General features: G+C 59.8%; 116 protein-coding genes, 7 pseudogenes and 1 riboswitch (2 of these 124 only partly in view). Of the genes and pseudogenes, 63 read left to right on the top strand and 60 right to left on the bottom strand.

Annotated elements, in window-relative coordinates:
- From FBY10_RS12575 to FBY10_RS12540, 7 genes and pseudogenes are all read left to right on the top strand, one after another.
- A protein-coding gene (locus tag FBY10_RS12575; RefSeq protein WP_256663447.1) for a hypothetical protein crosses the window boundary here: on the top strand, positions 1-443 show its 3' portion. It extends 85 nt beyond the left edge of the window; only the last 443 of its 528 coding nucleotides appear in the window; its start codon lies off the left edge, out of view; it ends in the stop codon at positions 441-443.
- Positions 444-738: 295 nt separating this feature from the next.
- Complete coding sequence (locus tag FBY10_RS12570) at positions 739-978, top strand: hypothetical protein (RefSeq protein WP_145336435.1); 240 nt, start codon at positions 739-741, stop codon at positions 976-978.
- Positions 979-1,132: 154 nt separating this feature from the next.
- Positions 1,133-1,486 (top strand): hypothetical protein, encoded by a 354-nt coding sequence (locus tag FBY10_RS12565; protein ID WP_145336433.1) that lies wholly within the window; start codon positions 1,133-1,135, stop codon positions 1,484-1,486.
- Positions 1,487-1,659: 173 nt separating this feature from the next.
- Positions 1,660-2,013: a hypothetical protein gene (locus FBY10_RS12560; protein ID WP_145336432.1), complete on the top strand. Its 354-nt coding sequence runs from the start codon at positions 1,660-1,662 to the stop codon at positions 2,011-2,013.
- A 527-nt stretch (positions 2,014-2,540) separates the two neighbouring features.
- Positions 2,541-2,678, top strand: a pseudogene (locus FBY10_RS12550) (ParA family protein); the annotation flags it as partial.
- Positions 2,623-2,805, top strand: a pseudogene (locus tag FBY10_RS12545) (DnaB-like helicase N-terminal domain-containing protein); the annotation flags it as partial. The pseudogenes FBY10_RS12550 and FBY10_RS12545, both read left to right, overlap by 56 nt.
- A 112-nt stretch (positions 2,806-2,917) precedes the next feature.
- Positions 2,918-3,373 carry a hypothetical protein gene (locus tag FBY10_RS12540; protein WP_131699855.1) on the top strand — a complete coding sequence of 152 codons (456 nt, stop codon included), beginning with the start codon at positions 2,918-2,920 and terminating at the stop codon, positions 3,371-3,373.
- 856 nt (positions 3,374-4,229) lie between these two features.
- Here FBY10_RS12540 and FBY10_RS12535 read toward each other — a convergent pair.
- Positions 4,230-4,958, bottom strand: coding sequence for an OBAP family protein (locus tag FBY10_RS12535; RefSeq protein WP_371920974.1), 729 nt, complete (start codon positions 4,956-4,958; stop codon positions 4,230-4,232).
- A 704-nt stretch (positions 4,959-5,662) separates the two neighbouring features.
- On the opposite strand from FBY10_RS12535, the gene FBY10_RS12525 reads away from it, so the two are divergent.
- A complete protein-coding gene (locus FBY10_RS12525) occupies positions 5,663-6,928 on the top strand; it encodes an APC family permease (protein ID WP_131699859.1) in 1,266 nt (421 codons plus the stop codon).
- A 223-nt stretch (positions 6,929-7,151) separates the two neighbouring features.
- On the opposite strand, the gene FBY10_RS12520 is transcribed toward FBY10_RS12525, so the two are convergent.
- Both FBY10_RS12520 and FBY10_RS12515 read right to left on the bottom strand, forming a co-directional pair.
- Positions 7,152-7,826: an HAD family hydrolase gene (locus FBY10_RS12520; RefSeq protein ID WP_131699850.1), complete on the bottom strand. Its 675-nt coding sequence runs from the start codon at positions 7,824-7,826 to the stop codon at positions 7,152-7,154.
- Positions 7,827-7,905: 79 nt separating this feature from the next.
- The gene (locus FBY10_RS12515) at positions 7,906-8,094 is read right to left on the bottom strand and encodes a hypothetical protein (protein WP_131699849.1); all 189 of its coding nucleotides are present in this window, start codon (positions 8,092-8,094) and stop codon (positions 7,906-7,908) included.
- Positions 8,095-8,765: 671 nt separating this feature from the next.
- Between FBY10_RS12515 and FBY10_RS12505 the strand changes: the two genes are divergently transcribed.
- Complete coding sequence (locus FBY10_RS12505; RefSeq protein ID WP_053130927.1) at positions 8,766-9,224, top strand: Hsp20 family protein; 459 nt, start codon at positions 8,766-8,768, stop codon at positions 9,222-9,224.
- 53 nt (positions 9,225-9,277) lie between these two features.
- Here the strand turns inward: FBY10_RS12505 and FBY10_RS12500 are convergent, their stop codons facing one another.
- The 3 genes from FBY10_RS12500 to FBY10_RS12490 all read right to left on the bottom strand — a co-directional run bounded on the left by FBY10_RS12500 (position 9,278) and on the right by FBY10_RS12490 (position 12,533).
- Entirely contained in the window at positions 9,278-10,555 is a 1,278-nt protein-coding gene (locus tag FBY10_RS12500; protein WP_145336430.1) for a cation:dicarboxylate symporter family transporter, read from the bottom strand.
- Between the two features lie 95 nt (positions 10,556-10,650).
- Positions 10,651-11,859: a pyridoxal phosphate-dependent aminotransferase gene (locus FBY10_RS12495; RefSeq protein ID WP_145336428.1), complete on the bottom strand. Its 1,209-nt coding sequence runs from the start codon at positions 11,857-11,859 to the stop codon at positions 10,651-10,653.
- A gap of 11 nt (positions 11,860-11,870) precedes the next feature.
- Positions 11,871-12,533, bottom strand: coding sequence for an RraA family protein (locus tag FBY10_RS12490; RefSeq protein ID WP_131699846.1), 663 nt, complete (start codon positions 12,531-12,533; stop codon positions 11,871-11,873).
- Between the two features lie 122 nt (positions 12,534-12,655).
- On the opposite strand from FBY10_RS12490, the gene FBY10_RS12485 reads away from it, so the two are divergent.
- Positions 12,656-13,552 (top strand): LysR family transcriptional regulator, encoded by an 897-nt coding sequence (locus tag FBY10_RS12485; protein WP_145336426.1) that lies wholly within the window; start codon positions 12,656-12,658, stop codon positions 13,550-13,552.
- A gap of 64 nt (positions 13,553-13,616) precedes the next feature.
- The gene (locus FBY10_RS12480; protein ID WP_145336424.1) at positions 13,617-14,672 is read left to right on the top strand and encodes a D-isomer specific 2-hydroxyacid dehydrogenase family protein; all 1,056 of its coding nucleotides are present in this window, start codon (positions 13,617-13,619) and stop codon (positions 14,670-14,672) included.
- Here FBY10_RS12480 and FBY10_RS12475 read toward each other — a convergent pair.
- On the bottom strand, positions 14,669-15,343 hold the full coding sequence (locus FBY10_RS12475) for a TetR/AcrR family transcriptional regulator (protein ID WP_131699843.1): 675 nt from the start codon (positions 15,341-15,343) through the stop codon (positions 14,669-14,671). The genes FBY10_RS12480 and FBY10_RS12475 overlap by 4 nt on opposite strands.
- Positions 15,344-15,465: 122 nt before the next feature.
- Here FBY10_RS12475 and FBY10_RS12470 point away from each other — a divergent pair, with 122 nt between their 5' ends.
- The 4 genes from FBY10_RS12470 (at position 15,466) to FBY10_RS12455 (ending at position 19,673) form a co-directional block, all read left to right on the top strand.
- Complete coding sequence (locus FBY10_RS12470; RefSeq protein WP_145336422.1) at positions 15,466-16,677, top strand: MFS transporter; 1,212 nt, start codon at positions 15,466-15,468, stop codon at positions 16,675-16,677.
- A 61-nt stretch (positions 16,678-16,738) separates the two neighbouring features.
- Entirely contained in the window at positions 16,739-17,173 is a 435-nt protein-coding gene (locus tag FBY10_RS12465) for a hypothetical protein (protein WP_131699841.1), read from the top strand.
- Positions 17,170-18,645 (top strand): ATPase domain-containing protein, encoded by a 1,476-nt coding sequence (locus FBY10_RS12460; RefSeq protein ID WP_145336420.1) that lies wholly within the window; start codon positions 17,170-17,172, stop codon positions 18,643-18,645. The genes FBY10_RS12465 and FBY10_RS12460 overlap by 4 nt, the downstream gene beginning before the upstream one ends.
- An 8-nt stretch (positions 18,646-18,653) precedes the next feature.
- Positions 18,654-19,673, top strand: a complete 1,020-nt coding sequence (locus tag FBY10_RS12455) for a sensor histidine kinase KdpD (protein ID WP_145336418.1) — start codon at positions 18,654-18,656, stop codon at positions 19,671-19,673.
- On the opposite strand, the gene FBY10_RS12450 is transcribed toward FBY10_RS12455, so the two are convergent.
- Positions 19,670-20,731, bottom strand: coding sequence for an SDR family oxidoreductase (locus FBY10_RS12450; RefSeq protein ID WP_145336416.1), 1,062 nt, complete (start codon positions 20,729-20,731; stop codon positions 19,670-19,672). The genes FBY10_RS12455 and FBY10_RS12450 overlap by 4 nt on opposite strands.
- A 156-nt stretch (positions 20,732-20,887) precedes the next feature.
- Here FBY10_RS12450 and FBY10_RS12445 point away from each other — a divergent pair, with 156 nt between their 5' ends.
- Positions 20,888-21,685, top strand: coding sequence for a DNA/RNA non-specific endonuclease (locus FBY10_RS12445; protein WP_131699837.1), 798 nt, complete (start codon positions 20,888-20,890; stop codon positions 21,683-21,685).
- A gap of 9 nt (positions 21,686-21,694) precedes the next feature.
- Here the strand turns inward: FBY10_RS12445 and FBY10_RS12440 are convergent, their stop codons facing one another.
- Positions 21,695-21,874, bottom strand: a complete 180-nt coding sequence (locus FBY10_RS12440; RefSeq protein ID WP_131699836.1) for a DUF1289 domain-containing protein — start codon at positions 21,872-21,874, stop codon at positions 21,695-21,697.
- A 304-nt stretch (positions 21,875-22,178) separates the two neighbouring features.
- Between FBY10_RS12440 and FBY10_RS12435 the strand changes: the two genes are divergently transcribed.
- Complete coding sequence (locus tag FBY10_RS12435; RefSeq protein WP_145336413.1) at positions 22,179-23,390, top strand: YeeE/YedE family protein; 1,212 nt, start codon at positions 22,179-22,181, stop codon at positions 23,388-23,390.
- A 1-nt stretch (position 23,391) separates the two neighbouring features.
- Here FBY10_RS12435 and FBY10_RS12430 read toward each other — a convergent pair whose 3' ends face one another.
- On the bottom strand, positions 23,392-23,553 hold the full coding sequence (locus tag FBY10_RS12430) for a DUF2986 domain-containing protein (RefSeq protein WP_082340928.1): 162 nt from the start codon (positions 23,551-23,553) through the stop codon (positions 23,392-23,394).
- 164 nt (positions 23,554-23,717) lie between these two features.
- Here FBY10_RS12430 and panB point away from each other — a divergent pair, with 164 nt between their 5' ends.
- Positions 23,718-24,533: a 3-methyl-2-oxobutanoate hydroxymethyltransferase gene (gene panB / locus FBY10_RS12425; protein ID WP_131699834.1), complete on the top strand. Its 816-nt coding sequence runs from the start codon at positions 23,718-23,720 to the stop codon at positions 24,531-24,533.
- Here the strand turns inward: panB and FBY10_RS12420 are convergent.
- The 7 genes from FBY10_RS12420 to FBY10_RS12385 form a co-directional block, all read right to left on the bottom strand.
- On the bottom strand, positions 24,521-25,909 hold the full coding sequence (locus FBY10_RS12420) for a PLP-dependent aminotransferase family protein (RefSeq protein ID WP_145336411.1): 1,389 nt from the start codon (positions 25,907-25,909) through the stop codon (positions 24,521-24,523). The two genes, panB and FBY10_RS12420, sit on opposite strands and share 13 nt — an antisense overlap.
- An 11-nt stretch (positions 25,910-25,920) precedes the next feature.
- Positions 25,921-27,147, bottom strand: a complete 1,227-nt coding sequence (locus FBY10_RS12415) for an MFS transporter (protein ID WP_145336409.1) — start codon at positions 27,145-27,147, stop codon at positions 25,921-25,923.
- A 213-nt stretch (positions 27,148-27,360) separates the two neighbouring features.
- The gene (locus FBY10_RS32150) at positions 27,361-27,474 is read right to left on the bottom strand and encodes a DUF2569 family protein (RefSeq protein WP_145336407.1); all 114 of its coding nucleotides are present in this window, start codon (positions 27,472-27,474) and stop codon (positions 27,361-27,363) included.
- Positions 27,475-27,521: 47 nt separating this feature from the next.
- Positions 27,522-28,562 carry an alpha/beta fold hydrolase gene (locus FBY10_RS12405; protein WP_131699830.1) on the bottom strand — a complete coding sequence of 347 codons (1,041 nt, stop codon included), beginning with the start codon at positions 28,560-28,562 and terminating at the stop codon, positions 27,522-27,524.
- A gap of 93 nt (positions 28,563-28,655) precedes the next feature.
- Complete coding sequence (locus FBY10_RS32010; protein WP_145336405.1) at positions 28,656-30,677, bottom strand: methyl-accepting chemotaxis protein; 2,022 nt, start codon at positions 30,675-30,677, stop codon at positions 28,656-28,658.
- 660 nt (positions 30,678-31,337) lie between these two features.
- Positions 31,338-32,087: an ABC transporter substrate-binding protein gene (locus FBY10_RS12390; RefSeq protein WP_145336401.1), complete on the bottom strand. Its 750-nt coding sequence runs from the start codon at positions 32,085-32,087 to the stop codon at positions 31,338-31,340.
- Positions 32,088-32,400: 313 nt separating this feature from the next.
- Positions 32,401-32,766, bottom strand: coding sequence for a hypothetical protein (locus tag FBY10_RS12385; RefSeq protein ID WP_131699820.1), 366 nt, complete (start codon positions 32,764-32,766; stop codon positions 32,401-32,403).
- 228 nt (positions 32,767-32,994) lie between these two features.
- Between FBY10_RS12385 and FBY10_RS31715 the strand changes: the two are divergent.
- From FBY10_RS31715 to FBY10_RS12365, 4 genes and pseudogenes are all read left to right on the top strand, one after another.
- Positions 32,995-33,239 (top strand): annotated as a pseudogene (locus FBY10_RS31715) (GNAT family N-acetyltransferase); the annotation flags it as partial.
- Between the two features lie 56 nt (positions 33,240-33,295).
- Complete coding sequence (locus FBY10_RS12375; protein WP_131699819.1) at positions 33,296-33,775, top strand: hypothetical protein; 480 nt, start codon at positions 33,296-33,298, stop codon at positions 33,773-33,775.
- A 12-nt stretch (positions 33,776-33,787) separates the two neighbouring features.
- Positions 33,788-34,030, top strand: coding sequence for a hypothetical protein (locus FBY10_RS12370; RefSeq protein WP_145336399.1), 243 nt, complete (start codon positions 33,788-33,790; stop codon positions 34,028-34,030).
- A gap of 37 nt (positions 34,031-34,067) precedes the next feature.
- A complete protein-coding gene (locus FBY10_RS12365) occupies positions 34,068-34,469 on the top strand; it encodes a hypothetical protein (RefSeq protein WP_306100595.1) in 402 nt (133 codons plus the stop codon).
- A 10-nt stretch (positions 34,470-34,479) separates the two neighbouring features.
- Here FBY10_RS12365 and FBY10_RS12360 read toward each other — a convergent pair whose 3' ends face one another.
- Positions 34,480-35,976 (bottom strand): PLP-dependent aminotransferase family protein, encoded by a 1,497-nt coding sequence (locus FBY10_RS12360; RefSeq protein WP_131699818.1) that lies wholly within the window; start codon positions 35,974-35,976, stop codon positions 34,480-34,482.
- Between the two features lie 441 nt (positions 35,977-36,417).
- On the opposite strand from FBY10_RS12360, the gene FBY10_RS12355 reads away from it, so the two are divergent.
- The 5 genes from FBY10_RS12355 (at position 36,418) to FBY10_RS12330 (ending at position 41,813) form a co-directional block, all read left to right on the top strand.
- Positions 36,418-37,650, top strand: coding sequence for a benzoate/H(+) symporter BenE family transporter (locus FBY10_RS12355; protein ID WP_145336397.1), 1,233 nt, complete (start codon positions 36,418-36,420; stop codon positions 37,648-37,650).
- Positions 37,650-38,039, top strand: coding sequence for a hypothetical protein (locus FBY10_RS12350; RefSeq protein ID WP_131699816.1), 390 nt, complete (start codon positions 37,650-37,652; stop codon positions 38,037-38,039). The genes FBY10_RS12355 and FBY10_RS12350 overlap by 1 nt, the downstream gene beginning before the upstream one ends.
- Before the next feature lie 29 nt (positions 38,040-38,068).
- Entirely contained in the window at positions 38,069-38,371 is a 303-nt protein-coding gene (locus FBY10_RS12345) for an aminotransferase class III-fold pyridoxal phosphate-dependent enzyme (RefSeq protein ID WP_256663442.1), read from the top strand.
- 156 nt (positions 38,372-38,527) lie between these two features.
- Positions 38,528-39,793 carry a serine hydroxymethyltransferase gene (glyA, locus tag FBY10_RS12340; protein ID WP_131699815.1) on the top strand — a complete coding sequence of 422 codons (1,266 nt, stop codon included), beginning with the start codon at positions 38,528-38,530 and terminating at the stop codon, positions 39,791-39,793.
- A gap of 691 nt (positions 39,794-40,484) precedes the next feature.
- Positions 40,485-41,813: an OprD family porin gene (locus tag FBY10_RS12330; protein WP_131699814.1), complete on the top strand. Its 1,329-nt coding sequence runs from the start codon at positions 40,485-40,487 to the stop codon at positions 41,811-41,813.
- Between the two features lie 227 nt (positions 41,814-42,040).
- On the opposite strand, the gene FBY10_RS12325 is transcribed toward FBY10_RS12330, so the two are convergent.
- Genes FBY10_RS12325 through FBY10_RS12315 form a run of 3 tightly spaced genes read right to left on the bottom strand, consistent with a single transcriptional unit; the run spans position 42,041 to position 44,627 of the window.
- A complete protein-coding gene (locus tag FBY10_RS12325) occupies positions 42,041-43,042 on the bottom strand; it encodes an NAD(P)H-quinone oxidoreductase (RefSeq protein WP_145336395.1) in 1,002 nt (333 codons plus the stop codon).
- A complete protein-coding gene (locus FBY10_RS12320) occupies positions 43,043-43,180 on the bottom strand; it encodes a hypothetical protein (protein ID WP_237683209.1) in 138 nt (45 codons plus the stop codon).
- A gap of 10 nt (positions 43,181-43,190) precedes the next feature.
- Entirely contained in the window at positions 43,191-44,627 is a 1,437-nt protein-coding gene (locus FBY10_RS12315) for an NAD-dependent succinate-semialdehyde dehydrogenase (protein WP_145336393.1), read from the bottom strand.
- A 220-nt stretch (positions 44,628-44,847) separates the two neighbouring features.
- Between FBY10_RS12315 and FBY10_RS12310 the strand changes: the two genes are divergently transcribed.
- A complete protein-coding gene (locus FBY10_RS12310) occupies positions 44,848-45,774 on the top strand; it encodes a LysR family transcriptional regulator (RefSeq protein ID WP_131699811.1) in 927 nt (308 codons plus the stop codon).
- A gap of 74 nt (positions 45,775-45,848) precedes the next feature.
- Here the strand turns inward: FBY10_RS12310 and FBY10_RS12305 are convergent, their stop codons facing one another.
- The 4 genes from FBY10_RS12305 to FBY10_RS12290 all read right to left on the bottom strand — a co-directional run bounded on the left by FBY10_RS12305 (position 45,849) and on the right by FBY10_RS12290 (position 48,729).
- Complete coding sequence (locus FBY10_RS12305) at positions 45,849-46,100, bottom strand: DUF2790 domain-containing protein (RefSeq protein WP_145336525.1); 252 nt, start codon at positions 46,098-46,100, stop codon at positions 45,849-45,851.
- Between the two features lie 284 nt (positions 46,101-46,384).
- Entirely contained in the window at positions 46,385-46,864 is a 480-nt protein-coding gene (locus FBY10_RS12300; RefSeq protein ID WP_131699809.1) for a YbaK/prolyl-tRNA synthetase associated domain-containing protein, read from the bottom strand.
- A gap of 16 nt (positions 46,865-46,880) precedes the next feature.
- Positions 46,881-47,639, bottom strand: a complete 759-nt coding sequence (locus tag FBY10_RS12295; RefSeq protein ID WP_027603982.1) for a TSUP family transporter — start codon at positions 47,637-47,639, stop codon at positions 46,881-46,883.
- A 4-nt stretch (positions 47,640-47,643) separates the two neighbouring features.
- Positions 47,644-48,729: a TauD/TfdA family dioxygenase gene (locus FBY10_RS12290; protein ID WP_145336391.1), complete on the bottom strand. Its 1,086-nt coding sequence runs from the start codon at positions 48,727-48,729 to the stop codon at positions 47,644-47,646.
- A 109-nt stretch (positions 48,730-48,838) separates the two neighbouring features.
- Here FBY10_RS12290 and FBY10_RS12285 point away from each other — a divergent pair, with 109 nt between their 5' ends.
- Complete coding sequence (locus FBY10_RS12285) at positions 48,839-49,771, top strand: LysR family transcriptional regulator (protein WP_145336389.1); 933 nt, start codon at positions 48,839-48,841, stop codon at positions 49,769-49,771.
- A 401-nt stretch (positions 49,772-50,172) separates the two neighbouring features.
- On the opposite strand, the gene FBY10_RS12280 is transcribed toward FBY10_RS12285, so the two are convergent.
- On the bottom strand, positions 50,173-50,886 hold the full coding sequence (locus FBY10_RS12280) for a bifunctional 2-polyprenyl-6-hydroxyphenol methylase/3-demethylubiquinol 3-O-methyltransferase UbiG (protein ID WP_145336387.1): 714 nt from the start codon (positions 50,884-50,886) through the stop codon (positions 50,173-50,175).
- A gap of 282 nt (positions 50,887-51,168) precedes the next feature.
- On the opposite strand from FBY10_RS12280, the pseudogene FBY10_RS31710 reads away from it, so the two are divergent.
- Together FBY10_RS31710 and FBY10_RS12270 are read left to right on the top strand one after the other, a co-directional pair.
- A pseudogene (locus FBY10_RS31710) lies at positions 51,169-51,339 on the top strand (serine hydrolase); the annotation flags it as partial.
- Positions 51,340-51,511: 172 nt separating this feature from the next.
- Positions 51,512-52,123, top strand: coding sequence for a TetR/AcrR family transcriptional regulator (locus FBY10_RS12270; protein WP_131699802.1), 612 nt, complete (start codon positions 51,512-51,514; stop codon positions 52,121-52,123).
- Between the two features lie 19 nt (positions 52,124-52,142).
- On the opposite strand, the gene FBY10_RS12265 is transcribed toward FBY10_RS12270, so the two are convergent.
- The 4 genes from FBY10_RS12265 to FBY10_RS12250 form a co-directional block, all read right to left on the bottom strand.
- Positions 52,143-52,622 (bottom strand): DUF3237 domain-containing protein, encoded by a 480-nt coding sequence (locus tag FBY10_RS12265; protein ID WP_131699801.1) that lies wholly within the window; start codon positions 52,620-52,622, stop codon positions 52,143-52,145.
- Between the two features lie 42 nt (positions 52,623-52,664).
- On the bottom strand, positions 52,665-53,768 hold the full coding sequence (locus FBY10_RS12260) for a polyamine ABC transporter substrate-binding protein (protein ID WP_145336385.1): 1,104 nt from the start codon (positions 53,766-53,768) through the stop codon (positions 52,665-52,667).
- Between the two features lie 40 nt (positions 53,769-53,808).
- Positions 53,809-55,146, bottom strand: a complete 1,338-nt coding sequence (locus FBY10_RS12255) for an alginate export family protein (RefSeq protein ID WP_145336383.1) — start codon at positions 55,144-55,146, stop codon at positions 53,809-53,811.
- 117 nt (positions 55,147-55,263) lie between these two features.
- Positions 55,264-56,526, bottom strand: a complete 1,263-nt coding sequence (locus FBY10_RS12250; RefSeq protein ID WP_145336381.1) for a serine hydrolase — start codon at positions 56,524-56,526, stop codon at positions 55,264-55,266.
- Between the two features lie 138 nt (positions 56,527-56,664).
- Here FBY10_RS12250 and FBY10_RS12245 point away from each other — a divergent pair.
- Positions 56,665-56,913, top strand: a pseudogene (locus tag FBY10_RS12245) (pectate lyase); the annotation flags it as partial.
- A gap of 90 nt (positions 56,914-57,003) precedes the next feature.
- Here the strand turns inward: FBY10_RS12245 and FBY10_RS12240 are convergent.
- Together FBY10_RS12240 and FBY10_RS12235 are read right to left on the bottom strand one after the other, a co-directional pair.
- Positions 57,004-58,584: a GMC family oxidoreductase gene (locus tag FBY10_RS12240; RefSeq protein ID WP_145336379.1), complete on the bottom strand. Its 1,581-nt coding sequence runs from the start codon at positions 58,582-58,584 to the stop codon at positions 57,004-57,006.
- Between the two features lie 64 nt (positions 58,585-58,648).
- A complete protein-coding gene (locus FBY10_RS12235) occupies positions 58,649-59,422 on the bottom strand; it encodes an alpha/beta hydrolase (protein WP_145336377.1) in 774 nt (257 codons plus the stop codon).
- A gap of 88 nt (positions 59,423-59,510) precedes the next feature.
- Here FBY10_RS12235 and FBY10_RS12230 point away from each other — a divergent pair, with 88 nt between their 5' ends.
- Positions 59,511-60,950 (top strand): HD domain-containing phosphohydrolase, encoded by a 1,440-nt coding sequence (locus FBY10_RS12230; RefSeq protein WP_178116742.1) that lies wholly within the window; start codon positions 59,511-59,513, stop codon positions 60,948-60,950.
- A gap of 23 nt (positions 60,951-60,973) precedes the next feature.
- Here the strand turns inward: FBY10_RS12230 and FBY10_RS12225 are convergent, their stop codons facing one another.
- A complete protein-coding gene (locus FBY10_RS12225) occupies positions 60,974-61,891 on the bottom strand; it encodes a LysR substrate-binding domain-containing protein (RefSeq protein WP_131699795.1) in 918 nt (305 codons plus the stop codon).
- Positions 61,892-61,998: 107 nt separating this feature from the next.
- On the opposite strand from FBY10_RS12225, the gene FBY10_RS12220 reads away from it, so the two are divergent.
- From FBY10_RS12220 to FBY10_RS31705, 3 genes and pseudogenes are all read left to right on the top strand, one after another.
- The gene (locus FBY10_RS12220) at positions 61,999-62,331 is read left to right on the top strand and encodes a nuclear transport factor 2 family protein (protein ID WP_131699794.1); all 333 of its coding nucleotides are present in this window, start codon (positions 61,999-62,001) and stop codon (positions 62,329-62,331) included.
- Complete coding sequence (locus tag FBY10_RS12215; protein WP_131699793.1) at positions 62,325-63,101, top strand: SDR family oxidoreductase; 777 nt, start codon at positions 62,325-62,327, stop codon at positions 63,099-63,101. The genes FBY10_RS12220 and FBY10_RS12215 overlap by 7 nt, the downstream gene beginning before the upstream one ends.
- A 52-nt stretch (positions 63,102-63,153) precedes the next feature.
- A pseudogene (locus FBY10_RS31705) lies at positions 63,154-63,312 on the top strand (IS4 family transposase); the annotation flags it as partial.
- 70 nt (positions 63,313-63,382) lie between these two features.
- On the opposite strand, the gene FBY10_RS12205 reads toward FBY10_RS31705, so the two are convergent.
- Positions 63,383-65,038 (bottom strand): methyl-accepting chemotaxis protein, encoded by a 1,656-nt coding sequence (locus FBY10_RS12205; RefSeq protein ID WP_131699792.1) that lies wholly within the window; start codon positions 65,036-65,038, stop codon positions 63,383-63,385.
- A 301-nt stretch (positions 65,039-65,339) separates the two neighbouring features.
- On the opposite strand from FBY10_RS12205, the gene FBY10_RS31700 reads away from it, so the two are divergent.
- Positions 65,340-65,873, top strand: coding sequence for an AAA family ATPase (locus tag FBY10_RS31700; protein WP_145336375.1), 534 nt, complete (start codon positions 65,340-65,342; stop codon positions 65,871-65,873).
- A gap of 211 nt (positions 65,874-66,084) precedes the next feature.
- Positions 66,085-66,498, top strand: coding sequence for a hypothetical protein (locus FBY10_RS12195; protein ID WP_145336373.1), 414 nt, complete (start codon positions 66,085-66,087; stop codon positions 66,496-66,498).
- A 119-nt stretch (positions 66,499-66,617) separates the two neighbouring features.
- On the opposite strand, the gene FBY10_RS12190 is transcribed toward FBY10_RS12195, so the two are convergent.
- Positions 66,618-67,664 (bottom strand): hypothetical protein, encoded by a 1,047-nt coding sequence (locus FBY10_RS12190; RefSeq protein WP_145336371.1) that lies wholly within the window; start codon positions 67,662-67,664, stop codon positions 66,618-66,620.
- A gap of 383 nt (positions 67,665-68,047) precedes the next feature.
- On the opposite strand from FBY10_RS12190, the gene FBY10_RS12185 reads away from it, so the two are divergent.
- Entirely contained in the window at positions 68,048-68,608 is a 561-nt protein-coding gene (locus tag FBY10_RS12185; RefSeq protein WP_145336369.1) for a hypothetical protein, read from the top strand.
- A gap of 92 nt (positions 68,609-68,700) precedes the next feature.
- Here FBY10_RS12185 and FBY10_RS12180 read toward each other — a convergent pair whose 3' ends face one another.
- The 3 genes from FBY10_RS12180 to FBY10_RS12170 form a co-directional block, all read right to left on the bottom strand.
- Positions 68,701-69,039 (bottom strand): hypothetical protein, encoded by a 339-nt coding sequence (locus FBY10_RS12180; RefSeq protein ID WP_145336367.1) that lies wholly within the window; start codon positions 69,037-69,039, stop codon positions 68,701-68,703.
- A gap of 129 nt (positions 69,040-69,168) precedes the next feature.
- Positions 69,169-69,507 (bottom strand): DUF6124 family protein, encoded by a 339-nt coding sequence (locus tag FBY10_RS12175; RefSeq protein ID WP_145336365.1) that lies wholly within the window; start codon positions 69,505-69,507, stop codon positions 69,169-69,171.
- Between the two features lie 442 nt (positions 69,508-69,949).
- Positions 69,950-70,885: an alpha/beta fold hydrolase gene (locus tag FBY10_RS12170; RefSeq protein WP_145336363.1), complete on the bottom strand. Its 936-nt coding sequence runs from the start codon at positions 70,883-70,885 to the stop codon at positions 69,950-69,952.
- Positions 70,886-70,981: 96 nt separating this feature from the next.
- On the opposite strand from FBY10_RS12170, the gene FBY10_RS12165 reads away from it, so the two are divergent.
- Both FBY10_RS12165 and msrA read left to right on the top strand, forming a co-directional pair.
- Positions 70,982-71,563 (top strand): ABATE domain-containing protein, encoded by a 582-nt coding sequence (locus tag FBY10_RS12165; RefSeq protein ID WP_131699788.1) that lies wholly within the window; start codon positions 70,982-70,984, stop codon positions 71,561-71,563.
- A 94-nt stretch (positions 71,564-71,657) separates the two neighbouring features.
- On the top strand, positions 71,658-72,164 hold the full coding sequence (gene msrA / locus FBY10_RS12160) for a peptide-methionine (S)-S-oxide reductase MsrA (RefSeq protein WP_131699787.1): 507 nt from the start codon (positions 71,658-71,660) through the stop codon (positions 72,162-72,164).
- A gap of 313 nt (positions 72,165-72,477) precedes the next feature.
- On the opposite strand, the gene FBY10_RS12155 is transcribed toward msrA, so the two are convergent.
- On the bottom strand, positions 72,478-72,984 hold the full coding sequence (locus FBY10_RS12155; protein ID WP_131699786.1) for a hypothetical protein: 507 nt from the start codon (positions 72,982-72,984) through the stop codon (positions 72,478-72,480).
- A 274-nt stretch (positions 72,985-73,258) separates the two neighbouring features.
- Between FBY10_RS12155 and FBY10_RS12150 the strand changes: the two genes are divergently transcribed.
- Positions 73,259-73,618 (top strand): addiction module antidote protein, encoded by a 360-nt coding sequence (locus FBY10_RS12150; protein WP_145336361.1) that lies wholly within the window; start codon positions 73,259-73,261, stop codon positions 73,616-73,618.
- Positions 73,619-73,723: 105 nt separating this feature from the next.
- Here FBY10_RS12150 and gudD read toward each other — a convergent pair whose 3' ends face one another.
- Together gudD and FBY10_RS12140 are read right to left on the bottom strand one after the other, a co-directional pair.
- Positions 73,724-75,049 (bottom strand): glucarate dehydratase, encoded by a 1,326-nt coding sequence (gene gudD, locus FBY10_RS12145; protein WP_145336359.1) that lies wholly within the window; start codon positions 75,047-75,049, stop codon positions 73,724-73,726.
- A 19-nt stretch (positions 75,050-75,068) separates the two neighbouring features.
- The gene (locus FBY10_RS12140) at positions 75,069-76,430 is read right to left on the bottom strand and encodes an MFS transporter (protein ID WP_145336357.1); all 1,362 of its coding nucleotides are present in this window, start codon (positions 76,428-76,430) and stop codon (positions 75,069-75,071) included.
- Positions 76,431-76,857: 427 nt separating this feature from the next.
- Between FBY10_RS12140 and FBY10_RS12130 the strand changes: the two genes are divergently transcribed.
- The 3 genes from FBY10_RS12130 (at position 76,858) to FBY10_RS12120 (ending at position 80,659) form a co-directional block, all read left to right on the top strand.
- Positions 76,858-77,568, top strand: coding sequence for a FadR/GntR family transcriptional regulator (locus FBY10_RS12130; protein WP_131699781.1), 711 nt, complete (start codon positions 76,858-76,860; stop codon positions 77,566-77,568).
- A 13-nt stretch (positions 77,569-77,581) separates the two neighbouring features.
- Positions 77,582-78,280 carry a tRNA (adenine(22)-N(1))-methyltransferase TrmK gene (locus tag FBY10_RS12125; RefSeq protein WP_145336353.1) on the top strand — a complete coding sequence of 233 codons (699 nt, stop codon included), beginning with the start codon at positions 77,582-77,584 and terminating at the stop codon, positions 78,278-78,280.
- A gap of 321 nt (positions 78,281-78,601) precedes the next feature.
- The gene (locus FBY10_RS12120) at positions 78,602-80,659 is read left to right on the top strand and encodes a methyl-accepting chemotaxis protein (RefSeq protein ID WP_145336351.1); all 2,058 of its coding nucleotides are present in this window, start codon (positions 78,602-78,604) and stop codon (positions 80,657-80,659) included.
- A gap of 51 nt (positions 80,660-80,710) precedes the next feature.
- Here the strand turns inward: FBY10_RS12120 and FBY10_RS12115 are convergent.
- Positions 80,711-80,875 (bottom strand): annotated as a pseudogene (locus tag FBY10_RS12115) (beta-propeller fold lactonase family protein); the annotation flags it as partial.
- Positions 80,876-81,119: 244 nt separating this feature from the next.
- Here FBY10_RS12115 and FBY10_RS12110 point away from each other — a divergent pair.
- Complete coding sequence (locus tag FBY10_RS12110) at positions 81,120-82,862, top strand: OPT family oligopeptide transporter (protein WP_145336349.1); 1,743 nt, start codon at positions 81,120-81,122, stop codon at positions 82,860-82,862.
- 71 nt (positions 82,863-82,933) lie between these two features.
- Here FBY10_RS12110 and FBY10_RS12105 read toward each other — a convergent pair whose 3' ends face one another.
- The 3 genes from FBY10_RS12105 to FBY10_RS12095 all read right to left on the bottom strand — a co-directional run bounded on the left by FBY10_RS12105 (position 82,934) and on the right by FBY10_RS12095 (position 85,399).
- Positions 82,934-83,560 carry a glutathione S-transferase family protein gene (locus FBY10_RS12105; RefSeq protein ID WP_131699777.1) on the bottom strand — a complete coding sequence of 209 codons (627 nt, stop codon included), beginning with the start codon at positions 83,558-83,560 and terminating at the stop codon, positions 82,934-82,936.
- A gap of 99 nt (positions 83,561-83,659) precedes the next feature.
- Entirely contained in the window at positions 83,660-84,916 is a 1,257-nt protein-coding gene (locus FBY10_RS12100; RefSeq protein ID WP_145336347.1) for a hypothetical protein, read from the bottom strand.
- A gap of 102 nt (positions 84,917-85,018) precedes the next feature.
- The gene (locus tag FBY10_RS12095; protein ID WP_131699775.1) at positions 85,019-85,399 is read right to left on the bottom strand and encodes a cupin domain-containing protein; all 381 of its coding nucleotides are present in this window, start codon (positions 85,397-85,399) and stop codon (positions 85,019-85,021) included.
- A gap of 142 nt (positions 85,400-85,541) precedes the next feature.
- Here FBY10_RS12095 and FBY10_RS12090 point away from each other — a divergent pair, with 142 nt between their 5' ends.
- Positions 85,542-86,264 carry a hypothetical protein gene (locus FBY10_RS12090; RefSeq protein ID WP_131699774.1) on the top strand — a complete coding sequence of 241 codons (723 nt, stop codon included), beginning with the start codon at positions 85,542-85,544 and terminating at the stop codon, positions 86,262-86,264.
- 38 nt (positions 86,265-86,302) lie between these two features.
- Here the strand turns inward: FBY10_RS12090 and FBY10_RS12085 are convergent, their stop codons facing one another.
- The 4 genes from FBY10_RS12085 to FBY10_RS12070 all read right to left on the bottom strand — a co-directional run bounded on the left by FBY10_RS12085 (position 86,303) and on the right by FBY10_RS12070 (position 88,513).
- Positions 86,303-86,722, bottom strand: a complete 420-nt coding sequence (locus FBY10_RS12085; protein WP_131699773.1) for a DUF6691 family protein — start codon at positions 86,720-86,722, stop codon at positions 86,303-86,305.
- Between the two features lie 2 nt (positions 86,723-86,724).
- Entirely contained in the window at positions 86,725-87,156 is a 432-nt protein-coding gene (locus FBY10_RS12080; protein WP_131699772.1) for a YeeE/YedE family protein, read from the bottom strand.
- 79 nt (positions 87,157-87,235) lie between these two features.
- Positions 87,236-87,607, bottom strand: coding sequence for a hypothetical protein (locus FBY10_RS12075; protein ID WP_145336345.1), 372 nt, complete (start codon positions 87,605-87,607; stop codon positions 87,236-87,238).
- A gap of 42 nt (positions 87,608-87,649) precedes the next feature.
- Positions 87,650-88,513 carry a LysR family transcriptional regulator gene (locus FBY10_RS12070; RefSeq protein WP_145336343.1) on the bottom strand — a complete coding sequence of 288 codons (864 nt, stop codon included), beginning with the start codon at positions 88,511-88,513 and terminating at the stop codon, positions 87,650-87,652.
- 112 nt (positions 88,514-88,625) lie between these two features.
- Between FBY10_RS12070 and FBY10_RS12065 the strand changes: the two genes are divergently transcribed.
- From FBY10_RS12065 to FBY10_RS12055, 3 genes are all read left to right on the top strand, one after another.
- Complete coding sequence (locus tag FBY10_RS12065) at positions 88,626-89,234, top strand: LysE family translocator (protein ID WP_131699769.1); 609 nt, start codon at positions 88,626-88,628, stop codon at positions 89,232-89,234.
- A 280-nt stretch (positions 89,235-89,514) separates the two neighbouring features.
- Entirely contained in the window at positions 89,515-89,997 is a 483-nt protein-coding gene (locus FBY10_RS12060) for a GNAT family N-acetyltransferase (protein ID WP_145336341.1), read from the top strand.
- A 92-nt stretch (positions 89,998-90,089) separates the two neighbouring features.
- Positions 90,090-90,572 carry a GNAT family N-acetyltransferase gene (locus FBY10_RS12055; RefSeq protein WP_131699767.1) on the top strand — a complete coding sequence of 161 codons (483 nt, stop codon included), beginning with the start codon at positions 90,090-90,092 and terminating at the stop codon, positions 90,570-90,572.
- Between the two features lie 43 nt (positions 90,573-90,615).
- On the opposite strand, the gene FBY10_RS12050 is transcribed toward FBY10_RS12055, so the two are convergent.
- Positions 90,616-91,239, bottom strand: coding sequence for an SMI1/KNR4 family protein (locus FBY10_RS12050; RefSeq protein WP_145336339.1), 624 nt, complete (start codon positions 91,237-91,239; stop codon positions 90,616-90,618).
- Positions 91,240-91,256: 17 nt separating this feature from the next.
- A complete protein-coding gene (locus FBY10_RS12045) occupies positions 91,257-91,952 on the bottom strand; it encodes a DUF1963 domain-containing protein (RefSeq protein ID WP_131699765.1) in 696 nt (231 codons plus the stop codon).
- A 181-nt stretch (positions 91,953-92,133) separates the two neighbouring features.
- Between FBY10_RS12045 and FBY10_RS12040 the strand changes: the two genes are divergently transcribed.
- The 5 genes from FBY10_RS12040 to FBY10_RS12020 all read left to right on the top strand — a co-directional run bounded on the left by FBY10_RS12040 (position 92,134) and on the right by FBY10_RS12020 (position 96,072).
- Complete coding sequence (locus FBY10_RS12040; RefSeq protein ID WP_131699764.1) at positions 92,134-92,799, top strand: hypothetical protein; 666 nt, start codon at positions 92,134-92,136, stop codon at positions 92,797-92,799.
- Positions 92,800-92,813: 14 nt separating this feature from the next.
- Positions 92,814-93,500 (top strand): tetratricopeptide repeat protein, encoded by a 687-nt coding sequence (locus FBY10_RS12035; RefSeq protein ID WP_145336337.1) that lies wholly within the window; start codon positions 92,814-92,816, stop codon positions 93,498-93,500.
- A 1,131-nt stretch (positions 93,501-94,631) separates the two neighbouring features.
- Positions 94,632-95,042 (top strand): ASCH domain-containing protein, encoded by a 411-nt coding sequence (locus FBY10_RS12030; protein WP_131699762.1) that lies wholly within the window; start codon positions 94,632-94,634, stop codon positions 95,040-95,042.
- A gap of 216 nt (positions 95,043-95,258) precedes the next feature.
- On the top strand, positions 95,259-95,651 hold the full coding sequence (locus FBY10_RS12025) for a VOC family protein (RefSeq protein ID WP_131699761.1): 393 nt from the start codon (positions 95,259-95,261) through the stop codon (positions 95,649-95,651).
- A 187-nt stretch (positions 95,652-95,838) separates the two neighbouring features.
- Positions 95,839-96,072, top strand: coding sequence for a hypothetical protein (locus FBY10_RS12020; protein WP_131699760.1), 234 nt, complete (start codon positions 95,839-95,841; stop codon positions 96,070-96,072).
- A gap of 3 nt (positions 96,073-96,075) precedes the next feature.
- Here FBY10_RS12020 and FBY10_RS12015 read toward each other — a convergent pair whose 3' ends face one another.
- Positions 96,076-96,306 carry a DUF6124 family protein gene (locus FBY10_RS12015; RefSeq protein WP_131699759.1) on the bottom strand — a complete coding sequence of 77 codons (231 nt, stop codon included), beginning with the start codon at positions 96,304-96,306 and terminating at the stop codon, positions 96,076-96,078.
- A gap of 317 nt (positions 96,307-96,623) precedes the next feature.
- On the bottom strand, positions 96,624-97,832 hold the full coding sequence (gene chrA / locus FBY10_RS12010) for a chromate efflux transporter (protein WP_145336336.1): 1,209 nt from the start codon (positions 97,830-97,832) through the stop codon (positions 96,624-96,626).
- A 135-nt stretch (positions 97,833-97,967) separates the two neighbouring features.
- Here chrA and FBY10_RS12005 point away from each other — a divergent pair, with 135 nt between their 5' ends.
- The 6 genes from FBY10_RS12005 to FBY10_RS31460 all read left to right on the top strand — a co-directional run bounded on the left by FBY10_RS12005 (position 97,968) and on the right by FBY10_RS31460 (position 101,101).
- Complete coding sequence (locus FBY10_RS12005) at positions 97,968-98,537, top strand: nucleotidyltransferase family protein (protein ID WP_145336334.1); 570 nt, start codon at positions 97,968-97,970, stop codon at positions 98,535-98,537.
- A 134-nt stretch (positions 98,538-98,671) separates the two neighbouring features.
- Positions 98,672-99,112 (top strand): TspO/MBR family protein, encoded by a 441-nt coding sequence (locus tag FBY10_RS12000; protein ID WP_131699756.1) that lies wholly within the window; start codon positions 98,672-98,674, stop codon positions 99,110-99,112.
- On the top strand, positions 99,112-100,035 hold the full coding sequence (locus FBY10_RS11995; protein ID WP_145336332.1) for an alpha/beta hydrolase fold domain-containing protein: 924 nt from the start codon (positions 99,112-99,114) through the stop codon (positions 100,033-100,035). Before FBY10_RS12000 ends, FBY10_RS11995 begins: the two co-directional genes overlap by 1 nt.
- 91 nt (positions 100,036-100,126) lie before the next feature.
- On the top strand, positions 100,127-100,291 hold the full coding sequence (locus tag FBY10_RS31465) for a hypothetical protein (RefSeq protein WP_178116740.1): 165 nt from the start codon (positions 100,127-100,129) through the stop codon (positions 100,289-100,291).
- Positions 100,288-100,740 carry a GNAT family N-acetyltransferase gene (locus FBY10_RS11990; protein WP_145336330.1) on the top strand — a complete coding sequence of 151 codons (453 nt, stop codon included), beginning with the start codon at positions 100,288-100,290 and terminating at the stop codon, positions 100,738-100,740. The genes FBY10_RS31465 and FBY10_RS11990 overlap by 4 nt, the downstream gene beginning before the upstream one ends.
- A 76-nt stretch (positions 100,741-100,816) precedes the next feature.
- On the top strand, positions 100,817-101,101 hold the full coding sequence (locus FBY10_RS31460; RefSeq protein ID WP_178116739.1) for a hypothetical protein: 285 nt from the start codon (positions 100,817-100,819) through the stop codon (positions 101,099-101,101).
- 257 nt (positions 101,102-101,358) lie between these two features.
- Here FBY10_RS31460 and FBY10_RS11975 read toward each other — a convergent pair whose 3' ends face one another.
- From FBY10_RS11975 to FBY10_RS11960, 4 genes are all read right to left on the bottom strand, one after another.
- Complete coding sequence (locus FBY10_RS11975) at positions 101,359-102,123, bottom strand: ABC transporter ATP-binding protein (RefSeq protein WP_145336328.1); 765 nt, start codon at positions 102,121-102,123, stop codon at positions 101,359-101,361.
- Positions 102,120-103,124: an iron ABC transporter permease gene (locus FBY10_RS11970; RefSeq protein ID WP_145336326.1), complete on the bottom strand. Its 1,005-nt coding sequence runs from the start codon at positions 103,122-103,124 to the stop codon at positions 102,120-102,122. The genes FBY10_RS11975 and FBY10_RS11970 overlap by 4 nt, the downstream gene beginning before the upstream one ends.
- Positions 103,121-104,131: an ABC transporter substrate-binding protein gene (locus FBY10_RS11965; RefSeq protein ID WP_145336324.1), complete on the bottom strand. Its 1,011-nt coding sequence runs from the start codon at positions 104,129-104,131 to the stop codon at positions 103,121-103,123. Before FBY10_RS11965 ends, FBY10_RS11970 begins: the two co-directional genes overlap by 4 nt.
- A gap of 113 nt (positions 104,132-104,244) precedes the next feature.
- A riboswitch (cobalamin riboswitch) is annotated at positions 104,245-104,439 on the bottom strand.
- 36 nt (positions 104,440-104,475) lie between these two features.
- Entirely contained in the window at positions 104,476-105,405 is a 930-nt protein-coding gene (locus FBY10_RS11960) for a DNA/RNA non-specific endonuclease (RefSeq protein WP_145336322.1), read from the bottom strand.
- Between the two features lie 129 nt (positions 105,406-105,534).
- Between FBY10_RS11960 and FBY10_RS11955 the strand changes: the two genes are divergently transcribed.
- Positions 105,535-106,596 carry a M4 family metallopeptidase gene (locus FBY10_RS11955; RefSeq protein ID WP_131699749.1) on the top strand — a complete coding sequence of 354 codons (1,062 nt, stop codon included), beginning with the start codon at positions 105,535-105,537 and terminating at the stop codon, positions 106,594-106,596.
- A 14-nt stretch (positions 106,597-106,610) separates the two neighbouring features.
- Positions 106,611-106,916: a protealysin inhibitor emfourin gene (locus FBY10_RS11950; protein WP_131699748.1), complete on the top strand. Its 306-nt coding sequence runs from the start codon at positions 106,611-106,613 to the stop codon at positions 106,914-106,916.
- Between the two features lie 2 nt (positions 106,917-106,918).
- On the opposite strand, the gene FBY10_RS11945 is transcribed toward FBY10_RS11950, so the two are convergent.
- The 3 genes from FBY10_RS11945 to FBY10_RS11935 form a co-directional block, all read right to left on the bottom strand.
- Positions 106,919-107,275 (bottom strand): response regulator, encoded by a 357-nt coding sequence (locus FBY10_RS11945; protein WP_131699747.1) that lies wholly within the window; start codon positions 107,273-107,275, stop codon positions 106,919-106,921.
- A 23-nt stretch (positions 107,276-107,298) separates the two neighbouring features.
- Entirely contained in the window at positions 107,299-108,741 is a 1,443-nt protein-coding gene (locus FBY10_RS11940) for an ATPase domain-containing protein (protein ID WP_145336320.1), read from the bottom strand.
- A 73-nt stretch (positions 108,742-108,814) separates the two neighbouring features.
- Positions 108,815-109,387 carry the end of an aldehyde dehydrogenase family protein gene (locus tag FBY10_RS11935; protein WP_145336318.1) on the bottom strand. The gene runs 819 nt beyond the window's last position, so only the last 573 of its 1,392 coding nucleotides appear in the window; the start codon falls outside the window, past its right edge — the gene reads right to left on this strand; it ends in the stop codon at positions 108,815-108,817.

The following is a 109,387-nucleotide window of genomic DNA, read 5'->3' as shown; positions in this document are numbered from 1 at the left end:
ATGTAGGGCACTTGGTTTCATTAGAACAGGCAATTTCTGTTCTGGGTTTGCTCTCTCCTGATTTTATTGAGGCCAATGGTCACATTTTCTGGCTGCCTAACGCTCAGCAATACGATCCACAAAAATTTCATTTGAACGGGCTGGTTGAGACCGAATCTAGTGTGTTGGAACAAAGTACATCGCGTAGAGACGTTGAACGATACAGAAATATTTTTTCAATAAACCAGTTCTTTTCAAAGTGGGAGGATGCATCGGGCAGACCCGTATTTAAAGTGGGTCTGTCGGAAGAAGATTATCGTCTTTGTCATTTATTTGCTGAACAGATCACTAGATATTGGAAGCGCGCTTTATCCGATGCCTTTCCAGAGAAGGTATTTCAGTTTGAAATTGCTGACGATCTTCTCGATGAATATGGCGTCTGTCTGACATTTTGGCAGTCGTAGTTTAAAGAGCGCACAGGATGTGTCCGCGCCATTAAAACCACTGCCAGAGACTAAATAATAATTATGCGTTTAGAAAAGGTTGAGAAAAGCTTTGTAGAAAAACTTAAGGTAGTCAGTGAGGAATAACGAAGAGGTGCTGTAAAATTGGCTTGCGAACTTGCTTTCAGGACTGCCCAGTAGAAGTTTTTATTTTTGCCGAGTCTCTTAGGTATCTACAATCTGGTAATAAACTCACGACTGATCAGGTTTTTGGGCTAGATGCTTTAGCTGCACAGTTAGATGAGAAGTATTTTGCTTGCAAGACAGCTTGGATGAAGAGCAAGGCTTAAATGTAGAAGACCTTCAGCTGTTTAGCCAAGCTCGCGCTGTATCGGCGCTGTCCTTAGCTGGTGGAGAGGATTCGCTTATGGCAGCGACCGAAGCAATATATGAGGCATCATCAGCCGTTGATGATGGAACTCAAGAAATCGGGGGCAGACCACTTTTTTATAAAGCCCAGCAGAATTACTCTTTAAAAATGAGAATGTTGGTCTGACCTCTATTTTCTTGCATAGAGCGCTCATTCAGTATCAGACGACGGGTGAGAGACTGCAGGAAGTTGTTGTTGGTAAGTAGAGGTTTCAGGTCCCGATTGATATAAAAAATGTTGGGATATATGTTTCAACTGTATTTCCAATTGGAGTTGTTAAATGAAGTGGGGTGAGTTGTCCGGAAATAGTGAGGATCTGTTGTATTGGATTCTTTGGTTTGCTATCGGTGCGTTTTCAGAGGGTGACTTAGAAGGGCTTTTGCAGAGGATGTTTATACGTTGCGAAGGGCTTTCTGGTGACCCGGGTTGGGAGTTTGAATACGAACCGGATGCCTGTTCTGGGCACTATGTTTTCTCAGCTGATCAGAACATGAGCGGTATTTTTCCTAGTTCTCGTGTTTATAGTGTTCAGGTGGTTAAGGAGGCCATGAAGGAATCTATGCTTGCTCTTGTGAATAAATACCCTGAAAGAGCTGGTGATCTACAAAAATTGATATGTAAGTATGAGCTTTGAAAGCTTGCTCAGAAAAGCACATCTATTTTCAGTATGCAGCAGGTACGCTGCCTACTGTGATTAAAGTTTAAGGAAGTGATCATGGATTTTTGAATTATAGTCGTTTTTAATGAAATCAAGATGAGATGGGGGATCTTGAAGTCGACCGTATACCCATTGACCTAAGAGGTAAGATGAATATTCGTTATTTTTTGGAAGGGTCAACCGGCATAGCAACACCTTGGTGTAGCACGGATGAAGTGGGGCCTGATAATATAGATATTCTTGCTTGTCTACTGATCGACGATGGGGGCATACCTTTGTTCGAAACTGTTGCTTGGCTAGACGAGGGCCTGAATAGATTGATAGCAGTGAGGCGAGAGGATGAGGTCTCCACTGAATGGGCCCGCGATGCCTGGGCAACCCATATTTCGAAAAGTGGAGTTAAAGTTTATTCACTTTATGATGAGGACTTCTCAATAACTATAAGCTTGGATGACTTTGAACGGGCTTTACGCGGTTGGAAGGACTTTCTTCTGTCATTGTAGGTAGGGAAGGCTGCTGGATAGGGCGTCAGCAAACGAGGTCAGCTCACGATTCCATTCTTTGGTGGTTTAGTAATTTTAAATATAGTCTGTCCTTTAGTACTGTAGCTACGAATTGCCACAACTTTGAAGTAACGCCATCTGGAAGTCGAACCGCTCAGACACGCATTGTAGGTGATCCGGTAGCTGACTGCCGCCGCCTCCTTTTCCTACACCTCATTGCTTTGCCACGCTTTGACAACCCAATCCAACCACGACTAACTTTCGTGGCGTGCTGCGCTCATGCGGCTCCCGCTATGCAGCAACCCTATCTCTCCATCACGTTCTTCCGTGGCACCGTTGCGACTAACAGCTAGCAAATGACTGTTAATCATTGGGTCCTTGGTTCGAGTCCAGGTCGTGGAGCCAGATAGGGAAAAGCCTGCAGCGATGCAGGCTTTTTTTTGCCTTGGATTTTTCCGGGGGGATCAAAGCGCACAGCGTGACCTGCATGAAAGCATCTCAAATCCTACGATTCCGAGGTCAATATCATGAAAGTCACTGCGGTCGTTTCAACCAAAGGCGGGCCGGGTAAAACCACGGTTGGCGTCAATCTGGGCGCGTTCTGCGCCGATGCAGGGATCCGTACCCTGCTCATCGATCTGGATAATCAGCTGTCTCTGTCGTCGGCATGAGGCCGAGCAAGGCGTGATTGCTGGCCTGATGCTCGACAATTCCACATGGGACCTCATCGCGGACGTCCTCTCTGCGGACGATTTCTTCAGACGTGATCACCGTCTGATTTGCCAGGCAATCCATAAGTGGAGCAGACTAAATGTCGTGGTAGTCTTCAAGTATGCCCCAATGCCAACGGACTGTTCTTATATGGGGTAGTCCGCAGCGTTGGTTTTTTCATAGGAGGTTTCGCATGTCCTGGAAGTCAAACCTTGTCGTGCTTGCGCTGTCTGCTGTTGCCATTTCGGCGGAGGCCCAATCCGATCGTGAAGTGGTCGAGGATATGGTTACTCGCTCGGCCAATATCTGCCCAGGTCACAGCACCGAGCGGACCACGCCCACGGTAAAGGCGGTGCCTGTAGGCGCGTTGCGGGTCATGCTTGACCGCGGTTTGGTCATGTGCCCCGACCGGCGCCTTGACGCCGACGCGCCGGCTGTGTTCTACGGTAGAGTGGGGGTCTTCGAATGGAACCCCGATGTGCAAGCAAGCTCGGAGGTGATCGTCAAGCAGATCGACGTCATGACCCGCAAGGACGAATTCCCATCGGACACCTTGGTTTGGGATACCAAGGGTATGCCACTTGAGCAGCACACTGTGCCCGCTTTCGAACCCAAGCCAGGGGCCGCTGTGCTGTACCAGATCCGGTAAATTTTGACTTGAATCGTCAGGTTCACGCCGGTTAGCGACCGTTACTTTGATTAGCCATCCTTGTCTTTCCACAGTGAAGGACTTGCAATGGCCGATTTCTGATTGTCGCGAAGGGCTCAAGCCGACACTTAGCTGACGTTCACTGCACGCACCGACTGACTCGGTGGTTGGCCTTCTCGCGTATGAATCGTTCCTAGGCGGTAGCATAGGAACGGTAAGCGTTCGGCCAAGTCATCGTCTTGATATTAGCGCTCGGGCTCCAATCGACTATCAGTGATATCCACGGCCTCGTCGCAGGACTATCAGGTCAGCTTATCAATCAATTTTTCAACGATCTCTTTGTCGGGTTTCTCGCGCTAATCGGGGTCTTGCGGATCGAATTTGAAACGGACGCCAATGAGGTCCACCGGGACTCCCACAAATTGATGTCGTCCAAGTAAATGGGGATAACGTGTGTTTGCTGATGCCGAATTGACCCCATGGCCGATGCAACGTATGCGTCCGGCCAACACACCTTCCTGACCCCGACACCAAAGGCGATGGTGTCCACCTGATTTAAGTGCACACCATGTCTTGGCTTTGCGGGGCTGGGTAGATGACTTCCCCGGACGCTTGCGGTCCTTTTGCCTACGCGAAGTGTTTGATCAATGATCCACGTACGGGCCGACCCTCTGCACAACCAGGTCAGTTGGCTCGTCTACATCGTCGAAACTATGCGAATCAGGACAGCAGACTCTCGTTAGATCGTTCGGGGCGCGCACCCGAACGATGAGCGGGATGCCGCCTTCTCACTTCTTGAGTGAAGGCGGCAGGTGAGGGTAAGAGTCCTTGGGGTCAGTCATATTTGCGATGAACATCAGTGCTGGTGGGGAGTGTCCGTAGGATCAACGATTTGAAAAATCTTGCCCTGGTTCCATGCATCTGCGCCTGGCGCAACGACGGGCGTTGGTATGTCCGCCCGAGCTTTCTTCTTCTGCGCGCTATCTAACCCGAATCGACGATCGCGATCTGCAACCATCTGTGGATCCGCTTGCCCGTCTGCTGTAAAGCCCATCATGAGCTGAGGAACGCCAAGGGGCAGGTCTTTATTGAGGTCGGTATGCCAGGTGTGCCACGTCTTGCCGTAGGTATGGACGAGTTTTTCCATCAATGCATGCTCGGCTACCTCAGGGATCCCAGGCGCTACGAGCTGACCTGATTTCACTTCGTGAACATGACTGTGCCAAAGCGCTTGTTCGGCTTTGGGAAGACCTGCGAACAATTGTTCGCTGATGATGTACTCGACCCCCATCAGCTTGGCGTCCTTACGATTGCCATCGTAGATCACGCACTGGATAACTTCCTCGTTGAGAATCGCGCAGTAGTGGTGCGCCTCCATCTGGGCGTTCATGTGGCCGTTGTAAAAATGGAAGCCATCCAGATACGCATTCAACGCGTCTATCGGCGGACGTGATTGAAGTAGTGCAGCACCGGCATCAAGGGACTGCGTGGCGGGCGATTTGGTATCTCCAGGCGCGATTACATTAGAGGGCGAATTGTTACCCGTACATGCGACGAGAATGGGCGCTAACAACGCCATGCTCATCGTGTTGACCCTATAGGCTTTGCGCAATCCACTCATTCGAGAGTCCCTTCAGTCGATTTAATTTAATGCGTGCCTTGTCGCTTAGATAGCTTTTCAGCACCCCATGCAGTGGCAGCGATATGGATATCTGCCAAGCAAAGAAAGTTTTTATCTGCGGGGAAATTGCCGACGACAGGTGCTATTTCAGTCATTTCCGTGCGCCTTATGCCGCCGGTCGCGACGGATAAAATCATAATCAAATGATCGTGCCGAGTAGTCCTTCAGATAATCGTGGGCGTCGCCTTGGTTGAGTTGCCGAATGAGTATCGATTGCCTGTTGCCCATTAGTGTCCTACTGATCGTTATAGACCCTAAGGAATGATGAGGAGATCGTGATAGAGATCGAATCAAACACCGTAACGTTTGTTCCCCCCAGAGTTCATGCAATTCCCACCACCCCTTGGCTCTATGCAGACATATCTAGCCTGACGGAATGGTTCCACTTTGGAGACTACGTAGTAGTTGGTCTCTGCGTGGAGGCTTTGGACGATACCCGACCCCTCGGCAAGATATGTGAACTTTAGTCATACGCGAATTTCCATTGCTTGAGAGTGAAGCCACCTAGCTATCAGCCCGGTGATCGGCTGTCTCAACCTCAAGCCAGGAAGTTTAACGTGAAGACCTTGACCCCCAAGACCTCCCTTCGCCGCGCCGTCACCGGCCCGATGCTGTTTCTATTTATTCTCGGCGATGTTCTCGGGGCGGGCGTTTATGCCCTTGCCGGGACAATTGCGGGAGAGGTAGGTGGCGCAATATGGGTGCCCCTGCTACTCGCTCTGTTTTTCGCGATGCTTACTGCCGGTTCCTACGCAGAGCTGGTGACAAAATACCCTCACGCGGGCGCCGCTTCGGTTTTCGCTGAGAAAGCGTTCGGGTCACCACTCATTTCTTTTCTCGTGGGCTTTTGCATGCTTTCTGCTGCTGTCACAAGCGCGGCAGGTTTGTCCTTGGCGTTTGCGGGCGATTACCTAGCGGCGTTCATCCAGGTACCACCTCACATTGCGGCGCTGCTGTTCCTTGTCGTTATCGCGCTCCTGAATGCAAGGGGGATTAAAGAGTCCCTTGGAGCCAACCTAGTGATGACAGTTATTGAGCTGTCAGGCCTTCTCTTGGTCGTTGTCGCCGCAGCGTGGTATTTCCGCACAGGCGAGGCAGATTTGGGTCGCAGCCTGGAGTTCAAGCCAGGGGTCAGCCCGATGTTAGCCGTTTTGGGGGCGGCATTGATCGCCTTCTATTCGTTTGTAGGATTCGAAACATCCGCCAATCTAGCGGAAGAAATTCGAGACGTTAGAAACGTTTACCCGCGCGCGTTATTTGCCGCATTGGTAACCGCCGGAGTCGTCTACATGGCTGTCGGAGTCGCCGCATCTTCCGTACTGCCCATGGAAAAGCTGGTGGCAACCTCGGCTCCCCTTCTTGAAGTGGTTCGGGCGTCAGGTTTAAACATTCCGCCTCGCGTCTTCGCCTTCATTGCATTGATCGCGGTGGCCAATGGTGCGCTCCTTACGATGATCATGGCCAGCCGTCTAACTTACGGCATGGCCTGTCTTGGGATCTTGCCGAAGGCGCTGAGCAGAGTGCTGCCTCAGAGACGCACCCCGTGGATAGCAATCATCGCTACCACCCTCGTAGCTATTGGACTCACGCTGACGGGAACTCTAGCTACATTGGCTGAAACCGTCGTCCTGCTCCTGCTGTTCGTATTTCTCTGCACTAATTTGTCCGTGTTAATCCTGCGCCGCGACGAGGTTGCGGAAGATCACTTTCGGGTGCCTACGTGGGTTCCGGTAATTGCTATCGTCTCGTGCTTGGTACTGCTCAGTCAGCAAAGTTTGGAAACATGGATGCGGGGAGGGGCCTTGATCCTCGTAGGCATGCTGCTTTTCGCGTGTTCAAGAGTCGCGCTACCCGCGCCAGTGGAGCCTGGTTAGTCTTGTAAGCGCTTCGCCTGTCTATCGCAGCGTTAACTTGTCGAAGTTGTACGAGTGTCAGGGCGCGCGGTTGTATTGGGAGCATCCAATGCCCCGGATGCTTGATTGTGAGCGACACTGGAGCACCATCCGATCAATCGTCTGGCATGCCTGCACGCAGGAACTTCAACGTCGCCGCCGAGCGGGGGAGCACATCAATTCAAGCCGCGTGCCTGCATATGGCTCACGGACGGGAAGCTACCTCGTCTAGGTGCTGCAGCAGTGCCAGAGGATCCTCGTAGACTCGGAGTGCACCTGCACGTTCAAGCTCTCCTGTGTCGTAACCACCTGAAAGCAGCCCTATACCGGTGGCCTTACAGCGGCGTGCGGCAAGCATGTCCCAGATGGCGTCGCCTATCACCAAGCATTCTTCGATGGGTACATCGAGTTTGCATGCAGCGGCGAGAAAAAGGTCTGGATCGGGCTTGCCATATTTAACGTCATCACGGGTGATGAGATTGACCTCTGCTATATCCAAGCCTAATGCCTTCAGATTTATCGCTGCAGTATCCATCCCACCGCTGGTAGCAATACACCACTTGAACTGATCGCGGTTCAAAGTATCGAGAAGCTCGACAGCGCCAGGGAGCGCGCTTATCTGGCCCTGCAGATCTTTGTAGGCTTTATCATGTTTATCGCTCAGCCTTTTAGCTTGGTCTGGTTTGATTTCCAGTCCTGTTTCACGCGCTAACGTCTTGAGCATCAGCCCACCGCTCATACCGATTTTTCTGTGAATTCGCCACATGGCCAACGGTATGCCTTCTGAATCGAGCGCGGTTTTCCACGCAAAGACGTTCTGGTAAACGCTATCAGTCAACGTGCCATCCAGATCGAATATAAATGAGGTTTGCTGGCGCATGCGTGGCACCTCCCTAAATTAAAACTCAAGCAATAAGTGTCGTATTTTCGAATGTTGGACGCACCGAAAATCAAAGGGACTAGCTTTTATCCTTGAGTCTTTCCAAGTCGGATGGGCCGGGTTCTACACGCGGTTCATCGCCAAGTAATTCATCTTCCCTAACGACTCGTTCGTCATCGGTTAAACCTGTATCTGCCAGGTCTGAGCCGAAAGCCGAGTCCTTCGCGCCTTTACGTTTAACTGATGGAACGAAGCTTTTTTCAGGCATGAGGTCTCTCCTTGCGTTTCGAAATTTAAAGCGCTCAGTTTTTCGAAAGCATGTGCCCTGACTCGTTCAGTCTTTCGCGAATCATTGGGACGTGGAGACGCAAACTGCCGCAGGGAAACCCACAGCCTCATCTCCATGATCGCGGCCTTGCGCGTTCCCCGGCCTGACCAAGTGGTTTTGGTTTATGTACAAAAAAGGGCCCAGCTGTAGTCTTAGGATGATCGTATGGGTATGAATTTTAAGCACTAGGCTTAATTTCAATTCAAAACAGTTATTTAGTCTAAGAGTGCCAGATAGGGAAAAGCCTGCAGCGATGCAGGCTGTTTTTGCTTGGGATTTGACCATAGGCATCAAACGTTGGGCGCAAGTGCCCGCTCTCCCTTCAGCGTCCTCCACAATGTCCTCATCGTCGCGTTCTGATTGGCAATCGCGCAATATGAGCGCCTCTCCAACCGGATCGGCGCTGGCGGATGATGGCGGCGATCTACGGCGACTCCAGCACGTTTCTTGCTCGTCGGTGCGTCAGCCTGTTTGAAATGATCGCAGCGCCGGATAAAATTTTTTTTGTGGCCGTGCTTGAAATTTCCCCCCCTGAACCTACTTAGGTTTTACGCGATGCCGAATACGGGTCGCGTCTCAAATCACTTGGAGAAAACTCAGGAGATTTTGCAATGGCTACTACTCTTTCGTTGGCCCCACTGTTCCGTCATTCCGTCGGTTTTGACCGTTTCAACGACCTTTTTGAATCGGCGCTTCGCAGCGAGGCCGGTACCACCTACCCACCCCACAACGTCGAAAAGCACGGTGAAGATCACTACCGGATCGTCATCGCGGCCGCAGGCCTGGTGGAGGATGACCTGGAGATCCAGGTGGAAAAAGGCGTGTTGACCGTCGCCGGTGGCAAGCGCGAACACAACGAGGGCATCACCTACCTGCACCAAGGCATCGCCCAGCGCGCGTTCCGTTTGTCGTTCCGCCTGGTCGACCACATTGAAGTGCAGGGCGCGCAACTCGCCAACGGGTTGCTGAGCATCGACCTGCTCAGGGTGGTTCCGGAGGAAGCCAAGCCTAAGCGCATTGCGATTGGCGGTGCTGCCAAGGCTGAGGTGAAATCCATCAGCGAGCAGTAAGGCTGGAATGAATAAAGGCGCTCTCCGGAGCGCCTTTATTCGTAGCGTTCACATTACAGCGAGGGAACATTTCTCCCACTCGACTCATGCCCAGCCCGCACCTCACGCCCCTCCCACTTGGCAATCACCAACGGCGCCAACGCATTGCCCAGCACATTCAGCGCCGTGGTCGGCATCTCCATCAAGCGGTACACCCCGGCGATAAACGCGATGCCTTCCAACGGCAGACCGGCGCTGGCCAGGGTGGCCGAGAGAATCACGAACATGAACCCCGGCACCCCGGCCGCGCCCTTGGAGGTGAGCACCATGGTCACCACCAGCAAGGCCTGATCGCCCAGGCTCAAATCAATGCCGTACAACTGCGCGACGAACAGGGTGCCGATGCCGAGGAACAGTGAGGCGCCGTCGAGGTTGAACGAGTAACCCACCGGCACCACAAAGCTCACCAGCGAAGGGGGTACGCCGTAGGTCTCGAGTTTTTTCATTAGTTGCGGCATCACCGCCGCCGAGCTGGCGGTGGAGAAGGCCAGCACCAGTTCATCCTTGATATGGCGCATCAGTGCGAACAGGTTGATCCCGCATACACGCGCCACCAGGTTGAGCACCACCAGCACAAAGAAGGCGATGGCCACATAGCTGACCATGATCAGCTTGGCCAGCGGCAGCAACGAGCTGAAGCCGAAGTTGGCCACGGTCACGGCGATCATGCCGAACACGCCGATGGGCGAGTAGGCCATGATCATCGAAGTGACCTTGAACATCGCGTCGCTGACGCCACGCAACAGCGCGATGACCGGGTCTTTGCGCTCGGCGGGCAAGCGCGCCACGCCCAGGCCGAACATCACCGCAAAAAACAGCACCGACAACAGGCTGCCCTGGGCCATGGCGTTGACCACGTTGTCGGGGATGATGCCGACGATGATCTGCCCCAGGCTATGACCGGCGCCGGTACTGGTGGGCAGGGTGATATTCGCCGCGTGCAGGCTGGACAGTTCAGTGCCGGCGCCGGGCTTGAGCAGGTTGCCCATGACCAGGCCGATGATGATCGCCAGGGTGGTGATGCAGAAAAAATAGCTCAGGGATTTGACCCCGATACGGCCCAGGGATTTTCCGTCACCGTGCCCGGCAATGCCCACCACCATGCAGGAAAACACGATGGGCACTACGATCATTTTCATCAGCTTTATAAAGATGTCGCCCGCCGGTTGCAGGACATTGTCCACCAGCCACGGCCGGGATTCGGGAAAGCGGTGCAGCAGGGCACCAATGGCGATACCGGCGAGCAAGCCGATCATGATTTGCCAGACCAGCGCGATACGGGGCGTGTGCATGGGAGTGCCTCATTTGAGATCAATGATTTTTAAGTTGTTGTTCTAGGCAGTCAAAAGGCGGCCGTCCGCTGGTCGCCGGGTGTTACGGGGGGCCGTCAGCGCAGGTCGTGGCATGCGTCTTTGAGGCGACGGCACCCTTCTTCGATAACGTCCAGGGAGCTTGCGAAGGACAGCCGCACATACGGCGACATGCCGTAGGCCGCGCCACTGACGGTGGCCAGGCCGTAGTCGCGCAGCAGGTAGTCCACCAGTTGCGTGTCGCTGTCGAGGCGATCACCTTGGGGGGTGAGCTTGCCCATCAGACCGCTGACGTTGGCGAACACATAGAACGCGCCATCGGGCGGGATGATGCTCAGGCCGGGAATACCCGCCAGTCGCTCCAGCATCAGTGCGCGGCGCTGCCGGTATTCCCCGCGCATCGCGGCGATAGGTGCCTGGTCACCGGCAAACGCGGCCACGGCGGCGGCCTGGCTCAACGAGCTGGGGCAGGTGGTGGTCTGTGACAGCAACTTGGCGATGGCCGCGATCAACCACGCCGGCCCCGCACCAAAGCCCAGGCGCCAACCGGTCATCGCATAGCCCTTGGACGCGCCGTTGACGATCAGCGTGCGCGGCTTGAGGTCGGGCGCAAGGCGTGTCAACGGCACATGCCGGGCGTCGCCGTAGACGAAGTGTTCGTAGATCTCATCGGCCATGACCAGCACATGGGGATGGCGGCGCAGCACCTGCGCCAGGGCCAAGAGTTCGGCTTCGCTGTACACCGCGCCGCTGGGGTTGTTCGGGCTGTTGAGGATCACCCATTTGGTGCGTGGGGTGATCGCTTCTTCGAGCGCGGCGGGCGACAGCTTGAAACCCAGGGCTTCATCGCCGGGAATGATCACCGGTGTGGCATCGTTAAGCCGCGCGATGTCCGGGTACGAGACCCAATACGGCGTGTGCACGATGACTTCATCGCCGCGATTCAAGGTGGCGGCCAACGCGTGATAAATGATGTGCTTGCCGCCGCAACCGGCGACGACTTCATCCAGGCCATAAACCAGATCATTGTCGCGCTGCAGTTTCAGGCAGATGGCCTGGCGCAGCGCGAGGGTGCCTGTGGTAGCGGTGTAATGGGTATCACCGCTGTGCATCGCCAGGCTGGCGGCCTCAAGAATATGCGCCGGAGTGTCGAAGTCCGGCTCGCCCACGGTGAAGTTGACGATGTCGCGGCCCTGGGCGCGCAACTCGGTAACCAAGGCGTTGGCGGCGATGCTGGGGGAGGGCGCGATGCCCAGGACACGGTCCGACAAAAATGCAGTGCTCATCTCGGACTCCTTCACACCAGGCCGGCATTGTTGAGGGCCTTGTCGATCCAGCTCTGGCGCACCGCACCGCTGGCGATCTCTGCCTTGACCGCTTCTTCATGCTCGGCATGTTGCGCGGCGCGGCGCAGCACTTCGGTGGCGTCGGCCTGGGAGAACGCGACCAGGCCGTCTTCATCACCCACCAGCAGGTCGCCGGGGTTGATCACCATGCCGCCGATGGACACCGGCACGTTCACTTCGCCGGGGCCGGTTTTGTACGGGCCCGTGTGCACCACGGCGCGGGCGTAGCAAGGGGTATCCTCAAAGCTGGCGACATCGCGAATCGCGCCGTCGATCACAAACCCCACGCAACCACGCTGTTGGGCGTAGAGCTTGACCAGCTCACCGATCACCGCGTTATTGGTGTCGCCCTGGCCGTCCACCACCAGCACATGGCCGGGTTGCAGCATGCTCATGGCCTTGTAGATCAGCAGGTTGTCGCCGGGGCGGGTCTTGACCGTGATCGCCGTGCCCACCAGCTTGCCGCTGCGGTTGTAGCGCGTCAGGCCACGGGCGCCGATATGGCGGCCGAGGTTGTCGCTGATATGCGGCGTGACCACCTGAGCAAACGCCTCGACCAGTTCGGCGGGGGCCATGGGCGCGTTGGGAAGGATGCGTGAACCGGGCAAGGACATGGCAAATCTCCAGAATTGTTAGATAGCGATGGGCTATGGCCGGATCTTAGGAGTGATGAACGAAGAGTTTTAGCGATATTTTATGATGTGATAGCATCGCTTTTTCTCATGAATTGGCCGCCATGATCACCTTCAAGCAAATCGAAGCGCTGTACTGGATTGCCGAACTCGGCAGCTTTGAAGCGGCGGCGAACAAGCTGAACATGTCTCAGTCGGCCATCTCCAAGCGCATCCAGGAGTTGGAAGACACCTTCGACGTCGAGATTTTCGACCGCAGCAAGCGCAACGCCCGGCTGACGGAGAAGGGCGGTGAGCTGCTCGACTACGCCCGCGACCTGCTCAACAGCCGCGACCAACTGCTCGAACGGGTCAGCGCCCGCGAAGTGCTGGTGCGCCGTTTTCGCCTCGGCGTCACCGAACTCACCGCATTGACCTGGCTGCCGGCGCTGGTGGAAGCGTTGCGTCAGGCCTACCCCAAGGTGCAGATCGAACCGTCAGTGGAACTGAGCAGCGAACTGTTTCGCAAGCTGGAAAGCGATCAACTCGACCTGGTGATTGTGCCGGACGTCTACAGCGACCCGCGCTTCCACAGCACTGCGCTGCAAAGCGTGGAAAACGCCTGGATCTGCGCGCCGGGCCTGATCCCCCAACCCGACCCCGTAAGCCTGGAAGTGCTGGCCGATTACACCGTCCTGACCCAGGGTTCGCAGTCGGGCACCGGCTTGATCTACGAGCGTTGGCTAGCCGCGCACAACGTGCAGATGCCGCGCACGCTCACCAGCCATAACCTGCTGGTGCAGGTGGGGTTGGCGCTGTCGGGGATCGGCGTGAGCTATCTGCCCAAGGCGTGTTTGTCGCACCTGATCGAGCACGGCGCATTACGCGCGTTGGTCACGCAGCCGGAGTTGCCGAGTATCCAGTACGTGGCATTGCACCGGGTGGACCGCCAATTCGGCTTGAACCAGGACGTGGCGCGGCTGGCGCAGGCCTGCTGTGATTTTTCGCGGTTGTTGTTTTAGAGCAAGTGTGGCGCGATGCTAGTGTATCGGTGCGGTTGAACACCCTTTAAAGAGGCTCACAGGTATGGCATTCACCACCCTGATACTGGATGCTCCCGGCCCGCCGTTGCTATTCGAGGAAGTCGACCGATTCCTTGAGTTGGGCCTGGTCGTCACCCTGAATCTCTACTATTTCACCGATAAACACAGTATCCGCGAGCACTATGGCGAGCGCATCCGGTACGCCGAGATCAATGGCCACGACAGGCAAGCTTTTATCGACGCCGTGACTCAGGCCGGGGGGTATAGCGTGTTCAAGACGCGCCTGAATATTCCCATTGAGAGCGAACTGATCCGCGCCGCGGCATCATCGGCCCTGCCAACGCCGCTGCGCGCCATCGCCCAAGCGGGTACAGGCGTTAACCATATCGACCGGCAAGAGGCTGAGCGGTGTGGCGTGACCGTACTGAACACGCCGGGCTCCAACGCGGCGGCGGTCGCCGAATACGTCGTCGCCCAGGCGTTGTTTTTATCCAGGGACCTGGACCACTACAACGCCGAAACGCACCGCGGCCGCTGGTCCAAGGGCACCTTGGCGCCCGGCCCCGAATTCGGCGAACTCACGCTGGGGGTGGTGGGCACCGGCAGTATTGCCCAAGCCGTCGCACGCAAAGCGGGATCGCTCGGTATCAAGGTCATCGCCAGCGGTTCAGAGCGTTTTACGCAGCAGGTCGCGCACAGCCTTGGGCTTGAGCGGCGGCAAAACCTCGAGCAATTGCTGGGGGAGGCCGACGTGGTTTCTATTCACGTACCGCTGACACCGCTCACCCAAGGCCTGTTCGGCCTTGCCCAGTTCAGGCAGATGCGTCAAGGCTCGATACTGATCAATACCGCTCGCGGCGGCATCGTCGACGAAGCCCAGTTGGCAAGCTTCATGACCGCGTTTCCCGGGCATATAAAAGCGGTTGCCATCGATACCTTTGTCCACGAAAAAGACCGTTTTGACTCGCCACTGGCAGGCATCGGCAATGCCCAACTGACACCGCATATCGCAGGCAACACGACGACGGCGATCCGTAAGGCTTCACGGCAGATTGTCGACAAGATCCACGCGCTCAGCCTGGCTGCGGACGCACGTTAACCCGCAGGATTCGAGCAGGCCCCTTTGATAAGAGCAAGCTCCCTCGCCACAGGCGGCGTGGTGGACGCAGCTATGTCCCAAGTCATCATGAGCTGGCTGATCGCGGCGTCGAGGGTGGCATGGGGCACGTTGTCCCGCGCCAATATCGACACCCCCTGCAAAAAACTGTCAAACACACTCGCCATCACGGCGGGCTGGGTCTGCTGCGGCAACTGGCCCAACCGAACCGCGCGCTCCACGCACGCCACAATTCCCGCCCGCGTGCGCAGGCGCGACTGGGTCAACCCGTCGGCCACCCGCGCGTTTTCCGGGCTGGGCGCACTCATCACGCCCAGCGCGACCATGCAGCCCTTGGGGTGGCCGTCTTCGCACTGCATGCGCGCCGATTGGCGCAGCGCAGTTTCGACGGCCTGGCGCGGGGGCAGGGTTTCGTCCCACAGGCATTCGGTGACCTGGGCGTAGGTCGCCAGGTAGCGCTTTACGCACTCGTCGAACAACGCCTCCTTGGAACCGAACGCCGCGTAGAAACTCGGCGCGGAGATCCCGCCACCCAAACCCGCCTTGAGCTGGGCCAGGGAGGTGGCGTCGTAGCCATGCTGCCAGAACAGGTGCATGGCCTGTTCCACGGCGTGTTCGCGGTCGAAGGTGCGGGGGCGGCCCATTTGTGCCATGTCAGGTCTCCGGTGGGAAAACGAGATAAATACTAGTCGATACATAAGTCGTTGACAACGCGCACCGGTCGCCCGCAACATCTATATCGATCAGTATCTAAGTCTTGCCCAAGGAGTTTACCGTGACCCCCTCACTCACTTTATCGGCCGCATCCGAGCGCCTGCCCATCGGCGCGTTGCTCGCCCTGGCGATGACCGGCTTCATCTGCATCGTCACCGAAACCCTGCCCGCCGGCCTGTTGCCCTTGATCAGCGACGGCCTGAGGATTTCCCCGTCGATGGCCGGGCAGATGGTCACTGCCTACGCACTGGGCTCGGTGCTGGCGGTGATCCCCATGACCATCGCCACCCGTGGCTGGCGCCGGCGCAATGTGCTGCTGCTGACCATCGTCGGTTTCCTGCTGTTCAACTCCATCACCGCGTTGTCGTCCCACTATGGCGTGACCCTGGTGGCGCGCTTCTTTGCCGGGGTGGCGGCGGGGTTGGCCTGGAGCCTGCTGGCCGGTTACGCGCGGCGCATGGTTGCGCCCCATCAACAGGGCAAGGCACTGGCGCTGGCGATGGTCGGCACGCCGATTGCGCTGTCGTTGGGGGTGCCGTTGGGCACCTGGCTCGGTGGCCTGGTGGGCTGGCGTACCACTTTCGGCCTGATGTCCGCCGTGAGCCTGGTGCTGATCGCCTGGGTGCTGGTGAAAGTCCCTGACTATGCGCCGCAGCCCGCCCATCAACGCCTGTCGCTGCGCAAGGTGCTGACCACGCCGGGCGTGCGCCCTGTGCTGGCGGTGGTGATCAGTTGGATGCTGGCCCACAACATTCTGTACACCTACATTGCCCCGTTCGTGGCGCCGGCCGGTTTGGCCGAGCGTGTGGACCTGGTGTTGCTGGTCTTCGGGATCGCTGCGTTGGCGGGGATTTGGCTCACGGCCAGACTGGTCGAACCGTTATTGCGCAACACCGTGCTGGTGAGCCTGGCGACGTTTGCGGCGGTAAGCGTGCTATTCGGCGTGCTGGGGAATGTGCCACTGGTGATCTACCTCGGCGTGGCGGTCTGGGGCCTGAGCTTCGGCGGCGCCGCGACCTTGCTGCAAACCGCCCTGGCGGATGCGGCGGGGGACGGCGCGGATGTGGCGCTGTCGCTGAACGTGGTGGCATGGAACAGCGCGATAGCCGGCAGCGGCGTCGCAGGCGGCGTGTTGCTGGACCGCTGGGGCGTGGCGGCGTTTCCCTGGGCAATGCTGGGGTTGATCGCGGTGGCGCTGGTGATTGCCTGGGCGGCGCGTGGCCATGGCTTCCGACCAGGTCGGCGCACGACGCAGGCGGCAGTGGGCCATTAAAACGTCGGGCTGGCACGATAGGGTGTACGATCAGTGTCAACTCATCGGATATAAGCCCGTCATGTCCACGCTAAGCGAAGAGAGCCGCCAGATCGTAGCTTCTCTGGCGCACCGTGTTGGCCCTACCGCTGACCCTGCAAGCATCGCTGAGGCGATTGTTTCGATCCTGCAGGATATCGACGCAGTACTCACGCCCATTATCGGGCAGCAAGGTGCTGTGGCGCTGCTGCGTCGCAGCCTGCGCTTGAGCGTCCAGACCCATTCGCGCCTGTCCGCCACCTACGACCGCGTGCAGGCGGCGCCCGACCTGAGCGATCTCAAAGCCCTATTGATCGAGCAGACTGAAGCCGATGCGCTGTTCTTCGGTGAAGTACTGCTGACCACTTTCTACACGTTGCTGACCACGCTGATCGGGCCTTCGCTGACCGCCCGTTTGCTGCGCGACGTGTGGGAGCCCTCCTTGAGCGACACCCCTTCCCAGGAACAATCGCCATGAGCACCAAAGTAACTATCAACCGCCTGGCCACCGGCGTGCCAGGACTGGACGAGGTGCTGGGCGGAGGATTGCCGGAGTTTTCGTTCAACCTGATTGCGGGCCCGCCTGGCTGCGGCAAGACCACGCTGGCGCATCAAATGATGTTTGCCCTTGCGACGCCGGAGCGGCCTGCACTGTTTTTCACCGTACTGGGCGAGCCGCCGCTGAAGATGCTGCGTTATCAGCAGCAGTTCGATTTTTTCGACAGCGAGGCGATCAACCAGTCGATCCGCTATATCAACCTGGCCGACGACACACTGGCCGGCAACCTGGACGAAGTGCTGCGGCGCATTGTCAGCGAGGTGGAGGCTCATTCGCCGTCGCTGGTGTTTGTCGACTCCTTCCGCTCGGTGGTGCTGGCCAGCCAGACGCAGCACAACCCCAACAACAACTTGCCGCAGTTCGTCCAGCAACTGGGCATGTTGATGACGACGTGGCAGGCGACGACCTTCTTGATCGGTGAGTACTCCACCGAAACCGACACCAACCCTATCTTCACCGTGGCCGATGGCTTGATCTGGCTGCGCCAGAGCGTCGAGCGCAATTCGATGGTGCGCAAGATGGAAATCATGAAGATGCGCGGTCAGCCGACATTGCCGGGGCTGCACACCTTTCGTATCGCCAGCTCGGGCATCAAGGTGTTCGCGCCTGCCGCGTTCAACCCGGTCGAGGCGCCGATGGCGCGGCCTATCCAACGCCTGAAAATGGGCGTGCCACGCCTGGACGAGATGCTCGGTGGCGGGCTGCCCAGGGGCTACTCGCTGCTGGTGGCCGGGCCCTCGGGGTCGGGCAAAAGCATCCTGGCGGCGACCTTCCTCGCCGAAGGCGCGCGCCAGGGTGAAACCGGCGTTATCGCAGTGTTCGAGCAGCGCCCTAACCACTCACAGAACGCCACCCTGGCCAACCTGATTCACAGTGGGCAAGTCGGTCTGGTAGACAGCCGCGCACCTGACTTGTCCATTGATGAAATCGTCCACCTGCTGCTCAGCGAGGTTCGCCGCCTGAACGCCACGCGCGTGGTCATCGATTCGCTGTCGGGCTTCGAGCTGGCCCTGGCGCCGACCTTTCGCGCGGACTTCCGTGAGTCGCTGTCGCGCATGGTCACGGCGCTGACCAGTGCCGGGGTCAGCGTATTGATGACCTCGGAGCTTGAAGACCGCTACACCGACCTGCGTTTCAGCCCTTACGGCACCGCGTTCCTTACCGATGCGATCATTGTGCAGCGCTACATTGAGGTGCGCAGCCGCTTGCTGAGGATCATGGCCGTGGTCAAGGTGCGTGCCAGCGCGCACTCCGATGAGCTGCGCCAATACCACATCAATGACGATGGCCTGCAGATCGGTGAAAGGCTTGCGGACCAGGAAGGGTTGCTCGGCGGGCGGCCAACCGCATTGCATCCGCACGCGCAGGGCGCGGGAGACGAAAATGGTTGAGCTGAGCCATGAGTAAAGGCGAAGGACAGGACGAGCGTGAAGTGGCCAGTGCCGCTCATGAACTCTTCCTGCTCGGCCAGAAAACGGTTGAGGCCCGCGCGGTACTGGCGGCATTACAGCAACAACTGAGTGACGCCAGCAGCCGCCTGGTGGACTCCCAGCACGTCGAGCAACTGATCGAGGCCAACCAGCAGTTGGTGCTGGCGATACTGCTGGCGCAATCGGACGCCGTCGCGGGACCTCCTCAGGAGGAGCAGCACCTCTACCAGGAACTGCGTGAGGCCAACGCGCAACTGGTGATCGCGGCGCTCAGCGCCCAGGACCTGCAGGCAACAGCCGAGCGAGCGTTGGGCCAGCAGAAAAACATTCTCGCCATGGTCGCCCATGAGCTGCGCAACCCGCTGACGCCGATCAGCCTGATCGCCGAGCGTATGGTCAGGTTGCCGAGCGACCAGTTGCCGCGCATGCGTGAGCTGATCGAGGGGCAGGTCCAGCATATTTCCCAACTGGTCGATGACCTGCTGGATGTGTCCCGCGCCAGCACCGGCAAGTTGCGTATCAACCGCCGTCAGGTGGATATGCTGCGCATCCTCAACGCCGCGATCGACGCCTGCAGCCCTGTGATGGTCAAGCGTCAGCAGCAATTGGATGTCGAGCTTCCCGACGCCAGTTTGAGCATCAACGGCGACCCTGGGCGGCTCGCGCAGATTCTGCATAACCTGCTGGCCAACGCGGCCAAGTACACGCCCATCGGCGGGCGCATCAAGGTGTTCTGTACCGCGCAGGCCGGGATGCTGAGGATAAGCATCAGCGACAACGGCATCGGCGTCACCGCCCAGGCCCTGCCGTTTATTTTCGACCCTTATGTGCAGGATGTTCACGCCGTCGGTTTCAACGGCGCCGGCCTGGGCATCGGCTTGACGGTGGTGCGTGAACTGGTCGAGGCACACGGCGGCAGCGTGACGGGCATGAGCGAGGGGCATGGCAAGGGCAGCGAATTTGTGGTGACGCTGCCCCTGATGGATTAAGGGATCAAACGCGCTGCGCGCAGTTGGTCGAACACCTCGAAGAACGCCTGATCGCTGGCCTGGTAAGCGGTAAAGCCCATCTTCCGGCTCTTGGACATGTCCGTGACCACCTCAATGGGCCGGCCCAGGTCGGCGTCGGTGTGCCACGGCGACACCAGCCGATCCATCTCGGCCTCCTTCAGTCCATGCTCCGCAGCGATCTGGCGCCAGGCGGCCTGGTCATTGGCCATTTGCGTCTCAAGCGGCGAGGGCGAGGCCGGGAAGTCGGCCGCTGCCACGCCGAAGTAATCGGCAATCCGGCCCCACATCCACTTCCAGCGGAACACATCGCCATTGGTGACGTTGAAGGCCTGGTTGGCGGCAGCGGGCGTGGTGGCCGCCCATAACTGTTGCTGGGCCAACTGCCGCGCATCGGTCATGTCCGTGAGGCTGTCCCATTGCACGCGGGAGCCTGGGAATACAAACGCGCGACCTGTGTGTTTGCAGACACTGGCGTAGACGGCGAGGGTGGTCGCCATGTTCATCGCATTGCCCACCGCCACGCCGGTGACGGTGTGCGGGCGATGCACGCTCCAGGTGAAGCCGTCCTTTTTTGCGGCGGCGAACACTTCGTCTTCCTGGGCGTAGTAGAAGTTTTCCACGTCCAGGCGGCCTTGTTCTTCGCGGAACGGGGTGTGCGGCAGGCTGCCCTTGCCATAGTTTTCGAACGGCCCGAGGTAGTGCTTCAAGCCGGTGACCAGCGCCACATGCTGCACGCTCCCGGCGGGGCGCACGGCGTCCAGCACGTTGCGCACCATGGCGGCGTTGACGCGTATATTCTCGGCTTCGGTGGCCTGGCGTGACCAGGTGGTGATGAACACATGGGTGGGTTTCAGATCGGCCAGGGCCTGTTGCAGCGATGCCGGGTCCTGCAAGTCGGCGGCGACCGGAATCACGCCTGGCACCTGCGAGGGCTGACGGGACAGGGCTGCAACGTGCCACTGGTGTTCGAGCAGTAACTGGGTGATGGCGCTGCCAACGATGCCGCTGGCGCCCACGACGAGTGCGGTCTGGGTCATAGGTTTCTCCCGAGGATGTAGGGTTCTGAGCCCCTGGGTGTAGGAGAGGTTCAACCTTATCCGTGAGGCTCGCGGCACCAAACACACGAATCAGGGTCCATAAGCCCCGCACGAACATTCGCGCTCATCCGTTACCCTCACCATAAGATTTAAAGCATGTACCTACGCACCATCGCAGTCGGGCTGTCGGCCCTTGTTTTGTTTTCCAGCGCTGTAGACGCCCGCAGTCTGGCCAACCCTTACACCCCCACCGAGCAACGTGCCTCATTCGATGGCTGCGCCGATCTCTTCCCTGGCGCTGCCCCGATCAAGACGGCCACCGTCCCGGCGTCGATGAAGCCGTTGGCGCTGTGTTCCGAGACGTTTGCGGTGCTTTACTCACAAACCAGCAAGACCCCACTGGTGGTGGTCGAACGCCTGAACACCGCGCAGTTGAAAAATGCCAAAGGCGAGGAGCGCACCAACCAGTTCTACGCCGACCCGCGCATTCCCAAAAGCGGCCGCGCGGAGCTGAGCGACTACCGCAGCCAGCACCCGGCCATGGACCGTGGCCACCAGGCCCCGGCCGCCGACGCACCCAATGCCCGGGCCATGGCCCAGTCCTTTGCGCTGTCGAACATGGTGCCCCAAGACCCCACCAACAACCGCAAGATCTGGAGCAAGGTCGAGGCCGACGTACGCAAGTTCGCGGTGCGCGCGGGCGGTGACGTGTATGTGTTCACCGGGCCGCTGTTCGACCCAGGCTACAGCACCATCGGCGACAACAAGGTCTGGGTGCCGACGCGCCTGTTCAAGCTGGTGTACGACGCCTCCAGCCAGCGCGCCTGGGCCTACGTGCTGCCCAACGCCGAAACGCGCATCCAGAAGCCGATGGACTACGCCACCTTCGTGAAAAGCACCGGGCTCAAATTGCTGGGCAATCTTCCGGTGTCAGGGTCGGTTGGGCGCTCCTGATCAAGCGGCTTACTTGGTTTTTTTCAACGCTTTCAAGCGTTGGGTCGCGCGTTGCACGGCGGCCATTTTCTCGGGGCGTTTCATGCGTTTCCACTTGCGGATCTCGTCCTTGCTGCGCCCACAGCTGACGCACAGGTCGCCGCTGAGCTGGCAAGTGGAGACGCATGGGTTTTCGATGTCTTTAGCCAAGAGGTCACCTGGAGATGGGGTAAAGGGGCGCACCCTGCCCGCGAGTATATGCACATAGGCTGATTCCAGGTTGTGGTCGTTGCCAGGGGGACGATGACTGACATGGCGCGGCCGGCGCAGTGCTCAGCCACAGTGACGGCCAATGTGGGCGTTGTCGAACCCTGGCGAGGCTGCGATGACGGCGGCAGTGCCAACCTATATGTTGCCTGACACACCGCTATCGCAGCCTCACTTAAGCCCGACAACTCCCACAGGCTATACTCGCCCGTTCGCAATCCCCCCTTCAAACAAACCGAGATACCCCATGAGCACCTCTCTCCCTTTCACCCCCGCGCGCAAGCCTGTCGCGCCGTTGGTGGCCTTTATCATCCTGGTGCTGGGCGCCCTGTTCCTGCAAAGCAGCGTCGGTTCGCGCCAGGTGCTGTTGCTGGTGGTCGGCGCTGCACTGGGCTTGACCCTTTACCACGCCGCCTTCGGCTTTACCTCCGCCTGGCGCGTGTTCATCAATGATCGCCGGGGCGCTGGCTTGCGGGCGCAGATGGTAATGCTCGCGCTGGCGGTGCTGCTGTTTTTCCCGGCGCTGGGGGCGGGCACGTTGTTCGGGCAGCCGGTGGTCGGGCTGGTGGCGCCGGCCGGGGTGTCGGTGGTGTTCGGTGCGTTTATTTTCGGCATCGGCATGCAGTTGGGTGGCGGGTGTGCCTCGGGCACGTTGTTCACGGTGGGCGGCGGTAATGCGCGCATGCTGGTGACCTTGTTGTTCTTTATCTGCGGTTCGCTGATCGCCACCCACCATGTGGACTGGTGGTTTGCGTTGCCGGCATTCCCGGCGGTGTCCATCGTCAAGAGCTTTGGCGTGGTGCCGGCGTTGCTCGCCAGCCTGGCCATGTTTGCGCTCATCGCGGCCGTCACCGTGCGCCTGGAAAAGCGCCGCCACGGCCAGCTTGAGGAAGGCGTGACCAGCGAACATAAAGGCTTGCGCCGCTTCCTGCGCGGGCCATGGCCCTTGGTGTGGGGCGCGATTGGCCTGGCGCTGCTCAACTACGCCACGCTGGCGTTGGCCGGGCGGCCGTGGGGGATTACCTCGGCGTTCGCGCTGTGGGGCGCCAAGGTGGCAAGCGGGTTGGGTGTGGACGTGGCCAGTTGGGCGTTCTGGCAAATGCCGGGCAACGCCAAGGCCCTGGCTGCGCCGGTGTGGGAAGACATCACCAGCGTCATGGACATCGGCATCGTCCTCGGTGCGCTGTTGGCCGCCGGCCTGGCCGGGCGTTTTGCCCCCAGCCTGAAGATCCCGGCGCGTTCGCTGGTGGCGGCAGTGATCGGCGGCCTGCTGCTCGGCTACGGCTCGCGCCTGGCCTACGGCTGCAACATCGGCGCGTACTTCAGCGGCATCGCCTCGGGCAGCCTGCATGGCTGGGTGTGGCTGGTGGCGGCGTTTATCGGCAACGGCGTGGGCGTGCGCCTGCGGCCGTTCTTCTTCGCCGGTGAGCGCCGGCCCGAAGCGCTGAGCGGTTGCTGAGTTAATCCTCAGGGGAAATGTCTGGCGCCTGAGCGGCCTCAGTCGCCAGCTTTTCCCGCTCGGCCTTGCTGATGTACTTATCCTTGGATTTCGGTGCCAATTTGGCGCTGGCCTTTTTGGCTTTGGCCTTGAACAGCTGTTGCAGTTTTTTCTGGCGATTCATGGGTTGTTACCTGGCGTGTACGTGCGCGGATGATACCAGCTTAAAAAACCGCGACTGCTGCCTGGGTCGCTTTTTAGCGCCGATCTGTGCATTGAATCGCCGTGTCTTTCGCCAATACTCGGGCCCCGCAACCCCCGAGTATCGAACGCTATAGGGAAGACACCATGAGCCTCCACACCCGTACCAAACGCATGACCGTGCCTCAACTGGTCGCCATGAAAGGCCAGCAGAAAATCGTCTCCCTCACGGCGTACACCAGTTCCATCGCCAAGCTGATCGATCCGCTGGTGGACTTCATTCTGGTCGGTGACTCCACGGCCATGGTCGGCTATGGCCGGCCGTCGACCTTGAGCATGCAGCTCGAAGAAATCATCGGCCACACCCGCGCCGTGGTCGACAGCACGCGCCTGGCCTGTGTGATTGCCGACATGCCATTTGGCAGCTATCAGGAATCCCATGAACAGGCGTTCCGCAATTGCGCCCAGGTGTTGGCGCGCACCGGCTGCGATGCGGTCAAGCTGGAAGCCAACCAGGCGCTGGCGGGCACCGTGGCGTTCCTGGTGGCGCGTGGTATTCCGGTAATGGCGCACGTGGGGCTGATGCCGCAGTTCGTCAACGTGATGGGTGGGTTCAAGGCCCAGGGCCTCACGGCTGAAACCGGCGCCGTGATTACCGAAGACGCCCGCGCCAACCTGGAGGCGGGCGCTTTCAGCCTGCTGCTGGAAGGGGTGGCCGAAGGCGTGGCGCGGCAGATTACCCAGAACTCGGACAGGCCCACCATCGGCATCGGCGCCTCACCGGCCTGCGACGGCCAGGTGCTGGTCACCGAAGACCTGTTGGGCCTGGGTGGCGAGCACCTGCCGCGTTTCGTCAAACAGTACGCCGATGTCGGCGCGGTGATCCGCGACGCGTGCGAGCGGTTTGCCGACGACGTGCGTCACGGCCGCTTCCCCGAAGCGCGGCACTGCTACGGGCTTTGACGGATCGCCTGGGCCAACAGTTGCACGGCCTGGGCGATATCCTTGCTCCAGTCGAGGGTGTAGCTCAGGCGCACATGCTGCGCCCAGCTGCCGTGCGGGCTGAACAACTGCCCCGGAGCGATCACGACGCGCTGGGCCAGCAGGCGTTCGAACACCTGTCCCATGTCGACCGGGCACCTGGCCTCCAGCCAGAAACTCGCGCCGCCATGGGGTTCGACCACGTCCCACTCGCCGTGCGTTTCCAGCAGGGCTTTCATGCGCGTCATCCGTTCCCGCAAGGCCGCGCGCAGCATCAGCAGGTGCTGGTCGATGCGCCCGGAGGTGAACAGCTTGGCGATCGCTTTCTGGCGGGTCGGCGACAGGCGAAACCCACGCTCCAGGAACACCCGCTGCAACTGCGGCCCTTGCCCGCGACACAGCACATAAGCGTAGGGCGCCTCCGCGCCGATCACCTTGTCGAAGGTCGAGAACACCAGCAGTTTCTGCGGGTCGGCAAAGTCGCGATAGCGGGCGGCGGGCGGCTCGAAACACAGCTCGCCGTAGGTGTCGTTTTCGAACAGCCAGATGTCCCGCTCTGCCAGCCAGCGGCAGATCTGCTGTTTATCCTGCGCCGGCATCACGCCGCCCTGGGGCACGTTCACACTGGATGACAGCACCGCCAGGCGGATCGGCTCCCGCTCGAGCAGTGCCTGGAAGGCGGGCAGGTCGAAGCGCCCGTCCGCGCCGAGGGGCATTTCAATCACGCGGATATTCGCCGCCTGCAACTGACGCAGCACCGCCCACGAACACGGCGACTCCACCAGCGCCAGCGTGCCACGCAACGCCAGGGCGCTGAGCGACAGGTCCAGCACGCTGTGCAGGTCCGAGCCGATATACACCTGTTCGGCCTGCCAATAGTGGTGGGTGGATTGGGTGTAGCGCGCGGCCAGCGCCGCACGCAGCTCGGGCTCGCCGAACGGCAGGTACAGCGGCGTCGGGGAGCGCGGATACTGGCGGGCCAGTTCGCGCTCCATCATCAACAGCGGGTTTTCCAATGACAGCAGCATCGCCGGGGCGTCGCTGCTCAGGGCCAGCATGCCCGGCTGGCGGGCGTTGGCGAACACCTGGTCGAGCAAATCAGGCGAACCTTCGCTCAACAGCGGCGCCGGCATGGCCCGGGTGAAATAGCCACGCTTGGGCCTGGCCTGGACACGCCCCTCATCCTCCAGCAGCGCATAGGCGTACTTGGTGGTCGACACCGACACGCCCAGGCGCCGGGCCAACTGGCGCAGGGACGGCAGTTGGCGTTCGCCTGCCGAAGGGCTCGCCTCGATCAACTCGACAAGGTAGCGGTACACCGCCTGATAGGCGAAAGAAGCGGCGTTGGCGGTATTCATGGTCCCTCGGTTTAGCCAGGCTGGGCCGCGAGGCTATTACTGATGTTGCGCCCCAGTACCAGCACTGTAACAAAACCGCAGCCCACCAGTGCCGTGGCCAGGTTCAACAGAACCGAGCTGCCCAGTTGGTCGACGATCTGCCCGCCGAAGAACGAACCCAAGGCAATGATCACCTGGAACAAGGCGACGAACAGCGGCATGCCGCGTTCGACATCCTTGGGCGCCACCACAAACATCCAGATACTGGCACAGGCCGGGAAGGCGCCGAAGGCGAAGCCCCACAGCCCGATCAGCATCGCTGCGCCGGTCATCCCCGTGGCGAAGTGGGGGAACAGCGCGGTGCTGGTGCCGATCATCAGCGCCACCAGCAACAGGGTGTGGCGCACGCTGCGGTTGGCGGCGAAACCGGCAAAGATATTACCGAACACCCCGGCTACGCCGAAGAGCAGCAGCAGCGAGCCAATCGTCGGCCCGTCGAAGCCGGAACTGTATTTGAAGAAGGGCGCGACATAGGTGTAGGCCGCAAAGTGCGCCAGGCCGATCAACAGCACCGCGATCAACCCGACCCGCGCCTGAGGGTTGATAAACAACGCCGGCAGGTCACTGATGCGAATGGCCTTCTCCGGCGTGAGACGAGGCAGCAGGAACACCTGCGCCAGTAGCACCGGCACGCCCAGCAGCGCGGTGACCAGGAACGTCATGCGCCAGCCCATCAAGCCGCTGAGCCAGGTGCCCACGGGCACGCCGAGCACGGTGGCCAGGGTCACGCCCATCATGATGATCGAGGTGGCCTTCGCGACGTCCACACCCTTGGGCGCCAGGCGCCCACTGAGGGCAATCGCCGTAGCCCAGAACCCGCCGATGCTGATGCCCAGCAATACGCGGCCGAACAGCAGCAGGTTGAAGTCACTGGCAAAGGCTACGACTGAGTTGGCAATGATCATGATCAGCGTCAGGCCGATCAGCAGGTAACGGCGGTCCATGGCACCAATGCTCACCGACAGGAACGGCGCGGCGAGGGCAGCCATGATGCCCGGCAGCGTCACCATGAGCCCGGCGTGACCAGCACTGATACCGAGGTCGGCGGCGACGTCGTTGAGTACACCCACCGGCAGAAACTCACTGGTCACCAGGGCGAAAGCGCCCACCGCGACCGAGAGAATCGCCAGCCACTGCTGTTTCACGCTTTGTTGATTATGTTCAGGACGGCCGCTGGGGGCCTGGAGGGCGCTTGGCATGATGCTGGATTCCAAGGGGGGGATGTCGCCTGAGGCCAGGCGAAGGGGAAGAACTGGGAGGCGATTATAGGAATCGGGCTTGGTCACCCCATAGGCGAGCGGTTCGATAGTAATCATCAGTGCTATCGATGTGACGGGGTTGGGCTGCGTATTTCAGCGGCATCGCTTCGGGCAGCCTGCCGGTCATCCGGCAGGCGCTCGATGCTTACCGCGTCAAAGGCTGACGGGGTCAGGCGTTTCTGCCTCAACCGGTCGGTGTTGTACAAACGTTGCCTGGACCCTTTTAGAGAACAGTATGTAGGGGACCCAGATAGAGGTGGACACCATAAATAGTGAGCCGTGTCGCGCCACGGGCTCTAAGGTCGACGGCGGCTTTACTGTCGAAACGATCGGTGTAAAAACTCACTGATCAGCCCCACCACCTGCTGCTGAATCACCGCCCTCGGCCGAGCCCCCTCGCCATCGCGGCAAATCATGCCGTCGCCTGGCGAACTCTCCTCAATCAGCGCCATGCCTCCCGGCTTGCAGATCGACATAAAGCTGAAGTGCGTGGCATCGGCGATCTCCACGTACTTCGTCGTTGCTTCAGGCAGCCGCTTGACCATGTCGGCGGACTCCAACTGCGGGTCCATATCCTCCGACGGCACGCCCCCCGCAATCACCAGCGCCGGTACCGGCAATGCAGCCAGGCTGGCGTCGGTGAAGCCGCGCGACAGGCCCAGGTCCAAGGACACGATGGCGGTGACGCGTTTGTCGCTTAAATCGGCGGCCAACCGGGCCTTGCCGGCTGGCGTGCCGGCGGGGTTCATCTCCTGGTAACCCATGCAACCGCCAAGCTTGGGGTGGGCGCTGCAGTCGCGGCTGAACAGATCGGGGTCGAAGCGCGCCCCGGCGATTTCCAGCACGGTCCAGCCGCCAAGGGAATGGCCCACGGCGGCAATCTGGCCATTCGCGACCGCGCCAAATGGCTTCGGCTGGGCCAACACCGCGTCAATCGCGCGGCTCAGGTCGGCCGGACGTTGCCATAACCGCGCGGCGGTTTGTGGGTTGCGGTCTTTTGTGGTGGTGCCGGGGTGGTTGACCGCCGCGACGATGTAGCCCTGATGCGCCAACGCACTGGCCAGCCACACCTGCTTGCCCCAGTTACCACCATAACCGTGGGAGAGCACCACCAGCGGATGCTCACCGGCAGCCGGCGGCGCGTCGGGCACGGCGAGGGCACCGATGAACACCGCGCTGTCGGCGATCAGCGTGGCTTTGGCGGTGGTGGTAGCGGGGTACCAGACGACCAGTTCGAGTGGTCGGTTGTTTTGCGCATCGGGCAGGGTGACGGTCTTGAAACCGACCGGGTTTTCGGCGGCGACGGCGGGAGCCGTCAGGCACAGCAATAGCAGGGAGGCGAGGGCGTTTTTCACTGTTGTTATCGTCCTTGATATGAGCGACGCATCATGCACTGAATCCCCGTTCAGTGCCATGAGCCCCGCGCCATTTTTACCTGCCGTTAACGCCTACCCATGGGTCAACCCCGTCAACGTATCCGCAATGGTCTTGGTCCGTTGCGCCGTACCCTCCGTTGCACGGCTCGACGCCTCCAGCACATCCAACATCTCCCGCAGCGCTCCCACCCCGGTGGACTGGTCTTCAATCTGCTGGGCCACCCGCTGGATCTCACTCGACAACAAGTCGATATCCACACCAATTTCCGCCGCATTCTTGCGTGTGATTTCCGCCAGCTTGCGCACCTCGTCGGCAACCACCGCAAAGCCCCGGCCCAGGTCGCCCGCGCGCGCGGCTTCAATCGCGGCGTTGAGCGCCAGCAAGTTGGTCTGCCCGGCGATCTGCTGGATCACCTGCACAATCGACTGGATACGCAAACTCGACCCCGCCAGCGTGCGCGCGCCCTCCACCGCTACATCCGCCTGGCTCGACAGCCCCTCCACCGTGGCCCCGGCCTGGGCAGACACCGTGTTCTGCTGGCCAATCGTGCCCACCAGTTCATCCATCGAGGCGTGCAACTCACCGGAGTAATGCTTGAGCTGCGACGCGATGTCCTCATGCTGACGCTGGGCATGGGCCAACACCAGGCCCAAGTCGGCCAGGCCTTCGAAGACTGGCAGGATATTGCGGTCCAGGCCGCGGGTATTCAGGGTATTGCTGAAGTCATTGTTCTTGTATGCGGTAATCTGCTTGACCACCACATGGTTCAACCCTGCCAACTTCTTCACCTGGCGGCGTAGGAAAAATGCCTTGAACTCGCCGTAATGGGCGATGAAATTGTCCACGTATTCGTCACTGAAACTCGCGCCCTTGGCCACCCGGAAGAAGAAAATCGCCGTCAGCGTCTGGTTCAGGTTCAAGCCCAAAATCTCCCCGAAGGTCGAAAACCCCGCCAACGGCACATCCCCAAAAATGCCGGCCATGCTGCCCAGCTCGGCGCTGTTGTTCAGCCGGCGCAAGATGCAGTCATTCAAAATCCCCGCCACCGGCTGGCCTCCCTTGCCGCGCAGGAACTGCTCATAGTCCAGGCGCGTCGCCTCCCGCAGCGGCGTACGCCGCACCATCACCAACTCCTCGCCCGGCGCCACGTCGCAAAACAACTGCACGATCTGCTGTTCGAAGTCGATACGCGCGATGGACCGCACAAACAACTCACTGCCCACCCGAATCGCAAACGAATAGTCCGCCAGCTTCGACTCCAGCGCCTGGGGCGCGCAACTGAACGCGTCACACAGCGCCTGCACCATGCTCTTGATATTGCCGCTGCTGTCGATCACTTGGTCAATCGTGCGGTCCTCCACCGACGCCGTCAGCACACTGAAGGTCAAATCCGCCGGTTTAAAGTTCTGGCTCTTGAACACCCCAAATCGCACATGGGCCGCCGTCTTCAGAAACACGATCTGCGCATGGTTCTGATAACTGCGCTGGCCGTCATGAATCAGCGTCTTCTGGAAATCCGACTTACCCCCGGCCGATCCCCCTACAAACAAACACGGAAACCGCCCCGACTCATACAGCGCCTCCATAAAAAACGACTCCGACGCCGACAACCCATCGAACACCACATACGCCAACGTATCGCGATGATCGATCGACGTACGCACCTGCACCCGCTTGATATTGGCCACCAACTTGGCAATCCGCTCCTGCATCCCTAACCGCTTGCCGCCTCCGCGAATGTCCTCACACTCCAACGGCACCATCACCACCTCGGCCGAGGCGATCAGACTGTCGTCGAACAACTGCAACACGACCCGGTCCCAGCGCTCGCCAGTGGCGCAATACAGCGAACCGGGCGCGTTGCACAGCTCGCCGGAGGTGGTGCATAGGCTGATGGTGGACTGGGGGAAACGGCGTTTGAGCTTGGCCGCGATGGCGTCGATGTCCAGATGCGGCGAGATAAAGCCGGTGATCAGGGTGGGGGTGATACGCAGGGCAGTGAGTGAGGCGTCCAGGTCGTTGGCAGTGCTGGTGAGCGTGGCGGTGCCTTGACGATCGGCCCGGGCTTTTTTTAGAAGGGAGAGTGGGTTCATGTGGTGGACTCGATCGAGTGGTGATGCAGGGGGTAGGCATACGGTTAGTAGGGTTATCGGCAGGTTGGGTGAGGACTGGAGGGGGAGGGTGGGGGATGCGACGGATGGACGCGGGTGTAGGGAGTTTTCCTATTATTGACAGGCTGCTTTCGGCCGATTCTGTTGAAAAAGTCGGCTATGGTTTCCACGGCAGAAAAGTACGCGCTTGAGATTGAAATCTTTACTTTGAGCAGAGGGTTCCGGGCTCGGATTTCGCGTAGCAGCGCGCAAGAAAGGCGTTTTCAGCGGTCAATATTCCGGCAGGCTGGAAGAACCGACTTTTTCAACAGAATCGGCCGATAGCAGTCCTTAGGAAGTGCAGGCGCTGGACGAGCATGCGGGTACCACTATGGCCAAGCTACTTCGCAATGATCAGATCCGGTCCGTTGTTCCGAGCGTTCCCAACGGCAGTGTCGACCTGAACCACTCGAGCACCTCTGACTGCTCACTTTGGTGAAGCATCATCTGCTCCGCAAGCTCCTTTGGCGTGGCCGGGTCAAGCCATTCCCTTGTTCCAAGGCTGATGGCTGTATGTTGCAAAAATGTTCATGGCTTATCCTCCGCATTGAGTGAGAGCAAGGCTGGATAAGCGCGAAGCGGGCTTGCGCTGGTTCCGCGCTTTCATTGCTCGATGGGTTGGTTGTATCGATCCTGGATGCGCTCCAGCTCGCCCGAGTGGCGCAGTTGCTCCAGGGCGTGGGCCCAGGAGGCTACCAGTTCGTCGTCACAGTCGCGGCTGAAGGCGATGTACAGCGATGAGCGATAGAGCTCGATGGGAATCTGCCGCAGCGTGCCGGGGGCGATGTTCAACTGGCGGCTGTAGTAAGCCACCCCCGCATCGGTGTCGCCTATGATGATATCGGTGCGCCCGGCTAGCAGCATGCGATAGAGCTGCAGGCTCTCGGTCGCAGTTTTTTCGAGGTTGTTGAAGCCCCGCGACTGCAGAGTCTCGGGTATCAGGCCGGCATGTCTCGTTGTAATTTTTGGGGCGTGCAGTAGCTGCTCTAAGGAATTCACCGGCTGCTGCGCATTGGCTAACTGATAGGGGTGAATGGACTCTTCCACGATCGGTCCGACCCACTTGTATAACGGTTCACGCTCTGCCGTGCGGAATAGTGAATACATGATGGTCTTGGGTCGGGTCTTCAATGCACGGGCGCTTCGCATACTGGGCAGCAGCACCACCTCAAAGTCATCCCCGGTCAGCGCCATTATGCCTCGAACGATCTCCGTGGCCATGCCGGTAAGCTGATTGTTCTCCTGGTAGTTGTACGGCGCCCACTCTTCAGTAACGACCTGATACTGCTCGGACCTGACGGGAGTGCCAAGTAATAGGCAGAGCAGCGCGGCAGTAAGTGTCGAATGTTTCACGTGTTCTGCCTGGTGGGCTGTGCGGTGATCAAGGGTGGATCTGATTAAAATGGCGAAATTAGTATAGACCCTGACACAGGTCAAACGCCTGATGCAGTCCCGTAAACCGTCACCACGGCGATTGATACATACGAACCAGTACGCATGGCGCAGGTTTCTCAAGAGCGTTTAGCGGATTGCCTCTTATCGGTATCGGTTGGGACACATAGTGACCGTCCGCTTCTGGCCGACTGCCGCCTTTCGCGAAAGGCAGCAATCGACCCATAGCAGTCATCTGAACCGCATTGATCGACAGAAATGTCCACCGCCAATCCTAAAATCGTGAAGGTGGCTCATTTCCGGTCTTGATATTCGAAAAGACCTCATCTGGATCTGCCTGACACCAATATCTGAACAGAAGGCGAGGTTCGGTATTTCCGAAATATTGATCAACGGTGCTTTCGGGCGGCACGGTCAATTTAGGTGCTGGCCATTGCTGCGCTAAAACACCTATTGGTTTGTCAGACGACCAAATAATCCAAGTAGCCTTGCCTCCATTGATACCCGGTAAGTAGCCGGCATCTTGTATCACTTCGATTAAGGCGCGCAGCGTTGCTGATGGATCGAGTGTTATCGACGTCGCATGGCTTCCCAGATCATCTCCTGCATGAACGCTATCTCGATCAATGGCAACTTCCAACGTGACTACTCCTTTTTTTCCGCTGTGCTGTCACTAGATCGTCCAGCGTAGAGACATCAACGGCTACCTGTCCACAGTCTGCTTTTGGCCGATTGCAGCCCTTCATGAAAGGCGGTAATCGGCCAAGAGCCGCGAGTCGACGTCCCTTAAATAAGCGCTAAGCAGGGTAAATTTCGCGATGAAAAGCGGGATAGCTAATACGAAAATTAATGCGCTGTTAGGGGCTAGCACCTATACGTGAGGCCGAGCGCGCAGGGTTTGGGGATCGGCGCGGTTGTACTCGCACAGGTTTTCGAAGCAGCGGATGCAGCTGCACTGCCGATCACAGTAGGTGCCCTCAGAGAAAGTGCCTCGAACCGTTTTACACCCGCCATGGCTTCGTGTTCGTCGAAAGCAGTGAATTCGACAATTATTATGACCGTCAGCACCTTACGCCACGCTATGCACCTTGCCAGCCAGGTGAAATGATTTGAATCCAGCGCCCGCCTTCTAGACAATCCCCGCCTTTGGCATCGAAAGGATGCGTGCGATGAAGTTCGAAGGGACTTTCCAATACATGGGCAATCACGGGATCGTGTTCAACGTCTCGCAGATCACCCTCACCGACAGCGAACGCGGGCGGCTGCGCGAGCTGCATTTTGGTGAGGCGAAGAGCGCGCACTACGAGGTCAACCGCAAGGTCGTCGAGGTGTACGACAAGATGCTGGCCAAGAACCTGCCGTGCCTGATGATGATCGGCATCTCCAAGCCGCTGACTCGGCAGCAGGGCGATGTGCTCAACGCCCAGCGCACCAGAATCGCCAACTTGGCGGCCTCGGCCTTCGCGGGCGTCACCTCTTACGTTGCCTCCCCCTACGTTGGGGCCCCCGTCGGCGCCGGTGTGCGCATGTACGTGAATGAAACCCTGCCCACCTATCATGCAGGCGACATACTGGTGAGCATCGAGGCGCAGGTGAACGGCGGTATCGGCCCGCAACGTACCGCCTCGACACTGATCATCAAGACCTGACGGGAGAAACCCATGTCTGACATTACCCAACTGGTCGCTGCTCTGGTGCTGTTCTTTCTGCTCGATCGGTTTCTTAAGTCGTACCCGCTTCGCAAGTGGTTAGGGGTACTGCTGGCGGCGATGGGGGCGGTCGGCTGCGTTGCGGCGAGCCACATCCGCTTGCTTGGATTTGACCTGGGGTTGCTGTCGATCTTTGCCGTTGCACTGGGGGTGGGGTTGTTCCTAAAGCGGCGGCGGTTCGCGCAGATGGGGTGAAGGTGGCAGGGCTCTTCAAGCTGCTTGCTGGTAGCAGATGGCCCGCCAGGAACGTCCGCAATTGATCATCGTCGGCGCTTCGGCCTATTCACGGGCGCTGGACTTCGCGCGCTTTCGCGCAACTGCCGACGAAGTCGGGGCCTTCCTGATGGCCGACATTGCCCACGTCGCCGAACAGGCGCTGGAAGCGATCGGGATTACCGTGAACAAAAATATCGTGCCGGGCGACGAGGTCAAACCCAGTGTCACCTCCGGCATTCGCATCGGCAGCGCGGCCTGCACGTCGCGGGGCATGGGCGTGGATGAATTTCGCGAGATCGGCGACATGATCCTCGCCATGCTCGGCGGAGTGCGCAGCGGCGCCCTCGACAGTCGCACCGAGCGCTCGATTCGCGAAGGCATCGGCGAACTGACCAAGCGTTTCAAGCTGCCTTACTGAGCGGTTGCCTCTAGATTTTCAGCGCATTGGCCAGGCGCAGCATGGCGGCTTCGATTTCATACGCGGTCAACGACGAGTAGCCCAGCAGCCAGCCGTATTGCTGCGGTTCGCCTGCGTACAGCTTGCTGAGTCCGGACAATTGCACGCCGGCGGTGGCCGCCTGGCGGATGGTTTTTTCTTCGCTCCAGCCCGCTTTCAGCAGACAGGGAATCTGCAACCCGCCCGGCGGCAACTGGGCGGTGACGACCTCGCCCAGGTACTTGCCAATGGCGTCATGCATGATCGAGCGGCGCCCGGCATAGAGCTTGCGCATGGCCCGCACGTGGGCGTTGTAATGGCCGTCTTCCATAAACCGCGCCAGGGTCAGTTGCAGCACTTGCGGCGTATGCCCGTCCATCATGCTGCGCGCGTAGGCAAAGGGCTTGACCAGTTCGTGGGGCAGCACCATGTAGCCCATGCGCAAGCCGGGGTAGAGCGTCTTGCTGAACGTGCCGATGTAGAGCGTGCGCTGATACTTGTCCAGACCCTGCACGCAGGCGGTGGGTTGTCCGTCGTAATGGAACTCGCTGTCGTAGTCGTCCTCGATCAGCCACTTGCCTTTTTCCGCCGCCCAGTTGATCAACTCAAGGCGCCGTTCCAGCGGCAGCGTCACGCCGGTGGGGTATTGGTGCGACGGTGTGACGTACACGCAGTTGGCGCCGCTGCGGTCGGCGTACAGCAGGTCGGTGCGGATGCCGCGTTCATCGACATCGATGGGCAGCACCTTGGCTTCAGCGATCTCGAAGGCTTTGCGTGCGCCGTAATAGCCAGGGTTTTCCAGCAGGATCGGCTTGCCGGCATCCACCAGCAACTGCGCGCAAAGGTACAAGGCCTGGCGCGTGCTGCTCAGCACCAGCACCTGATCGGGCGAACACTTGGCCCCGCGCTCTAGGTTCAGGTAGGTGGCAATCGCCTTGCGCAGCGGCTCGGCGCCTTGCGGGTCGCCGTGCAAGAGCACGTTGGCACGATAGTCCTTCATCACCTGCCGTTGCAGGCGTTCCCAGACATCCGTGGGGAAACTGCGGGTTTCCGGCAAACCGGTGGCGAAGGCCTTGATGACTTGCTGGTCGCTGACGCCGCCCGTTTCGAAGATCATCCGCCCTCGCTGGCTCAGCGCGGCGCCGGGTGCGGCGGCGTTGCTGCGCACTTCCTGGGCCTTGATGCGCCGGCGTGTGGCGCCGCGCAATTCGACGCCGACCGTGTCGCAGACGTAACTGCCGGCACCCTCGCGGCGTACGATAAACCCGTCCCGATGCAACTGCACGTAGGCGTTCTCGACGGTGTCGCGGGCGCACCCCAGTGACTTTGCCAATACCCGTGTGGCAGGCAGTTTCAGGCCGGGGCCGAGGGCGCCGTCGAGGATCAGTGCGCGCAACGCCCGCTGGATGCGCTGGTGCAAGTCCAGCAGCTGAAACTCCACGTCGTTGAGGCGCATTTTCAGGGTTTCGAGCTCGAAGGTTTTTGCCATGCGGTCTGCTCAGTCCTTTGGAATTGGCCTGTAATGGCAGGCCAGTCTATCCGTAGAATCCAGCCCTCGCCAGCCCGGCCCCACGGCGGTTCCGCTGGAAGTGCTCGCCCAGGCACACGAAGAATTTTTTTGCCGGCACCGGTATGTCGGTGATGGAGATCAGCCATCGCTCCCGCGTGTTCATGGACGTGGCCCGCCCGACAGCGCCGCGCCGCTGCTGTGTGATGCGCGCCAGCCTCTACAACGCCGTCTCGTTAACCGCAGTCGAGGCGCTGACTGACTTTATGGCTGACTTCGCACGCGCACATGGGTAACCGCCCCTGCGCGAAAAAGTGGTCTGGTCTGCTGCGCACAAGCGTAGGGGCAACCCCCACCATTCAACGGCTATAAATGACCGCCTGGCCACGGCCTGATCCATTGTCCAGCAAGGAGCCAAGACTTATGCCCTCTACTCAATCCCAGTCGTCCCTGCGTCTGCGGGATGTGCTGCACCCGGTGGTTGCCGGGCTGATTTCGGTGATCGTCAATTACGGCGGCACCTTCATTCTAGTGTTCCAGGCCGCCAAGGTTGCCGGCCTCAGCCCTGAGCTGACGGCGTCGTGGGTCTGGTCGGTGTCGATTGGCGTCGGTGTGACCGGGTTGTTCCTCAGTTGGGTGAGCCGCGAGCCGATCATCACCGCCTGGTCGACCCCGGCGGCTGCGTTCTTGATCGTTGCCCTGGCGACCACGCCCTACGCCGAGGCGATTGGTGCGTATTTGATTTCAGCGGCAGCGTTCGTGCTGCTGGGGGTATCCGGCTATTTTGAAAGGGCTGTGCGCCTGATCCCGCCTGGCGTTGCGGCGGGTCTGCTGGGCGGCATTCTCTTGCAGTTCGGCATCGGGGCATTCGCGAGCATGACGGTCGACCCGCTGTTGGTGGGGCTGCTGATCGGCGCCTACATCGTGTTCAAACGCTTGAGCGCACGCTACGCGGTGGTCGGCATTCTGGTGCTGGGGCTGGGCTTTTTGCTGATGCAGGGGCGAGTGGATTTTTCCGGATTGGCGCTGGAGTTCGCCACACCGGTATTCACGCGGCCCGAGTTTTCGCTCAATGCGTTGCTGAGCGTGGCGTTGCCGCTCTTTTTGATTACCCTCACGGGGCAGTACATGCCGGGCATGCTGGTGCTGCGCAATGACGGCTTCAAGACCAGCGCCAACCCGATTCTCAGCGTGACCGGGCTGGGTTCGCTGCTGATGGCGCCGTTCGGCTCCCATGCGTTCAATATCGCGGCAATCACGGCGGCGATCTGCACCGGCAAGGAAGCGTCCGAAGACCCTTCCAAACGCTGGATCGCCGGGGTGGCGGCAGGGGTGTTCTACATCCTGGTGGGGATTTTTGGCGTAACCCTGGCGGCGGTGTTCATGGCCTTTCCGGCGACGTTCATTACCACCCTGGCCGGGCTGGCGCTGCTCGGCACCATCGGCGGCAGCCTGGCCAATGCCATGGCGGACGTCAAATCCCGTGAAGCCTCGCTGATCACCTTTCTGGCGTGCGCCGCCAACATCACCTTGCTTGGCATTGGCGGCGCGTTCTGGGGCTTGCTCGTCGGCCTCACGGCGTATGCGGTACTCAATGGGCAACTGCCACGTCGTGAAAAAACCACTGCGGTGACCACCAACGGAGCGACCCGCTGATGACTGGGCAAGCCCAACACCTCACCACGCTCCATGCCGATCATGGTCGCTATCCGCAGGCGGTCAGCGTCGAGGACTTTCGTCGCAACCTCGCCGCTGTGCAGCAACGCATCATCGATGCTTGCCACCGCGTCGGGCGTGACCCGGCCACCGTGCGCTTGCGTGAATTGCGCGACCGCTTGCTCGCACATGTGTCCGAGGGCGTGTCGCTGCAGGAGTTGTCGATGGGCATGTCGGGCGACTTTGAAATTGCCATTGAAGAGGGTGCAACCGTGGTACGCGTCGGCCAAGCCATCTTCGGTGCCCGCGCCATGCCCGATGCCTATTACTGGCCCACGGCCGACGCTAGACCGCGAAACGACGACGAGTTGCCGGCGCTCGCCCCTTAACGTTGATTGATCTCTATAGGAGGCCTGCAATGTCCGCTGCACCCGCTTACCTGATGCACACCTCGTCCCGTCAGCCGGTCTCGTTCAGCCGAGGCCTGGGCGCCCGCCTGTGGGACACCGATGGCGTTGAATACCTGGATGCCATCGCCGGCGTGGCCGTGACGAGCCTGGGGCACGCCAACCCGGAAATTGCCGCCGCCAGCGGCCGACGCGCCGCGCTCAAGCTGGCGCTGGGCAACCATCCCGAGGTGGTGGCCATTCGTGGTATCGGCTTGATGGTCGGCGTCGAACTCAACCGCCCGTGCGGCGAGCTGGTCGACGCGCGCGCGTGAAGAACAACGCCTGCTGATCACCGTCACCCGTGGCACCACCGTGCGCCTGTTGCCCGCACTGATCTGCGATGACACACAGATCGACGAGATCGCCGCACGTGTCATTCGCCTGCTGTCGCCCGCTGTTTGAATTTGTTAACCGAGGACGCCCCCACCATGTACGACTCAACGCTCACCCTGGATGCTTTCGACCCTGAACTGCGTGAGGCGATTCATAACGAAGCGCATCGCCAAGAAGACCACATTGAGCTGATCGCGTCGGAGAACTACGCCAGCCCGCTGGTCATGCAGACCCAGAGCACGCTACTCACCAACAAGTACGCCGAGGGCTATCCCGGCAAGCGCTACTACAGTGGTTGTGAATACGTCGATGTGGCCGAGCGGCTGGCGATTGAGCGGGTCAAGACCCTGTTCAACTGCGACTACGCCAACGTGCAGCCTCACGCGGGTGCGCAGGCCAACGCGGCGGTGTTCCTCGCGTTGATCAACCCCGGTGACACGGTGATGGGCATGAACCTGGCCCAGGGCGGCCACCTGACCCACGGTAACCCGGCGAACTTTTCGGGCCGGCATTACAAGATCGTGCCCTACGGGCTGGACCCGAAAACCGGTTTTCTCGACTACGACGAGATGGAACGAATTGCCCTGCAGACGCGCCCGAAAATGTTGATCGGCGGCTTCTCGGCGTACTCGCGTTACAAGGACTGGGCACGGATGCGCACCATCGCCGACAAGGTCGGCGCCATATTCTGGGTCGACATGGCCCACGTCGCCGGGTTGGTCGCCGCCGGCGAATACCCGGACCCGCTGCCCCATGCGCATGTAGTCACCAGCACCACGCACAAAACCCTGCGCGGCCCACGGGGCGGTTTGATTCTGTCGAAGGGCCAGGACGAAGCCTTCTACAAGAAACTCGATTCGGCAGTGTTTCCCGGCGTGCAGGGCGGCCCGCTTATGCACCAGATTGCAGCCAAGGCCGTGGCGTTCAAGGAGGCGCTGACGCCCGAGTTCCGCGTCTACCAGACCCAAGTGGTGATCAACGCCCGCGCCATGGCGGCGGTGCTGCAAAAGCGCGGCTACAAGATCGTCTCGGGCGGAACCGACAACCACATGATGCTGATCGATCTGTCCGACAAGCCCTACACCGGCAAGGACGCCGATGCGGCATTGAACAGCGCCTACATCACCGCGAATAAAAACTCGGTGCCGAATGACCCACGCTCACCCTTCGTGACCTCCGGCTTGCGCATCGGCAGCCCGGCGGTGACGACGCGGGGCTTCGATGTCGAGGCCTGCGAGCAAGTGGCAGGGTGGTTGTGCGACGTACTCGACGCCCTGGAATATGGCGACAGTGACAAGGTCGGCCACCACGTGCGCGAACAGGTTGTCGCACTGTGCCGGCGTTATCCGGTTTATCGCTGAATGGGTTTGGGGGGGGCGTGTGGACGGCCCCTGATTCACTTCTTTGCCGATAAGGACGCTCATGCAGCCTGCTTCCAGCTTTATCAGGCGTTCGATCTGGGGGAGTGGGTGCGTCGTGATGATCTGCCGGAGACTGATCCCGGTGAGCCCGAAAGTCACAGCCCAGGGTACGTCCCAAAAAAATGATCTCGATTTGCTGGCTCACCGGGTCCTGCCGCTTCAACTGCGTGTTGGAAGTGGAATCAACTTTTCATGTGATCGTAATGGCGGGTGGTCAGGGTTACATCGTGCACGTTCGTAACGGACTGCTCTTAAAGCACTTCGGTGGTGATATTGAGAATTTGATCCGCATCCCAGATGCTGGGTAGCACACTCGTTTCACATGGGCTGTAGCTTAGGCTTTTCAAAGGAGAGGCTGAGGCCTGGTGCACTGAGCGTTTGTCTTTAGATGGGATTAGGAATATCCAAGTCTCGCTCGCGGATGGGTTTATTACGGGGGAGGGATGGTACTCACCCAAAAAAGTAGTCAGGAATGACGGGCAGTAAGCGGCTAAAAGCAGCCGCTTTCGAGTGACACTACGGCCTGTCTGGGAGCCAGGTCTGATATCAAAATATTCATTCAGTTTCATTTGTTGATGGCCTGGGCTGTTGCCCTAATGCTCCAACACGAACTCGTGCATTGGAGCTAATAATGAAAAAACGCCAACCGCTACTTCAACTCAACACCTTGGCCGTGGCACTGGCATTTGCCTTGCCGGCCATCAGCTACGCAAGCGATCAGTCCGACTCCAAGGGTTTTGTCGCGGACAGCAGTTTAAGCATTCTCAACCGCAACGTGTTCTGGAACCAGAACGGCAGCGGCAACCATACCCGTGACTGGAGCCAGGCGCTGATGGCGACCTACAGTTCGGGCTTCACCCAAGGCACTGTTGGCATCGGCATCGATGCGTTCGCCGACCTGGCGTTGCGTATCGACGGGAACACCGACCGTGCCGGTGGCCCAACCATTCCATCCGACGCCAATGGCAATCCGGATCGAGGCTATGCGAAGGCCGGTGGTGACATCAAGTTCCGTGTTTCCAACACCACGCTCAAGATCGGCGACTTGCAGCCCACGGCGCCAGTGCTCGCCACTGCCGATAACTACCTGATGCCGCAGACTGCATCGGGCTTCCAGGTCGACAGCCATGAGATCACCGGCCTGAACCTGGAGGCCGGCCATTTCACCTCAGGTACCGGAAACACCACCACCTCGCGCAGCGGCGACATTCTTGCCAGCTATGCCGGTGTGGCGGCACCGTCGGCCAGCTTCGCGGGGGGCAAGTACCAGTTCAGCAAGGAGTTCACCGCGTCGCTGTACGGAGCGCACCTGGAAGACGTCTGGAATCAGTACTACGTCAACTTGAACCTTGTTCACCCACTGACGACTGACCAATCCGTCGCACTGGACTTCAACCTCTACCGCACACTGGACGACGGCAGCGCCAAGGCCGGGACCATCGACACCACTGCAGCCTCGCTGGCGGCGGCCTACACCGTGGGTGCGCAAACCTTCACCCTGGCCGGACAGAAGGTTAATGGTGACGAACCATTCGACTATGTCGGTTTTGGAGGGACCAACGCCGGCGTCGGTGCTGGCCGCTACGGAAACTCAATCAACCTCGCTGACTCGGTGCAGTACTCCGACTTCAACGGCCCCGGCGAGAGGTCCTGGCAGATGCGCTATGACTTGGACATGAGCACCTTTGGCGTCCCAGGCCTGAGCTTCATGGCCCGTCATATCCGCGGTTCCGGCATCGACGGAACGCACACTCCCGGCAATTCGGCCTACACCGGGTTCTATGGTGCCAACGACCAGGAACACGAAACCGACGCCGAAGTGAAATACGTAGTACAGAGCGGCCCGGCCAAAAAACTGTCCTTCCGGCTGCGCGAGGCTTTGCACGATGGCGATGCATCCACCGGGGGGCACCTGGTGCAGACGCGCCTGATTACCGAATATCCGTTGAATATCCTCTAAACAAACAGGCCAGCCCGGTTGCTGGACCAACCGGGCGGGCTACCTTCTAAAAACGCTGCGGTTTTGGTTGGTAAGCGGTGTCCTGCCAATTGAGCGTAAACCGTAAGCGGGCGACGAACACAACGCGCCGAGGCCGCTCGCCAAATGCTAACCGACAGCTGCTGTTGAATTGCCGTCATACATTCGCTCGCTGAAGCGGCGGCGTTGCCGGTCCTGAGAATTCATACTTAAAGCAAGTCTTCAGGTCGCATCGTCAAAATGATTTTCCCGACGTTCTGGGAAGATTCCATCCGGCGGTGAGCATCGGCAGCCCTTGAGAGCGCAAACGTGCTGTCGACAACCGGCTCAAGGCTTCCGGCACCCTCAAAGCGATCAAGCCAGTGCTCGCGGAAACGCTTGATCATCGCGTGCTTCTCCGGCTGCGTGCGCGACTTCATGACCGTACCGATGATTTGCAAGTGGCGGTAAAGAATGTCCTCCAGCGCCACCGTGACGTTTCCGCCACCGGCGAGAATCCCCACCTGAACCAAGCGACCGCCCCGTGCAAGGGACGCAATATTGCGGGCGAAGTAGGGCTGTCCGATAAAGTCGATGATCACATCGACGCCGCGACCCTGGGTTTTGTCGGCGATCACTTCAGCGAAATCCTGGGTCTTGTAGTCGATCGTCACGTCAGCCCCCAGATGCTCGACACGCGCCAACTTGCTTCCTTCGGTTGTCGCATACACCGTGGCGCCGGTGGCGTAAGCCAACTGCACAGCGGCAGAGCCGACGCCGCCAGCGGCCGCGTGAATCAACACTGAATCGCCAGCCTTGAGCCGAGCCAGATGCATCATTGCTTCATGGGCCGTGACGAAGACCTCGGGAATGGCTGCCGCGTGTACATAGTCAAGCTGCGCGGGGATGTGCATGGCCATGCGGTAGTCGATGCGGGCCAACTCGGCGTAGGCACCGCCGCCGACCACGCCCATGACTCGATCTCCCACCTCGAACCCTGTCACCGCGCTCCCTTTGCCGATCACTTCGCCGGCGATTTCCAGGCCGATGATCAGCGAGTCACCGAAGTTCGGATGGCCGTACCCACCGGTCCGGTGAGTCAGGTCCGCACGGTTCACCCCCGCGGCATAGACACGCACCAGCAGGTCGTCAGGACGGACTTCAGGATTGGCGACCTCTACTAGTTCCAGGACGTCTGGCAGACCAAACTCTTTGATGTTGATGGCTTTCATTCAGTTGTCCTCCGTTTCGCTAAACGTGGCATTGGCGATAGCCGATGCGGTGATGGCGCCAGGGAAGCCCACGTAAAAAGACAGGTGCGTGAACGCGCGCGCGGCTTCCCGAGGACTTTTGAAATTGAGCTTGGACATGGCGAGTTCCTTAAACCTGGCTGATGAATTTGTGGGTGAGATAGTGCTCGATGCCTTCAATGCCGCCTTCGGAGCCGTGACCGCTTTCTTTGATGCCGCCGAACGGGAGCTCGGTTGCGACGATGCGGTATTGGTTGATCCCAATCATCCCGGCCTCTAATCCATCAGCGACATCAATGGCTGTGCGCGCGCTGGAGGTGAACGCGTAGGCCGAGAGTCCGTAGGGCAGGCGGTTGGCTTCTTGCAGTCCATCGGCTAGCTCATCGAACGGCATCAGTACGGCGATGGGGCCGAAGGGTTCTTCGTGCATGACGCGGGCGTTCATCGGCACATCCGCGAGAACGGTGGGCTGGAAGAAGTAGCCTTCGCCTGACAAGGCTTCGCCACCGACCAATACCCGTGCACCTTTCTCGACGGCATCGGCGACCAGTTCTTCCATTTTTGCCAGCTGCCTTGGGTTGGCCAACGGTCCGACCTGTGTGTCCGGATGCAGGCCGTCGCCGATTCTCAGCGCTTGGGTCGCAGCGACAAAGTGATCGACAAAGGCTTGATAGGCGCGACGCTGGATCAGAAACCGAGTGGATGAAATGCACACCTGCCCGGTGCCGCGAAACCGGTTCGCGACACCTTCGACGGCGGCTTTTTCAATGTCGGCATCTTCGAATACCAGCACCGGTCCGTGCCCACCCAGTTCAAGGGTGATGGGCTTCACGCCTTCAGCAGCTCGTGCAGACAGCAGACGACCGATGGGCACCGAACCGGTGAAGGTCACTTTGCGAATGATCGGTGAGGCGATCAGATGGCTGGACACTTGGTCCGGTACGCCGAAGACCACTTGCAGCACACCCTTGGGCAATCCTGCATTGTCGAGTGCACGCGCCAGGGCCAGCGCTGTGGAAGGGCTTTCTTCACCGGGTTTGAGAATGACGCTGCAACCCGCGGCAAGTGCTGCCGAGAGCTTGCGTGCCGGGGTGATGGCCGGGAAATTCCATGGTGTGAATGCGGCCACTGGGCCGATGGCCTGGCGTTTGACCAGTTGCAATACGCCTAGCCGGTTGGACGGGACCACACGGCCATCGATACGCCGTGCGCTTTCGGCGAACCATTCGAAATACTCCGCCGCACGGGTCACTTCATCCAGGCTTTCTTTCAGCGGTTTGCCTTCCTCCAGGGTCATCTGCGCGGCAATCTGCGGTGCACGTTCGAGGATCAGGTCGGCGGCACGCTTGAGGATCTTGGCGCGTTGGTCAGGCACGGTCTGGCGCCACTGCTCGAAGCTCAGGCGAGTCACTTCAAGGGCATGATCAAGGTCGCCCGCGGTGGCGAGTGGGACGCGTCCGATTTCCCGGCCGGTTGCCGGGTTAACGACGGCGGCAGTATCGCGCCCTTCGGCACTGATCCATTCACCACCGATGAAAAGATAAAGCGGGTCGTAAGAAGTCTTCATGATGTGCCCTTCAGTTGGTTGTCGGAGATTCAGATGAAACCCGGCGCCTGTTCAGGCGGCCTGTGCAACCCAGTCTATGGAAGGAGGGGCCATTGATTTAGACGGGCCAAAGGGAATCATTGTTGTCGCCAGAGGTAATATCGAGCCGCGGGCCGAACGTGTAGCATCCGGAAAAATGCGCGTTATCACGGGTGAGCATCAGATCTACAGGAAGGTCGCGATGGATAAGCTTTCGAACATGTCGGTGTACATAAAGGTTGTCGAGATGGGCAGTTTCACGGCCGTGGCCAATCATCTGGACTCAACGGTCGGTAACGTATCGCGTGCTGTCTCCGCGCTTGAAAACGTGCTCGATGCGCGCCTGTTGCAACGCTCGACCCGACGCCTCTCGGTCACCGATGCGGGGCGACGGTTCTATGAGCGCTGCACGAAAATTCTGGCTGATCTGGAGAGTGCCGAAGCCGAAGCCAGCAATGCCGCGCTGGAGCCTCGGGGAACACTGAGGGTGCATTGCGTCCCCGGACTGGCCCGGCATCTGGTCACCGGGGCCGTGCTGGAATACCGCCAGCAATTCCCGGAAGTGACCGTGGATTTATTGCTCTCGCAACGCATGCCTAACCTGTTGGAAGACCAACTGGATGTCTCGATTCTGATCGCCCGAGCGTTACCCGATTCGGCGTATGTCAGCCAAAAGATCGGTGTCAGCCATTGTGTGCTGGTGGCGTCGCCAGACTACCTGGCTCGGAATGCGGCCCCCGAGACGCCTGAAGATCTGCGCGATCACCAGTGTCTGCTATTGGGTACCGTTGACTATGTGCGGGATGAGTGGCAGCTGAAGAGCAAGGCAGGGGACGCGACATTTGTCCCGACAGGGCCAAGTTTCAGCGTCAACGATATGGATGCGATGGCACATGCCATTCGAGAGGGGGCGGGGATTGGCTTGCTGGCCGGGTTCACGGCCGTCGACGATTTGCGTTCCGGCAAGCTCGTGCGGATTTTGCCTGACTACCATACCTATGAGCGCAACGTGTACGCCGTCTATACCTCCCGGCAGTTTGTCGATGCAAAAATCACCCGGTTTATTGAAGCGCTGAAAGATCGGGTTGGCAGTCAACTGGCGGCCACGGCCAAAGAACTTATCGATTGAAATGCCGCAGGGCAAAAAGGTATTTGTGCCTCGATGAACACGCTTCGAGGCGCAATGATTGGCGAACAGGTTGCTTATCCCTGGCTGCAACGGCCCATGACGCTATAGGCCAGTACGTGCTGTTTGCCTTGTGAATCCTGGTAGGTCATGTGCGTCGGCACGACTGCGCAAACATCCGGCACCGGGTCTTCATAGATGACCTTCGCGACATCAAGGTGGGTGCCGTATCCATATTGCTCAACAGGTTTAGTCTTTGCAGTACCGTCCTGTGCCGCTACCACAGAGCTGAAGCCCAAGAGTGCGACGATGATCATTGCCGTTTTCATAATGAGATTTCCTAAAGTAAGTGTGATGTTGCTGGCAGGACGAACTTTAGGCTTGAGGGTTTTGCGCAAACAGGCGCGGATCAGGGAAAGACTTTTCTCAATTCCGAACACAATCGTGAGGTGTCTGACGATAGCGCTTTTTTTATTTGTGGCCGTCCACTTTTGGGCGATTGCGGCCCTTCGCGACAGGCAGAAATCGGCCAAAAGCGGACTCTCGAGGTCTATCGCTTTCTACCCGTAGTAACCGGTCAGCCCGGTAGACATTGTCTAGTGAAAACGTCTGCTCAGGCCTGGCTGATATCCAGCAATCGAGGCATGGCAATCGCCAGATAATCCTGCGTATCGAGCACCATCGACGCATCCAGCCGCCCCGCGTTGAAGGCTATTTCGGCGTAGCCTGTGGTCAAGGCTGGATCGACGATCAATTGAATCCGCTCATCGAAAACAAAAGGAGGGATGGCGCCGATCCGGCACCCGGTCAGTTCCATGGCGGTTTCGGCCTTCACCAGCTCGGCTTTTTTCCCGCCCAGGGCCGCTCCGACTTTCTTCATGTCCAGCTTCTGGTCGCCCGGCAGTATCACCAGTGCATAGGGTCCGGCCTGACCCTTGAGGGCGCAAAGCATGGCCTTCGCGCCTTGGCCGGGCTCGGTGCCACGGATTTCGGCAACGCGCGCAGACTGGCCCTCGGCGTCGTGCATCAACACCCGGTAGGAGGCTGAGTGGGCATCGAGTAGGGCCACGAGGCGATCGAACATGGGATGCATGTAGTTTTCCTCTGGTTTACAGGAACAGGTCGTAGGACAGTTTGCTGATCAGAATCACCAGTAACACCAGGAATAGAGCCCGGACAAAGGGCACGCCTTTATGAACCGCCAGCCAGGTGCCCGTGAGCGCGCCCAGGATGTTGAATGCCGCCATGGGGATTGCGATCAGGTAGAGCACGTTACCCGTGGGAATGAAGAATATCAGTGCCGCTACGTTGGTCGCGATGTTCACTAGCTTGGCCGATGCCGAGGCATGAAGAAAGTCGAAGGCGAAGCAGCGGATAAACAGGAAGATCAGGAAGCTGCCAGTGCCGGGACCGAACAGACCATCGTAGAAACCGATGGCGCCGCCGATGACGATCGCCAGCAGTTTTTCCTTGGTGCCGATGCGCATGGGTTTGTGCAGGGCGCCGAAATCTTTTTTCCAGAAGGTGTAGATCGCCATCAGTACAATCAACACCAGCACCGCCGGCCGGATCATCGACTGGGGTACGAACGACACCGTGGCGGCTCCGAAGAAGGCCATGACAAAGGCCGCGCAGGCGGCGGGGATCACAAGACCCCAGTCGATCACCACCTTGCGCACGAAGGACCGGGCCGCGAATGCGGTGCCGCAGGCGGCCGCGACCTTATTGGTACCTAGCAGCGCCGCCGGTTGGGCGGTGGGTAGCACGTTGAACAGCGCGGGAATCTGGATCAGTCCGCCGCCGCCCACCGCCGCATCGATCAGGCCGGCGGCGAAGGCGAACACGCAAAGGATGACAATGTCGACCATGAAATCAGGCTCTGACTATGTAGGGTTGATGAGGGTCCAGCGGTAACACGCGTGCCGGATCATTGACCCCGAAGACACGCAACATCCAGCGATCACGGCCGTCGTAGCGGGGTGTAAAACCATCCCGGGCATGCAGGGTTTGCTGGTTCTTGAAGATCAGCATGTCCCCTGGTTGCAGCATTACGGGGTGCACGACATCGGGATGATTGGCGGCGGCGGCGAACAGTTGGAGGGCAAACTGCGCATTGGCGCAGGTCGCTTCGACACTCGCTTTGTTGTAGCGGCAATACAGGCCATCGGTTGCGCTTCTGTACAGCAAGGGGACATTTTCCAGCACATTCCCCTGTTTGCCGAAGGAGGCCGGTCGGCGAACGGTGAAATTCGGTCGTGACAATTCTTCTTCGACGTAGGCCGGCAGGATGGCCAGCACCTCGTCAATGGCGACGATGCGCGTCGGCACGTCGAGCTCGCAGCGCAGGCCGGTCAGGGACAGGTACTCCGGACAGGCCGACAACTGCGAGACCGGTTCGCAGGTCAAAGGCAGGTGAGGGTTGTCGACATGCATGTCCAAATCCGCGCGCGAGCCATAGGAGCTCTTTTCGGTCTCTCGCTTGTGCTTGGGCGATACGTGACGGAACACTGTGTCGTTGCTTTCACCCTCGTACGCCAGCGGACGGGTTTGCAGAGTTTGCAGCACGGACAAAATAGCCCCGGCCAGAATCGACAAGTTCTCGATACCCGGCTCCAGGTCATAGGGCGTGGCGGGCAGTTGCGGGTCCAGCGGCAGCCCCCTGACGATCATCGCCACTTCACGGGCCTGTGGAAAATTGCGTAGCTGCTGGATTTTCTCGCTGCACAGGACACTTTCCAGCAACCGCCCCAGGATCGGCATGTGGCGGATACCCGAGGCGCTATCGGTCACGTCCAGCGATGCCAGACCAGCCTGAAGTGTGCGTTGTTCTTCGAGCGACAGATGAATTTGCCGTATCTCCCGTCGGGTCGAAGTCACTGATTTTCTTTCCAGCCATTCATGCATTACTTCATCAGCACAAGCTGCGGCTTTCCCGATTACTTCATCCAGCTTCGACACGTCCTTGCGCTCCTGTCTGCCCCATCCTTCTGGGTTGAGCGGGAAGGTTAACGGAAGAGCCTTTTTTGTGTTGCAATGCCGCGTTGTGAAAAATGCAATGAGGTGGAGAGTGGCATTGAATATGTTGGGGGAACTTGAAGCCTTCGCGACCGTGGCTCGCAAGCGCAGCTTCGTCGCCGCGGCACGGACGCTGGGACGCTCCCCCAGCGCACTGACCCGCGCCGTTCAAGCCCTGGAGGAAAGTGTGGGGCTTAAGTTGTTCAATCGCTCGTCCAATGCCGTGAGCTTGACCGAAGCGGGTGAATGCTTATTGCCCCACGCGTACAAAATGCTCGACCTGCAACGTGAGGTGGATGAAGACCTGGCCGGTCTCAGCGGCCTGGCCTCCGGCTGGATCCGTTTTTCCGCCCCCGAGCTTCTCGGACACGGGGTATTGCCCCGGTTGATCGCGCAATACTGCGAGCGCTATCCAGAAGTTAACATCGACGTGATTTTCACCGATGAGATCATCGACCCGGCCAAGAGCAAGCTGGACTTCTCGATTCGCGGCGCGTTTCCACAATCCAGCGACTTGATCGGCTTTGCGCTCTGGAGTTACTCACGTTACCTGTATGCCAGCCCCGGCTACCTGGAGCGCAACGGCATGCCCGATTCCATCGAGGCACTGGAGTCGCATTCGCTGATCCTGCATACGGCGCCGCGGATTCTCAAGGAATGGAATTTTCGCAGTGAGGAGCAGGCCATCAGCTTTCGGGTTCATCCAAAATTTCGTTTCAGCTCCGGTCTGGCGGTATTCCAGGCAGCCTTGGCGGGCGTCGGGATCGCCCGCTTGGCGGATTGGATGGCGGAGCCCGAAGTGGAAGCGGGGCGCTTGCTCCGGGTTTGTCCTGAGTACAAGCTCACCTCCAGCAGCGGTGAGAGCCCACAGATGCACGCGGTGTACCCGGCCGGAAATTTGCCGCTGCGGGTGAAGGCATTGATGGAGATGATCCGTGGCTTAGGTGAAAACCTCGAATGTAAACGCGGTTCAGCACTCATATGAGGTTACGGGGCGTTCAGGCAGTTGATGAGACGCTAACACGCTGAAACCCACCCTCGGCTACCGCAGACGAGCATCGACAAGATGCTACGCCGAGGATTTTGTATTAGAACTTCACTGGCGCGATGGTGATTATCGACGCCGGCAATGGGTGAAAAGCAGGAAAATGCCGCGCCCATATCGGCGCGGTCCCTGACGGGGCGCAATTCCCCAAACACCAATGCCCCTGTGGGAGCGAGCCTGCTCGCGATGGCATAGCGTCAGCCAACATCAATGGAAGCGCTGGCCTCCTCGCGATCACACTGGTTTTTTGATGTTTACCGGACGATATCTTGAGCGCTTGGCTGATTGTTGCCTGTCACGAACGGCTGCAATCGACCCAGAGCTGCCACTCAGCTCGCCGTTCAGACCGTTTTACACGTTAACCAGGCACCCCAGAACAGACTGCTGAAAAAACGGGTAGCGTCCCCAAACCCCGCATCATGCAAAAGCTTCTGAACAGCCGCCTCAGAATGTGGAGGGTCAGCGCCTTGAAGAATTTTCCCAAGTTTGACTTTCACTTCATCCGGACTGGCTCCGTGCTGCCGCCAACGTTGCCCCCAGGCGGCGAGGAGCAACGGCTGGCTGGCATAGGCATATTGGTTGCCGGCGACAATCAGCGGAGCCCCCGGTTTCAGACGAGCCTGAATGGATCGCAGAATCTCTCCCTTGGCATCATCCCCATCGAGATGATGGAGTACACCGATCAAAGTGGCTGCGTCGTAGGACTCATCTGCGGCCAAGTCTTCAACGTGCCCAAGGTGCATGTCCGTTCTTTCAAGCATGTTGTTGACGACTAACTGCTGTTTCGCGGTTTCCAGCATCGATTCAGATGGATCAACGGCGGTGAAGCGCCAGCCCGGCTCAAGCCTGGCCATCGAGATGATCTCCTGCGCCGTACCGCCAGCGCCGACTACCAGTATTTTTGCCGAGCGAATATTTCCAAGACTTGCCGCGAGCATGCACGCCACCAAGTCCTGACAAGCGTCATAACCTGCCAGTGCGATACGGCTCTGTCGTCCATATTCACTAGCCCGAGCATTATCAAACTTTTCAGCAGAGTTAATTGGTGAGTTCAAGGTGGTTCTCCATGTCCTTGAATCAACTTAGGTCATAAAGAGTAATAACAAAAATTAATTAATTTTATTAATTGCATTCCTACTGGGAATACTAAGGCGCTCAGGTATCGTCCAAGCGACAGTTAGCTTAGGGTCGATTTCAACTGGTCGTGGCAGGCAGCAATCGGCTCAGGCCAATAGCAGTCATTCAGGGCAGTACAAACGGCTGACTTTTCACGATGAAGAAGAGTGAATGAGATCTCCTGTCGAGTGGTGGATCCGCTCAACATTCCAAGGGAGCCAATGCTCAGTTCACTCGTACCAAATGGTCAGCCACAAACGCCTGACCGATTAGAACTGATGGCCTCCTGGTGGGGTTTTACGAAAACAGTCTTGGCTGCGACAGCCTTATCGTTGGTACGTGGCAGGCTGATCAGATTGGACGCCCCAATTCTTGATCAGCCTTTCACGTTAACCCCGATACAGGCACTCACCGTTATAGTGTGCCCGCCACGCTTTCATGCAAACGGCAGTGGCACACGGAATGGTTGGCAATTAGTGCTTTAAAAAATTTACTCAATTAAGTATTTTGCAGCGATACCGGGGCGATAAGCGCCCCTCTTTTTACTCGTGACAAGGATCTCCTGTGAGCGGACTGCGTGAACGTCAGAAAGCCGAACGCCGGCAAGCTATCAGCAAGGCCGCGATCGAGCTGTTTGAGCGCCAGGGTTTCCAGAACACCACCATCGAACAGATCGCCAGCCAGGCCGGGGTGTCGCCGCCGACGGTGTTCAAGTACTTCGGCAACAAGCAGGAAATCATCCTGGAAATCCTGCACCACGCCGATCAACGCGCAATCACCGACACCCGCAGCAGGATCCACGAAATAGACGATCCGGTCGAGGCGCTATGCCACCTGGAACGCCTTCTTACCGGCTATGCGTTGGAAGTCATGCACCCCAGCCTGTGGCGTGAACTGCTGCCACTGATCCTGTTCGGTGGCAGCAATGAACTGCCCGCAGGCTATCGGGCCATGAATGATGCGCTCAGGGCCGAGATCAGCGAGCTGCTGCGGGAATTGCAACGGGCCGGCAAGCTGCGCCCGCAACTCGATGTGGAATTGGCCGCGTTCCTGTTGAACGACTATTCGCACCTGCAACTGTTCAGGCTGGTGAACCAGGAACACCCGGATATCGACGCGCACTCTACCCAGGTCAGGCGTATCACCGAGCTGCTGTTCTACGGCATGCAGGCCTGACAGCTTCCAGGGTCGGGCCTCAGTAAAAGCGATAGCAGCGAATCACCACCTGGTCAGCGCCCGGGTAATGCACCAGGCCGATAAAACTTGAACGGGTGAGCCAGTCCAGCCGCCCCTTGGGCACCTGGAACACCGGCGTGCAGGTGCAGCGGTACTCCGTTTCAGGAATCGGCCATTGGCCGTCGCGCTCCAGCTGGCGTCCGTACTCAGTCATGGTCAGCACGCCGCGGTTACGGATGTTGATCACCTCGCCTTCGTCGGTCCTCACGCTGTAGCGGGCATCCAGTTGACCAATGCCATCCGGGCGCAAAAGAAAGCAATCTTCTCCGCCCGCCAGGACCTGGCCGCTGATGCCGACCCCATCGAAATCCCCGCCCACTATCGGGTAATTGCAGCGCAGGCCTTCAACGCTGGCGCCCAGCATCACACCTGGCCCTATCGCGACGCGAAGGGTCAGCACTCGCTGCAAGTTGGGGGCAATGTCCGCCCGTTCAGTCATGGCAAGCTCCAAGCCCGGCGCGCACGCACCGGGCCACACTGATCAGCGGTTGCTCTTGATGGCGGTCCAGGTGCGGGTACGGATGCGCTCCGCGGCAGCCGGGATCGGCTCCAGGGCGAACAGGGTCTTGCGCGCTTCGTCCGGCACATACATGTTCGGGTCGTTGCGGATGCTGGCGTCCACCAGCACAGTGGCGTCCTTGTTCGGGTTGGGGTAGCCGATCTTGTTGCTGATGCGCGCAATCACGTCCGGGCGCAGGATGTAATTGATGAACGCATGGGCCTCCGCCAGATCGGGTGCCTTGGCCGGGATCATCATCACGTCCGACCACATCGGCGCGCCTTCCTTGGGCAGTGCCATCTCGACCTTGACGCCCTTGCCAGCTGCATCTGCCAGTCGTGTGGCCAGTGCGACACCGCCGGACCAGCCCACGCCCACACAGATATCACCGTTGGCCAGGTCCATGCCGTAGCGTGACGAGTTGAAGTAACTGACGTAAGGGCGAATCTTCATCATCAGGGCCTGGGCTTGTACATAGTCCTCGCGCTTCTGGCTATTGGGGTCGAGGCCCTTGTAGTGCAAGGCAATCGGCAGGATCTCGTTGGCGGCGTCGAGAAAACCCACGCCACAACTGGCGAGCTTGGCGAGGTTTTCTTCCTTGAAGATGATGTCCCAGCTGTTCATCTGCACGTCAGGGCCGAGGGCTTTGCGCACCTTGTCGACGTTGTAGCCGATCAGCGTGGTGCCCCACAGGTAAGGCACGGCGTAGCGATTGCCGGAGTCACCTGCGGTTTCCAGGGTTTGCATGAATTGCGGGTCCAGGTGCTGCCAGTTTGGCAACTGCTTGCGATCCAACGGCTGCACGGCCCCGGCCGTGATCAAGCGTCCCAGGTTGGCGGAGCCGGGAAACACCACGTCATACCCGGAGTTGCCCGTCAGCAGCTTGGACTCCATGGTTTCGACGCTGTCGAACACATCGTAAACCGGGCGAATGCCGGTTTCCTCCTGGAAGCTCTTGAGCACCTCGGGTGGCAGGTATTCGATCCAGTTGTAGATCCGTACGGTGCGTTCTTCAGCCAGGCAAAAACCACTGATGAGCAACGAGGCGACAGTGCCCAGCACGGTGTTACGCAAAAATCTGTTCATGATCAAAACACTCCAGCGCGGCCGCGATGGCTCGCAGCACTTAATAGCGGTAGGTGAAATACAGTTCCAGCGCACTGAACATCTGGTCGTTGCCGAACACCTGTTTGGCGGCGGCCAGTGGCTTGACCCAGTTGTAGGACAGCGACGTATAGAACGACGGCGTGGGTGTCCAGTCGAGGAAAACCACACTTTCGTCAGCAAAGCGCCGATCGCTGACCGGTGCGCCCATGTAGTTTTTCTCGTCCAGCCAGAACTGGTAGTGAATCGCGCCGAGGGTCAGGGTGTCGTTGAGGTGGGTCTTGAGGGAGAACTGCTGAACGTTTTCGTTGCTGTTGAACAGCAGGTAGTTGCCGACCACGTCCCCGACCAGCCAGGTGCTCCAGTCGACGAAGCCTTTGCTCAGTGGGTCCCAGGTTTTCTGGCGGTTGTCGGTGAGGTTGTCGTCGCCGGAAAAGCTCGCGTAGCGGTAGCCGAGGATCGGCGTCAGCGGCAAGGTGCTGAAGGCATAGTCGGCCTGGGCATACCAGGCGTTGGCATCGTAGTCGACACCCTCGCCGCTGCCACGCTCCAGCGCGTACTCGGCATTCAGCGTCAGCGCCTGTACGCCGGGCACCTTGGCGTTGAGCGCCCGCAGGTTGTACACCTGCATCCCGTCCCGACGGCGCGGGAGCGTGCTGCCTCTGGGGCCAAGGGCGTTGACCTTCATGGCCATGGCGCCGAGCGTCACCTGGTCATCGAGGTTGTAATCGAGGTTGACGCCGGTCATGCGGAAATCGCCCAAGTCGTCATCGGTACGCAAGGTGAAGGCCTGAGACTTCAGCGCGCCATGATCCCAGGCCAGGATCGCCGAATCCTTGAACGCGGTTCGCGGGCCGAGCCAGTAGGCGCCATCCTTGTACTGGTCGAGGTTACCGTCCATGACGATGAACCCCGTACCGATCATGTAGTTCTGGCGGCCGGCGGTGAGCTTCCACTCGCCGGCGCGAAAACCGCCGTAGAGTTCTTCGGCTGCGGCCTTGCCATCGGAGCTGCGGCTGAAGCCACCCGCATCGCCATCGCCGAAGGTGCTCGCCGCCACCAGGGAACCGCCCGCCAGCAGGCTGAAATCCGGTTGCAACGCATACTCAAGCTTGACCCCCGGCTTTACGTAGACCTCTTGCCAGTTGATCCTGGCGCCGCCGTTTTTACCGTTGCGTGCATCGACCTGGCCGCTGCCGAAGTTGACGCCACGGGTAAACAGCGTCGCCCCACCCGCCGTGAGATTGACTTCACCCTTGAGGTTGCCGTCCTCAAAGGTGTAGCCCGCCAACGCGACGTGGGTGGTCAAGGGTAAGCCGAACGCTAACAGCGCTCGGGAAAAACGCTTGGTGAAAACCATAAGAAGCTCCTGTGGAATTATTGTTGTTACAGGGCAGTCAATGGCGACGCAGGGCGCCGCCAACACATGGGCAAGCCAGGTGAATAGAACGCAAGACTCTTATTGTTTGGGCGTGGATCAGTGACTCAGGTGCGCGGTGATCGCGCGCAGCATGCGCACGCTGTCGTTATCGAACGGGCTGACCGCATCGGTGAGCGACGATTGCTTGACGATCACCACGCCGGACGGCTTGTCGATGAACAGGTATTGGCCGTGGATCCCTCCGGCCATCAGGGCCTGGCTGTGGTCGTTGAACACGTACCACTGGCTGCGATAGGACGCACCTGGCGTCCAGCTGGAGAACTCGGCATTTTGCGCGTAGATCGCCGGATCAGAACCGGCGGCGATACGGGCCACGGTCTCGGGCGACAGCAGCTCAACACCGTCTTGGCGACCGTCGTTGGCGAGCAGGCGGCCGAAGCGTGCCATGTCTCTCAAGGTGGCACTGAAGCCCGCCCCGGCAACGTTACGGCCCCAGGGATCAGCCATGAAATAACCGTCGCGCTCGCACCCCAAGCGCCCCCAGATCTGTTCCAGCATCTGACTGCACGCCTGGCCCGAGGCACGTTCCATGACCCATGCCAAGACTTCGGTGGTGGCGGTCACGTAATGGAAAAAGCCGCCGTGTGCGCCACGTTTTTTCAGTGACGGCAGGTATTGGTACAGCGATTCAAACTGGGCGTATTGCGCCGGTGCCGGCTGGAAACCGCAGGCATAACCGTACTGCGAACTCTCGGAGGCGGGATCGTCATACACCTCGCTGTAGTCGATGCCCACCGCCATGTCGAACAACTGACGCACCGTGGCATCACCAAACGCACTGCCCACCAGCTCAGGCACGTAGTACGCGGCGGGCAGCTCGGGCTTGAGCATGCCGTTGGAAACCAGTTGTTCGCCGAGGGTGCCGATCAGCGACTTGGTCACCGAGAACATGATGTGCCGGTCATCCGCGCGCTGGCCGTTGAAGTAGCGCTCGAACAACACCGTATCGCCCTGCATCACCAAAAAGGCGTCGGTCTGGCTGGCCACAAGGTGTTCGATAACGCTGATGCTCAGCCCACACTCGCTGTCGAAATACAGGCGGTCCAGCGCCTTGGGCGCTTCCTTGAGCTGACCGGCAGGCGTTGAACCCGCCGCCACATCAATCGTGGGACGCAGCCGCGCCAGATGACGGAACCCCCACTGGCTGAAGGGCGCGCGCATCCAGTTGTGCCACGTTACTCGGTGATTCGGCTCGGCCGGGAAGCCCTGCATCAGCGCAGGTGCCACGCGGGTTGCAAAGGACGACTCGTTGGCCTCGACGTAAAGAGTCGCCAGTACAGAGGGGATTTTAAGACTCATCGGGATAACCCTGAAAATGACTCTGCGTGGGAGCAGATGCACAGGAATAATTATCCGATATTTTATTTTAGTCAATAAAACATTTTACTCGATATCTATTCGATCAATTGTACGACAGCAAACCAGTGGCAAGGAGGTCCCTCGAGAAACGCCCATGGCGTGGGCAAGAACGCGAAGATCTTTTCCGAGGTCAATGCCTTCGCAATCAGCGGTATCAGCCGTTGCGACACGATCAGCGTCCACCTTGACACCGGCTCAATCCTCAACGGCAGCGCATTAAGCTGCTTGTGGAGTTCAAGCATCGGCTGGAGCCTGCCGTACAGCTGCACCCCGCTGGCCGCCGATAAGGTCGCCGCCGACGTCAAGGCCAAGGCCGGCGCGAACTGAGAACACCAAGCTTGGGCGATGACGAGCAGCCCGACGGCCTCTCGGCAATCAGCGTTCGCAGCTCCGACAAGCATGATGTTCAGCTGAATGTCATTCATAACGCAGCGCTGTGGCCGCGGCTGTTACACCCTGCGCAGCGAGGACAAGATCTGCTGCTCGTTCGGCGATGACGACGCACGGCGCCATCGTGTTGCCGACGGTAATTCGCGGCATGATCGAAGCATCAGCGACGCGCAGTTTATCGATGCCATACACGCGCAGTTGATGGTCGACCACCGACATCGTATCTCGGCCCATTTTTGCGGTGCAGGACTGGTGCCAGTAAGTCACGGCAGAGTTGCGGATGAACTGCTCCATAGCGCGATGTTCTTTCGGACCGGGCACGACTTCGCGTTTGACCAGCCCGTTGAAGGCTTCGCTGTTACCGAGCGCCCTGCACAGGTCGATCGACGCATACGCCGCGATCATATCTTCGGGCGCGCTCAACGAGTTCGGCTCAATGAGTGGGACATCCAGTGGCCCGGCACCCGACAGGCGCACGCGCCCTCGACTGGCAGGCCTGGCCAGCCCAGCGAACATTGTCCAGCCCTGTTGTGGCGGCTCAATCGCGACCTCAGGCGGAGAGGGGACTGCAAATGCCAGTTGACACTGCAACAGGTCCGGGACATCCAGGCGACTGTCGCTTTTCCAGTACAAAGTGGTTTCGCCCCCGCCGCTACCGACTGCCTGGGGGCGTAGATACTCCCACGTACAGCCAAAGGCGAGATGGTCCTGAAGATTCTGGCCCACGCCGGGAAGGTGATGGGTGGGTGCGATGCCGTGGTTTCGCAGTTCATCTTCCGGGCCGATTCCCGATTGCATGAGCACCTTGGGTGTCTGCACCGCGCCCATGGACAGGATGACCTCGGCTGCGGCATAGAAGCACTGCCGTTCGCCGGCGATCAGCACTTCGACACCGATAGCCCGTGTACCGATAAGCAATAGGCGGGTCACCAATGCCCCTGTCAGCACCGTCAAGTTCGGATAGTGCAACCGTGGCCGGATGTAGGAGTCGTAAACAGATTCGCGCTTGCCCTGGTTAATGCGCAGGTCGGTAATAGCGATCCCGCCCGGGCCTTCCATCATCTCGCCATTGGGACTGTCGAACCGGGGGATACCCAGACGGCTGGCCGCCTCCAACGTTGCCCACGCGAGGGGTTGAGGCGTGGCCGGCTGTTCGACATGCACGGGGCCACCTGAACCACGCCGAGTGGCATCAGGGCTGCCTTGCCAGTTCTCGATCCTGCGGTAGTAATTGAGTACCGAATCGTAGCCCCAGGCCGGGTCGCCGGACTCGGCTGCGAAATGGTCCCAATCGGAGCGGTGCCCGCGCGACCAGACCATCACATTGATGCTGGAGCCACCGCCGAGTCCCTTACCCATGCTCAGGGATAGCCGTCGACCATTGAGGTGCCGATTGGGTTGCCCCTCGAATGCCCAGTCGCGCGTTGAACCTAGGTTCATCGGCCATTGCGCCGGTTCGACAACCTCAGGGCCCGAGTACCCCTCGCCAGCTTCAATCAGCAAGACGCGTGCGCTTTGCTGATCGGCGAGACGGGCTGCGACCACGCAGCCCGACGTACCTGCACCGCACACAATGAAGTCATAGTGTTGATCACGCAGATGATTCATGCGCACGCTCCGTATCGATGCAGCGATTGAGTTTGCGGTTATCAGTGGCGTCATTTCCCTGCGATCATTTCTCACCAACGCTGTGCACTGCCTTAAGAATCACTGCGGCGACCTCGGCCGGCTGTGACTGCTGGGGAACATGGCTGGTGTGCACCTCTGCCAGGGTGGCACCGATACGCTTGGCGGCAGAGCGCTGGACGTCGGGGTGGATCATCCGGTCTTCGGTGGCTAGCAGATACCAGGACGGTTTGGTCTTCCAGGACGCGACGGTCGTTTTATCGTCGAAGGCAGATGCCTTGATGGGACCTTGCGTGGCGGTCATGACGGCGGTCTGGGCTGCCGGGAGATCCTGGGCGAAGTCCTTGGCCATGCCTTCCGGCGTCAAATAGAGAAAACCGTTGGCGTCTGCCTTGATCTGACTGATGCCAGGGGGCGTGGGCGCGCCTTTACCTTGTTCGCCGCTGGTTTGCCCGGCCTCCGGCGCGAAGGCGGCGACATACACCAGCGCGCTGACCTTCGGGTCGCCACCGGCCTCGGTAATCACGGTGCCGCCCCAAGAGTGCCCGACTAGAACCACCTTACCCTGCTGGTTACTCAAGACGCGGCGCGTAGCGGCAACATCGTCGGTAAGTGAGGTGAGCGGGTTCTGCACAACCGTAACGGCCACCCCTTGGGCTTGGAGCAGTGGCACCACTTTTGCCCAATCGGAGCCGTCGGCGAACGCGCCGTGTACGATCACCACGGAGGGCGTTGTATCCTGCGCATGACTGGCGCTTGCGATGAAGGTGCCGGCTAGGGCAAAGACGACGGTAGCGATTTTCGATTTGAATGTTTTCATTGGATGAGCTCCTGTTCGGGAGTTCAAATTCTGCTGACTAGCCTGCAGTGTGGGCATCGGTCAATTATCCGACCCAGGGACATTTTTCATGGATAGTGTGTTGCAACTGGACATCTCCCTGGACGGGGCGCTGGCGACGATCGCCCAGATCGGTGACCTCAGCATGGGACAACCACTCGGTCATTCCCGGCGTGTTGCCGCACTGGCGCGGATGCTGGCGCGGGCTCGGCACGGCGACGGTGAGCACCTGAGGGTAGCGGAACAGGTTGCCTTGCTGCGCTGGTCCGGTTGCACCGCCAATGCCGAAGGCTTTGCGGATTTGCTGGGCGACGACGTCGATGGCCGCCGCGCGATGCTCGATTTGACGCTGGGCAATGAGCAAATGAACGCGGTGCATCAGGCAACCCCGCTTGCCGTCGTGCACTGTGAGGTGTCTGGAGCAATCGCCAAAACCCTCCAGCTCGGTGCCGCCGTCGAGGCAGGCGTGTGTCGCGTGTTCGAAACCTACGACGGCACTGGCCGGCCGCTGGGCCTGACCCATGAGCACATTCCAGAGGTCGCCTATCAGGTAGTACTTGCAGGTGATCTGGACATTCTCAGTCGTGCGCACGGCCTGGACGCGGCGCTACGCTGGATCAGAGAGCAGTCGGATCGGCGCTACCCGGCGTCGCTAGTCTCGTTGCTTCTGGGGAACGCAAAGGACTGGCTGGCGGATTTGGAAACGCTTTCGAAAACGGTTGACCACGCGCATGAGCAGCGTTGTGTCCCATTGACGTTGGTGGGCGACATCATCGACTTGAAGCTCCCGTGGTTGGCAGGGCATTCGCGGCAGGTAGCGCATGTCGCCGTGGAAGCTGCACGCCTGTGGGGGCTGCGGGAGTCCACTTTGACAGAAATTGGCAAGTCCGCGCTCATCTACGGTCTCGGCCGGGCAGCCGTTTCGAACCATCTTTGGAATACCGCAGGGACGCTGCCATACGGCGCAGCGGAGCGGGTGCGCCTTGTCCCTTACTGGACGCAACAGGCGCTCAGGCCTATCACTGAACTGGCCGTACCCGCAGAGATTGCATCCCATGCCTATGAACGGCTCAACGGCAGTGGCTATTTTCGAGGCGTGGCGGGTGATGCGCTGTGTGCCGAGCATCGCCTGTTCGCCACATCGGTAGCCTGGGTCGCGCTAACGGAAGCCAGGCCATGGCGATCGGCCCACGGCGAAGCGGATGCAGCCAGGTTACTCAAACAGGATGCTGGCAGTGGCTTGTTCGACAACGATATTTGCGAAGCAGTAATTGCCGCCGCAGGGGGTGAGCGTCGCATGCGTCAACCGAAGGCTTCGGTACTCACGACTCGCGAGTGCCGCATCCTGCTGGAGATCAGTCGTGGCGCCAGCAACAAGCAGGTGGCGCGGCTGCTGGACATCAGTCCGAGTACGGTTCGCACGCACGTGGAAAGCATCTTTCGCAAACTGGAATGCTCGACCCGGGCAGCCGCTACCTTGAAGGGACTGACACTGGGGTTGATTGCCTGAGCCTGGTCCCGGTCATGCCTGGATCATGCGAGCCCGTCCTCGACGGCCTGACTGGCGCGTGCCAGGTCGATGAACGCCTTGGCTGCCGCGCAGGGGTTGCGGCGGTTCGGGTAGTACAGGCACAGCTTGTCTCTGGGCGGTGTCCAGTCTTCCAGAGTCCGCGCGAACAGTCCCGCGCGGATTTCGTCGCGAACGTCCTGCTCCATGAAAAAGCCGAGCCCCATGCCTTCCTGCACCGCAAGCTTGACCACGCTGGATTCATCCAGCGTAAGCGGCCCGCTCACGTCGAGACGAATCACTTCTGCGTCCCGCTCGAAATACCACGGGAAAATCGCCCCATTCGGTAGTCGAACGCGGATGCATTGATGTTGGAGCAGCTCGGATGGCGTTCGCGGTTTGCCGTGTTTTTCGAAGTACGCCGGCGAACCGACCACAGCGTACCGTTGCGGCTGGCCGAGAGGGATCACAATCATGTCATTGGGAACGAGGCTTGTTGAGCGCACGCCGAAATCGAAGCCGTCAGCAACGATATCCACCAGACGGCCTTCGGTCACGAGATCGATGTGTACTTTCGGATGATGCTTCAGGAATTCCATCACCAGTGGCAGGAGCGCCGATCGGGCAGCGCTGGCGAACGCATTGATACGCAGCGTGCCCGAGGGCCCGGCGTTATGTGATCGCACTGCATCGAGTGCAGTGCGCAAATCCTGCAAGGCTGGTCCCACCTGCTCCAGAAATATCCTGCCCGCTTCGGTAATGGCCACGCTACGGGTAGTGCGATTGAACAGCCGCGATTCGAGACGGGCTTCCAGTTGGGCAATGGTGTTGCTCAACGCGGTGGTGGAGACGCCGAGATCGATAGCGGCTTGCCGAAACGACCCCCTGCGTGCGACCGCGATAACAGCGTCCAGCTCACTGAGGCCTATACGATCTTGTGACATTTATTGTCCTGAATTTCGGGATAGGTCATAAAGTTAGTCCCAGTTGAGCAAACTATCCGTCAGGTAGCAAGATCGCTTCATACAACCGCATTCTGGAGAACGAACACATGACACCTCAGCTTCCCGACGTCGTGCAGACGTACTTTGCAGTCAGTAATGGTGGCGATGCGGCACAACTTGCGAGCTGCTTCTGCGCTGACGCCACGGTTTGCGATGAGAGAAAAACATACGAAGGAACAGCTGCCATCGAAGCCTGGCAACGGGAGGCACGCAGTGCGTTCATCTATCAGGTCCAACCACTGCAGGTCCTGCAAGGGCAGGGCAGACTGACGGTCATTGCGCACCTTGTTGGGAATTTCCCCGGTAGCCCGGTACAACTGAGTTACGTCTTCACGCTGGAGGGCGGTCGAATCCGTTCCCTGGAGATCACGCCATGCTGAATCTAGGTTTGACTGGCAAGCGGGTCTTGGTCACCGGTGGCACCAAGGGCATCGGCAAGGCTGTCGTCGAGTTGTTACTGGCCGAGGGCTCGAAGGTCATTACCTCGGCCAGGCAGGTGGACGTTGAAATACCGGGCGCTCTTCTGATTGCGGCTGATCTTTCGACCCGGGAAGGTTGTGACGTGCTGATCGCCGCGATCCAACAGCGGCTGGGGGGCGTGGACATAATGATCCATGTCCTGGGTGGTTCGTCGTCACCCGGCGGCGGTTTTGCTGCGCTGGACGAGGAACAGTGGCAACGAGAGCTCAGCCTGAATCTGTTGCCTGCGGTGCGCCTCGACCGCGCCTTGCTCCCGGGTATGCTGGAGCGCAAGGAGGGGGTCGTTATCCACGTCACCTCCATCCAGAGTCGGCTGCCACTGCCGGAAGCTACAACAGCGTACGCGGCGGCCAAGGCCGCACTTTCGACGTACAGCAAAAGTTTATCGAAAGAGGTTTCGCCCAAAGGCATCCGCGTGGTTCGGGTTTCGCCGGGCTGGGTTGAAACCGAAGCGTCGGTCGCATTAGCCGAGCGACTCGCGCAGGAGGCAGGTACTGACTATCAAGGTGGTAAAGAGATCATCATGAAAGCACTTGGAGGTCTCCCACTCGGCCGCCCGTCCACGCCTTCCGAAGTTGCTGACCTGATCGGTTTCCTGGCTTCGTCGCGAGCAGCATCTATCACGGGAAGTGAGTTTGTGATCGACGGCGGAACGGTACCAACGGTTTAGCCGTCTGTTTGCAGGAAGGCGCAAAATACTGCCACAGCGGCCATCGTTTGGCAGCACGCATACCGGCGGCTACTACAAAGCACGCCAGCGCTTGCCGGTTGAAATAGTCTCCAGCTTGGTTCGACGCAGCAGCCATCTGATAAGCGCGCACTGCGCTGATACGCAACTGTGGATGGGAAGACCGGTTCGCCTGGCCGATGGCACGACGATACCTGCGTCCTGCGCCTAACCGGCGGCCATTTCTCGCAGCAACGCGGCTCGCGATGAAACGGCAACAGACCCTAGAGCTGAAAGCGCGAGATGTTCTCTCGCAATGTCACGCTGGTGCGTGCCAATCCTTCGCTTTCCTGCTGAGCGCTGCGGAAGGCTGCAGCGGATTGCTCGGCGCTTTCGCTGACGGTCACGATGCCCCGGCTGATCTGCTCGGCAACGGTACTCTGCTGCTCGGCGGCAGCGGCGATTTGGTGGTTCATGCCGTTGATCCGCTCGATCATGGTGACGATCGTGCTCACCGCGTCACCGGCCTCGGAAACACCGGACACCGACTGCGCGCTGGAGCGCTTGCAGCGTTGCATATGCTGCGAGGTCTCGTCGGCAATTTTCTGCAGACTGGCGATCAGCCCCTCAATCTCTGAGGTGGCCTTCTGGGTACGCTGTGCCAGGCTGCGCACCTCGTCGGCTACCACCGCGAAGCCGCGTCCGGCCTCGCCAGCACGGGCAGCTTCGATGGCTGCATTGAGGGCCAGCAGGTTGGTCTGGTCGGCCACCGACTTGATCACTTCAAGCATGCTGCCGATATTGCCGGTTTCATTCTTCAGCCGGCCCATGGCCATGTTGGACTGTTCGATTGTCTCGGCCAGCTCGCCGATCATGTTGACGGCATCTTTGGCCTTCTGCTGGCTGTACAGGGCCGCGCTATCGGCCTCGCTGGCGGCACTGGCGGCGGATTCGGCATTGCGCGCGACATCCTGCACGGTGGCGGCCATTTGGTGAACGGCGGTGACAATCTGCTCGACCTCGCACTGTGCCATGGCCACGCTTTCGGCGTTTCTCAGGCTCGATTGGCTAAGCTCCTGGCTGGATTGGGCCACGGTCTGTGAGGACAGGTTTACGCCCCTGGTCATGTCCCGCAGGCTCTCCTGCATGCTCAGCAGGGCGGCCATGATGCTGGCTTGTGGTGGCTCAAGCGTGCGCCCGCTGGCGCGCAAATCGCCCTGGGCAACCCGTTGGGCGAGCTGGTTGAGTTCACTCGGTTCGGCACCCAGCGCGCGCAGCAGGTTGCGGCTGATGACGTAGCCCAGTACCGCTGCGAGTAAGACGGCCAGCGCAGTAATGGCGAGCAGCAGGTTGCGTTGTGACAGATAGTTTGCGTCATTTTCGCTGACCTGCCGGTCTGCCTTCTGGTTGGTGTAGCGCAGGTATTCGCCAATTGCCTGGGTCAGCTCGGCCAGTAAGGGGGTGCACTGCTCGCTGACCATGCGCAGGGCCTCGTCGTTTTCACCCTTGAACAGGTGTTCGGCAATGGTGTGCGCTACCGGTTTGTAGCGGCTCTCGACCTGCTCGATGGTTGAGAACAGTTCACGTGCCTTGGGCGACACATCACCATGGCTATCAATTGCCTGGCGTAGCGCGGCGAGGCTGCTGGTCACCATTTGTTCGTTGACGGCAATCGCGCCCCGCTGCTGTCCTCTCTCGGTGACATTGCTGTTCAAGGCGATGTTACGCAGGGCAATCGCGCGCTGGGCGGCGGCGTCGTTCAGTGTGTTGGCCAGGCGGGTGCGTGCATCAACGCCATTAACGTAGAGGAAAAATTCCTTATTGCTGTTAGCCAGGGCGTACAGCGAGATAGCGGCAATCAGCAACATAAACGCGAGCAGGCTGGCATAGCCGGCATAGAGACTGGTCCGTGTCGAGAGCCGGGGAGTGTGCGATGGCATATGATGTACCTGCGTAATGGGAGGAGCAATTAGAGGCACCTGCAAGGGTATGTATTCGCCCTTGGTCCGCATCGTGCGCAGGTATTCTTTTGTTCGACGGCCACGGGTAGCCGCGTTATTTCCTGGTCAGTTGAAACTTGTACAGGTTTTTATGTTTGTACAAGTCTTGTACAACTATATTGGGATGATGTCGTCATGACATCATGCAATCCCGATGAACGGTCAGTAACCTCCGGTTTCCGGCATTGACGTAAAATCGCCACCCCAAAAAATTCAGCTTGAATAGCGAGAAGGTGCTTCGATGCAACGGGTGATGATTGTTGGTCAACCTGGGTCTGGCAAAAGCACGTTGGCGCGTAAGCTTGGTCAGCTCACGGGCTTGCCGGTCGTTCATATCGACACTATCCACTGGCAGCCAGGTTGGAGAGAACGAAGCCGGGACGAGAAGACGCAGCTTTGTCTTGAGGTCGAGGCCCGTGATTGCTGGATATTCGAAGGTGGTCATTCAGCCACTTGGGACAACCGGATGGCCCGTGCAGATGTCTTGATATGGATTGATCGTTCGGCGACGCTTCGATTCTTGCGCGTACTGCGCAGAACGCTGCTCCAACGCGGTCAGTCGCGGCCTGACTTGCCGCATAACTGCCCCGAACTGCTGGCGAACCTGCCGGAGTTTTTTAGATTCATGTGGCGGACGAAAAAATCAGCGCGCGCAAAAATGCAGCAACTCGTCGCAACTGCGCCCTCGGCTTGCCGTGTGGTTTATCTGCGGTCTAATCGGGATACTAGGATTTTTCTCGCGAGCATTGGACATTCTACTGGCCAGACTCCCTGAGCAGTGCGTACCGATCCTGGTGACGGATGCCGGATTTCGTCGTCCCTGGTTCCAGGCCGTCGAAGCCAAAGGCTGGTAATACCGCTTCTGGCCGGAAACTGCACCTCGTGAACAACGGCGTCTGCCAGAAAATGGGAATTAGAGTAGGCGACATAAATCCGCACCACTGCCATGTTCCAGATATCTGTTTATAGCCAGCAGCAACGTTCCCATGAGCGGGCTGTATGAGAAAACCGAGTCCGCTTTGCGGGCCAAAGACGGTGCGGCCTTCTGGGCTGCGCTCGTCGGCGTCGACGCACAAATTACCGCGCCACTTTTGGCGAAGCTGCTGCTGGAAGACTGGCATGAAGAGCATGAAGACATCGTTTTCGAGTTGGGGTTAATCGGGGAAAACTGCGCGACGTCTGCGATTACGGAAGCCGCGCAGAAAAATTTCGATCACCTGATCAGTTGGGGCAACCTGGAAGAGTTCCAGCGCAAGTGCGCTTATGCATTAGCGCGTATTGGCCCTAGCGATTCAAAGGTAGCTTTGGAACTCATGACACAGCAGCTCGACCCTGGCCTAAGCAAGTACGCTGAGGAAGGTCTAAAGCATTGGCCGATGCGGGTCAAAAAGCGGGGTTAGCGAGCCGGTTTGTTTTATGCCTCTCGCCAAGGACCGCAATCGGCCAAACATTACTGGTCGTCACGCTGAGGTGTGGCAATGCTCTTCAAAATAGGCGTCGCCTTGAGGGTAAAGGCCGCTCAATACCCTTCCATAAACAGCACAGCCTCCAATTGGCGGGCGTTGTAGGCCACGTCAGATCGTGCGTTAAGCGCCTGCACAATGGACGCGACTAGACGATTTGCCTCGAGCTGCGCTGGCCATGACATATATGCATTGCGCCACACGGTACGAGTCGCTCGTGGCCGACTACCGCCACGTCCAGCAATCAGGCCTAGGTTGGGATACTGCGTCTTGAAGGAATCGAGCTCGACGTCATCGAACACTGCCTCAGCAATAGCCACCAATGCGGTGGCTACACGCGAGTCATAGATCACAAAGTCGTCTGGGTAAAACATGGCGTACAGCTTCGTCCATGCACTGTTCATCGCCGCTGGGTTCTGAGCGTTGTGATTAGCCGCACGTTGCAGGTTGGCGACCACGGAATCGGCATCCTGTGTGGGCAGGCGCACCCCGCCCCACTGGCAGATAGACGCGAATAACGCCAACACCGCGTCGGCATTACCGGCAAGGTCAAGACTTAGCCCCTGAGCCTGCGCAATAAACCCCTGCAGTACTTGCTCAGTAGCTACAAAATTCACTCCCGGGGAGGGCCAGAAGTAGCTGCTCAATCGAGCATCCAGTCCCTGGGCTGCCTGGGCTGGGTATACCTTCCGGCGGCGGCGATCGTAGATTTGAAAGGGTTCATGTTCAAGGTAGAAAGCAAAGCGCGCTTCCCAGGGGCTCAAGTTATCGCAACGCAGGGGCGTCTCGGCAGCCGGCTCGACTTCAGCGGTCAGCTCCTGCGTTTCGTCCAGGCCAAGCAATTCATACAACCCGTCGGCGACACGCCGGTAACGCGCCACTTGGCCGTTGCGCGCCCAGTAACCGGTGTGCTCACACAGGTTTGCCAGCTGCGTATTGATTGTGTTGGCGGCAAAAAAGTCTAATCCCACGCGATAGCGTTCGTTGGCATCGGTGGGGCTTAAATAGACCCTGCGGCCGCTGGTTTTAAGGTCTACCGCGCGGAAGTGTAGCGGTAGCGCGCCGGCGTGGATTTCAAGGGCGATTGCGTCGTGCAGGGCCATTAGGTATTCCAAATGCTGGGGATTAGAGGTTTTCCGTTATAGCGATAGGCTACTCGGCGTAGGGGGCGTAATCCAGTGTGGTAAACGTGCGGCTAAGACTTCAAGCAGGGCTGCGCTTAAGCTCAAGCGCCTTGCGTTCGCCCCCATTTAATAAGTCAGTAATCCGACCAATAAGCCTGGAGGCCTAGTGGCTATTCACTAACATCGTTCAGCCGGTAGGGCGTGGCAACAACAGAGCGTGAAGATAAAGTTCAGCGGCGTCGTGCCGATACATTGACGACTATCGCTACGCACTCAGGGATCTCTAACGAGAACCTTGAGGACGTTGGGAGTCATGGCTGGAAAGTTAATTACACCTAATCATTAGACATATGGACGCCATAATGAAACGGATTGAGCGGGACTTCGTTACGCTGTTTAACTACCTCTGGTACAAGGATTTTCCCGTTACTGAAACAGCCGGCCTGGCGAATCGGGCCAACTGGACGATTCATATGGGCCTCGTAATTCGGCAATGTGCCAACCTGCTGGGCGCACGGGCGCTTTTCGAATCGGGCGGGCGTACCGATGCGGTGGTGCAGTACTCCGAAAAGGATATTTTGACCTTCGTGGAATGGGAGTGGAAGCGTGCCCACACGGACATCAACGAAATCGAAAAACTGTATAGCAAGGCCGGTCAGGCAGCCTTTCAGACGTTCATTGGCTACAGCCGTGTAGAGGACATTCAAAAGGCTTTGGACCAAACGTTGAACAAATGGATCGATGCTAAAAGCCCCTTGATTTATTTTCTTATTACCTACGATGTGGTTAAAGGCAACCGTCACTTCGTTGATCTTGTGACCTACCAATTTACAAAAAACCGCTGCAAGAAAATACGCAGTCAGCCGGCGCTACCCTGGATGGTGAATCGCAAGAAGTTCATCGCCGCTGAGGAAAATACATAAAACCTAAAAAACTTCGGAACTGTTGCCGATCAGCATTTCCCTGCTGGCCTCATCGGCAATTCCGAGCAACGTGGTGGAGGCCGAATGGGGGCTCACCACAGCAGCGCTTCAACTTCGTCGTACTTATCCGCCAACTTGAGGAAGGTGTTCGCCCAGCCACTGCTGAGGCTGAGTTCTTGCAGGGGGCCGGTGACGGCGAACACAACCGCCACATCCAGCCTGTTGGGCGAACCACCTGATTTGAGCACGCTGATCAAGCCCAGCAATTCCCCCTTCGCTTGTGCCTCGTCTTCCCAGCTTGACCAGCAGAAGTCGTTGTCTGGAAGGCCGATCAGTTCTATCGCGGCTTCGAGGACGTGGATGAGGCTTTCAATCGGGGTCTCACGATTGATTCCTTCTTGAAGCAATTGCCGTGCACGGCCCAAATTCATTGGGGCTGCCCTTCATTGTGGAGGAAGTTGAACAGCATAGAGAAGATCGGGCGCCGGCCATAGGTGCAAGAGGTCGCCGAGTCTTTGCATGGGCTGAGACGACTCGGCGACCCTTTGTGAGTGACGCGTCTAGTTAACGGCCGCCTCCCGCTCCATCAACTTATCCACCAACAAAACCCCCAACTCACTCAGTTGGTGAATCGCCAACGCCACATCCCGCTGCTTCCCCGTCAGCTCATCCGACAGGTCCAGCAACAACGCAGTCACCGAAGAAAAAGTCTCATAGCTATTGGCAATCAGCACTTCACTGCTGGCATCGTCAGCAACGCTGAACAGCGTCGTCGTGGGTGGGGGAGGCTGCTCTGGCGGTTCGGCGCCCGCGTTGAGGTAGTGATCAATCGCACGGTGCGCCGCCTGATTCAGTTTCAGGTCGGGACCGTTCGGAGGGTTAGGCGTGACTTTGTACATAACGGAATTTCCCTGTCAGGGCCGACACCGTTTTGCTACTAAACAAAAGGGTGGCAGCTGTACGCAGGTTAGTAGACCGGGGAATTCCGCAAAGCCGGCGCACCCGAAGGTGCCCTGCGCACAGCCGCCATCAAGCACAGACGGGAAGTCTGGTGGATGAAGCTTGTGCACTAAGCGAAATTCGACCAAGGGCTACTAAACCCGATCACTGAGTTGTCAGCGACCGGGCCACCTTAGAGACGCCCACTCAAGCGCACAAGCCGGCGGATTCTGACGCAACTGTAGGCAACGGAGCAAGGCGCTGCAGCTTGCTGTAGGACATGTCCACAAGGTAGGCGCGAGCTTGTTTGCGAAGAAGCTTGGAGCGCCGCGTGAAACCAGAGTCGGCGTTATCGTTGACGTTTTTCGCGAGCAAGCTCGCTCCTACATAGGGTTGCGCTGATTACTGGAGGTTCTTGTCCAGGAACGCCCGTATAACCGGAATGATCTCCTTGCCATGGGTTTCAAGCGCAAAGTGCCCGGTGTCATAAAAACGAACATCCGCCTTGGGAATATCGCGCTTCCATGCCTCGGCGCCGGCCGGCAGGAAGAACGGGTCGTTCTTGCCCCACACCGCGAGCAGCGGTGGCTGGTACTGGCGGAAGTACGACTGGAAGGCGGGGTACATCGCTACGTTCGAGGCATAGTCCAGCACCAGGTCGAGCTGGATGTCGGCATTGCCTGGCCGGGATATTTGCAGCCCTTCCAGCGTGTAGCCATCGGGTGAAACCGAGCTTTTGTCGGCCACGCCTTCCAGGTACTGCCACTTGATCGAGGCAGGGGTTGGGAAGTCGTGCAGGGCGTCACGGTTTTGTTGGGTCGGGGCGTGCCAGTAGCGTTGGATGGGGGCCCAGCCGTCGCCCAAGCCTTCTTCGTAGGCGTTGCCGTTTTGGGAAATGATCGCGGTCACTCGCTCCGGATGGGCGACGGCCATGCGCCAGCCTACGGGGGCGCCGTAGTCGTGGACCATCAGCGCGTATTTATCGAGTTTGAGCTGTTCGGTGAACTGGCCGATGGTCTTCGCCAGCTGGCTGAAGGTGTAGGCGTATTCGCCGCGCGGCGGGGCTTCGGTGAAGCCAAATGCCGGCAGGTCCGGCGCGATGACGTGGTAGCGGTCGGCAAGCTCGGGCATGAGTTCGCGGAACATGAAGGATGAGCCGGCGAAGCCGTGCAGCAGCAACACGGTCGGCGCGCTGGGGTCGCCCGCCTCGCGGTAGAACACCTTTACGTCATCGACCTGCTCGTAGCGGTAATGCACTGTGTTGTCTGCATGGGCCGTGCCGCTGATCAGCAAGGAGGCGGTGAGCCCGGCAGCGGCAATGGCGTTGGACGTGGTCATGGTGTGGCTTCCTGTGTAACCGTTAAAATTGGTGTTTGAAGGTTATGCCTGGATTTGGTAACCTGTCAAACATATTTTATTGGTTACAGGCTGCCCATGAATCCGAACAGCACTGCTTCAGGCGCACTTTTTCTGGCTGACAACCTTGCCCTCGATTTCATCAACTCCGAGTACGGGGTGGGTGATCAGCGCCATGACTGCTTCGTCGATGATCACAGCGTTATGAGCTGGCTGACCCAAGCGGGGCTGTTGCCCGAGCAGGTTGACCCGAAGGCGCCGAATGGGCTGCTGGCCCTCGCTCGCACGCTTCGCGCGAGTTCAAGGGCGGTGGTGAATGCGGCAATGACAGGCGTTCCCGTCGATCTTGCGGTGATCAACCAGGTGCTTGAAGCGGGTCGCCCGGTGAGCAGGCTGGAATGGGCGCAGGAGCAGAAGGCATTTCGGCTTGCCACGCATCCTCGGGACAGCAGCCCGGCCAGCCTGCTTGGGCCGGTGGCCGAGTCGCTGGTGGGCTTGGTCACGAACGATAAGTTTGAATTCGTCCGCCAGTGCGAGGCCCATGATTGCGTGCTGCTGTTCCATGACCTGAGCAAATCACACCGCCGCCGCTGGTGCAGCATGGCGACCTGCGGCAACCGGATGAAGGTGGCGGCGTTTCGTTCCAGGAATAAACCTTGAGTCGCTAGGGGGGCAGTTTTTCTTTGATTGAACTTGGTATTGCTCAGCATTGCCCCATAACTATCCCTGTCTCCATTAACCGCAAGGACAGACCATGACCAACCCAACCGAAACCGCCATCCTCGCCGGCGGCTGCTTCTGGGGCATGCAGGACCTGTTGCGACGCTACCCCGGCGTGCTGCACACGCGCGTCGGCTACACCGGTGGCGATGTGCCGAATGCTACCTACCGCAACCATGGCAACCATGCTGAAGCGATTGAGATCGTGTTTGACCCTGCGGTGATTTCCTACCGGCAGATCCTTGAGTTCTTTTTCCAGATCCATGACCCCAGCACGCCGAATCGTCAGGGCAATGATCTTGGGCCAAGCTATCGTTCGGCGATTTACTACCTGAGCGAGCAGCAAAGGGATATTGCCGAAGATACCGCGGCTGACGTGGATGCCTCCAAGCTGTGGCCTGGGCCTGTGGCCACGGAAATTGAGCCCGCCAGGGAGTTTTGGGAGGCGGAGCCGGAGCATCAGGATTATCTGGAGCGGATACCGAACGGGTATACCTGCCACTTCGTCCGGCCGAATTGGAAGTTGCCCACGCGGGCTTGAACGTGAGTAGCGTCGGGTAGGGAAGATCAACGGCGGCAATCCAGATCCGCCTATAGCCCCCAGGTTATGGCCATTTAGGCACAGCGCTGGTTGCCGCTGCGTCTTCTGCTTGTGCAGCGATCATGTCATCTGCACTGGAGCGCGCCTGAGTAGATGAAATACACCACATGCGTACGCCATAGAAGGCTGAAGGCCAGGGAACATCGCTGTTTTATCATCACTGCCTACGTCCTTGTCGTCAGAACTGTCGCCATTCTAATGCGTTAGGCAAATGCCATGGCCTTTCAGGTATGAATGGCCACGTCCGGTTGACTCAAATCCCTTCCTGCTCCATCAGCCTGGCCGACAGCGCTTTCAGCTTCAAATAGGGACCTGTGAAGCGCGTGCCCCCATCCAGTGGGGTGAGCGTGATCCGCTCTGAATCGCACCGATGAAATGGGGTGAACATGCGTTTGTTCGGGTAGTAAACGCCTTCCTGCGTCTTGGAATACTTCAAGGCGAGCATCGCGTTTTGCAGTGCAGTGGGGCTGATATGCCTGGCAATGCTCGACTCGGAAAGTGCTGCGTCGTGGTACATCCTGTACATCGCCCCTATGCATCCACCCAGGGTGCCGCCATAGAGGACGTTGCTCTTGAATGTGTCGGTTATGCCGACGCTTTGTGCAACAAACAGCATAAGAGCCGTCGTTACAAAACAGAGGAGGGCGCTTTCCAGCAGTGCCAATGCCTTGTAAGGGTCTACGGCCAGTTGGTCTTTGAGCTTAAGTCGTGTGATGGCCGTGTCGGCGTGTTTTGGCGCGTGGGTGTCAAGCGGTTTCAAGCGTTACCCCTCCTGGGTTGAGTCTTCCTGATCGAGAACGGCTCGCATTTTACGCAAAGTGAAGCGGCTGTGCAGGACGTTTTCTTTGGGCTTCATCTCTATCGTTTGCCGCCTCAGCTTGGCCCCCGATGGCGGAGTGTCAGCCACCGTGATAGCGGGCGAATGCGCAGGTGCTGAGGAATGGTGAAGGTTAGACACAGGCGCTAGTAGTATCGATCGGCTGCTTATGCGAGCGGTGGACTAGGATTTTTCTTCCGGAGTGTTCCGGACTCACATGCCGATCCTCGATCTTGATACCTCCGGTACCAGCATCTATGAAGCGTCGCGCTTCCTCGATAGCCCGGAAACCATCAGCGCTTATCTGGCGCAGAGCATGAAATCTCAAGACCCGCAGGTGCTCATGAAAGCGCTTGCCGAGGTCGCCAAGGCCCAGGGCGTGAACAAGGTGGCGGAGTCTGCGGGGGGTAATCGCGAGAGCCTATATAAGACGCTGAAAGGCGGTTCTAAAACGCGTTATGAGACGATTCAGAAGTTGATGCTGGCGTTAGGCGTGGAACTGACTGTGCAGCCGATTGCGGCGGTGGCAGTCAAGAAAACGGCAAGTGCAAGGCGGGCTGGGGCCGGGAAGTCCTGACGCGCGGTTTAGCGAGCGACCACAACCCTTGAAAAATACCGAGGCCCCCTCCCACATTGGATTGATTGTGTTCTGGAGACCGAGCCGCCCCCAGAACCCAGCGCTTCAGCGCACCAGGCAAGGCTGTTTGTTGTTATAACGCCATCCCGGAATCAGGAACTGCATCGCCATGCTGTCATCCCGTGCGCCGAGGCCCATGCCTTTGTACAGTTCGTGGGCCTTGGCCACGGCGTCCATGTCGATGTCCACGCCCAGGCCAGGCTTGGCGGGTACCTTCACATAACCGCCTTCGATTTTCAGCGGTTCGCGGGTCAGGCGCTGGCCGTCCTGCCAGATCCAGTGGGTGTCGATGGCGGTGATGTCGCCCGGGGCGGCGGCGGCTACTTGGGTGAACATCGCCAGGGAAATATCGAAGTGGTTGTTGGAGTGAGAGCCCCAGGTCAGGCCCCACTCATTGCACATCTGCGCCACGCGCACCGAGCCTTGCATCGTCCAGAAGTGCGGGTCGGCCAGGGGGATGTCTACCGATTGCAGCTGGATCGCGTGGCCCATTTCGCGCCAGTCGGTGGCTATCATGTTGGTGGCGGTTTTCAGGCCCGTGGCGCGGCGGAATTCGGCCATGACTTCGCGGCCCGAGTAACCGTTTTCGGCGCCGCACGGGTCTTCGGCGTAGGCGAGCACGTGGTGCTGATCGCGGCACAGGCGGATGGCTTCTTTCAATGACCAGGCGCCGTTCGGGTCGAGGGTGATGCGCGCATCGGGGAAGCGTTCGGCCAGGGCGGTGACGGCTTCGATCTCTGCATCGCCGCTCAATACGCCGCCCTTGAGCTTGAAGTCGTTGAAGCCGTATTTGGCTTTAGCGGCTTCGGCCAGGCGCACCACGGCCTCGCTGGTCAGGGCTGTTTCATGGCGCAGGCGAAACCACTCGTCCTCGTTGTCGGCTTCGTTGCGGTAGGCCAGGTCGGTGGCGCTGCGGTCGCCGACGTAGAACAGGTAGCCGAGCATTTTCACCGCATCACGCTGCTGGCCTTCGCCGAGCAGGGCGGCCACCGGCACTTCGAGGAACTGGCCCAGCAGGTCGAGCAGGGCGGCTTCCATGGCGGTGACGGCATGGATGGTGATGCGCAGGTCAAAGGTTTGCAGGCCGCGGCCAGCCGAATCCCGCGAGGCGAAGGTGCTGCGCATCTGGTTGAGGATGCGCTGGTACTGGCCGATGGGTTGGCCGATCACCAGGCTGCGGGCGTCTTCCAGGGTTTCGCGGATGCGTTCGCCACCGGGCACTTCACCGACGCCGGTGTTGCCGCTGCTGTCCTTGAGAATCACGATGTTGCGGGTAAAAAATGGCCCGTGGGCGCCGCTCAGGTTGAGCAGCATGCTGTCGTGGCCGGCGACGGGGATGACCTGGAAATGGGTGACGACGGGAGTATTCATGGCAAGTTCCTGGATAGGCTCAAAGAGGTTTGCTGACGGCGGCGCTCGTTGGTGTCACGCTTGGCGAAGTCAAAGCGGCGGAGGGGGCGGTCTTGGCAAAGAACACCAGGATCGCGGCGAGCACCGACGTGCCGGCCAAACCGTAGAGACCACCCTGGATCGAACCGGTGGTCTGCTCCAGAAAGCCAAAGGTGGTCGGCGCGACGAAGCCACCCAGGTTGCCGATGGAGTTGATCAAGGCGATCACGGCAGCGGCGATGCGCACATCCAGGTAACCCTGTGGGATCGGCCAGAACAGCGAGGACGCCGACTTGAACCCAATGGCCGCAAAACAGATTGCCACGAACGCGAAGATCGGCCCGCCGGTGGTGGACATGAACATGCCCGCCGCCGCAATCAACAGCGCCGCCGCGACCCAGGCCTGCTGGAACTTGAATTTGCCCGACAGCGTCGCGAAGGCATACATGGCGATGATCGAGATCAGCCACGGGATCGAGTTGAAGAAGCCGACCTGCACATCGCTCAGGTCGCCCATCTTCTTGATGATGCTCGGCAGCCAGAACGTCGCCGCGTAGATCGTCAGTTGAATGCAGAAGTACAGGGCGCAGAACAGCAGGATCTGGCGGTCCTTGAGCAGCTTGCCGATGGTCGGCTTGACGCTGGTCAGGGCTTCCCGCTCGCGCTGTTCCTGGTCGATGGCGTTGACCAGAGCGTCCTGTTCTTCGCGGGTCATCCACTTGGCGTCGTGGGGCTTGGAATCGAGCCAGAACCACACGAAGAAACCGATCACCACCGAGGCCAGGCCTTCGATGGCGAACATCCATTGCCAGCCGTGGAAGCCAAATCCTTCGATCTGCAGCAGTGCGCCTGACAGCGGGCCCGAGATCAGCGAGGCCACCGCCGAGCCACTGAGGAAAATCGCGATGGCTTTGCCGCGCTCAACCCCCGGCAGCCAGCGGGTGAAGTAGTAGATCACCCCAGGGAAGAAGCCGGCTTCGGCCACGCCCAGTAGAAAGCGCAGGATGTAGAAGTGGGTTTCGTTCTGGATGAACGCCATCAGCGTGGCGACGATGCCCCAGGTGAACATGATGCGGGTCAGCCAGATGCGCGCGCCGACCTTTTGCAGCAGCATGTTCGAGGGCACTTCAAAGAGCGCGTAGCCAATGAAGAACAGCCCGGCGCCAAACCCATAGGCGGCAGCGCCGATGCCCAGGTCAGTTTCCATGTGCGTGCGCACAAAGCCGATATTGACCCGGTCGATGTAGTTGAGGATGAACATGATCACGAACAGTGGGAGCACATGGCTCTTCACTTTTCTCACGGCTTGCGCGAGGACCGAATCACTGTCTGGTGTGGCAGATGCATGGCTTGAATTGTTCACAATTCAAAACTCCCCCTGATTATTTTTATGCGGGTTTGCGTGTCTTGTTGATAGACATCATACAAGTTGATTTCTGGAGTTCGCAATGCGGCGATGATGTTTTTGTGTTTATAAGAGCCAGTATTTAGTGCTGTTTTGGTTATTTTGCAGGTTGGGGTGGGGTTTTAAAGATGGTTGAGAGGGCTTTTGAAAGGGTGGCGCTGGCGGCCATTAATGTTGGTTGTCATACAAGTAGAGCGCTTTTTTTCACTCGCATCCCAACCTGTAGGAGCGAGCTTGCTCGCGAAAAACGTCAACGATAATGCGGGCAGCCTGGATAAACGCGGCGCCCTCAGGTTCTTCGCGAGCAAGCTCGCTCCTACAGTGGGGTTACGCCGTGGGGCGGGATGTTAAGCTCCCTCCTGCCCAACCCCGTGGATTCGTAACTATGCCCATTGAAAACGGCCCCCCCGTTCGTAGACGCTCCAACAACCTGGCCCAAGGCGTGCTTGACGCCCTGACCCAGCGCATCCTGCTTGGGCAGTTGAAGCCGGGTGAAAAGCTGCCGTCCGAATCCACCATCGTGCTTGAGCATGGGGTGAGCCGTACCGTGGTGCGCGAGGCGCTGTCCAAGCTGCAAGCCTCGGGGCTGGTGGAGACGCGCCATGGCATCGGCACCTTCGTGCTGGCGCAACAGGCCCAGCAAGGTTTGCGCCTGCATGTGGACACCGTCGCCAGCGTGCGCAACATGCTCGAGCTGCGCCTGGGCCTGGAGGTGCAGGCAGTGGCACTGGCCGCCGTGCGCAGGACCGACGAGCAGCTTGCCCACATGCGCGCCGCGCTGGACGACTACCAGGCCTCGCTGGCCAACAACGACAGCTGTGTGGAAGAGGACAAGCGTTTCCACCAGTTGATCGCCGAAGCCACCGGCAATACCTTCTTCACCGAGATCATGCTGCACCTGGGCAATGCGATGATTCCGCGTACCCAAGTGAAAGGCGCCGAACGTGGCGGGGCGGACTTCGCCAAGCTCGGGCAATTGGCGAACCTGGAACATGAGGCGATCTTCAACGCAATCAGGCGCCAGGACCCGGACGCGGCGCGGGCGGCGATGGTGTTGCATCTGACCAACAGCCGGGATCGATTTTCCGGCGAATAAAAAGGAACACAGGTTGAACGAACACACCTTGTCCATGCGCCTGGAGCGCGTGGCGGCGCATGTGCCGATGGGCGCGCGGCTGGCCGATATCGGCTCGGACCACGCCTACCTGCCGGTGGCCTTGATGCGCCGTGGCGTGATCGAGGCCGCGGTGGCGGGCGAGGTGGCGAGCACGCCGTTCCAGGCGGCCGAGCGCACCGTGCGGGAGAACGGCCTGGAGCAGCACGTTACGGTGCGCCTGGCCGATGGTCTGGCGGCGATAAAGCCGGCAGACGCGATCACCGCGATCAGCGTCTGCGGCATGGGCGGCGAAACGATCCGCGACATCCTCGAAGGCGGCAAGGCCCACCTCAGCGGTCACGAACGCCTGATCCTGCAACCCAATGGCGGCGAACAACCGTTGCGTCACTGGTTGATGGAAAACGGTTACACCCTCCTCGATGAAGAGCTGCTGCGGGAAAACCGTTTCTACTACGAAATCATCGTCGCCGAACGCACCACGCCGGTGATCTACAGCGCCGAACAACTGTACTTCGGCCCCCTGCAGATGCAGGCGCGCAGCCCGGTGTTCCTGGCCAAGTGGCAGCGCATGCTGCGTCAGAAGCAGAAGACCCTGGCCAGTTTCGAGCATGCGCGGCAGGCCGTGCCGGAAGATAAGGTCGCGGAAATTGCACGGCAGGCAAGATGGATTACTGCGTTACTGGCTGGATAACACTTCTTCCCGATGACGGCCCTTCAAGTTCTCCCCGTACGCGGCCGATAGGATGCTTGTGATTGAGGGCGTTTTGGAACGTACCTCGGTCAGTCGTCTCCGGCGGTGACAGCGGCCTTGTCGCTACTGAGTGCTTTTGCCCCATTTTCGCGCACGCGAGGTGGGGCGTTCGTGCAGCGAACGCCCTGTTTCGGGGCTGGGTGTGAGCGGCCCGTATCTTGCTAGAGCCTTACCAATCAATGACATGGCATTTTGCTTTCATTTATTTCAAGGCTTCGCCCAGCGGTGCGCCGGGTGGGTTGTTTTCGGGAGTGGTCGGACATGCACAGCTTTTTATCACCTGGTATCCGCCTGCTCGGACGTTTCGGCTTCGCGCGCAAGTTCCAGGTTCTGTTTTTCCTGTTCATGCTCCCCTTGGCCGGAAGCCTGTGGATGATCGGCCAGGACTATCGCGACAAATTAAGCGTGATTTCCGCTGAGCAGTCCGGTCTTCGTCAACTATTGGCCCTGGATGCGCTGGACGGCCAACTGAGCGCCCAACGTAACCTGGCTGCGCGCTGGAAGGCGGCGGACATCCTGCATGCCCCGACGCCAGCGGCGAAGGCGGCGATGGATAAGGTCGATGCCAATTTCCCGGTGATCCTGCAAAGCCTGCAAGCTCTCGGTGATGCTTTGAAAACCCAGAGCGCCGGCGCTGATGTCCTGGCCCGCTTCGAGGCGTTGCAGGCCACGGTCAAGGGCATGGACTCGGCGTCCCTGCGCACCGTTGGCTGGTGGCCGGATGGCTACGACCGCTTCACCGCTGCGCTGACGGCGATGCAGGCCCTGCGCGAACAGATCACCCTCGACGCCGGCCTGATCCTCGACCCCTGGTTGGAAACCTACATGCTCATGCAGATCGGCACCCAGCAAACGCCCGACCTGATCGAGCGCATCGGGCGGATGGCCAGTGTCGGGCAGTCCTCGATTTCTTCGGGGCAGTTCACCTTGCAGAGCCGTTTGCAGATGCGCGACCTGCGCAGCCGCATCGGCGATGCGCGGGATCAACTGGTCAAGGCTGCGGCTTCGCTCAAGGCCAAGCAGTACGCCGGCATGGAGCCGTGGACAGCGCAATACGACACCAGCCTGCAGTTGTTGGATAACGAACTCAAAGTGCTCGACGACGGCGTGTTCGGCGGCAGCATCAAGCTGGATACCGCCGGTTTCGAGCGCAGTATCGACGCCACGCTCGAGTCGCTCGGCGCGCTGCGCATTCGGTCGCTGACGTCGATGGATGCGCGCCTGGACTACTACCACGAGCACGCGAACACGCAGTTCATACCGATGGCGGCAACGTTCAGCCTGTTGGCGTTGGCGGCGCTGTACCTGTTCATGTGCCTGCAAGCCTCCATCCGCCGCAGCGCCAGCGGTATCACCACGTTGGCCGAGTCCCTGCGCGACGGCAACCTGTGCGTGGCCGTGACGGTGGAAGGGCGCGACGAACTCGCGGCCATCAGTACCGCGCTTAACGTCGCGGTGGTGCAATTGCGCACCAGCCTGCTCGGCGTCAATCACGAAACCCAGCAGCTTGGCTCGGCGGTGCTCACCCTTAATTCGCAATCGGGCAGCACCCTCAGCGAAGTCGAGGACCAGCAGCACCAGATCAGCCAGATCGCCGCCGCCGCTACGCAGTTGGCCGCCACGTCCATGGGCGTCGCGCGCAGCTGCGAACAGGCCTCGGGCAGTGCCCAGCACACCCGGCGCATCGCCGAAGACAGCAGCCGCGACAGCCAGCGCACCACCGCCAGCATCCAGCAGCTCAACCAGCGCCTGACCGATACCTCGGACGCCTTGCAGCAGGTCAGCCAGCAAGGCCAGCAGATTCAATCGGTGGTGGACACCATTCGCGGCATCGCCGAGCAGACCAACCTGCTGGCGCTCAACGCAGCCATCGAAGCCGCCCGCGCAGGCGAGCAGGGCCGTGGCTTTGCGGTGGTCGCCGATGAAGTGCGCAGCCTGTCGCAACGCACCCAGGCGTCGACGGCGCAGATCGCCGGCACCGTCGACAGCCTGCGCGCCACGGTGAGCCAGGCGGTGACGCTGATGGGCGCCGCGTGCGAGCAGGCGTTGACCGATGCCGAGTCCGTCACCGGCCTGGGCACGCGCCTGGGCGAGATTGCCGGCGCGGTGCAGAACGTCACCGACACCCTGGCGCAAATCGCCACGGCGGTGGAGGAGCAGGCGGCGACGGCGGATGAAGTGAGCGGCAATATCCAGCAAGTCGACCAGGCCGCCGGGCGCCTGCTCGACGGCGCGCGCGCAGTAAATCGTGCAGCGGACACCTTGAGCAAAGGCAGCCAGGCGTTGAGTGATAACACCGCACGGTTTCGCCTGAGCTGAGGTCTGTAAACCCTCAAGATCCAACCCGGTGTGCGGGGGCGAGCGCGCTCCCACACGCTTCAACGCACCGGTGGCACTGACCGCATAGGTGCCGACCTTGTCGCTTTTCTCACCGGCCACCAGCAGCCAATGCCCGTTGGGGGAAAATGCGATGTTGCGCGACTGCTTCTCTTCGACCCGGTATTGGTCGGCACGCCGAAGCCTCTGCTGATCGGGGTGAGTGCGCCGGTGGCGGCGTCGAAGCGGTAGTGCAGCACATGGTCCGTGCCCAGGTTGCCGGCGTAGGCAAGGCGAAATTGCTTGGGTCGGGGCATCGCTTCGACGGCGAGCCGCTGCTGGACAAGGCGCAAGCCGGTTAAGGGAAAACGCTGCACCTGTGGCAAGCATTAAACCCGGAACCTTCAGCCCCGACAGGGCTCACTTGTTAAGTCGCCCTGTTCCCTTGCCGAAAGGAATCCGCATGCATGCCCCCCCATCAACCGTGCCCCTTCACACCCCCGTCGAACGCGAACTGAGCCTGCGCGCGGTCATCACCGGCACCGTGCTCGGTATCCTGCTGACCCCTTCGAATGTGTACGCCGGGTTGAAGATCGGTTGGTCGTTCAACATGTCGATCATTGCCCTGCTGGTGGGGTATGCGATCTGGCAGGGCCTGGCGAGGCGGTCGTCGGAGCAGCTGCCGTGGACGCTGCATGAAAGCAATATCAATCAGACCGTCGCCTCGGCCGCCGCGTCGATTATTTCCGGTGGGCTGGTGGCGCCGATCCCGGCCTATACCCTGTTGACCGGCAACCAGTTGGATGCGCTGCCGATGATCGCCTGGGTGTTCTCGGTCAGTTTCCTGGGCATCTGGATCGCCTGGTACCTGCGGCCTTCGTTGCTCAATGACAAGGCGCTGAAGTTTCCCGAAGGCATGGCCACCCTGGAAACCCTGCTGCATATCTACAACCATGGGCGCGAAGCCGCGACGCGCTTGAAGGTGCTGCTCAGTGCGGCGTTGCTGTCCGGGCTGGTGAAGTGGGTGGACACCTTTGTGTGGGCCTTCCCGCGTTGGTCGCCGAGTGCCCAACTGGAACGCCTGACCTTCACCGCCGACCCTTCGCTGTTGCTGCTGGGTTTTGGCGGCATTATCGGCATTCGCGTCGGCCTGACCCTGTTGCTCGGTGCCTTGCTTGCCTGGGGCGGTCTCGGCCCGTGGCTGCTGGCCCAAGGCCTGGTAACTTTGCCGCCCGGCAGCAGCGGCCCGCAATTCGCCGCGCTGGTGGAATGGTTGCTGTGGCCGGGGGTGAGCCTGATGGTGTGCTCAACCTTGGCGTCGTTAACCATTCGGTTGTGGGCGTTGTACACCTCTACAAAGTCCGCTGGCGGGCAAGCCTGGAGCGTCCCCAAGCCTGGGCCGGCCGCCGGTTTCGCCCTGTCGATCGTATTGGTGGTGAGCCTGCAGGCACTGTTGTTCGGCATCAACCTGTGGATGGCCTTGTTGACCATTCCCCTGGCGATCTGCCTGGCGGCCGTCGCCGCCCGCGTGGTGGGCGCCACCGGTATCCCGCCGATTGGCGCTATCGGGCAGTTGTCCCAGCTGAGCTTCGGCATCGTCGCGCCGGGGCAAGTGCCGATCAACCTGATGAGTGCCAACACCGCCGGCGGCTCGGCCGGGCAGTGCACCGACTTGATGAACGACTTCAAGGTCGGCAAGGCGATTGGCGCCACGCCGCACAAGCAAGTGATCGCGCAGATCCTGGGGATTTTCATTGGCAGCATCGTCGGGGTGTTCGCGTACCTGGCGCTGATTCCTGATCCGCAATCGATGCTGCTCACCGAAGAATGGCCGGCGCCGGCGGTCGCGACCTGGAAAGCCGTGGCACAAACCCTTACCCATGGGCTGGATTCATTGTCGGCGAGCATTCGCTGGGCGATTGCTATTGCCGGTGTGGCGGGGGTGTTGCTGGGGGTACTCGACAGCCTGTTGCCCGCCCATCGCGCCCGCTACTTGCCCAGTGCCGCTGCGTTGGGGTTGGCGTTTGTGCTGCCAGCTTCGGTGTCGCTGATGATGGCGCTGGGTGCGGTGCTCACCTGGCTGGTGAGCTGCCGCTGGCCGAGCATTACCGAGCGTTTTGCGATTACCGCAGCGGCGGGGTTGATTGCCGGGGAGAGCATCACCGGCGTGGGGGCGTCGCTGTGGCAGATGATGGGGAATGGGTAAGCTGTCCCCCAAGGCTGGCATCTCCCCCACAACAGTCCGGTTCTTGATGGGTTAAGCGTTCGCCGCACGACTCACTTGGCAAACGCATACTCTCCACCCTGTTCCAGCGCCTGGCGATAAGCCGGGCGTGCCTGGAAACGCTGCACCCACGCTGCCAGGTGCGGGTACGCCGGCAGCTTGCCCTGGGCCTTGGCGATTTCGCCGATAAAGCTCATCTGGATGTCCGCGCCGCTCAATTCATCGCCCAGCAGATACGGCGTGTGTGCCAGCGCCTCGTTGAGGTAACCGAGGTAATTGGCTACTTCCGATTCGATACGCGGATGCAACGGCGCACCGGCATCACCCAGGCGTCCCACATAGAGATTGAGCATCAGCGGCAGCATGGCCGAGCCTTCGGCGAAGTGCAGCCATTGCACATACTGGTCGTAGGCGGCCGTGGCCGGGTCCGGTTGCAGGCGACCGTCGCCATGGCGGCGGATCAGGTAATCGACGATGGCGCCGGACTCGATCACCACGTTGGCGCCGTCTTCGATCACCGGGGACTTGCCCAGCGCATTGATCGCCTTGAGCTCCGGTGGCGCGAGGTTGGTCTTCGGGTCGCGCTGGTAGCGCTTGATCTCGTACGGCAGGCCAAGCTCTTCCAGCAGCCACAGAATGCGCTGCGAACGTGAGTTGTTGAGGTGATGGACAATGATCATGGGAACTCCGCGTGGCATGGGGTGTGTAGGAACAGACTGCTGCGACAACGTAGAGTGCCCTGAATCAGCGGGATGTTTGCTTGGCAAACGCCCCTTCGATCAACGCACCACCTCGAACGCCGTGTATTCATACGCCGAGCGCATTTTGCTCGACGTCGTCTCCAACGTCAGGGCAATGCCCAGGTCTTCGATAAACGCGCGCGAGGTCTTGTAGTCGCCTTGCTCGCACTCAAGCTTGATGGCGTCGCCGGTCAACGAGGCAAACACCTGTCGGGCCGGGAAGCGCTGGCCAACCTTGCAGCTCACGGAGGTCTCGAGCGGGGTATCGGTCGGTTTGCCGGGCACGTTCGCCATGTGCAGGTTGGCGCTCAGCGTCTGGCCAGGCGTCCAACTGCTCGGAATACTCAGTTCGGCTTCGCGGGTCAGCAACACCTGGCCGTCGCCCACGCCATTCATCTTCGACTTCAACTGAATCAGGTCCGCCTGCACCAGGCGCTCGACATGGAAGGTGTCGCTGTAGATCTCGTTCTTATTCAGTAAGCCACCCACCGCCGTGAAGGTCACCGAGGTGGGGGTGTCGTTGCTGCCATCGCTTTTTTTCGACAGGTACGTGTAGCTCAACGTCTTGAACTTCGGCTGCAGCAGGGCCGAGTCGAGGTGCTGGAGCACGCTGGCGGGTACGGCGACGTCGTTGATGCTCGGTTCTACGACGGTGCGTGGGTAGTCAGCCGGTTCGATGTCCGGACGTGACCAGGCCAGCAGCGCCGCATCGACACCGCCCTGCAACGAACAACTGATGCGCGATTGCGTGCCGTCGGTGCCTTCCGGCTCTACCAGCAGCACGCGCTCGACTTCGCGGGTGCCCGGCGCGACGCCGGGCCGTGGCTTGATGGCCTGCCAACGGTCGCCGACCTTGAGCTCGCTGCGAATGTAGGCGTCATCGCCTTTTTGCAGGCGAGCAGGCTGGTCGAGCAGCGGGGCAAGGCGTTGGGCAACCTCGTCGATATTGCCTTGCACAACAAAGCCCCAGTAATAGTAACGCCCCAGGTTGCCGAGGTCGCTGGCCTCGTCGGCGTACGACAACAGCTTCAAACCGGCGATGGGCGGCGTGCTGATCGGCACCGCGTTGGCCTTGCGGTCCGCGCGGTTGACTACCGCGATCCACGCGAAGTCTTTGTCCTGCTTGAGCGGCGCGTAGGCCTGCCAGGCGTCGCGGTGGCTGTTCAGGCTGCTGAAGAACGTCGCGTCGCAGCGGGTGAAGGCCTTGAGCGTGTCGGTCAGCGCGGCATCGTCGGCGTGGGCGATGGAAGGCAGCAGCGCAGAGGCGAGGAGGAGGGCGGCGGTGGGCAACTTCATCGAGCGGGATGTCCGTATCGGGGGCGGGAACTGGGCATTATCCAGAAATTACCCGCCAAAGGCTCGGCTCAATGACCGAGCCCCATGAGGCGCGCGATTTTTTCAGATCCAAAGATCGTTTGTTGCAGTACGCTCACCGCCTTCATGGCCGGTATTCAAGATGCCCCGAGGCTCAATCATCATCAGCTTCGCCTCACCCTCGGCGGCGGTCCGATGTTCAACGCCACGCGGGACCACATACAACTCGCCCGCCGCCACATACACCGGACCTTCCGGCAGATCGATACGCAGCGTCCCTTCCAACACCAGGAACGCTTCGTCGGTTTCCGGGTGTGAGTGCCAGATGAACTCCCCTTCGATGCGCACCACCTTGAACTGGTAGTCGTTCATTTCGGCGACGACCCTGGGGCTCCACTGCTCGTTGATGAGCGACGCCTTTTGCGCAAGGTTTACCGGTTGTGCCGGGTGCTGTGACGTAGCCATGATCCATCCTCTGGTAGGTAAGAGGGCCAGACTATCGAGGCAACGAGGCGCCTGGCTTGTACGATCCTGCACGTTGGCCGTCTAAAGCTCGGCCGATTTCCGGCGATAACCTGTATGAACCCGCCAATCAAGGATCGATAAAATGGCTCTTTCCGTCAGCGCTGCCTATCTCCCGCCGGTCAACACCAGCCTTACACCTTCCGACCAGCAGCTCGTGGCCCAGCCACTGACAGAGGCCGCGAAGGAAGCGTTGGCAAACGCCGCCCCGGCGGCCGTCTACCATCCCAGTGGATCAGCAAGCACCACGGTGGAACCGCCGGAGGTGGTCGACGTCTGGGTCGGTCGGACCCAGTCGCCAGACCACCCTCGGCTCGTCGAAATTTCCACCGGCGCGCTCAATACGCTGAAGGCATCCTTCAAGGCATTCGAGTCAGCGCTGTCGGCCATCGCTCCCGACTTGGCCGGCAAAAAATACGGCTTCACCGTCGAGGCCGATGGCCGCCTGAAAGTGCTGGATTCGGCCAGCCAGCTCAGCAGCTCGGATACCAAACGGCTGACGGATTTGCTCAATCAATCCCTTGGCCTGAAAACCGCAGCTGTTGCCTACCGCAATGCCTCCATCGACACGGTGGACGCCGATTCCGTCTGGTCGGGCCTGGGCTATTACAGCCTGACCAACGAAAACTTCGCCAAGACCATTGATCTGGCGCCGCTCTTAAGAGACTTCGACCCGTCGGACTTCAAAGGGGCCAGGGACCGGATTTTTATTAATCAACTGGCCTCCAAAGGCGAACTGGCGACGCAACAGACGGAAGCGGCGATGTATGAGCGGCGTGGAATACAGCGGTTCAGTGCGCAGGCGTGATCTACTGTGTGGGGTAAAAATGAAGCCGTGCAGGCGGTTCAACCCCGCCTGCGCGATTCAATCCCTGCAAAAATCAGCATACCCGTCACCATCGCCAACGTGAACACCAGCACCTGCCATTGGCCCGTCAACAGCAATGCCACTGCCGGCCCGGGACATAGCCCCGCAATCGCCCACCCCATGCCGAACACCAGGCTGCCCAGCACGAGGCGGCGGTCGATGGTGCTTTGCGTCGGCATCTGGATCGGTGCGCCCAGCAGCGAGACCTGACGATGCCTTACGACGTAAAAGGGCACGCTGCTCACCATCAGGGCGCCGAGCATGACCAAGGCCAATGAAGGGTCCCACTCGCCGGCGAGGTCGAGGAACGCGAGCACCTTCGCCGGGTTGGTCATGCCGCTGAGGTGCAGCCCCAGGCCGAAGATCAGACCGGCGATCAATGCAGTGAGTTTGCGCATGCTCAGGCTCCCAGCAGGTGGCGGATGAAATAGACACCGGCGAACCCGCTGCCCATGAAACAACCGACCGCGACCAACGAACGCAGCGACCACCGCGAAAGCCCGCAGATGCCATGCCCACTGGTACAACCGGCGCCATACCGCGTGCCAATCCCCACCAGCAGCCCTGCCAGCACCAGCGCGTAGCCACCGGCCTGGAACGATGACTCAGGCAGCTCGGCAAACAACGACCAGATCCAGGGCGAGACCAGCAGCCCGATCACAAACAGCAGTTTCTCCCCACGCCCCTCGCCGCGCCTGGAGAGCAGGCTGCCAAGCAGGCCGCTGATACCGGCGATGCGGCCGTTGAGCAGGATGAACAGGCCTGCGGACAAGCCGATCAGGGCCCCGCCGAGCAGGGCGGTCCAAGGGGTGAAGTGGGTGGAAAGAGTCATGGCAGGGCCTGGGTGTGTGAGGACTACGTGCATCGATACCACAGTTTTATCCCCAACCCCAACGGGTGAAGACGCGCACTCACACCTTGGCCGTATGCACCTTGGCCAGGCGCAGGCGCCAATCGCCGTCATGGCGCAGGTGGCATTCTTCTTCGGAGTCGAAGTGGACGCAGCGTTCCATGGGCGCGCCGTGCACGTCGGCGTCGTTGAGTGCGGCAGCAGTCAGCTCACGCATGCGTGTGTCTGCCCCTGTCGAGAGGGCGTGCTCCTTGTTGGCGCGGTTGTCGAACACCCAGATCACCCGCAGGCTCTGGGGGAAGGCGCTGTAGTCGACGGTGTGGGTCAGCCAGTCGAAGCCGGGGATTTCAGTTTTGGCGATTTCGCAGGCGTCGGTGAGGGTGGCGATGAGGCGACGTTCAATCCGGGCGTTGTCGCGTGGTGTGGTTGGCATAAAGGGCTCCAAGTGGGGTGTTCAGCCTGTGTATTAAACCAGCTACACCTGAACTCTTAGCGCGTTGATGATAAACGCATGCAGGCTATTAACCGCCTTGGCCCCCCGAGAAGCTCGGCTACGCAGAATCGAAACCTCCATGGGCGCAATGTTTCCCAAGCCATGCTCGCTGCTCAACACCTGCAGTGATGGCTGCACGGTGCACTGCGTGATCGCGGCAATCGCCAGCCCACCTTCCACCGCTGCCACTTGGCCGGCGAGGCTGGAGCTGTTGTAGACCACCTTGAATTGGCGCCCTTGCTGGGCCAGTGAATGCACCGCATAACGCCGCGCCAGGCTTTCACTTTCGTAGACGGCGATAGGCAGTGGGTCGCGCCGCCATAGTTCGAACTGGGGCGAGCCCACCCAGACCATGGGTTCTTTGAACAGAAAGGTGCCGCTGTGGGGCGAGTCCCTGGACACCAGCGCAAGATCAAGATCGCCGCTGCGCACACGCGGGATCAGCGTGGTCGACTGTTCGCAGGTCAGTTCTATTTCCACACCGGCGTAGCGCGGTGAAAAACGCTTCAGCAGCGGCGTGAGGTATTTCGCCGCATAGTCCTCTGCGACGCCCAGGCGGATTCGCCCGGTGATCGCTTCCCCGTTAAAGGCCGCCTGGGTTTCTGCGTGCAGTGCGAGCATGCGACGGGCATAGCCGAGCAGCGTCTGGCCGTCATCGGTGAGTTGCAGATGCCTTGGGCCACGGCTCAACAGCGGGCGTCCAAGGGCGGCTTCGAGCTTCTTCATCTGCATGCTGACGGCGGACTGCGAGCGGTTGATCTCATGGGCCGCACCCGACAGCGAACCGGCATCTACTACCGCCACGAAGCACTTGAGCCAATCGATCTGCAAATCGCTGGAGGGCATGGCAGTTTCCTTTATTCGTTAATCGAATGGCTGCAACGTGAATAATGCGCTTTTCAGGACTTTTCTTCACTCGCAAGATACTGGCCTGAATACCCACCTGCTGGATTGGATCATGCCCTTTGATACCTGGCTGCTTTACCTGATGACTTGCTTCGGCATCGCCGTGGTACCAGGGCCAAATGCATTACTGGTGCTGACCCATGGGGCCCTGCACGGCAGTCGCCGGACGCTGTTCACCATCAGCGGCGGCGTGCTCGGCTTTGCCCTGGTGCTGACGCTGTGCGCGCTGGGCCTGGGGGCACTGATCCAGGCATCGGCCAGTTGGTTCACCGCCTTGAAGGTGGCCGGCGGGCTCTACCTGATCTGGCTCGGTTTCGGCCTGTGGCGCGCGGCCCCCGTCAGCCTTGAGGCCACCGGCACAGTCAGTTTGCGGCGCTGGTCGCTGTTCCGCCAAGGGCTGGTCTCGGCGATTTCAAACCCCAAGGCACTGCTGCTGTTCACCGCGTTTATCCCACCGTTCCTGGACCCGCACAGAAGCATCATCGCGCAGACGGCTGCCATCGCGCTGACCTACGCCGTGGTGGAGTTCGTCGTGGAATACCTGGTGGCCAGCGCAGCGAACCGCGTCCGACCTTGGCTGGCCCGCACCGGGCGCCGGTTCAATAAAGTCTGCGGTGGGTTTTTTGTACTGTTTGGGTTGGCCTTGCCGGTTCACAGTTGAAGGCAAGGCTGCCTTGGCGCTTGTCGCCCCCTTTTTTACACAATCCGTAATCCGCACCCGCCTTGGGCACACACCTGAACGTGGTGTAGCAACGATTGCTGGCGCAATGAAAGCTGACGGGCTGCCCGGCCGGGACTACACGCTCGTCGAAGTATCTGCGCGTTTCATCGATCGTCGCACTGACCGTAGACGCTGACGTGGTCATTGGAATATCTCCTTCGCCGTGAGACAAAGGCTGTCGCCATTCTCAGCTTCCCTCCAGCAAGGAGCGTTACGCGTCATGGACGAAGTCATAACTTACCGGGTTGCAACCGTAGACGATGCACTTACCCTGTGCGAGTTGGGGCAACTGCTCAACGAGGTGCACCACGCCGCTCGCCCCGATATTTACGCGGCTGCCACGGAGCAAGTTGCGCGCGACCTGCCTCATTGGGCGGGCCTGTTCGAGAAACCGGGGCAGGTGGTATACATCGCGAATGCCGATGGTCACGCCGTGGGGTTCGTCACCGCCAGCCTTTCTACAAGCACCGGGCCGCTGATGCAGCCGTTGAATGTTGTTCGAATCGGCTCGGTGTGCGTCGCTGAAGCGTTTTGGGGAAAAGGCATTGGGCGCGGTCTTCTGCAACGGGTTAAGCGCTGTGCAATCGAACATGGTGCCCAGGATTTGAGGTTGTCTGTCTGGGCGTTCAATGAACGTGCTGCGCGCATGTACAGAGAGTTCGGCTTCGAGACGCGTGCCTGTGAGATGGGCATGCGCCTGTAGAAACTGTAAAAAGGTTCGAACTGCGGATGTGATTATTTAATCTGTTTGTGGCTCGGCGTCACGTTTGATCGGAAGGTTCAGAGCGCAAAAATATGCCTTTCTCACTCAATCAAAATGCCCAGATTGTGTTAGTCCCCGCGCAACAAAGCGACTTGGAGGACCTTATTGCCATTCGACTTGAAGCCATGCGTGAAAGTCTGGAGCGTGTCGGGCGCTTTGATCCGGTACGCGCGCGCGAGCGGTTTGTCAGCGGCTTTGAAGCTCGTGACACACGTTATATCGAGGTCGCTGGAGAGAGGGTTGGCTTTGTAGTGGTCCAGCGGCATCCCAATGAATTCTTGCTCGACCATTTATATGTGAGACCGAGCGCGCAAGGATCGGGGATCGGCTCTGCTGTGCTCTCTCGGATTTTCAAAGAGGCGGAAAACGCTGCACTCCCTATTAAAGTGGGGGCTCTTAAAGAAAGCGCATCGAATCGCTTTTATACCCGCCATGGCTTCCAATTTGTCCAAAGCAGTGAGTTCGACAATTACTATGTTCGCCGGCACATTGCGGTGGCGGGGCCTGCGGGCTAGTTGGCCGGGCGGGCGCTTGGAGAAGCCGGGCTGACGCCAGCCTTCAAATCGGCCTATCCACAACCCGCGCATTCCACACCTCCCGATAGCGCTCCCGCCAGCCCGGACTGCCTTGGTCCAGCCACTCCAGTGTCGCCTCGATCGTGTCAGCGCTGATGACGAAGTGATTGATATGCTCCACGATCCGTTCCTGAGACAGGTGCAGCAAGTCCAAGTAGGCATTGAACGAGTCCGCCAACACCACGTATTCATCGCCTTGCTGGCGGCGCCCCGTCCATGCGGGTAAACCCGCCACCATCGCGCCTATATCCTGGCGACCTTCGCGCAGGTCCAGCAGCAAGACACTCGCACCGCCATCACGTCCGATCGGCAACAACCCGGTAGCGGGGAAGCCAGGTTGCCTGCGCAGTTGCTCCAGTTCATAGGGGTTGGACTCATACGTTTCGCCCGGGTCCAGGCCATACAACAAAAAACTCAGCAATTCTTTATCGCCATTGCTCATGGTGGCGAGCACGTCGTATTCCACGGTGGCGCCGTTGCAGGTCTGGAGAAACTGCCGGTAATCCTCCGGCAAGCGTGCGCCGAGGCTGGTTTCCAGTTGCGAGATGGCAGATTCAGGGGCGCCTTCCCGGGTGTCGTCGAGGATTAATCCACGGTAGTCAGTCATCGAAGCCTCGCGCAACCTTAGTAAAAATCATAATAGAGCGCCCATTCCCCGGTTTCGCAGTGCTTCCAGAACATCAGGCTCCCGCTGTCGACCACGTTCAGATGGATCTTCGCGTCCGACGAAATCTGGAATACAAACTCAAAGCCATCACCCGGATCCACGCCCGATTGGCAGAACGAGGGGTAACCGCCGATCTTGTGTTCGTAGGTGTGAGTGATCAGGTCGTAATAGCTTTGTATCTCGCCCGCGCGTTGCAACTTCAGTATTGCTTGCTCAAGGTCCGCCGGGACACCACCGCCATCCCACAGTGGATAGTCCGCCGGCACTGCGTGCGCTTGGAGGGGGAAGGGTTTGAGAAATGAATCTGCCACGGGCAGCGCCTTGCGAACCAATACATCATCCGGCCCATATTCACGGATGACCCAGTTATTCCCCATCGGCTCAAAGTGCTCGGGAAACGGGTTTGCAATAAACACCGTCAGCACACGAACCCCCGCCAGCTGAGGGCTATTGAAGGGCAGGGCGGGCAGGTAAAACTGCGCATAGGGGAGCAACGGTTGCCCCGCCTGATTGGTCGGCACGCCTTCATCTGGCCGGAACAGGAAGACCTTGCCCAGCCAGCTTTCTTCATCGGTGTCGGCGGGACGAAAGCCGCCAGCCACGAACTTCACGGCAGGGCGGGCCAGGTGGTGCTTGATTTCCTGAATCTCCATGGCGATGTAAACCTTCCTTTTGCAGACATAAAGGCCGCAGATTAGCAGTGTGCGCAAGCGGTTGGCAGTAGTCCGGAGGGCGGGACCCGCGGCACACGGATATTTTCAACGCAGCCCCGTATTGCTAAAGTTTCCCACTCACCCGCCGACAGCTTTTGTTCCCACTTCACGGATGATTTTAATGTTCCGCTCTCTTTTTTCCGGCGTTGCATTGCTCGCCGTTGCCTGCACTGCCCAAGCCCGGACCGTCACCACGCCCGAACAGCTGCTGACAGAGTTCTCTCGATGCGATGCGCATTTCTTCGAGAGCCTGCGCGATGCGCGTTTGCCAGCAGGTACCTTACGCCTGAGTGACTACGGCTCGGTCAAGGCACCGACCATCATGAGTCCGCTGCAGGAAGGTGGCACTTACCAACACTTCGAAACGCCCCTGATCGTTAACGGCGTGCGTATGGTCGGCTATTACAACCAGGCCCAAACCATCAAGGACGTCGGCAATTTTCTGTTCTGGGGCTTTGTAGTCGATGGCTCGCCGCAAGAGGTGGCCGCAAAGCTCAAGCCGCTGATCGTTGATAACGCACGTTTTGTCAGTCAGGGCAAAGCCATTACCCGCGCCGAAATTCGCCGGGTCGGTGACCCGATCGGCCAATGGCGCACCGAAGGGCTGACCGGTCCTGGCGTCGCTACGCCGTTTGGTTTCGTAGACCGCGTGCTCATGGTCGACGCGGGCGACACGTCACCGTCGCTCGTGGGACACACCACCGTGTTCTGCTCGCTACAAGGCACCGTGACCGCGCCGCTGTTGCAGGTCTATCGCCCTGACCTCAACGCTCATCTACTTGACTGACAAGGATGCTTATCATGAAGACTCGCTGGTTCGCACTGATTGCCTGCTCCGTCATCCTCACAGGTTGTGCAGGGATGCAGAACCCGCAAAAAGCCAACCTTGCCCATTGCGCTAATCAGTTAAAGGCGTCCAAAGCCGAAAACTACCCTCTGGTGCTGCAGGAAGGTGATCTATGCCTGCAGAAAGCTACGCTGCCTGCCTCGCTGCATAGTTTGATTTATGCGGTGCAGGCCGACGCCTACCTCAACCTCAAGCGCTTCCCCGAAGCCTTGGCCGCCAAGGAGAAATCCATGCAACTGTTGGTCAAGCCTGAGCCGCGCGCCTACCTGGACTTGAGCGCTATGTATCGGGCCGCTGGTAACCCGAAAAAAGCCCTTGAACTCGTGCAGTACAACCTTGACAACGGAATGGGAGAAGCAGGCAAGGGGGCCGGCTTCAATATGCCGACCTACTATCATCTGGGCCTCGCGCTGACAGACCTGGGTCAGTACCGGGAGGCCGCTGAAGCATTCAGTACTGGCCTTCAGCGCCAGCCGGACTATGCCTGGGCCTATTACGCGCGCGGGATCGCGTACGACCATTTGGGCAACAGGGAAGACGCCAAGGCCGACTTCATGAAGTTCTCGCAGATCGTCGACAAGAAGTATCTGGAGCAGGAGAACAAGGCCAAGCTCGCCGAGTACAGGATTTCCATCCCGTAATTGGAGCACCCGCTTAGGGGCGAATGTGCACGTTGCCTGGATAAACCGACGGATTTTGAGAAAGCACAGGCAGTGGAACAGGGGGCCAGGTTTTGTTGTTCATCTGTGCTGCGGATGGTTGGGGCTGCTGCGCAGCCCAACGGGAGCAAGCTCCCTCGCCACAGGGGGGAGCGTTTGCCTTGGTCAGTTCGCTGCTGCTGCCGCATGCTTCTTGGCCCAAACAAAAGATAGGTCAGATAGCCCAGGAGCAACGCAACCAAAGGAACGACAAACCGGCGCAATTTCGAATCCATTCGTGAGGTGTGGACGGGCAGTGTAGCGATGCTCACGCGCCGTACATAGATGCCTTTCTACAACAGGTTTAACCGCGTTCGGCGCTGCGAACCAGCGGCGCATGTGCAGGCCCATGTAGGCGTTGATGGCGTTGGTACATCGCGCCCAGCAGGGAAAATTACGCCGTGATGGGTTGGTCGGGGACCATAGTTACGGAAGGCATGCAGTGAAGGTCAGGATCGCTTTCGGGTTACTTGAACCTGTTTTGATTACTCGCTTACCGGAGGGCAGCTTTCGAGCGAGCTAGCCGGTAGCTGTGGGTAGCAATCGGCCAGAAGCGGTCAGTTTTCAACACCGAGAACTGCCTCAGCTAGCTGGTCATCGAAGTACTCCGTGTCATCGCGGGGCTCTGAATCCAATCGCCGCCTGGTCTCGGACAACATTTGAGGAACTGCGATTCGCTGGTTCAGAAAAGTAGCGACCATGAGATCTGACAGCTCTTTAAAAGGCGTGTCCCAGGAATCTCGACAGTGCTGTAGTAACGTTGTCGGAGCCTCTCCTTTCCATGGGCCAATGATGTTGGCTACTGTCGTCGGTTGGACCATTGGCATCAATTCGTGCGGGTTGAAAAAAGGGATACTACCGACAGATCGCACGCAGTGCGAAGAGCCACTTTGGGTCTATTGCTGCCTTCTGTAAATTGGCACACCGAAGAGGTTACTTGTAATACCTGGTCCGAAGATACGACGTTGAACCAGAATAAAGAATTCCAGCCATTGAGTTTCGCGTAGACCTTGACCGTGATGATTCATGAGTGCTAATGCTATAGCAAATAACAGGATTTAACGGAATTTGGTTATGACTATCATTGATGATTTAAAAGTTAAGTACCCCGGGGCCATTTCATGGTCATTTGGGGATGCTCCAGAAATGGCGGATGAGCTGGCTGAACTTGTTACTCAAGGAATAAAAACGGCTACGTGTAGTTCACTTTCGTCATTCAAACACGAAGATGAGCCACCCACTATTGGCGGTTACGGCATCATCCTCAACAGTAAGGGCGAACCTGTATGTGTAATTAGAGTTGTGTCGATGCGTATTATTCGTTATTGCGACGTAGATCAAGACTTTGCAAGGAAGGAAGGTGAAGGGGATCTCAGCCTCAGTTACTGGATGCAGGGTCATAAAGATTTTTTCCAGAGAGAGGGCTCGTTCGACGAGGCTATGGAACTTGTGGCAGAAGAATTTGAGTTGGTGGAAGTCTTGTAAAAGACAAAGCGCTCTGAATCGTCTCGGGTTTTCTAGGCAGTCTCCAAGCACGATGTGTAACGCTTTTACCGATGACCGCAGCTCAAGCAATAAGTGAGAAGAATAGGCGTGTAAAACACAGCTTCTACGACCGACGGAGTCTGTTTCAGGCTCGGTGCAAACAACCTGAAAATTCTTGGTATGGTGCGAGAAGGCTGTCTCTACTTAGGACAAAAAATGATTTCGCATGTATTCATCGGAGTGAATGACTTCAGTCGAGCGCTTGTGTTTTACCAAGGGCTCATGCAGATCCTCGGACTTGATCTCAAGTTCACTGAACTTGAACGCCCATGGGCTGGTTGGAAACACCCGGAGACTGAACGCCCTCTTTTCGTGGTGGGCAAACCGTTCGGCGGCGAATCTGCGACGCCAGGACATGGGCAAATGATTGCTCTGCTGGCACCTAATCGGCAGACCGTAGACAACGCCCATGCCTTGGCGTTGGCATTGGGTGGAACATGCGAAGGCGCTCCCGGCCTGCGACCCGAATACCACCCGAATTTTTATGGCGCGTACTTTCGAGACCCTGAAGGAAATAAGCTTTGCGTCTGTTGCCACGATCCGGAGTAGGTCACGTGTAGGATCTGCAAAAAGGGATGGATTTATTTGCAACTTTGTGGCGACGCAGGGTTACCCACTAATGCAGACGGAAAGTGAATTAGGGATGAAATCGGCCCTTTTGCGTCCGTACCGGTCTACCATACCTCCCCGGGAGCGGTTCTATGCGCTGCCGTTCCTCTGTTTTTAAGGCATCCCAATGACCATCGACCAAATCTCCCTCCCCAAAGGCGTGGGCCCTCACGCCGCCAAGCTCCTCGACGCCATCACCGGCGCCGCCACCCATGAAGAACTCAACCGTGCTGGCGGCAAGGCTGAAGGTTTTGTGCTCGGTCTGGAATCCACCAAAGCCATCAAGAGCCAAATCGCCGAGTCGTTGTATGTGGCCTATGACGACGCGGCGAGTAATCGTTCCAGTGAATTGAAGGGCTAGGCATTAACCGGAGCAGGGCGCTTCGCGGTCGAGCAATTTGGCAGTGAGGAGTACGCCCAGCTCGCTCAGTTGGTGGATAGCGAGGGCGATGTCGCGGTGTTTGCCGGACAGGTCTTCGGACAAGTCGAGCAGCAGCGTGCTGACTGAGGCGAAGGTTTCGTAGCTGTTGGTGATGAGGGTTTCGTTGCTGGCGTCGGGAGCGACGCTGAAGAGAGCGCTTGAATCTGTAGGCATTGTTAAGTTCCTTGCTTGGGCCACTACCTGATCGCTACTAAACGATAAGGCGGTAGCTGTACGCAGGTTAGTAGACCGGTGGAACCTAACAAAACCGGCGCGCCCGAGGGCGCCCTACGCACAGCCACCATCGAGCACAGACAGGCACGTCTGACAGATGAAGCTTGTGCACTTGTTAGGTTAAACCGTGGGCTACTAAACCCGATCACCGAGAGATTCGGCGACCGAGCCACCTTAGAGACGGCCACCTCAGCGCACAAGCCGGCGGATTCTGACGCAAGCGTAGGCAAGGGAGCAAGGCACGGTGGCTGCGCGGCTCACACCGTAAGACTTAATAACCATCCCGCCGCGCCGCTTCCTACAACCACCAGCCACGGTGGCAGTTTCCACACCATCAGCGCCACCAGGCCAGTCAGCGCCAGGGCGAAGTCCTGGGCGGTGAAGATGGCGCTGGTCCACACCGGTTGGTACAGCGCCGCCAGCAACAGGCCGACGACCGCTGCATTCACGCCCGCCAGGGCGGCTTGGGTGCGCGGGCTGCGGCGCAGGCCTTCCCAGAAAGGCAGTGCGCCCATCACCAATAAAAACGATGGCACGAAGATCGCCAGCAGGCAGAGCAGGCCGCCGATCCAGCCACTTGGGGCTTGGGCCATCGAGGCACCGAGGAAGGCGGCGAAGGTGAACAACGGGCCGGGCATGGCTTGGGCGGCGCCGTAACCGGCGAGGAACACGTCATTGCTCACCCATTGGCGGGGCACGACTTCGGCTTGCAGCAAGGGCAGCACCACGTGGCCGCCGCCGAATACCAGCGAGCCGGTGCGGTAGAAGGCGTCGGTCACGGTCAGGGTTGGATTGGGCATCAACTGGGCGAAGATCGGCAGGCCCGCGAGCAATAGCACAAACAGCGACAGCCACATCGTCCCGACGCGACGGCTGATGGTCACGGGCAGGGCGTCGTGCGCTGCAGGCGATGTGGGTTTGAATAGCAGCAGACCGGCTACGCCCGCGACCAGGATCACGCCGACCTGGCCCCACGCCGACGTTTGCAGCAGGGCCATGCAGGCGGCGAGGAGCATCACGGCCACGCGCGGGGCGTCGGTGCACAGGTTGCGCGCCATGCCCCACACGGCCTGGGCGACCACGGCGACGGCCACGACTTTAAGGCCATGCAGCGCGCCGGACGGGATGGCGGTGCTGTGCCGGGCGATGCCCAGCGCCAACAAAATCAGCACCACGGCGGACGGCAAGGTAAACCCGAGCCACGCCGCCAACGCGCCGCCATAGCCGGCGCGTGACAGGCCGAGCGCGATGCCCACCTGGCTACTGGCCGGGCCGGGCAGAAATTGGCACAGCGCGACCAGATCCGCGTAACTGCGTTCGCTCAGCCAGCGCCGCCGTGTCACGAATTCCTCGCGGAAATAACCCAGGTGCGCAATCGGACCGCCAAAGGAGGTAAGGCCCAGGCGCAGGAAAATCAGGAACACCGACCAGGGATTTTCGCGGCGATCAGCGGGGGAGTGGGCCAAGGTGGTCGGTCTCGATGAGGGCAGGGCATCGAGGCACCTTAGCGAATTTTGATGACGTGAAGAAGAGGCGCCAGCGACAGCGCTCAATGTTGTACCGTTGCTCCCCAGGACCGTACCGATGACGAAGGAGCCAGCATGACATTGACTGTCGAAACCCTGCTCGAACTGGCCATGGCCAACCCCATTAACGCCGAAATCACTGCGCGCCTGCCTGGCCTCGGGGTGGACCAGTGCATGCTCACGGCGGGTTGCCTGTTCCAGGCGGTATGGAACCATCAGGCGAGTCTGCCTGCCGATCAGGGCGTGAAGGACTACGACGTTTTTTACTTCGATACCGACGTGTCCTACGAGGCGGAAGACGCGGTGATTCGTGTGGCGGACGAGCTGTTCAAAGACCTGGGCGTCAATGTCGAGGTCAAGAACCAGGCGCGGGTGCACCTCTGGTACGGTCAGCGCTTTGGGCGGCCTTATCCGCAGTTGCGTTCGGCGCGCGACGGGGTCGATCGTTATCTGGTGGCCGGTACGTGCATCGGCTTGGAGATTGCCAGGGGCGAGGTGTATGCGCCGTATGGGTTGGACGATGTGGAGCAGGGGATTTTGCGGATTAACCCGTTGCATCCGGAGCAGGCGTTGTTTGAGCAGAAGGCGCGCAGTTATCAGGCTCGGTGGCCTTGGCTGAGGATTGTTGGGGGTGGGGACGCCTGAATGCTTTGGCTGGGGGCGCTGCGTTATCGTTGGTGATTTTCGCGAACAAGCTCGCCCCTACCGTTGATTTACGCTGAACTTTTACGTGGGTGCTGCACGTCCAAGATTCAAACCACTTCCGCCAAGGACAGACGATGACTTTCTTTATCTTCCTGCTAGCCTGCGCCGCCGCTGCCAGTACCGGCATTATTTTCAAGCCCGGCGCCTGGTACGAATCCCTGGTTAAACCCAGCTTCACTCCGCCCAATTGGCTGTTTCCGGTCGCGTGGACGATCATTTACCTGCTGCTGGCCTGGGCCGGTTATCGCTTGAGCCTGATCCCCGGCAGCCAAATGGTGCTGGCGCTGTGGGCCGCGCAAATTGCGCTGAATACCTTGTGGACGCCGGTGTTTTTCGGCGCGCATCGTGTGCTCGCCGGGATGGTGATCATCGTGCTGCTGTGGATCACCGTCGCCGCCATGGTGGTATTGGCCGTGCGCCTGGACCTGATCACCGGCCTGATCCTGTTCCCGTACCTGGCGTGGCTGTGTGTGGCGGCGGCGTTGAATTTCTCGATCCTGCGCAATAACCGCTGATGGCCCACCAACCTTGGCCCGCCAGCGAGGCGGAACTGGCCCAGATGCGCCGCTTCAATCAGAAGCTCGCCTGGCTGCCGCGCTTCAAGATCCGCAACCGCATCACGCCGCGGTTGATCCAGGCGCTGCTGCGCGTCAGTCAAACGCTCAAGCGCTCCACACCGGCTGAAAGCAGGGTTGTCGACAACGTCCCCGTGCGCATCCTGCGGCCAAGCGGCAAGCCCAAGGGCGTGGTGCTGGATATCCACGGCGGCGGCTGGGTGATCGGCAATGCGCAGATGGATGACGACCTCAACCTGGGCATGGTGCGCGCATGCGACGTGGTGGTGGTGTCGGTGGATTATCGGTTGGCGGTCGACACGCCGGTCGAGGGGCTGATGGCGGATTGTTTGGCCGCTGCGCGTTGGTTGCTCAGTGCCGATGAGTTTGCCGGCCTGCCGGTCATCGTCGTCGGTGAATCGGCCGGTGGGCATCTGGCGGCGGCGACGTTGCTGGCCCTCAAGCAATGGCCTGAACTGCTCAAACGTATAAGCGGCGCGGTGTTGTACTACGGCGTTTATGATCTGGCCGGTACACCGAGCGTACGCGCTGCCGGGCCGGAGACGTTGCTTTTGGATGGGCCGGGGATGGTGGAGGCGTTGCGCATGCTCACGCCGGGGCTGAGTGATGATGAGCGCCGGCAGCCGCCGTTGTCGCCGTTGTATGGTGACTTTGAAGGGCTGCCCCCGGCGTTGATGTTTGTGGGGGAGTTGGACCCGCTCAAGGATGACACGCTGTTGATTGCAGAGCGGTGGCCCAGGGCGGAAGTACACCTGTTACCGGAGTCGGCCCATGGGTTTATTCATTTTCCGGTGGCGATGGCCGATGGCGTGCTTGCTTGCAGCCGCAAGTGGATAACGAAGCACGTCGAGGGAGAAAAGTGAGTTCTCCCCAGGCAGGCGGCGCTTATTTTCCAAATCGAGTGCCATCCCCACGATCTTCCATCGGACACCCGACCAACGCGGCGTATACACCTTGCGCCTGACCTGGCAAGCGGACGGCGCCATTGGTTATCAGGTTGCCAGCGGTGGGGCGTGGGAAGAGAGGAAACTCGTCGAAAAGCCCGGTTTTTCCGTGCGCCATGTGAGCGTGCATGCCTCCGGTATGAAGGGCAGTGCTGTGTGTGAGTTGCGGAAATGAACGCGCTGACGTTGAGGCCGGCGACGGTGACCGATCTGCCGTCGATCTATCGGGGAGAGCAGGATTACATCCGGCGCTGGGAGCCTGACCACGAAGCAGCCTGGCGGCTCCAGTTGGAGCGCCACCTCACGCGCTGGGTCGATAACTTCGAACGGTTGACGATTGCGATGCTGGACGGGCAGTTCGCCGGTTATTCGCTGTGGACGGCAGAGGAGGGGTTTGCCGAGCTTTGTACGATCAACGTCAGTGAAGCTTACCGACGCCAGGGGATCGGTCGAACGTTGCTGAACGCTTACGCGGCGGCGGCTGGTCAGAATGACTTCCTGAAGTTGCGGTTGAGCGTACGTTCCGATAACCCCGCCCGGCTGATGTATGAGCGCGCCGGGTTTGTCTGTGTGGGCACAGGCTCCAACGACTACCTTTGCTACGAGCGAGCCACCCGCCCGTGAATATCACCGCAAGAATCGGATAGCCATCGCTGTCCAGGTGCTCGTCTCATAGGGCTCACCCTAAGAGTCACCCACCATGAACTTTCGCATTACGGGCCTTGCTCCCGATCCATTTCTCAGTGTGTTTGGTTTGCCCGACGATCAGCTTGCCGCGCGTGGGATCAAGCGTTACCGAGTCGACCGTCACCCAGGTTTTCCCGACCGCATAGAGATGAAAGATGCGCAGGTTGGGCAGAGCGTGCTGTTGCTCAATTTAGATCCAATGTGGGAGGGGGCCGATAGCCATAGGTATCTCCACAACTTCCAGACTCTGACAAATCTCCCTGTGGCGAGCGGGCTTGTCCCGCGTTGGGCTGCGTAGCAGCCCCAGTCAAGAAGAACGCGGTGTATCAGACACTCTGTATAGACTGGTTTTGGGGCTGCTACGCAGCCCAACGCGGGACAAGCCCGCTCGCCACAACAGCCCTACCTGCCGGGCGTTCAGCGTTGAGCCAACGGTGTCTAGATACCTATGCCCGATAGCAGTCTGTCAGTTGATGCAAATGTCGACTGGCACACCGCCATCGGGGGCAAGTCGAATCGTCGCACCGCCCCTCCCACATTAGGAGCTCGGCGTGTTCAGTTAGACCGCAACCGCAGTATCTGCGCCCCATCAAACGGGTCCGTCAGGTAATGCGCCTGCACCCCGAATGTCTCCTGCAAGCGCTCCGGCGTCAGCACGTCCAGTGGCGTGCCCAGCGCTACCAGGCGCCCATGATCCAGCACGGCCAGGCGATCACAGGTCAGCGCTTGATTCAGATCATGCAGGGCGATGAGGGTGGTCACCGGCAATCCTTGCACGCCTTTCAAAATCGCCAGTTGATGCTGGATGTCCAGGTGATTGGTCGGCTCATCCAGCAACAGGATCTGCGGCCGTTGCGCCAGGGCGCGGGCGATGTGTACGCGCTGCCGCTCGCCGCCGGAGAGGCTGCGCCAGGCGCGGTGGCTCAGGTGGGTGGCGTCCACATCATGCAGGGCCTGGCGCACGATGGCGTCGTCTTCGCCGGACCACGGGCTCAGCGCCGACAGCCAGGGTGTACGGCCCAGCGCGACGGCGTCGAACACGCGGATGGCGTCGTCGGTGTCGGCCTGTTGTTCCACCACCGCCAACTGTTGTGCGATGACGCGGCGGGACAGGTCGCCCAGGCGTTGGCCGCCCAGGCGCACGTCGCCGCTGGCCGGTGCGCGCAGCCCGGCGAGCAGTTTGAGCAGGGTGGATTTGCCGGAGCCGTTCGGCCCGACGATCCCCAGGGTTTCACCCAACTGAACCTCCAGGTGGATATCGCGCAGCAACTCCGCCTCACGCACCTTGAAGCCCACGCCGGTGCAACTCAGTACGCTCATCGCGCATTCCTCCTGCCAATCAGGATCAGTGCAAACACCGGCGCGCCGACCAGTGCCGTTACCACGCCGACCGGAATCACCTGGCCCTTGATCAAGGTGCGCGACAACACATCGGCCGCAATCAAAAATAACGCCCCGCCCAGCGCACTGGCGGGCAGCAGGCGCGAATGCCCGGTGCCGAGCAGCAGGCGCACCGCGTGGGGGATCACCAGGCCGACAAAGCCGATGGAGCCCACAATCGACACCATCACCGCCGTCACCAGCGCCGCGCACCCCACCAGCACAAACTGCACGCGGCGCACGGGGATGCCCAGGGACGCCGCCGAGTCGCTGCCGAAGGTAAACGCATCCAACGCACGACGATGCCACAGGCACACCGCCAGGCCGGTGACCGCCACCGGCACCGCCAGCCACACCGACGGCCAGCGCACGCCGCTGAGGTTGCCCAGCAGCCAGAACATGATGCCGCGCGCCTGTTCGGAGCTGGCCGACTTGGTGATCAGGAATGCGGTGAGCGCATTGAACAGCTGCGACCCGGCGATGCCCGCGAGGATGATCTGCCCGGTGCCGCTGGATGAGCCACTGGCCCGTGCGAGCAGGATCACCAGCGCAAACGCCGCCATCGCGCCGACAAAGGCGCCGGCCGAGAGTGAAACCAGCCCGCCGCCCACGCCCATCAACGCCACCAACACCGCGCCGGTCGAAGCCCCGGCGCTGATGCCCAGCAGGTACGGATCAGCCAATGGGTTGCGCAGCAACGACTGCAAAATCACCCCACAGGTCGCCAGCCCGGCCCCGCAGGCGGCGGCAACCAGGGTGCGGGTGAGGCGGTAGTTCCACACCACGCCTTCATCGATCGGGTCCAGCACGTAACCGGCCGCCCACAGTTTGTTGGCGAGCACCTGCAGCACCACCTGGGGCGAGATGGCGGTTTCGCCGATGGCCACGCCGGCGAGCACGGCGATCAGCAATAGCGCCAGGGCGAGTAAGGTCCGGATCATTTCGGCAGGTCGTAGCCGTCGATGGCCGTGGCCAGTTGTTCCAGGCCATCGAACGTGCGGATGCTGGCCTGCAGCGCCAGGGCGTCGAGGATGATGATGCGGTTGTTTTTTACCGCGTCCATGTTGCGCGTGACCGGGTCGCTGCGCAGGAAGGCGAGTTTCTTTTCATGGTCGTCGGCGGGGTAGCGGCGTCGGTCCATGCGGGCGATCACCAGGAAGGTCGGGTTGGCCTTGGCGATGGTTTCCCAGCCGACGGCGGGCCATTCTTCATCGGACTGCACCACGTTGTGCAGGCCGAGGGTTTCGAGCATGAATTCGGGAATGCCCTTGTGGCCGGCCACGTACGGGTCGCTGGCCATTTCGGCGCTGGAAAACCACACCAGCGCGCTCGCCTGCTTGAGGCCTTTGCTCTGCACGGTGGCCACGGATTTGGCCAGGCGCGCCTTGAGCGCGTCGTTCAGGTGTTGGCCGCGATCCTGTACGTCGAAAATCTGCGCCAGTTGGCTGATGCTCTTGTAGATCGTCTCGATACGGAACGGCTCCAATCGCGTGCCGTCGGCGCCCACCAGGTTGTCCTTGCCTTCGCAGTCGGAGGGCAGCAGGTAGGTGGGGATCTTCAGTTCGTGAAACTGCTCGCGGGTACCGACCACGCCTTGCGGGCCCACCACCCATTCCAGCTCGGCGGCCACCAGTTGCGGGCGCTTGGCGATCACCGCTTCAAAGCTGGGCTCGTTGTTGGCCAGGCGCTCGATGCTGTCGTTCTGTGCCTTGAACTGCGGCAACACGCTGTTGAACCACAGCGAGGTGCCGACCACGCGGTCGCCTACGCCCAGGGCATAGAGCATTTCGGTGGCGGCCTGGCCGATGGTCACGCTGCGCGCGGGCGCCTGCTGGAAGGTGAGGGTGCTGCCGCAGTTTTCCAGGGTCAGCGGGTAATGCGTGGGGGCGGCGTGGGCCAGGGCGCAGAAACCCAGGCCGCTGATCAGGGCGGTAACGCGTGGCAGCATGAGGCAATCTCCGTGAGAACCGTACGTGGAAACAGGGGAGGTACGGTTCGGAAATACGCCCTCGAACGCTGCCGAACGGGCAGGCAAGGATGTCCTTCCCGGACACCCCGCCGGTTAGTGATTACTGGGCCGGCAGGTCTCCTGACTGATGCGTCATCGCCACGCTCCGGCCTTCCCGGACGCGGTCCAGTGGCAGTGGGGAGCAGGCTCGGCATCTACAGTTGCGGGGGCAGTTCCGATTGACGCGGCATACCGCGCTTCGGATTCCCTATTAGTCCCGTTCGGGAACCGGCGCGGTATGGTAGTTGATTAGGGCGAGGCGATACAGCCCGAGGGGCGCCCAGTCAGAGACGAATATCCTCGGGGCCCCGGATCAGCGCTTCAATTCGCGTGCCTGTGGCGCGCTCTTCGTTGCTGAAACCGTCGTAGTCCGCCAGGTTGGCGAAGCGGATGCCGGTCAATTGTTCGATCTGGATCACGCTCCGCTGGTAGGTCCTGACCTGGCCGAACATCAGGTCGAGCTGACCCAGTTCGCGGCTTTGGTCGATCATATAGGCACTGGCAGAGGGTTTGCCGTCATCGCTGAGGTAGGCCACCACTTTCCAGAACGCCTTGGGGATTTTGATACCTCGGTAGACGCGGTCATCGTCGGCGAACACCGGGCCGCTGAACACCGTTGCCCGGGCTTTCCAACGTTGCGTGTTATTGAGGATGTAGTCTTCCAGTTCCAGCCAGGTCTTCTGGTTGAACCCGCTCATCTGCGGCGAGCAGTTGGTGAAATGAAAGGTGTCGAGGTTGGCTGTTTTTGCCTCGTCGCCCCAGTTGGGGTCCTGGCGCCGTACCAGGTGGCCGCGATCCAGGCCATTGTTGGTGTAGAGCGCTTCGCCTACCTGCGCGCTGATCGGCAGGCGACCATCGTAGGCCCAGGTGTCGTTGCTGCGGATTATCTCCACATGCTGCCCGCCGTCGATATTAACCCCCACGTAAAGCGCCAGTCGTCGGGAACGGGACATCGTCACCGAGAAATGCGTGTAGTCCAGCCGCAGCGGTTGTACGTCATCCGCCAATGCTTCATCGGCGGTGGGCCAGGGCACCACGAAGCTGCTGAGAAAGTCTGCTGCATAGCCGCGCCGGTCCTTTAGATCCTTGGCGGCGGTGACACGGGGCGTCGCCGCCCGGGCCTCCATCAGCATGGGGGTGGTCGCGATCAACGGGCGCAGATCGGCGAGTCTTGGGCGGTGCGCAAGGTCGATTTTGGCTTTACGGGCTGGCATGGGTAAGTCCTCCTTGGATAAACACGACTGCAACATGGATTGATGACAATTGATGACACGGGGTAACGCTGGGGGGCTATCCTCAAACGGTTACCGGAGCTACACCATATGCCAACAGGGAGCCAGCCAATGTGTGATCGCCACCACCGCAACCCGATTTTCTGCCTGATTCCGCCGTATATGCTCGACCAGATCGCGCGTCACGGTGATAAGGCCCAGCGCGACATCGCGCTGCGCACCCGCGCCAAGGACAGCACGTTCCGTTCGCTGCGCATGGTCGCAGTGCCCGCCAAGGGGCCGGCCCACATGGCCCTGGTGATGGGCGCCGGCAAACGGCGCTCGATCTACAGCGCCGAAGGCACCGACAGCCTGCCGGGCAAGCTGATCCGCGGTGAAGGCCAGCCCGCCAGTGGCGACGCCGCCGTGGACGAAGCCTATGACGGCTTGGGCGCCACGTTCGATTTTTTCGAAGAGGTGTTCGACCGCAACTCCATCGACGACGCCGGCATGGCGCTGGATGCCACCGTGCACTTTGGCCAGAACTATAACAATGCGTTCTGGAACTCGACCCAGATGGTGTTTGGTGATGGCGATGACCAGTTATTCAATCGCTTCACGGTGGCCCTCGATGTGATTGGCCATGAATTGGCCCATGGCGTCACCGAGGACGAAGCCAAGCTGATGTATTTCAATCAGTCCGGTGCCTTGAACGAGTCGCTGTCGGACGTGTTCGGCTCACTGATCAAACAGTATGCGTTGAAGCAAACGGCCCAGGACGCCGACTGGTTGATCGGCAAAGGGCTGTTCACCAAGAAGATCAAAGGCACCGCTCTGCGTTCGATGAAGGCCCCGGGTACGGCGTTCGATGACAAGCTGCTGGGCAAGGACCCCCAGCCAGGGCATATGGATGATTTTGTCCAGACCTACGAGGACAATGGCGGGGTGCATATCAATTCCGGCATTCCCAACCATGCGTTCTATCAAGTGGCGACGAAGATAGGTGGGTTTGCCTGGGAGCGCGCTGGGCGCATCTGGTATGACGCGCTGCGCGATGCGCGGTTGCGGCCGAACTCGGGTTTTTTGCGTTTCGCGCGTATAACCTACGATATCGCCGGCCGTCTCTACGGCGCGAACAAGGAGGAGCACAAGGCGGTCAAGGAGGGCTGGAAAGCGGTTGGCATTAACGTTTGACGTGAGGAACAACCATGCAAATTTCGATCAAGGAAAACGGCGGGCCGGCGTTTTTTCCGGGTTTGGCCAAGCCTCGTACGGTGGAGTTGAACACGTTGCCCGAGCCGGACCAGCAAGAGTTGCGGCAGCTGATCGAGGCTTCAAACTTCTTTCAGTTGCCGCAGAGCACCACGCCAGAGCCCGGAGATCCGGGCCAGGTGCACTACACCCTGACCGTGAAGGAAGGCCAGCAGGAACATACGGTGTGCGTGCTCGCGCCGGTGAAGTCGCAGGCGCTGGATGGGCTGGTGCAGTGTGTGCGCCGGCATATCCGCAGTTGAGGTCACCCCAGCAGTTCCTTCACCTTGGTAATGATCTTGTCGATGTTGAACGGCTTGTCCAGCACCGCATCGAACAGGTCCGAGCGCTGCATGCCGATATGGGCCTGCGCGCCGCTGATCAGGATAATCGGCAGGTGCTTGACGGTCGGCAGCGCGCGCACCGTTTCGGCGAACTCCTCACCGTCCATCACCGGCATCATGAAATCGGTGATGATCAGCGACGGCCGTTCTCGCTCCAGCACCTCCAGCGCCTTTTTCCCATTGCCAGCTGTGACGACCATGAACCCCTCATCTTCCAGTGCATAGGCAAGGATATCGGCGATCAAGTACTCGTCATCGACGACCAGGATGGTGGCCATGTCAATTCAACCTACCCAAAGACTTAAAAAGCTGAACCAGGCAGCGCTGAATTGGATGCAACTGAGGGGGCATTTCTTGAGACCTTTCTTAAGTCAACGGCTTGGTCACGGATCACCACCTCCAATAATGAGGGGTCATAAAAGCTGTCTCTGACCTTAAGAATGGAAAGCGTCCTTCTAAGTTCAGACTGAATCTCGAAGAAACGCATAAGCATGAGGTTGTCGGCAATGCTCGACAGTTCAGATGCGGGTGAAGTGACCTCCGCTCCGAACAGATCATGCATCTCCCACGTGGCAAACACCGTGACGCCCCTGGCGCGCAGTTCGTTCATCAGTGCGCTGTAGAAATCGGTGATCCGCGCCGGGTTGTTGGAGACGCGGGTCATGCCGCTCAAGCTGTCGATGAACAGGCGCTTGATGCCCTTTTCCTCGACCAGGCGCAGCAATCGCGCACCCAGCCCGTCCAGCAGGCCTTCGGTGGTGGGCTGCCAGGCGATGGTCAGTGCGCCACTGTCTTCCATCTCCTGGATATCGATGCCCAGGGATTGGCCTTTGAGCCGCAGGCGCTGAGGGCTTTCGTAGAAGCCGAAGTGCAGGCCGGGAGCGTCTACCGTCGATTCCGAGAGGAACTTGAGGCCCAGGGTGGTCTTGCCAATGCCCGACGGCCCCATGACCAGGGTCACGCTGGAACTGTGCAGCCCACCGCCGAGGATGCCGTCCAACGAGCCGATACCGCTGGCGATGCGCGTCAGGTCGGCGCTGTCGGGCGCGGACGGCCGGCCATAGAGGCTTTCCAGGCGTGGGTACACCACCAGGCCGTCGTCGTTGATTTCACACTCGTGCAGGCCGGTGAGCGCGCCGCTGCCGCGGGTCTTGCGCAACTGGATACGGCGCACAGAACGGGTGCCGAACAGTTCCTCGCCCATTTCGATCACGCCATCGACCATGGTGTGCTCGGGGCTGCCGTCATCCAGGCGTGAGCTGGTGAGGAACAGCACCGTGCAACCGGCGAAGGCGGCATGCCCTTGCAGTTCGGAAATGAATTTTTTCGTGTCGATCGGCGAGTCGGCCTTGGAACGCGCGTTCAACAAGCCGTCCACCACCATGACGGTGGCCCTCTGCCTGCTGATCTCACGCCTGAGCAGCTTGACCACTTCGTCGAGGCCTTCGTTTTCCAGGGTGTCGAAGGCGCTGACAAACTGGATTTCGGCGCCGACACGGGAGGCGTCAAAAAAGCTCAGTGTAGAGAGGAACTGGAAAAGGCGGTCGTGGGATTCCGCCAACAGCGTGGCAACCAGGACTCGGCCGCCATTACGCGCGTGATGAAACCCCAGCTGGTTGGCAAGGATGGTTTTACCTGAGCCGGGGCGGCCCTGAATGATATAGGACGCCCCAGACACCAGCCCGCCCTTGAGCAGAGCGTCCAGCCCTTCGATTCCGCTTTGAAGGCGATTTAGCTTTTCCACAGTGCGATCCTGACCCTAAAAACATGCTGTTAAGCCGAGTGGACAGAATGCTAACGCCATTTGTTCACTGCTGCTACTTGCGATCCAGCCACACGGTCTGTGCATTGCAGAATTCGCGTACGCCAAAATGCGACAACTCGCGCCCAAACCCGCTCTTCTTCACGCCGCCAAACGCCACCCGAGGGTCGGACACGCTGAACGCGTTGACGAAGATCCCGCCGGTTTCCAACTGGTTGGCGATGTTGCGGGCCTTGGCCGGGTCGGTGGTGAAGATGCTGGCGGTGAGGCCGAACTCGCTGTCATTGGCCAGGGCTACGGCATGGTCGGCGTCGCGAGCGGTGATGATCGAGGCCACGGGGCCAAACAGTTCCTGTTTGAATGAGGTCATCTGGTCGGTGACGTCGGCCAGTACGGTCGGCTCATAGTAGTTGGCGGCGCCGGCCACTTTGTGGCCACCCAGCAGCAGGGTGGCGCCTTCTTCCAGGGTGGCCTGGACCTGGCCGTGCAGCTCGTCGCGCAGGTCGAAGCGTGCCATCGGGCCGACGTAGGTGCTGGCCGAGGTAGGGTCGCCCATTACCAGCGCGCGGCTGGCTTCGACGAACTTGACGGTGAAGGCGTCCACCACACCGGCTTCGATGATCAGGCG

The organism is Pseudomonas sp. SJZ103 (genome assembly GCF_007828335.1).
In the GTDB taxonomy this organism is placed as follows: Bacteria; Pseudomonadota; Gammaproteobacteria; order Pseudomonadales; family Pseudomonadaceae; genus Aquipseudomonas.
Note: the sequence above shows the minus strand (reverse complement) of the source record. Positions and strands in the feature narration are given on the sequence as shown.

Coding starts and splice junctions, on each gene's coding strand:
- FBY10_RS31700 (WP_145336375.1), top strand. CDS start 65,340: ATGCAACGGGTGATGATTGTTGGTCAACCTGGGTCTGGCAAAAGCACG.
- FBY10_RS11970 (WP_145336326.1), bottom strand. CDS start 103,124: ATGATCCGGACCTTACTCGCCCTGGCGCTATTGCTGATCGCCGTGCTC.
- FBY10_RS12525 (WP_131699859.1), top strand. CDS start 5,663: ATGCTGTTTCTATTTATTCTCGGCGATGTTCTCGGGGCGGGCGTTTAT.
- msrA (WP_131699787.1), top strand. CDS start 71,658: ATGACCAACCCAACCGAAACCGCCATCCTCGCCGGCGGCTGCTTCTGG.
- FBY10_RS12100 (WP_145336347.1), bottom strand. CDS start 84,916: ATGAAGTTGCCCACCGCCGCCCTCCTCCTCGCCTCTGCGCTGCTGCCT.
- FBY10_RS12520 (WP_131699850.1), bottom strand. CDS start 7,826: ATGCGCCAGCAAACCTCATTTATATTCGATCTGGATGGCACGTTGACT.
- FBY10_RS12260 (WP_145336385.1), bottom strand. CDS start 53,768: ATGAACAGATTTTTGCGTAACACCGTGCTGGGCACTGTCGCCTCGTTG.
- FBY10_RS12255 (WP_145336383.1), bottom strand. CDS start 55,146: ATGGTTTTCACCAAGCGTTTTTCCCGAGCGCTGTTAGCGTTCGGCTTA.
- gudD (WP_145336359.1), bottom strand. CDS start 75,049: ATGAATACTCCCGTCGTCACCCATTTCCAGGTCATCCCCGTCGCCGGC.
- FBY10_RS12180 (WP_145336367.1), bottom strand. CDS start 69,039: ATGAATTTGGGCCGTGCACGGCAATTGCTTCAAGAAGGAATCAATCGT.
- FBY10_RS12560 (WP_145336432.1), top strand. CDS start 1,660: ATGAATATTCGTTATTTTTTGGAAGGGTCAACCGGCATAGCAACACCT.
- FBY10_RS12195 (WP_145336373.1), top strand. CDS start 66,085: ATGAGCGGGCTGTATGAGAAAACCGAGTCCGCTTTGCGGGCCAAAGAC.
- FBY10_RS12490 (WP_131699846.1), bottom strand. CDS start 12,533: ATGTCCTTGCCCGGTTCACGCATCCTTCCCAACGCGCCCATGGCCCCC.
- FBY10_RS12175 (WP_145336365.1), bottom strand. CDS start 69,507: ATGTACAAAGTCACGCCTAACCCTCCGAACGGTCCCGACCTGAAACTG.
- FBY10_RS12265 (WP_131699801.1), bottom strand. CDS start 52,622: ATGACTGAACGGGCGGACATTGCCCCCAACTTGCAGCGAGTGCTGACC.
- FBY10_RS12045 (WP_131699765.1), bottom strand. CDS start 91,952: ATGGAGATTCAGGAAATCAAGCACCACCTGGCCCGCCCTGCCGTGAAG.
- FBY10_RS11960 (WP_145336322.1), bottom strand. CDS start 105,405: ATGCCAGCCCGTAAAGCCAAAATCGACCTTGCGCACCGCCCAAGACTC.
- glyA (WP_131699815.1), top strand. CDS start 38,528: ATGTACGACTCAACGCTCACCCTGGATGCTTTCGACCCTGAACTGCGT.
- FBY10_RS12095 (WP_131699775.1), bottom strand. CDS start 85,399: ATGGCTACGTCACAGCACCCGGCACAACCGGTAAACCTTGCGCAAAAG.
- FBY10_RS12465 (WP_131699841.1), top strand. CDS start 16,739: ATGTCCACGCTAAGCGAAGAGAGCCGCCAGATCGTAGCTTCTCTGGCG.
- panB (WP_131699834.1), top strand. CDS start 23,718: ATGAGCCTCCACACCCGTACCAAACGCATGACCGTGCCTCAACTGGTC.
- FBY10_RS11975 (WP_145336328.1), bottom strand. CDS start 102,123: ATGAGCGTACTGAGTTGCACCGGCGTGGGCTTCAAGGTGCGTGAGGCG.
- FBY10_RS11950 (WP_131699748.1), top strand. CDS start 106,611: ATGCAAATTTCGATCAAGGAAAACGGCGGGCCGGCGTTTTTTCCGGGT.
- FBY10_RS12040 (WP_131699764.1), top strand. CDS start 92,134: ATGTTCCGCTCTCTTTTTTCCGGCGTTGCATTGCTCGCCGTTGCCTGC.
- FBY10_RS11995 (WP_145336332.1), top strand. CDS start 99,112: ATGGCCCACCAACCTTGGCCCGCCAGCGAGGCGGAACTGGCCCAGATG.
- FBY10_RS12345 (WP_256663442.1), top strand. CDS start 38,069: ATGTCCGCTGCACCCGCTTACCTGATGCACACCTCGTCCCGTCAGCCG.
- FBY10_RS12020 (WP_131699760.1), top strand. CDS start 95,839: ATGACCATCGACCAAATCTCCCTCCCCAAAGGCGTGGGCCCTCACGCC.
- FBY10_RS12485 (WP_145336426.1), top strand. CDS start 12,656: ATGATCACCTTCAAGCAAATCGAAGCGCTGTACTGGATTGCCGAACTC.
- FBY10_RS12535 (WP_371920974.1), bottom strand. CDS start 4,958: ATGAGCATGGCGTTGTTAGCGCCCATTCTCGTCGCATGTACGGGTAAC.
- FBY10_RS12085 (WP_131699773.1), bottom strand. CDS start 86,722: ATGCGCAAACTCACTGCATTGATCGCCGGTCTGATCTTCGGCCTGGGG.
- FBY10_RS12360 (WP_131699818.1), bottom strand. CDS start 35,976: ATGGCAAAAACCTTCGAGCTCGAAACCCTGAAAATGCGCCTCAACGAC.
- FBY10_RS12065 (WP_131699769.1), top strand. CDS start 88,626: ATGCCCTTTGATACCTGGCTGCTTTACCTGATGACTTGCTTCGGCATC.
- FBY10_RS12350 (WP_131699816.1), top strand. CDS start 37,650: ATGACTGGGCAAGCCCAACACCTCACCACGCTCCATGCCGATCATGGT.
- FBY10_RS12330 (WP_131699814.1), top strand. CDS start 40,485: ATGAAAAAACGCCAACCGCTACTTCAACTCAACACCTTGGCCGTGGCA.
- FBY10_RS12540 (WP_131699855.1), top strand. CDS start 2,918: ATGTCCTGGAAGTCAAACCTTGTCGTGCTTGCGCTGTCTGCTGTTGCC.
- FBY10_RS12300 (WP_131699809.1), bottom strand. CDS start 46,864: ATGCATCCCATGTTCGATCGCCTCGTGGCCCTACTCGATGCCCACTCA.
- FBY10_RS12295 (WP_027603982.1), bottom strand. CDS start 47,639: ATGGTCGACATTGTCATCCTTTGCGTGTTCGCCTTCGCCGCCGGCCTG.
- FBY10_RS12445 (WP_131699837.1), top strand. CDS start 20,888: ATGTACCTACGCACCATCGCAGTCGGGCTGTCGGCCCTTGTTTTGTTT.
- FBY10_RS12110 (WP_145336349.1), top strand. CDS start 81,120: ATGCATGCCCCCCCATCAACCGTGCCCCTTCACACCCCCGTCGAACGC.
- FBY10_RS12460 (WP_145336420.1), top strand. CDS start 17,170: ATGAGCACCAAAGTAACTATCAACCGCCTGGCCACCGGCGTGCCAGGA.
- FBY10_RS12000 (WP_131699756.1), top strand. CDS start 98,672: ATGACTTTCTTTATCTTCCTGCTAGCCTGCGCCGCCGCTGCCAGTACC.
- FBY10_RS12220 (WP_131699794.1), top strand. CDS start 61,999: ATGACACCTCAGCTTCCCGACGTCGTGCAGACGTACTTTGCAGTCAGT.
- FBY10_RS12090 (WP_131699774.1), top strand. CDS start 85,542: ATGGCTCTTTCCGTCAGCGCTGCCTATCTCCCGCCGGTCAACACCAGC.
- FBY10_RS12055 (WP_131699767.1), top strand. CDS start 90,090: ATGCCTTTCTCACTCAATCAAAATGCCCAGATTGTGTTAGTCCCCGCG.
- FBY10_RS12005 (WP_145336334.1), top strand. CDS start 97,968: ATGACATTGACTGTCGAAACCCTGCTCGAACTGGCCATGGCCAACCCC.
- FBY10_RS12420 (WP_145336411.1), bottom strand. CDS start 25,909: ATGAATACCGCCAACGCCGCTTCTTTCGCCTATCAGGCGGTGTACCGC.
- FBY10_RS12215 (WP_131699793.1), top strand. CDS start 62,325: ATGCTGAATCTAGGTTTGACTGGCAAGCGGGTCTTGGTCACCGGTGGC.
- FBY10_RS12365 (WP_306100595.1), top strand. CDS start 34,068: ATGGCCCGCCAGGAACGTCCGCAATTGATCATCGTCGGCGCTTCGGCC.
- FBY10_RS12500 (WP_145336430.1), bottom strand. CDS start 10,555: ATGCACACGCCCCGTATCGCGCTGGTCTGGCAAATCATGATCGGCTTG.
- FBY10_RS12515 (WP_131699849.1), bottom strand. CDS start 8,094: ATGCCTGAAAAAAGCTTCGTTCCATCAGTTAAACGTAAAGGCGCGAAG.
- FBY10_RS12170 (WP_145336363.1), bottom strand. CDS start 70,885: ATGACCACGTCCAACGCCATTGCCGCTGCCGGGCTCACCGCCTCCTTG.
- FBY10_RS12450 (WP_145336416.1), bottom strand. CDS start 20,731: ATGACCCAGACCGCACTCGTCGTGGGCGCCAGCGGCATCGTTGGCAGC.
- FBY10_RS12185 (WP_145336369.1), top strand. CDS start 68,048: ATGAAACGGATTGAGCGGGACTTCGTTACGCTGTTTAACTACCTCTGG.
- FBY10_RS11955 (WP_131699749.1), top strand. CDS start 105,535: ATGTGTGATCGCCACCACCGCAACCCGATTTTCTGCCTGATTCCGCCG.
- FBY10_RS12370 (WP_145336399.1), top strand. CDS start 33,788: ATGTCTGACATTACCCAACTGGTCGCTGCTCTGGTGCTGTTCTTTCTG.
- FBY10_RS12375 (WP_131699819.1), top strand. CDS start 33,296: ATGAAGTTCGAAGGGACTTTCCAATACATGGGCAATCACGGGATCGTG.
- FBY10_RS12435 (WP_145336413.1), top strand. CDS start 22,179: ATGAGCACCTCTCTCCCTTTCACCCCCGCGCGCAAGCCTGTCGCGCCG.
- FBY10_RS12205 (WP_131699792.1), bottom strand. CDS start 65,038: ATGCCATCGCACACTCCCCGGCTCTCGACACGGACCAGTCTCTATGCC.
- FBY10_RS11945 (WP_131699747.1), bottom strand. CDS start 107,275: ATGGCCACCATCCTGGTCGTCGATGACGAGTACTTGATCGCCGATATC.
- FBY10_RS32010 (WP_145336405.1), bottom strand. CDS start 30,677: ATGAACCCACTCTCCCTTCTAAAAAAAGCCCGGGCCGATCGTCAAGGC.
- FBY10_RS12430 (WP_082340928.1), bottom strand. CDS start 23,553: ATGAATCGCCAGAAAAAACTGCAACAGCTGTTCAAGGCCAAAGCCAAA.
- FBY10_RS12150 (WP_145336361.1), top strand. CDS start 73,259: ATGCCGATCCTCGATCTTGATACCTCCGGTACCAGCATCTATGAAGCG.
- FBY10_RS12030 (WP_131699762.1), top strand. CDS start 94,632: ATGACTATCATTGATGATTTAAAAGTTAAGTACCCCGGGGCCATTTCA.
- FBY10_RS12495 (WP_145336428.1), bottom strand. CDS start 11,859: ATGAGCACTGCATTTTTGTCGGACCGTGTCCTGGGCATCGCGCCCTCC.
- FBY10_RS12130 (WP_131699781.1), top strand. CDS start 76,858: ATGCCCATTGAAAACGGCCCCCCCGTTCGTAGACGCTCCAACAACCTG.
- FBY10_RS12070 (WP_145336343.1), bottom strand. CDS start 88,513: ATGCCCTCCAGCGATTTGCAGATCGATTGGCTCAAGTGCTTCGTGGCG.
- FBY10_RS12165 (WP_131699788.1), top strand. CDS start 70,982: ATGAATCCGAACAGCACTGCTTCAGGCGCACTTTTTCTGGCTGACAAC.
- FBY10_RS12415 (WP_145336409.1), bottom strand. CDS start 27,147: ATGCCAAGCGCCCTCCAGGCCCCCAGCGGCCGTCCTGAACATAATCAA.
- FBY10_RS32150 (WP_145336407.1), bottom strand. CDS start 27,474: ATGGTGTCCACCTCTATCTGGGTCCCCTACATACTGTTCTCTAAAAGG.
- FBY10_RS12035 (WP_145336337.1), top strand. CDS start 92,814: ATGAAGACTCGCTGGTTCGCACTGATTGCCTGCTCCGTCATCCTCACA.
- FBY10_RS12455 (WP_145336418.1), top strand. CDS start 18,654: ATGAGTAAAGGCGAAGGACAGGACGAGCGTGAAGTGGCCAGTGCCGCT.
- FBY10_RS11965 (WP_145336324.1), bottom strand. CDS start 104,131: ATGCTGCCACGCGTTACCGCCCTGATCAGCGGCCTGGGTTTCTGCGCC.
- FBY10_RS12250 (WP_145336381.1), bottom strand. CDS start 56,526: ATGAGTCTTAAAATCCCCTCTGTACTGGCGACTCTTTACGTCGAGGCC.
- FBY10_RS12225 (WP_131699795.1), bottom strand. CDS start 61,891: ATGTCACAAGATCGTATAGGCCTCAGTGAGCTGGACGCTGTTATCGCG.
- FBY10_RS12235 (WP_145336377.1), bottom strand. CDS start 59,422: ATGAAAACATTCAAATCGAAAATCGCTACCGTCGTCTTTGCCCTAGCC.
- FBY10_RS11990 (WP_145336330.1), top strand. CDS start 100,288: ATGAACGCGCTGACGTTGAGGCCGGCGACGGTGACCGATCTGCCGTCG.
- FBY10_RS12080 (WP_131699772.1), bottom strand. CDS start 87,156: ATGACTCTTTCCACCCACTTCACCCCTTGGACCGCCCTGCTCGGCGGG.
- FBY10_RS12190 (WP_145336371.1), bottom strand. CDS start 67,664: ATGGCCCTGCACGACGCAATCGCCCTTGAAATCCACGCCGGCGCGCTA.
- FBY10_RS12565 (WP_145336433.1), top strand. CDS start 1,133: ATGAAGTGGGGTGAGTTGTCCGGAAATAGTGAGGATCTGTTGTATTGG.
- FBY10_RS12060 (WP_145336341.1), top strand. CDS start 89,515: ATGGACGAAGTCATAACTTACCGGGTTGCAACCGTAGACGATGCACTT.
- FBY10_RS12305 (WP_145336525.1), bottom strand. CDS start 46,100: ATGAAAACGGCAATGATCATCGTCGCACTCTTGGGCTTCAGCTCTGTG.
- FBY10_RS12505 (WP_053130927.1), top strand. CDS start 8,766: ATGGCTACTACTCTTTCGTTGGCCCCACTGTTCCGTCATTCCGTCGGT.
- FBY10_RS12075 (WP_145336345.1), bottom strand. CDS start 87,607: ATGCCAACCACACCACGCGACAACGCCCGGATTGAACGTCGCCTCATC.
- FBY10_RS12355 (WP_145336397.1), top strand. CDS start 36,418: ATGCCCTCTACTCAATCCCAGTCGTCCCTGCGTCTGCGGGATGTGCTG.
- FBY10_RS12015 (WP_131699759.1), bottom strand. CDS start 96,306: ATGCCTACAGATTCAAGCGCTCTCTTCAGCGTCGCTCCCGACGCCAGC.
- FBY10_RS12310 (WP_131699811.1), top strand. CDS start 44,848: ATGGATAAGCTTTCGAACATGTCGGTGTACATAAAGGTTGTCGAGATG.
- FBY10_RS12230 (WP_178116742.1), top strand. CDS start 59,511: ATGGATAGTGTGTTGCAACTGGACATCTCCCTGGACGGGGCGCTGGCG.
- FBY10_RS12325 (WP_145336395.1), bottom strand. CDS start 43,042: ATGAAAGCCATCAACATCAAAGAGTTTGGTCTGCCAGACGTCCTGGAA.
- FBY10_RS12240 (WP_145336379.1), bottom strand. CDS start 58,584: ATGAATCATCTGCGTGATCAACACTATGACTTCATTGTGTGCGGTGCA.
- FBY10_RS12105 (WP_131699777.1), bottom strand. CDS start 83,560: ATGATCATTGTCCATCACCTCAACAACTCACGTTCGCAGCGCATTCTG.
- FBY10_RS12320 (WP_237683209.1), bottom strand. CDS start 43,180: ATGTCCAAGCTCAATTTCAAAAGTCCTCGGGAAGCCGCGCGCGCGTTC.
- FBY10_RS12050 (WP_145336339.1), bottom strand. CDS start 91,239: ATGACTGACTACCGTGGATTAATCCTCGACGACACCCGGGAAGGCGCC.
- FBY10_RS31460 (WP_178116739.1), top strand. CDS start 100,817: ATGAACTTTCGCATTACGGGCCTTGCTCCCGATCCATTTCTCAGTGTG.
- FBY10_RS12025 (WP_131699761.1), top strand. CDS start 95,259: ATGATTTCGCATGTATTCATCGGAGTGAATGACTTCAGTCGAGCGCTT.
- FBY10_RS12315 (WP_145336393.1), bottom strand. CDS start 44,627: ATGAAGACTTCTTACGACCCGCTTTATCTTTTCATCGGTGGTGAATGG.
- FBY10_RS12480 (WP_145336424.1), top strand. CDS start 13,617: ATGGCATTCACCACCCTGATACTGGATGCTCCCGGCCCGCCGTTGCTA.
- FBY10_RS12120 (WP_145336351.1), top strand. CDS start 78,602: ATGCACAGCTTTTTATCACCTGGTATCCGCCTGCTCGGACGTTTCGGC.
- FBY10_RS12475 (WP_131699843.1), bottom strand. CDS start 15,343: ATGGCACAAATGGGCCGCCCCCGCACCTTCGACCGCGAACACGCCGTG.